This is a genomic window from Adhaeribacter radiodurans (assembly GCF_014075995.1).
GTDB lineage: Bacteria > Bacteroidota > Bacteroidia > Cytophagales > Hymenobacteraceae > Adhaeribacter > Adhaeribacter radiodurans.
This window is the reverse complement of record NZ_CP055153.1, coordinates 5,478,790-5,594,132: the sequence shown is the minus strand read 5'-3', so window position 1 is coordinate 5,594,132 and position 115,343 is coordinate 5,478,790. Positions and strand designations below refer to the sequence as shown.

Genomic DNA, 115,343 nt, shown 5'->3' with positions numbered 1-115,343 from the left:
TTTCCTGATTGTTAGATTTTAAAGAATCCTTAAACCCAGTTTTGACTACTTTTGTTGGAATTACATTCGGAGCAGGTTTAGAGGATGCACATGGCTTTTTAGATGGTTTTTTATTGGTTTCCATAACGTTACCTCCTTGCAGCTTTTAGAAGTTGGGGATTTTGGGAGGTAACCAGTTTGAGTTCTGATTTAAGAAAAAAAACTCGTCTGGTTTTGGGTAATTGGTGATAAGGTATTAACCCTTTCTTTTTCCAATCAATTAAAGTAGCCTCACTTATACCAAGCTGAGAAGCCGCTTCTTTTTGGGTAAGCTTGTCATTAGGGATTTCTTTCTCTTGTTGAGGTTGAATTAAGCTAGTTTCAGCAATACAATCTTTAATAATTTGCTTGAAGTCCTTTAGCCTTAAAGGGATTAAAATAAGTTGTTCCATTAGCTATAAATTTTGATTATAGCCGAAAGGTTAAATAGATTAATGTATAAATATAGGGGGGTTAGTAAATTTGGTAGCGAGAGTCAGGGGTAAATGGCTTATAATCAAGAAGATTATTTTTACTAAGTTTTTGCTTCTGAGTAGCGTATTGATATGCGCTATCTCTTGCTATTTTAATATATTGAAGTACGAAGTCAACAATTTCCTCATAAGTAGAAGTTATATTTCTTCTTTCTTTCAACTGTCCTAATAATTGAGGGAAACTATTTTTTACTTTTCCTTTCCAATTAAAGTTATATTCTTTAGTAAAATTAGGCAATTTGTATCTATTGGAAAAGTTAAAGTTTGCATAAACAAAAGATTCTATGTCATCTAACTCAATAACACCAATCCTTATTAAATAAGTAAATCCATTGATTAAGTACTTTGGATCAGCAGAATATTTTAGTTTTGTTTTATTATCTAAATCAAAAGTTTTTATCCAAGATTCTTCTATAAGTTCTTTATCATATTCAGGTTTTTGGGAAATAAACTCCTTGTAGTTAATTATGGCTGGATGGCTTAAATCAAGTATTTTAACTAACCTTTCTTGGATTAGCTGATTATAAATTTTTTGCAATTTGTTCTCCCTTCGTCCAAAAGGACTAAACTCAATAAGGGAGTTTAAAAAATCATTAGCTTTTTGTAAATAAGCTATTTCAATCTTTATTAATTGTTTTACTCCATCATTAATCTGATTTGGATTTATATTAAGAAAAAAGGAATAACTTACTAAATCCGCCCACATTAATAAGATCTTTCCTTGAACAAGTTCTGGTTTACCTTCAAGTTTATTGATGTTAAAAATCCTTCTACCATGATTAAGAATAAATGTAACAACATTCTTTGTCATCTGAATATTCATTTGAGTTCTATGCAATGAGGCTTAAACTACTAATATACAGAACTAAGACAAAGGTGTTACACTTTAAATCTTTACCTTATCAATAAAGTGAACTTTGGATTTAGATTCTATTTCCCTGTTAAAGTCGCTGAAACAGCTTTTGCAATTTCTAAAATTTAAAGCTTCAAGTATAGTTAAATCAAATTCCTTTTTATCCAAGAATTCTTTAACACATATTTGAATAATTATTTCATTTATAGGTTTAATGAATTTTATATCAATTTCATTTAGAATCTTCTTAACCTCATAATCATCTAAATCAGTGGGATTGTATCTAATAGGAGCTCTAGAAAACTTGAGGAAGGATTTCTCTTTGAAATGTTCTAACACCTTCATCTTTTGCTCTTCTTCAAAATATTTTTTAGCATCATCAAGATATTTTTCTATTAACTCTTTTAGTTCCTCTAAAGTGAAATTTTCAAATGATTCGACTCCAGAGTTTTCCTTAATTACTTCATCAAAATCAGAAGTGTCTAAATTTAAATCAGGATATTTTAGGTTAAAATACTTAATGCATTTTTCTATATATGTTTTTCTATCAACTTGGAAAAGTGTTTTATTTTCATTTCCCCATATCTTGAGTTCTTTAACTATTTTCTTTTCCCTAACTTTTTGAGGAATGTATATATTTTCAAACCTGGACTGTAAGTATTTACATTCTGGAGTTTTATGAAAAGCAGGAGGAAATTCATATATAAAAGTATCAGTTTCTTTCCATTGCACTAGTTCATTTTCAATAAACCTTTTGGGATCTTTAAAAAAAAGATAAAAAGTAGTGATATTATCTATATTTGTTTTGTTGAGGTAAAAATACTTTTTCTTAAAGTGGTTCTTTGTTGGGCTTTGAACCTCTTTCCCATTAATGTTTTTTAGAACTGATAATATTTTTGCTTTGGTTAAATAGATCATCTATACAAATACTTTAATTTTAAAATCCTAATATATATAATGCAAAATATGTGCAACATTTTCATTATTAATATATATTTAAATAGAATTATTTTGTTAAACAATCATTTTCTATTGTTCCAAGCATTATTCGACTCTTCCTTTAAGTATTCATCCGCGAATTTTACATATCGCTGAAAATTTTTATCTTTTTTATGGCCAGTAATCTTTTTTACTATTGATTCATTTAAGCCAAAGATTAAGGAGTTTGTTGTAAAAGTTTTCCGAGCAGTGTGAGAGGTTATAAGTTCATACTTAGGTACTGTTTTTTCAATCGCTTTTCCTCCAGAATAAGAGGTAACAGTTATTAATTCATCTATGCCAGCCAGTTTGCAAACTTCCTTTATATAAGAGTTAAATTTTTGAGCGGAGATTATAGGAAGGGGATTAGGGTAATCTTGGTATTTGTTCAGTATCGCTAAAGCAAAATCATTTAAAGGAATCTTTTGAAATTGCCTTGTCTTAATTATGGTTTTCTGGATTTCCCCATTTTTAATATGCTCTCTTCCTAAATCGAATAAATCGGAAAACCTTAAGCCGGTAAAGCAACCAAAGCAATAAACGTCTCTAACCTGTTCAAGCCTTTTACTATTAAATTCAAATTCATAAAGCTGAAATAGTTCTTTTTCGTAAAGGCAGATAATATCTCCTTCACGTTCAATAGTTGAGAATTTCTTATAAGCTTGGTTTTCGTTATACCCTCTATCAGCAGCCCATCCTAAAAATGCTTTTAACCTGTTTATTAAAGTAGAAAAGTAGTTATCTTTTACTTGCTTCTCCTTAAAGGCATAAGTACGTAATTTATCAAACCAGTCAAGCGTTACATTGTCGAATCGGATAGGAAGATTTGAATCATTTTGGAAGCCCTTCAAGAAGTTTATAGTAGTAACGTAGCCCATTATTGTTCTTTTCGCTTTAAGAGGCTTGTTCGCCTCAATAAACTCCTTAAAACAGGTAAAAAAATCTTTAGCCTTAGGTTGTGCGCTAAACTTGTTGTTTAGCTGGCTTTCTACATATTCTTTGGTTAATGGTATTCCATTTAGTAATGCATGATTAAAGATGTCTTGAACCTTCTTCTCCGTACTATCTAGGATAGTATTAAATTCAGCATGATTATTATAAGGTTCGCCTTTTAATGGTGGTTTTATCCGCTGAGCCTTTTCTATCCAGTGTTTTTCCTTAAGCTTGGCCTTGGTTGCTTTTCGTATCCGAATGCCATTAAAGTTTAAAACCATCCAAACCGGAATAAGCCCTTTGGAGTCTTTCTTCTGGTGGTTAAGGGTAAAGTTAATACTTGCCATAGTGGGGGAAGAGGTTATTAAAGGTTAAAAAAAATCACCTGCACTATTTTGATGAAAGGTAAGTATCGTGTAATAGGTTTTAAAAAGATCAAAATAGGTGGCAGATTTGGTGTCATTTTTATAGTTAAAAATGACTTAAACTCACTGAAGTGAGTTTAAGAACCCCTCAAATATGGCTTAAATGCATGAAATTTAAAAGGATTTAAGTAAGTTAAAGAAGTATGGTAGTCCCGCCCCTGGTACTTTTTAGAATGCGAAAGGCCTTGTAAGTCAATAACTTGCAAGGCCTTTCGCATTCTAAGTAACTAATGAGTAACAAAATAAAAGTTTTTCTATTAAGAATTAAAATATAACCTTCTAACTTGTTCTCAAGATAGTATACAATTATTTTTATATATTTTGGTTAGTTCCTGCTTATAGCTTAATGAAATTCTTAAACCAAAACCATCCTTTTAAATCATAGAACTGGTAGTATAATACTCATCTACTACTGGTCCTTTTTTTACTGGTCCTTTTTTAATAATAGGTAATTCTGAAAATAGAGTTTGAACAATAGGTTTAAAAAGTTTTAAATATAACTGAATATGCAATGAAGCTTCCATTTGAGGATTGGTTAGAAGACCAAAAGAATTTACCAGAATTGGCAATTAATGTTTTAAGAGAATCTATTATTTGTTATAAGGCTGGTGCATATAGAGGCTCGATGATTCTTACTTTTACTGGATTTCAATTAATATTAAAGAATAGAATATAATAGCTTCAGAGCCCAATGGTTTAATAAACCAACATTGGTCTAATTTAAAAATCAAAATTGGTAAAGGAGATGAATGGGATCACTATCTTTCTTCTAGTATTATCCCCTGTGGCCAACTAGGCAAAGTTATTTTTGAACTCAGTGAGGATATTAAACAACAGTATACCTATTGGAAAAACAGAAGAAATGATGCAGCCCATTCTAAAAAAAATAAAATCCATAACTCACACATAGAATCATTTTGGTTGTTTTTAGAAAGTAACCTGCCCAAGGTTGCAATTATAGGATCTCAGCAAGGTATTTTCAATAAAATTAAAGAATACTTTGATTTGAATTCAACAGAAAATGGGCTAGTTATGAGTTTTTAATAAAAAAAATTCCTAAAGCAATAGATTTACAAAATATCGAATTTTTTTAGGGAATGTAAAGAATATTTTAAGAGATTCTAATAGGCCCCTTCAACAAAGGGTATCATTTTTTAATGCTTTATTGGGTATTGAAGATATAGCAGGTGAATGTCTTAATTTTTATTTGAGAGAAGAAAACTTAAAAATTTTATATGAAATCGTTCAAGCTTTTCCTGGAAGGTTTACCTAAACATTAAAAGAAAAAAGTTTGTTAGGAGGGCTTACATAGAATGGATTTTTCAAGATTACTCTATGGGTAATTTTGATCTATTTATATCCATAATAAAATTTAAATTGATTCCAGCGAAGGAATTAGACGATGTGCAATTGAGTTTGTTTTATCGTTGGTACAAATTATATAAAGTAAATAATAGCTTTTTGCCTTTGGGTGAAAGGTTACAAGAATTTAAAACTTACATAAAGCCTATTTGGCTAATCAGGGTTATTCATATTACTAGTGATCTTGATAGAGCAAATAAGATAAGTAATAGAGAGTTTATTAAAGATTTTATATATGTTATGGGATTGGATAAAGAGATAGTTTCTCATTTAAGCGATGTGTTTAGTCAAAGCTATCCGCCTTATGGACTTTACGACACTTTACATAAATTTTTTAAAAATCCTGACAATATATCCTATAAGGAGCAATTAATTAAATTAACAACTGTAAATAATCTAAAAATACCTAAAAAATGGATTGAGATTTAAGTTTAATCAAAAGACGTGATTACCTTTTAAGGCATAAATATTGAAAAATTTTGGTATTAAAATAACCTAGAACCTTAAGGATTATTCTTTTTTGAATAATGATTGGTATTTGTTTAAATCATCCTAGCAAGTTCTTTTCTTAGACTTAGTGGCATAGAAGCAAAGCTCCAGCGAATGCAATCAGCCATTTCCTGCTTTTCTCTTAGTTTACTAGTTCTGAAGGAGCCGTTGAGTTCTCTTAACTTTGTAAAAGCCACTATCCCACATTTTATAGAATAATTCTAAAATCCTTCCCACCTGTCATTATCAATCTTACCTATATTAATTCTAAAATTTAATGTCCTACAAAAAAGAAAAACCAAATAGTCTAGTATTATTCAAATATACTTTTTACTTTAACCGATAAAACCTACAGCTTTTAAATATATTAGGTATGAAGGAATCTTTAAATTAGCATTTGTTGGTTTAGCCATTCGTCTTTTACTGACCCTCGCCGTTTTTTGTAGTTCTGCTTTTATCCCAAACCTGAATTCTTGTTTTGAGTTTATTCATTCACCTTTACCCTAATAGCTTGTTGGTATTCTTAGGTCCAAATGCCAATGAACAAAAATGATTAAAATGGAGGATAATTATAGCTCTAAATTGTCATTTTAACTTTTTGCCTTTTAGATCACCTCATATCTTTTTCCTTGACGGCTATAGATTAGAAAAGGGCAAGAAAGTCTTTTGCTTCAGATTCCCTCTCAAAAACAACTAGAGCTTTCTAAGTTGTTAGCCGGTTTTTTTTACCATCGCAGAATATTGCACTTATACATTCACTTTGTTTTACTTTTAAAACCAATCATTTATGAAAAAGTTATTTGTAGTTATTGGTGCAGCCTTTATTCTATTAAGCTGTGATAAAGAAGCTGTTGTTGAACCTAAACAATCTTTGGTTAGTACTTCTGCTGATATTAGGACAGCAAAAGTAAACAAGCAAGAAATACAAACATTAATCCGAAGTTGGGCTGAATGGGTTTATGGTAGAAATAGCTCAGTAGCCCCCTTTCTTGACCCAAATGGTAGTTTGCAGGATCTTAATCAACCTTTTACAAGCGGCGTTTTCATGCTTGGGGGAGGATCTTCTCCTGAACCAGTTACTAGAACTGTTACTATCAGTTTAAGCCAATACCAATTTGTGTTTGTTCCATTGGTAGTACTAACCGGTTTTTTTAACCAATGTATTCCCGGATCTTATCCAAACAATCCCGAAGCATATTTTCAAAGTCAGTTCAAAGAAGGTTTAAATGGTCCCAAAGATTTAACTCTACTTTGGGATGATGTTTCTCTTTTATCAACTAAGCAAAAAGATGCCAGGACCAATTCAGGATTATTTAATTTCCATGTTGATCCAAGTTATTTTTTTGAGTCCAATCAATGTTTAGAAGACTTTAAAAGTTTAAGTGTTGTTTATGCGGATGGATATTGGGCAAAGATTCCTTTGACTCTTGGTACTCATACTTTAACTGTAGGAGGTAATTTTGATTTAAGAAGGTTTAAATACGAGTTTTCAAATATGGTGAACTATACTATTCATGTGGTTGAATAAAGTTTTAAAAGATTTGTTGATTTTTCTATAATCTCCCCTAATAAGGCATCCTTATTAGGGGAGATTATAGATATCTAATTTAAATAAATAAATGCAAAAGTTGAACAGGTATAATGTCTTTTAAACTATAGCTTCCTGACAGTCTACTACCAGGGAATAATTTTACTCACTAACAGCTTAAATCATGAAAACAAATAAAACAGTTATTATAAATATACTTTGTGCCTGGTTTTGTTTAATTGGTTCAGCTGTTAACGGCCAAGATACCTGGGCTCCCTATTTTACTCATCTTGATGTTAAACAGTATCAAGGACTTCGCTTTCGGTTCAATGCACTGGTGCGGGCGGAAGTAGTAGATGATAGTGCTGCTGCCCGACTTTGGGCCAGAGTAGACAAACAAACTGGAATGGGGTTTTTCGATAATATGGATAAAAGACCCATTCGCAGCAAGGAGTGGAAAAAATATTCCATCGAAGGTAAAATTGATTCAGGAGGTACTTCCATCGCTTTCGGTACCCTGAATACTTACAATGGTAAGTTTTACTATGATGATTTAAGATTGGATGTAGAAATTAAAAAAGGTAAATGGGAAAATGTATTTACCGCTGACTTTGAAAACGGTAAAAATACATTACACCAGGGCCAAACTGGAAATAAACTTTACAAGGCAACTCTAATAAGCGGGCAAAAAGCCCAAGGGACAAAATCACTGGTAATAGAAGGGGCCAATGTTCCAACCTATGGCATTAATAACAAAGTTGGGAAATATGCTAACGTTAACGGTATAAAACTTTATTATGAAGTGTATGGGCAAGGTACTCCTTTACTTGTTTTACACGGTAATGGCGGTTCAATAGAAAATGCCGCATTGTTTTACGATGACTTAATTAAAAAATATAAAGTAATTGCTGTGGATAGTCGGGCGCAAGGCAAGTCTACGGATACGGAGGCAGCACTCACCTATGAACAAATGGCTGCTGATGTAAATGGCCTTTTGGAGCAGTTAAAAACAGATTCGGCTCTTATATGGGGGCAGAGTGACGGGGCTATTCTGGGATTGATTTTAGCTATGAACTATCCCCAGAAAGTTAAGAAAGTACTTGCATTTGGTGCTAATATCCAGCCCGATAGTTTAGCAATATTTCCCTGGGGTATTTCGCACAGTCAAAAATTGGTTAAGGAAAGTAAAGATGCACAAGAAATAAAGTTGAATATACTAATGCTGAAACATCCCAATATCCCTTATTCAAACCTAAAAAAAATAAAAGCACCCATTTTGGTAGTAGCTGGTGATAGGGATGTTATTCGACCCGAACATACACTTAAATTATTTCAGCATATACCAAAATCCCAATTATGTATTCTGCCAGGGGCAACTCATGGGGCAGCCTGGGAGAACAAAGAACTTTTTCTGACTATGATGGATAACTTCTTTAGTAAACCATTCAAGATGCCTGATACAAAATCATGGTATAATCAATAACTATAATTTAAATAACGTGAGTTCGATGTAAGATTAATCGGCCCATAGCTTTACAAAGTTAGAGCTAAACTTGAGGGTAGGCTTTTTCGGCAGGAAAGAATAAGCTGCTAAGCCGGAAAGCAGATTGACGAGCCAGTTTTGTTTACTTCTATGGCGGGTATGCTGAATCTGGCAAGTGTTCTTTAAGAAGTCATTGACCGATTCAATCAAGGCTCTTTTGCGGAGCATCAGCTTTTCAAACGCTGAAAGAACTGGTGGCTTTATATTGCTTCTGAGCCTAGTGATGAGTTCGACGCCTTTGTGCTTCAGCTTTTCTTGTAGGTTTTGGCTTAGGTACCCTTTGTCGCCAAAGAGTTTGCCCCACAAGCCTTTAGTAAGGTGTTCTACTGGTTTTCGGTCATCAGTATTGCCAGGGGTGAGGCAAAAAGAGATGATCTCTCCCTGATGATTGATGACTAAGTGTAGTTTATAACCAAAGAACCAGCCCGTGGAAGTCTTTCCGCGTTGTGCTTTACTATAGAATACCCGATGCTGCAGGATGCGTGTATTCTGGCAAACAGCTAACGCGGTAGAATCAATGAAAGCAACGCCGTTGGTTTGTGCTAGTCTTTGCCGGCGCATAAACAAAGCTAAAGGAACCGTGCAGGCTTGCATGAGTTCTACAAAACGGTTATAAGAAACCAGATGCGGAAAGTAGTAGCGGTATCTTTTCATCACCTGCTTTTGATAGTAATCTTTGAATGTACGATAGCGTGAGAAATAAAACAGAATCACAATCGTCATCACTTCACTCATACATAAGCGAGACGTTTTGTTCCGCCGCTTAGTAGTTAGTAAATTCTTCTCCCATTCTCCTTGAAACTCTTTCCAGAAATCATGTACTTGGCAAAAAATCTTGATGATTTTCATGGCTTTGCTTGGTTTAGGTTGGCTTCCACCTGCTCTTACTCCCAAAGCCTTGTTTTTTGTTCCTCCTTAGCTCGAACTCACGTTTTTTATCTTTTTGTAACCGGCTCAAACTCGGGCTTTGGTGCGGGAATAAAAGTGCGGGTTATACTTGCGCCTTGATAAAACGATTTAATTACTTGCTGCACGTTTTCATTCGGCAACATATCTTCGTGCCCTGCATATTCCACCAGCACATGGGTGGCCTGAGTAAAGCCTTTTTTTATTTCTTCCACATTTGCGGCCGGGGAATTACTATCCATAGTGCCACTCACGAATAAAGTTCGGGTATTACTGGTAAAAGGCGCCCTGAAATCATCTCCCAAGTCAATCTTGCCCCAAAAGTTCTGGCCGAAGAGATCCGGGGTATTCATGGCATTGCCTAGCAAAGCCGTTTTTCCTTCCTGGATAATTTGGTTATAGCGCGCTTTCGTTGCTCCGGAGGCTAAACGCATCACGCCAATACCGGAACCGTACCCACTCGTAAACTGATTAAATCTCTTCTGAATATATTCTTGCAATTGCTCATAATCTCCTTTTTCAATGCCATAGAGCAGGGCCGGAAAATAAATAAAGCCGTAGGAGTCACCCGCGTCCAGGCGAAGGATCATTTGCAGTCCAAATTTTCCTACCCGTACTTCCCAGAGTTGATTGGTTTTTGCTTCTTTTATTTGCAGCCGGACAGGATCTTTTTCCAGTTTAGTTAACACTCTTTTTAGAAATGCAATCATATCGGGAACTTCGTTTTTAACGGCGGGGTCCTGAGCGGCTAAAGCAGCAATCTGCTGCAATTGCTTATCATAAGTGGAGGGTAAATGATGCATGTGATTGAAACCCGAAGTGCCAATTAACACCATCTTATCCAGAATATTGGGGTATTTTTTGGCAACGGTTAAAGCCAGGTGCGTACCATAGCTAATTGCCAAAAGATTAATTTTGGAGTAACCTAAAGCCTTACTTAGATCATTAATATCGTCGGCGTTCTGTAGGGTAGTATAGCCTCTGATATCAATGGACCTTCTTTTTAGCGTATCTGCGCCAACCTGAGCTATTCTGTCGGCAAATTCTATCATTCGCTGGGGAGATACAAAGATGTCTTTGCTGTCAATGATCGGCGTTTTGTAAAGTAAGGAAGGGCGAGAACTTCCGGAACCCCGTTGATCCAGGAGAATAATATCGTGCTGTTGCTGTAAGGGAAAAATTAACTTCTGAAAATAGTCTTCTTTGATATAATTTATGCCGGACTGTCCCGGACCACCGGCCAGAAAGATAATGGGTGTAAGCGGGGTAGGTGATTTTGCTTTCAACCGCAATATCTTTATTTGAATGGTATCGGTAGGAAGTGCCAAACGATTTTCTGGTACTTTTATACTGGCTAATTCATACAGGATGCTATCTCCGGCATAATTCTTAAACTTTACCTTCTGGAACGAAATAGTTGGTTGCTGCTTAGTGGCTGCAAGCGGCTGAAGAGGGGTTTGCGCCTGACCAAACAAGGACAAAAGAAAGGCGGAAAAAATGAATACTTTTTTCATTTGGCCATCCAAAGAATTAGGATTAAAGTGGAGCTAAACTTCAGCCAGGGTTTATTCCGCTATTATGAATTGTAAAAACGGCTAGCGAAAACTAATTTATTATTTATTTATAGAAATAGAAAGCAGTGCCCAGCTGGAAATATGCTTGACTGATTTTACTTTTTACCTGCATCATACAGCATTCTATAATGCTTTATCGTGCTAACAGCAGTTTAAAAGAGTGCACCTGGTTGCCAGAGGTAAGCCGAAGCATGTATATACCATTGGGTAATTCTTTACTTTGAATTTGTAAACTATTTAATATTCCGGCCTGAGTAACTGCCCCGAATAGATGCCCCAGATGAGCTCCTGTACTGTTATACAATTGCAGGGTAGTATAACCGGTTTTAGGCACAGAGAAGTGGATAGTTGTACTGCTGGTAAATGGATTAGGCTGAGCGTTAAGGTGAATTTTTTCGGCTTCGGTAACAATAATAGCATTTTGTGGCTTATCAGCAGATGAAATTCTGGTGGTAGCTAAAGGATCTACCACGGTAAATTTTACGGTGTAAGATTGGCCTTTATGCCCGGTGGCGTTTTTTAATTCGTAAGGGGAAACGGTTAAGGTATGCTTACCCGTAGGAAGCGCCCAAGGTCTGTAATTCTCTAGTTTGTTGCCGCCAATAGCGTAAGGAGCAAAATTTTCTTTAACCATTAACCAGTTGTTGAGGTTAAACAAAACACTGCCAACTTTTTCGGGGTAAGTTATGGCCCTAATATTTACATTTCGGGTGGGCAAAGTAGCCAGGTCAATTACCTCGCCATTCTCTAAGGTTTTAATATCCTGATCGGTTTCTGCGTTAACTAGTACAAGATTATTTACTATTTGATAGATAACATGAAAGTGGATGGTTAAGGGACTGCCTTTATTTCCTTTACCGTTTTTAAGTTCATAGGGGGTAGCAGTTAAAGTATAATCGCCGTTTGCGGGAGTCCAGCCAGAATAATCATTTTTATTATTACCGTACAAAGCAAACGGAGTACTATTTTCTGTTTGTATATGAGTTTGTTTTCCGGTTAATTGAAAAATTACACTCCCGGAAGTAGAAGAGGTATTCGCTCTAATATTTAAATTGAGAGCAGGCAGTGAAGCAAGGTTAAGTGTGTCTCCATCTTTTAACACTTTAATATCTTTATCTGTATCTGCGTTGATGAGAGTCATGGTAGTTTTTTTAGCAAAGTAAGTATTAACAATTCTTACTCTTTGATCGCTTGAACCAGTTGCACCTGTGAACCCCCAGTATACGTAAGCCGAAGCTTTAAAAAGTGAGTTAACTATATCTTCGGTATGGGTAAACTCTTGGGATAAGAAGTTTACCGTTAAAGTATGAGAAGAAGCATTCCAGGAAAAAGTAACATCATGCCATGCCCCGTCCTCAATGTTAATATCTAACGAATAAGCATCATTAGGATTGTTCTCTGTATTATGACCTGTATCCCCGTTTTTCAAAAAGGCGATATGGTCTTCTGCCGGATCATTAATTTCAAAATTTGGCCACGTGTCAAATTCTACTGCTATTGAAGGTGTAATGCTGGTATATCCCAAAAAGTGACCAACATAACCTAAAGCAGTGTTACTTAAAGGCTGCAAGGCAAAGGTAATCCCATCCGCTCCAAATTCATTATCTCCTAAAAAGACTTGAGCTTTAATAATAAAATCATTTTGGAGATCTATTTTTGTGCGAGACCAAACAGAACCTGACGTAACTGTTTTTCCTGAAGTTAATTGAAACTCATTATCGCTTACTTTTGTGGCACTTCCATTTGTTCTGAAATTTTGGGCAATTGTGCTAATAGAAATACAAAAGAATACCAGAAAAGCGAAAATTATTTTCATAAAACTTAATTATAAAGTTTAACTACAGGTGGTTTTAACTTCTGCTTGCCCATTCACGCTTCTCTTACTTCAATAATACTAGCTTGTAAGACTTCACTTCCTTTTCGTTTGTTAATCTTACTATATAAATCCCACTCGTTATATATTTACTTTTAAAAGATACTTGGTAAGTTTTTTGACCTTCTGCTTGTGCCTCATACAAGCGTTCGACTAATATTCCTTTCAGATTATACACGTCTAAAGTAGTATAGCATGATTCAGGTACTGAAAAGCTGATAGTAGTTTGAGCTAAAAAAGGATTAGGTGCAGCACTAATATTTGTCATCTCTTTTACGGAAGCAGCATCTGTTCGCTTGCGTAGCTGTGTGACAGAAAAGCGTCTGGCTTGGTCTAAAGAATTCACCACAGTAAAGGTTACTGTGTGTGCCTTTCCTTTCTGACCGGTCGCATTTTTTAATGCATAAGGAGTAGCTGTTAGAGTATGTTTACCGATGGGTAAAATCCAATCTCGATAGTTGTTTTTTATGTTACCCCCAATAGCATAAGGCGCATCGTTTTCCTGTACCGTTGACCAATTATTGAGATTAAATACCACGCTACCCACACTATACGGTGAAGTGTTCGCACGAATGTTTAGCTTACTTGTAGATAAGGTAGAAATATCAATTACATCTCCATTCTGGATTGTCCTAATATCCTGATCGGTAGCGGCATTTATGAGGGTAATACTATTGACAACCTGATAGATGACATGAAACTTAACTGTTAATGGAGTGCCTTTCTCTCCAGTCCCGTTTGCTCCTAAATAAGGAGTAGCGGTTAAGGTATAATTCCCTGGTTTTACTACTAAAGAGCCAAGATAATCATTGTTTTTATTGCCTAACAACGCATATGGCGTAATATTTTCTATTTGTTTATGGTAAAGGGTGCCATTTAGAGTAAAAACTACACTACCAATAGAATAAGAATTAGGTTTAGTGTTGGCCCTGATATTTAACTGAGTGGTCGGCAAGGCTGCTAAGTTTAGAGTGTCATTATTTTTAAGCCTACTAAGGTCTTTATTTGACTCTGCATCGATTAAAGTAAAGGTCGATATCTCGGGCGGTTTTTTGCAAGTCTTGGTTTCTGGTAGCCAAGAGGAGCCGTTAAAAACTCTCCCATCTCGTTTTAGTGGCGAACTATCCTTTACCAAGTTGCCATTTCCTTCGTCTAACTTCCAATAACCTTTTAAATTCTCATAATTAGAATGCAAGCTATTCACAGGAATATTCATCCAGTTCTGAATGGTAACTTGCGATAAAGCCGAATTCCATACTCTTACTTCGTCAATTTTACCTTTCATCCATCTGCCCTCAGAAAATCGAACGTCTTTTCCAAAGTCAATTACAGAGGTGGGCACATTTATGATTTTTGTAACTCCTTTACCTGTTATACCTACTTTTTTCCCATCCATATATAATTGGACGGAATTTCCGTTTGCCACGCCAGCCCAGTGATGCCAACCAGGTTTCAGAGGAGCTGTAGCAATAGAAGAAGTACCATTATCATTTACATAAAAGTCTAAGCGTTCGGACCAGGAGTGCATTAACCATACATTACTACTTCCATCGTCTTGATCTGCATTAGCTTGTCCTATACCAGATCCCCCGCCACTATTAACAACATCATAGTTGGCCCACCACTCCACGGTTATTTCATTCGAAAAGTTATAGAAGGGATGTTCAATCCGAACATAATCATTTACTCCATCAAACTCTAATGAGCTCCCTACACATTCTGGTAGTAAAGGGCGGTAACTATAGTTTTTATTTCCGGAAAGCAAAAAAACTATAGTAACAATTAATAAACTGTACTTTTTCATATTTACATTCTATGAAATGGCATTAGACCTACAATGATGGAATGCGAATTTTAAAAGTTGATGCTGTTCATGTACTAGTCTTCTTAAAGATTTATAAATTATTAGGAGTTTTAATGACTGCCAAATTAATAACAGCAGTAGCTAGAAGGTAAGTATAACTAGTAGTGGAATTACAAAATAGTTAAAAAATATTTATAAGACTTAACTGTATATGAATTTAATTTTTGTTAAAGTTTAAAAAGGTGATAATGGTAAATAGATAAGTTTATAAATGGTAGAGCCTTGTATGTGCCACTAAATAATAGAATAACATAGAAAGATATATGCATGCTTTAAAGCTAACTTTCAAATTAAAAATTAGTAATAATCAAATAACTAAAACAATGAAGGCTTATATATTATACATACATGATATAAATAGATTCTTCAGGATACGCTTTTATCATACCGTCCTGAGATTATTGAGATATCCCTTCCTAAGCCTTACAATCTTTAATATCTTATTTAAAAGCTTTTTTCGCTTGCGGTCCTTCGTACACTAATTTCAAGCCCCAATCTACATCTTCGGGTAATTTTGGTAATTTAATTATTCCAATTTTGCTGGCTGCTAATTTTCCATTGCCTACATCTTGCCAGGTGCCGTTACGAGGATTAAACCATTGTGCCCGGTAAATACTGTTCAGGCGGGCTCCCCGTATTTCTGCTTGCGGGCAACCTTTTTCAAAATAGGCCAGAAATAGGTTTTTGTCGGGAGTACGGGCACAATAAGCCCAACCTTCGTAACTCAGAATATCGTGGTTTTTGTTTGGTGATACCAGGTCAGCTAAGGGTACCAGGTCTTGGTAACGCTTGCCGATAGAGAAAGCAAAAGTTTTTAAATACTGCATCTCGGCACCGGATCGCCATTGAAAAGCATCCCACATGTGAATAGGAGCTGCTGGTTCAATATCTCCACCCCAAATTCCTTCGGCACCGTATACGTGACCGGCTAAACCACCCGATAAAAAGCTGCCGTACATACCCGAACGAACAAAAGCATTGTCCCGCTCGGTGCCGCCATCGGCACCTCGAGTATAATTAGCCGATCCCGGCCCGCGGTTATCTTTATAGCCCGAGTAATATGGCTCGCCGTTTAAGGCAGGTCGGGGATTTTTTAAATTGAAAATTTCGGTGAGGTACCAGTAATTATTATGTTCCCGCATATTTCCAATCTGATGCAGCGTAACCCAGGAGTCTTCGCCCCAGTTTTCCAGAGTAGAAGGGTTGGCATTGGCCGAAAGTAAATTGCCAAAAGGTGGCGGACCGTATTTTTTCTCCATTGCCTGAATAGCGGCTACATAATCATCCGGGCTAACGGTTTCGTCAATAATATCCAGGTGAATCGGACTCAGAACGGTATTATACGCCTGGTAGCGGGAGAATATATACTGAATAAACCGCGAATACGAATCGGGCCAACCATAGTATTTATACCAGAGCAAACCAGCATCCCGTCTGGAAACTTCAATAAAAGGCACAAACCCGTTGGCATTGAGGTAAGCAATCTTCCGGTCCAGGTATTTAAAATATTCCGGATTAATGCGGTCCATATCCGGAAAATAATTTTCGTAACCCGGTACTTTGCCCGGAAAGAAAAAAGGCCGTCCGCCTTCATTGTCCATGTTTTTGGCGCTGCCCGTACCAAACTCCAGCCAGGCAGAGCGTACCGTTGTCTTGGCGGAATCGTTCATGATAATATGCCACGATTTATCATCTGTTTTCCAGTTTGGAAAAGCGGCAATCACATTTACCCAATTATAACCTTGCGCTTTACGCAAACGGACGTAATCTTTAAAGCCAGCTTCCGGACCAATGGGGCGTTCTTTATCATCGTCGTACCATTTAAACCGATTGGCTCCCAACGGATACCAGGTATCGCCAATAGCAAAATAGGGGGTGCCATCGGCATGGTTTAAGGCGTGCTGATTAGCAGATGGCCGAAGAAAGCCGCGTCGTAAAGGATTCTCATTTTTTTCTTTTTCGCTCCAATTAATGGCTGTAAAAGAGCCCGTTTTACCGATCAACCCAGCGTCTTTTTGGTTCGAACCGCTTTTCCAACGCCACGTTCCGGGTTTAGTAGCTACCAACCGTAAATGAAAAGTATTACCGCCATCCCAAAATCCGTAGACCCGTTTTTGAAAATCCGGGCCAGTTACATCTACCCAAACCGTAACATCGGTATAAGCGTTTTTGTAAGAATTTTTAGCCGTAAAAGTAAGCTCCTGCATTTCCCAAACATGTACAGCCGGTGCAACTGCCCCCGCCTGAAACACAGTAAAGATTAAAGCAAATAACAAGTATTTTAGAAATTTCATTTTGATTTAGATAGATATGGTCCTTCTATTATGTGCTGTTGATTGAGAAATTTAGAACTTCTGTTTTTATCTGATAAGAGTATTTATTTAGTAAATTATTCTTCTTAGACTAACAGTTAGTTTAATGCAGCTACTTTATTTATACTACATAGGAAGGCTGCTCTTTATACATGTTTTCAATTTAATATTTACTAAAACAAAGCTAAATATATCTTATCTCGCTACTATTTAATAGTTAAAAGATGCTTTTTTCAGAGGTCGAAAATACGCTTTACAGTAAGGTTTTGCTCTGGCAACATACGAACCCACAACCACTATTAGACGAAGAAAATAGTATGGGCTTACAGGACACTTTTGGCTAGTAGTAAAAAGAAAAGGGCAGAACAATAGTGTTCTGCCCTTTATGCTAAGTGATTGAATTTCCGAAAATTGAATTAGAACGGATAGCCTATCGCAATATTTAAAATTGGTTTTCTGTTTGGTGAAGATGGAAGCACCTCACCCGGTAATAAATCTTCGGGTTGGCGTTGGGGGATGCGCAACGGGAAGCCTACATCAAACCGAAGTACAATTACCTGAGCATCAATTCGGATGCCGGGGCCTGCTCCTACGGCTAACTGTTCAAAAAACTTGCTGGCTTGAAATTTAGCGCCCGGCTTTTCGGCTGTTTCCCGAGATAACCAAATATTACCGGCATCTACAAACAAAGCGCCTTTTACGTACGGGAATAAATCTACCCGGTATTCCATGTTCGCTTCAAAGCGGATATCGCCGGTTTGATCGAAATAACTGCTACTCGATGGATCGCGGAAAGTACCAGGACCTACGGCGCGCGAACGAAAAGCCCGTAAGCTGTTAGGCCCGCCAATAAAAAATTGCTTTACGTAGGGCAGTGCCCGCGAATTACCGTAAGAAAAGCCAATTCCTGTAAGCAAGCGTGTAGCTAACATGCTGCCCTTGGTTAATTTCAAATAGTAACGCGTATCCAGATCCAGACGGGTATACTGCGAATAAGCTTGTTTAAATATAGTGCCGCTGTTATTTACTAAACTGAATAAATTTCCGGAAGCATCCAGGTTAGCGTTAAAGTAAAAGTGATTGCGTAAATCAGAGCGTGCCTGATCGTTGTAATTAAAATTATAAATACCGCCTAAAATAAACTGGTTCTGAAAACTCTGCCTTAAATAAGCACTGGTATCTAAACGGGCCTGAAATTCCGGCGATACTTTCGCCAAGTTTACGTATTGGAGGTTAATAGGCGTAAATTCGTGGGTAATGGTAGCTTTGGGTTTCCAGATGTAGGAGTAACTGGCATTGTAGCCGGTCATTTGGAAGAAGCCTACCCGGTTCATGTAATTAGCTCCCAGGCGGAACCGGGTTTTAGGTACAAACTCGCTCCGTACATTACGCAAACCTGCAATAGGGCTAATAATCCGGGGAACGTATAAGTCGGCGGTAACCCCAAAAGAAAACGAGTTAAGCGAGGCATTAGCCGTATTGTTGTCGCTGCCGGTTTTTTGTTCGTCTTTTTTATTGCCGCCTACTTGGGTTTCCTGGTTGGCATTTAAGCTCAGTACAAATAATTCAGCGCCCCGCATTAAGTTGCGATGCCGATAATTCAAATTAATACCTGGTCCGGTAAAGTTGTTACTCTTACTTACGTATTCGGCCTCCGCGCGCATCGATTGGTTCACTACCGGCGTTAGTCGCATTTCAGCATTTAAAAGGTTGGGTTCGGCATCTACCTCAAAAAACTTTAAATCTACAAACTGAAACGTTCCCAAACCCATTAAACGGCTCAGGGTAAGCGCATGGTCGCGACGGGTATAAAGCGAATCAGGCATTAAAAATACCGAAGGAAGCAAGCGTTTCGCCTTTAAAGTTAATTCGTTCGGGTAGTATTTATACCCTTGTATCATTACCGGTTGGGTTTTAGGCGGGTTTTCGTAGCCTATTCTATAATCAGTAAAAATAGAAATTTCATTCAGGCGATAGGATCGTTTGGATCGCGCCGGGGTTTCGGGCTTTAATTGCACGTACAAATCAATGGTACGGTCGTGGCGGGTGCTATCGGCTTTAAAAATAATAACGTCCGGACCAAAGAAGAAAAAACCCTGATTTTTTAATTCACCATCGATGCGGGTACGTTCGGCGATCAGCGTATTTAAATTATACACCTCCCCTACTTTTAACAGAGACGTTTTTTGCGTACCCGCCATGGCTTTAGAAGCTTCACTAATAGAGTCGCCGGTAGGAAAATGAATGGCTTTAATGCGGTAAGGAGCGTTAACCTGCGCATTATAAACCACTTGGGCCATGCGTTCTTTTTTTTCTTCTACGCGGTAAGTAACCCGCGAACCAAAATAGCCATTGTTGTTTAAACGGTTATGCAACAAACTCACTACATTTTTTACTTTTACCGAATCGAGTAGTACCGGTTCCTGGCCAAATTTTCTTCTGATCCAGGCGGCTAGTCCTTTCTTTTTATTTTGGTTACCAATATTGTTGATCCATAAGCCCGGACGAATACCCAGGAAAGAAGTGTTTGGTTTAGGGGTAATAACACTTTCTAACTCTGGCTCCAGGGTTTTTTTAGTCGGAATAATGGTATCGGATTGTAGTACCAGCTTGTGGCCAATGTATAATTTCCGGCCGGGCGGCAAGGTTTTGGTGCTGCTGCAACTGCTCAAAGCCAACAACAAACAGCCAACCGCCAGAACCAGCATCTGCCGAAGAGAGAATAGACGCAAAATATAAAATCGTATCATTAACGCTGTAAAAAGTTTTTTATCATGGTTAAACCCGGTAGGTTTTAAAAGCTACCGGGTTTGTTTCTTTTGTTAATTCTGGGCACTTACGTTATTTGGGTCCTGCTGTTTAGCCTTGCGTTGTGCCTTGGATATGCGCCGGAAAAGTTCCGCGAAACTGTTGTAATCGCGTTGGTAAACTACGGCAGCGCCCGTTTCCTGCACCTGGGCTTCGGTTAAGGTTTCGTAAGCATCTTGTTTAAAGCCCCGTACCCGCAAACGACCATCGGGTAATACCAAGTATTCTACCGAGAAGTTACCGGCAAAACCGCTGCCGCCATTTTGTTCACTGCTTTGACTGCGGCCTTCCAGACCAACGTTGGTACCTACTCTAAACTGCAGGCGATCGTTAAAGAACTGCCGGCGAACGGCTACGTTTAAATCAGTCCGGTTCTGGGAGGAGCCGGTACTGTAGTCCTCGTAAGTATTTAAGCCTAATTCCAAGCCTAAACCACCCGCATACCGGTTAGTTAAATTATCTAACTGATCATTCAATACATCGCTTAAACTGTTACGGATAGTACCTTCTAAACCACCGCCACCAGATGATTGCAACGGATCGGGCGCCAGGAACCGGTTGAGCACCAACAAGGCAAATACCTGTTTGTTCATTTCGGATGGTTCGCTGCGTAATTGCTGGATAGCGGGGTAAGCAGCGGTAGCTGCCGGCGACGAGGCGCGTTCTTCTTCCGGAATATCAATATCAAACGTAATATCTGGTTTTAGTAAATCATTTTTAACGTTTACGTACACCAGGAATGGTACCTTTTGCTTGAATCTTTCATCTGTTTGGCTACCTGGAGTCTGACTGGCTAATAATTCTCTAGGTGCTGTTTCTACCTTGTACACTGCCCTAATATCGGCGGTAGCTTCTAATGGGTCGCCTAGCCAGGTAATAGTACCGCCTTCGGCAAATTCCAGCTCCCGTTTTACGTTTAAGAAACTCAAACGGTATTTACCTTCTTTTATGGTATAGGTACCCGTTAAATCCATGCTGCCCCCGGATCTATGCCAAAGTTGAGTTTGGTATTACCGCGCACATCCAGGAAGTCGCCGGTAATAGGGTCCACGATTACCGTAAATAAAGTTTCATCGGTTAAATTAATGGTTGCGGTTAGTTCAAAGCCGCTCATGGCTACATCCTGAATAGTATCTTCTTCGGTTTCGACTAACTGGGCGCCTCGTCGGCGCATATTTACAAACTGCACAATTCCTTCCTGCGACTGCTCCGTAGCTTCGTTAGGTAACACCATGGTTAAGCGGGAACCTTTTACTACAGTTACATCAGAATTTATAATAGGAGTAGTGATATCGCCCTGAATCCGGGTGCGGCTATCCAGAATAAGTTTACCGTAGTACAACTGGTAGTTTTTCTCAGTGGAGTTAATTGCCAGAAAATCGTCGGTAGTAGCGGTCAGGTCGAAACGGTAATACGCGTAATCCGGAGTATATACGGCACCGGTAATAACGGCTTTGTTGTTTAGTGAGTCGAGAATTGTAAAGTTGTTAAACCGGATACCTTCTTCGTTGAGCGAAATAGTTTCGTTTACTAACCGGTAAGTAGAGTTGTACATGGCTACTGTAAACGCCGTGTTGCTAAACGTTGCGGCTCCCCGGATGACGGGCTTACTGGTACTACCTGTAATAGTAAAATTACCGCCCACATTGCCCGATACCCGTTTGAGCATACCGGCGCTGAATCCTTCGACCATGGCCATGTTAATGCTGCCGATGGTAGCCGTTAAGTTTAAGGCATTAGTGGTATCCTGCGCTAAATAATAACCGGTAACGTTGGCGTTGTTGCCGTTGCCACTCAGGCTGGCATTTACGTTATAGCGGGTAGTTTCCGGGTTGCTGGCCTGTACCGCAATATTACCAATTGGAATACCTGTATAAGCTAAATTGGCCACTGAAACATCAGAAGTAAAGCGTAAGGCCTTCGTAATATCCCGTAATACCACGTTGCCGTTCAGCACGCCGGCTATCATTAACGTATCGGGGTTTTGCTGAATAGAGCGCGAAATATAACCTAAATCAAAATTGCTGAAGTTTACTTCCAAAGGCGCATTTACCGTACTGGTGCCCTGGCTATTAATGGCCAGCGAGCTGTTATCATAGGCTAACCGAACATTACGGGCAAAAACATTATTGTCTTGGTACTGAATATAGTTATCGGGGGTAACCGTCCATTTATCGCCGTTAATTATTAAATCGTCGGGTGCAAAACTAAAGCGGTAGCCTTTGGCAATGGTGGAAAGCAAACCTCCTATGGCAAAGCGGGCCTGGCCATTATTATTCGAAATCTGGGCGTGAGTGCGCAGCGTATTATTCTGTAAATCGGTATTTAAGGCAATGTTCCGCACTTGCATCGAAGAATCGGCCAATTCCATTACGTGCATGGCAAAGGCTATTTTGTCCCGGTCGCTGTTAACGTTTATCCGGGCGGTATCAATGTTATAGCTCATGTACTTCATGCCGGGAACATTGGCATTTACCCGCAGGTTTTGGTTGGCACTGGTGTAAGAGCCGGCAAAAGTGCTGGGACGAAGGCGTTTTAAATCCGGTACAAACGCCCGGATTACCCGCGAACGGCGCAGTTTAAAGTTAAATTCAAAATCCTGTAAGTTTACCGGTGAGGTAAAAGGCGCTTCCTGAATGTCGAAATAACCATCGATGAATTTTTGGAGCGCTACCGGCAAATCAGATAAGCTGTTGTTGCCCCGGAAAAAGCCCGAAAGAATACTCGACTGCAACCGGATATCGGTGCGGCCAATGGCATTATTCAACTGCATTTGTAGGGTGTCAATCGGGTAGTTGCGCTTGTTTTGCCGCATTAGTAAATTTCCAATGCCCAGCGTACCTTTCATTTCATCCGGCGAGGCGCCGCTTAAATCAGCGCTTATTAACCCTCTTAATTGAAAATCGGTGGCGTAGAAATGCAGTGCTTTTAAATTAGCATTTTCAATATTTAAGTTAGCCCGGTAAACCGGTACTTTCTCATTGCGTAAGTTAAAGTTACCATCCAGGTTAAAGGCCAGGTTGGTATCTTTCATGTTACCGGTTACCGCATATACATTGCGGTCGATGTTACCTTTTAAGTTTACATCTTTGTATTGATATTTATTGTAGAAAACTTCCTGCACGGTAGCTGTAAAATCGGCCTGCATTTTTTCCGGGCTAAAGCCACTACCCGTGGCGGTAGCCGAAGCCGTTACAGTTCCTAAAGTAGGTTCCTGTTTCAATAATCTGCCTACATTAAAACGGACCAGACGGGCGGTAGCATTAAAGCGTTCGCCGGGTTGTAACTGAGCTTCTACGCGGCCATTACCAAAGGAGGTAACAATATCAGCATTCGTAATAAAGTTTTCCAGCGAACCGTTAAAGCTACCGGATAAGCGTAAATTTTCCGGGATGCGGATAGCAGTAGGGAGCGTACCTTTAGGCAGTAAATTTACTAAAGCACTGCGGGAAGTAGCAAAATTAGCAATCTGCAAATTCATTCGTAGCCGGTCCGGGTCGGTGGCATTATGGATGGAGCCACTCAGTGCTAAAGATGTACCGCCGGCGGCATTAGCCCGAAAGTTATTAAGATTTAAATCTTTCATAGTACCTCGCACTCCGCCGGCCAAAGAAATACGGGTTGGTAACGAAATAGTATTTGGAATAGTACCCGCCGGAACCAGCGCCAGAATATCGGTACGGGTAGTAGTAAACTCGTTTATGCGTAAATCCAGAGCGCCCTTGTTCACGAAATCCAACATTTGCTTTAAATTACCAGTCAGGTTAATAGAAGTGCCCGCTAAGCCGCGCAACCGGAAACTGTTAGCATTTAAATTATCCAGGCGGCCAAACAAGCGGCCGTCGAGCGTAATAGAACGATTCGTAATTTTCCGGAAAGATGGATTTTCCGCTAAAGTTGGAACGAAGTAAAGAATATCCTGCAAACCAATAGTAGAGTTTTCCAGGTCGGCGTCGATGCGCAGTTGGTTAATGTCTTCGCCAATGGTTTCTAAAGAAGGATAGCCTAAGGCAAAGCTTGGGCGTAAATGGCTTTCGGCGGTTTGTAAATCCAGGTTGGTTAAAGCAGCACGGGTAGAATCTACGTTAATATTAGCGGCGAAATTATTTAACCGGAACCCGCTTTTTTCCTGTAAGGTTAGCTGGTTTAAATCGGCGGTAATACGATTAGTGCTGTAATATAAATCGTTTAGATCGAGGTTAATGTTTTTAAACGCCAGGTGGTTAAAATCCATCCCGGTTTTTTGCTCGGGCGTGTTATAGTTACCAAAGTCAACGTTTAAATTTCCAACGTTTAAATCACCGAGCGTTACTACCCAATTTACTGGTTCGCCGGCTTCAGCTTCGGCGGCACTGTCTATTTTGGCGGCTGTTTCGGCTGGGTTAACGGCCAGGGAGTCTGGGGAAGTATTTTTGTCCTGGAAGTAAGCAAAATAAGCATTGTTCAGATCGAATCGTTTTAAATCAATCCGTGCGTTTTTCAAGTCTATTTTATCGGCGGCCAGTTCCGATTTTTTTACATCCAGGATAATGCGCTGGGCTGCAACTTTATTATTAAAATTAAATTTAATGTTTTCGAGATTTACTTTTCGCAGACCAATATCCAGGGTAGTAGAATCGGTGGTAGTGGTATCGGGTACTACCTTGCTTTGAGTAATGTTGGCGTAGCTATTTCGCAGCGTTACTTCGCCAATATGGTACAGCGATTTTTCGGGATTAAATTCGTCCATGTTAGCCGAGGCAAAACCTATCCGGGTGCGAATATCGTTACCACCAACTTGGTCGGCCATGGTAAAGAAAATATTGTTAAACTGCAGGGTACCTACTTTATAATCCCAAGGCGTACCGGTAGTGGTATCTACAGGCGCAGCTGTAGTGTCGCCGGCAAAAGCAGCTATAATAAAGTCGTAGTTAGTCGCGCTATCCGGCATGGTAGAACTAATATGCACGGTGGCATCGTCGAGCTTGACTGAACTAACGTTGATTTGATTTTTAAGCAGCCCGAAAATATTAATGTCTACCCCTAACCGGCCGGCATATACCAGGGTATCGCGTTTTTGGTCTTCGAGGTAAAATCCTTTCAAAACCAGGCTATTGCGCCAATCGGTGGTAAAGCCGCCAATGGTAACTTTGGTATTTAAGGTTTTAGCCAGGTAGCTAGCCCCTTTTTGGGCGGCGAAACGCTGCACACCCGGAATCTGGAGAGCAATAACGAGCAGGAGAACCAGGGCCAGCGGCACACCGATAATCCATAGTAAGGCTTTTAAAAGCCGACGGGGAGTTTTGCTTAAAGGTGAAATATGTTTAAAAATTAAATTTAACAGGACGAAATCAAGCTTTCTACGCAATTTTTTGAAGAAAGGTGCTATTTAGTTAAATCCGACTTAAAAGAAGCTGTATTTGATTGAATATAGAAAATAAATGAGGCTTGGTGAGTGGGTGTTACTCAGGCTAAACGGGAGATTTAAGATCGAATGCCTTAATTTTTAGAGGAAACTTATTCTTCTACTTTCTTTATTTACTAAAATTAATAAGTATAGGAAGAGCCTTTATAAAGCCTTTAAAATCAGGTATTGATGTATTTATTTACTTATTCGTGAAATTAACTTTAAGGAGGTTATTACTGTTGGTGCTTTTACCCGGAGCTGTTTAGCATTTTAACGTTTATTCAATTAAAGTACCTGTTATGGGGTCTATCAGGAGTAATTCGACATTATTCTAAAGGCTAAACAACTTTCGGTTATAGTTCTTGAAAAATGCGCCGAATACGAAAATAAGTTCAGGAAGTTACCTTTAGTCGGGTTCTTAGGTCTTTTTTTAGAATTTTACCGGTAGCAGTCATGGGTAATGATTTTACAAATTCTATTGCGCGAGGGTACTTATAAGCAGCCATGCTGTTTTTAGCAAATTCCCGGATCTCGTCCGCAGTAGCTTGCTTTCCTTCCTTCAGTACAATAAATGCTTTAATTTCTTCGCCTAATTTTTCGTGGGGCACTCCAATAACGGCAGTTAGCGAAACTGCCTGGTGTTTCATTATTATTTCTTCTACTTCGCGGGGGTATACATTTAAGCCGCCCCGGATAATAATATCTTTGGTTCTATCCACAATAAAGTAAAAACCATCTTCATCTTTAATGGCCACATCGCCGGAATGCATCCAACCATCCCGTAGTACTTCATCCGTTTCAGCGGGCCGATTGTAATACCCCTGCATAACGTTATGGCCCCGAAATAGCAACTCTCCTTTCTGGCCGGTGGGCACTTCCTCGCCGTTTTGGTCTACTAACTTTACTTCTACTCCCCAAACGGGAGTACCAATAGAGCCGGGCTTGGTGCCTACTTCTGTTTGGTTAAATGTTACCACCGGCGAACCTTCTGACATGCCATAACCTTCCAGAATAAGTACCTTAAAGCGTTCCTGAAAATCTTCTAAAACCCGGACGGGTAAAGCTGCTCCGCCCGAAACGGCCAAACGCATGTTCTGCGTAATTTTATTGTAGTCGAAGTTTTTACTCGTGCAATGTAATAAGGCCCAGTACATGGTAGGTACCCCCACAAAAAGGGTTATTTCGTGTTTTTGCAATAAACCAAATACCGTTTCGGCGTCGAATTTAGGAAGTAAAATGCCGTGGGCTGCCCGATAAACGCCCGCGTTCATTAAACAGGTCATCGCAAAAATATGAAACAACGGCAGCACAATAATGGTCCGGTCAGCAGCAGTTAGTTTAAATAAATCGGCCGATAAAATAGCATTAAAAGCTAAACTGGAATGGGTTAGTTGCGCTCCTTTGGGTTTGCCGGTAGTACCGGAAGTGTACACAATTACCGCGGTGTCTTCGGCCGCAGTTGGAATAATATTTAAAGTAGTTGGTTGCGCGCTAATTAAGTTGCTAAACGTTTTTACCCCGGCAATTGCAGGTGCATCGGCAGGGTTAGGCGTAATTTCAAAAAAGTGGGTGCAGGTAGGAGTATTAATAAAGGCAGCATGCCCCATTTGCGCCATGGGTAATTCGGCATTTCCGGTAAAACAAAAATAAGCTTTAGCCTGGCTATCGGCGAGGTGATAGGCTATTTCATCGGTTTTAAACAAAACATTGAGCGGCACTACTACTGCGCCGGCTTTTAAAATACCATAATAAATAATCGGGAAATAAGGCAGATTAAAACAACTTAAGGCAACTTTATCGCCCGTTTGCAAACCCAGGCTTCGCAGGCCATTGGCTACCTGGTTCGCTGCCCCATTTACCTGCGCATACGTTAAAGTAGTTTCGCCGAAGGTAAAGGCATTTTTATGGCCCGAATGAACGGCGCTTGCTTGTAAAAAAGTAGCTAGGTTAAACATGTTGGTTCAGGCGTTTACTAAAATTTAAGTAATTGTTTCAAAGCACGTTAGGACAGACATGCTGGTAAGCTTATTTATTAAACAGAAATAAAAACAACAACCGCTTGCTACCGGAAAAACAGAAGATGCACGTTTATAAAGATATAAATAAAATCAGAAAGGAAGAAGCCTAATGGGGTAGTTGTATTCTGGGGCAACTTGTTTTACGGGCAGAAAATAAAAACTCCTCCTGATTGAATAACCAGAAAGAGTTTGTGCTAAGTCCATTATTAAAAAAAATCTTATAGTATACTTTTGATATTACCTTAAATAGAACCCATACCCCCCATCATTTCTTTGGTTTGAGCATGGCTGAGCGGACGGGGGAGCTAATTGAGGCGCATCGCCTAAGGGCTTAATGAGTTGCACGGTAAATTAACATTTGCCCTCGATAGAAGGGCCGGAGGTCCAGCGGCCATCCGGCGTAGTACCATCGGCAATATTGGTAGAAACAATCGTATAATTTAAGCTAGGAATTATTTGATTTCTGGCGCTGAAATGGTGCCATTTGTAGCCACACTAAAGCGGATAGTACCGATTGATTCACTTACAGGTTCGGCAACCAGGTTGGCCTTTAAAGTATAAGAACCCGAAAGGTTACTGGCTGAAGTTAGTGAATCGGCCTGTGCTTGGGTAATGGCCGTAGTAGAAGGAATATCCAGCGAAGCTGCCTGATGGGCCTGAATCAGGTAATCTTTTCCCAAACTTCCGGCAGCCAGGTAATCTTTTAATTGCGCATTCAGTTTTAAATCGCGTAAGTAAAAATCAAAATTATTGGGGTTTTGGATCGTCAAAGTTAAGATCAAGCGCTGGTGCCGAAAGCCAAAATCTTCTGTTTTTACCGCTGTAATTTGAGGAACAGATAATACTGGCAGAACAATTGGTAATTTTCGAGTAACATTAAAGCTCCGGCTACCAATGAATGGTAAGTCGCAGTTAATTTGAAAGTGGGCCTCTACTGAATCGTTTTTAGTAATTTGTTGCTGTATCAAAGCACCCACTTGGTTGTAATTAATACTTACCGGCAGGGCAAAACGCTGGATTCTTCGGGTTTGACTTTTGGGGGATAATTGTTGCTCTCCGTGCGTAATACTTTGACCGTACAACCGGAAATCATAGGTCAAGTGATAAATATACACCGGAGCAATTTTAGAAGTAGCATTGAAGTGTACCTTCATGGTAGCTTGCTGGTTATTAATATAAATATCGGTTATCCGAATATTATTTATTTCTGGAATTACATAGGCAAGCAATTTTTCCCGGGGTGTGAAAGCGTATACTACCACTCCCCCGATTAAAATTAAACTCACCAGAATGCCCGTTATTTTCAGAAATCGTTTCATCGGCGTTACATGCAGCTTCAACCTTTTACTTATCTGATTACTCTTTCGGCCAGAAAATGTTGAACGCAACGAAGCAAGTTGCAGGTAATCAGTGTAATGTTAAGAATGAATTGCTTTTGACAGAGGTGGAATACCTTTTTAAAGTTGAATAGGAAGCTTTTCTGTGGAGACTTGATAAGGCTCCACAGAAAAGCTCTTTATTTAACTGTAAATAAATTTAGCCTGGAGTACAAAATAAAAAACCGGTAATTCTTTGGTTATACCAAGAACTACCGGCTATAAAGAATCAGATAAAACGGACTTTAAGCAACCATTTTACCCGTTTTTTTCAGGTACTTCACAAATAAATAAATTACTAATAACGCCGGCAAAATCACGTAGAGCAAACTATTGCGGGTTTCTTCGCTGGAATTAGTTAACTGCGGATATTTGAATAGCAGAATGAGCGTAATACCTACCAGCCAGACAAATTGGGTATTGTATTCCTTTAAAATCCAACGGTTCGCATTAAAATGCATGCCTTCAAACGTTTTGCTAATACCTTTTAAACTAGGTATCCAACGGTTTACGCGTTGGCAATAAGCATCGAACTGCGCACCAAATTTATTGCGTAAGAAGTTTTCTTCGGCGAGTACAATAGCCTGGTAAATAAACAGGAACAATGGAATAAGAATGCCCACGTAAATAAGCGAGTTCGATAAAATTCCTACCCCTAGCAGCATTAAAATATTACCTACGTAAAGCGGGTTGCGGCAATGGTTAAAAATACCTTCGGTAACCAACTTTTCGGCGTAAACTTTTTTGTCTTTGCCGCCGCGAATAATATAGGCCAACCCAATGGTAGCTCCCCGGATGGCCTGGCCGCTAACTGTTACCACTAAACCAATTATAATGGGCCACCAATAATAATTTTCACCAAAAATTTCGGGCGTAAAAATATCCGGCGACGGAATAAACAGTGCTAAATACAGAAAAATAAAAAGCAGGTTGCGGTACTTAAAAAAGAAATTACCAATAGTTACCATATTTTTATTTTTTTACTGCAATTAAGCCCGAGAAATTATACCATTTAAAAAACACCTCGCAATGACCAAAACCCGCATCACGCAGCATATGAATGTTCTCGGATAATTTGTAAGGAATTAATACATTCTCTAAAGCTTCGCGTTTTTGCGAAATCTCCAGTTCGCTGTAATTATTGCGGCGTTTATGGTTGTAATAATATTTAATAAACTCGCGGTTAAAAACGCTGTCTTCCGCTAAAATTTTTTCTACCAAAATTAAAACACCACCGGGTACTAAGCCATTCAGGATGGTTTTTACCAGTTTCTCCCGGAAAATTGGCCGCACAAATTGTAAGGTTAAACACAATACTACCACCGAGGCATTCTGGATATCGACGTTTACGTTTAAATCAGCTACCTGCAAATCGTATGGGCGTTCAAAACCAGCTTCTTTTAACTTAATATCGCACTTCTCCAGCATTTCTACCGCATCGTCCACCCCAACAAACCGAATATCTGGCGGAATGATTGTGTTCATGCCAATCATGGTGGTGCCGGTAGAGCAGCCCAAATCGTAAACGTTGGTGCCGGGTTGCACAAAATCGGCGGCCAGTTCGGCCGTCATGCGTTGCATTTCGCCGTAAAATGGTACCGATCGGTTTACCATATCGTCGAATACGTTGGCAACGTTGGCGCTAAATTTAAAATCCGAAACCTTGTTTATTTCGTCTTTAAAAACTTCGTCTTTTTCTATTTTTACTTCTGAAGCCATGTAAATTAAGTGCTGGAAATATTGAAATGAAAGCAGCTTATTGCGTTAGTTAAGAACTTATTCGCTAACCAGAAACCTGCTGAACCATTATTAAATAAGCTAAGTAGGCGCTCGCTGATTATAAGAAAATAAATTTTTAGTGGGGCAATTTAGTTAATTTTTGTATTTGCTAAGCCGAATAACTTAAAATATTGTTAGTGCGTTTAGTAGCATTAGAATCTTGCTAAAAGTTAGTGCTTAGGCTGTAATAATGGATAACACTTTCCTTGGTACTGGCAATCTCACCATAAGTAAGGGTAATATTTTCGCCGTTCCATTCCAGCACGTTGTCAAAAGATTCTACCCAAGGATACAAACGTTCGCCTTCACCGTATAAACTTTCGAGTAAACTCACAAAGTTACGACTGTTTTCTACGCCGTTAATGGTAATAAAAATATGGCTGAGCTTATCTTTATAAAAAGCATACGTAATGTCGGCAAAAGTAACGCCTTTCATCTTTAGTACGTCGGTTTTGCGCCGGTAGTATTTGGTATTGCCCTCGGATTCGGTAAACACCAGGTTCCGGAAAGTTTTAATAGAGGCTCCTAAACGGGCATCGCGGAAACCGTTGCGTTTTTCGAGTTGAGCGATGCTTTGGCCAAAAGAAGAAAAACTAACTAGTAAACTAAAAAATAAACCTAAATAAATAAATCGAATCATCCCGGATAGCTTTCGTCGAATTTCCGGCAAAAATACTTATTATTTTTTACTCTCAAACCTTAAAAAATTAAGGTAGAAACAAGTTAACCGAAAAAGGAAAATATTTTTGAAATTTATTATAGTAAAGGGAATTTTTTGAGAAGTTTTTAAGTTAATATATTAATCGTTGTTACTTTGATAATTTAATGTTGTTTTATTTTTATCTTTGTAAAACAAACGATAACAAATAACAGAGCACATAGTATAAAGGAATATATAATTAATTTAAATAAACTATGACTAATCTTTTAACAGCTAACTCGAAGAAAACAGGAAAAACAGTTAAAAACAATTGGCTCTTTGCGCCGGAGAACGAAATGATTTCGGCAGGTTCTGGTTGGAATGAAGGTTATCAGCCGTCTAATAAATTCTTGTATTTTTCGGAAGCTACTTCTACTTTACCAGAAAAAGAACTTAAGAACCGAGTTAGCTTAATAAACTAAGGTTAGTCTTTTAATTTTAGCAAAATCCCCGCCCTAGATAGTTTATTATCTAGGGCGGGGATTTTTTATTGAGGGTTAATCTTACTTTAATTATCGGATTAAATATATCTCTGATTAGTTATCTCTGAAAAAACTCACAATATAGATGTAAAGCTATAAGAAATTATTTTTAACTCACTTACCTGAAAATGGTTAAGAGCAGAGGAGCTGAGTGTCTTTGATTAATTAGCCACCGGAATTTCTTTAAACTGCTTGCGGAAGATATAATAAACCGGAATTCCTAAACCTACCAAAATTAAACCTGCACCTGCATAAGCCGGCTGAAACAACAATAACACGAAGCAAATACCCGAGGTTAGAATTACGTAAATAGCCGGTATAACTGGGTAACCTATTGCTTTATAGGGCCTTGGCCGGTCGGGCTGGGTGCGGCGTAAAATAAAAATGCCGATTATGGTAATAATGTAAAAAAGCAGTACCGAAAACATGACGTAATTTAACATGTCGCCGTACTTGCCTGATACGCAGAGTAAGCAGGCCCAGGCGGTTTGGCAATACAAGGCTATTGCCGGTACTCCATTTTTATTTAACCGGGCCAGTTGCGGAAAAAACAAGCCATCGCGGGCAATGGTGTAGTATACGCGCGCCCCGGAAAGCATTACGGTATTAATACAGCCAAACGTAGATACCATTATTAAAAAAGCAATAAACAAAGTAGCTTTTGGGCCACCCACCGCTTCGGCTACGGCTGTTCCTACCCGGTCATCGGCCGCAAATTGTATTCCCCGGCTCAAAACAGTTGTACCTTCCGGGGAACCTTGCAGGGGTAATACCAATAAATAAACAATATTTACTAACGCATACAGTACGGTTACCACAATGGTACCAATTACCATGCTTAGTACAATCGTGCGCTTAGGGTTTATAATCTCATCGCCCGAAAAACCAATTACGTTCCAGCAATCACTCGAAAACATAGAGCCAATCATGGCCAAACCAATAGCAATTAATAAACCGGCACCTGCCAGAGGCACGGGAGTAGAAGAACTGGCGGTTACTTGTTGGGCTTGCCATAAATTACTAAAATTAGCCTGTACCACGTTTTCATCCATCCCGAAAGCAATACCTAAAACAATAAGCGCGAGTAAAGCCAGAATTTTAGTACTGCTGAAAATATTGGCAATCCATTTACCGCTTTTTACACCGCGTGCATTAATAAAATTAAGCAACAACAACACGCCCACGGCTAATAATTGCACGGTGGTAAATGGATAGCCTCCTACCCGAAATAACACATTGGTTTCCGAAAACCAAGGTAGAAACACGCCCGTGAAACGCGCAAAAGCCATAGCTACTGCCGCAATTACTCCCGTTTGAATTACCAGGAAAAGAGTCCAGCCGTACAGGAAAGCTACCATTTTGTTGTAGGCTTCGCGCAGGTACACGTATTGCCCGCCCACATTCGGAAACATAGACGAAAGCTCGCCGTAACTGAGGGCCGCAATAATAGTAATAAAACCAGCCAACAGCCAAACTAACAATAACCAACCAGCCGAACCTACCAACCGGGCAATATCGGCGCTTACAATAAAAATTCCGGAGCCAATCATGCCGCCGGTAACTATCATAATTGCATCGAATAATTTTATTTCTCTTTTAAAACCTGTAGAGTTTTCTGCCATTAACTTAAAAATAAAAGGAAGTGCTATTAAATATTTACTAAAAAGGAAATATACATTGAATATTTGGAAGGGAAAAATCCTTTCTTTATGCTCTTTCTCTTAGAGGTTTTGCATTTTTAAAGGCTATGGAATTAAGTAAGACTCGCTGCTGCATCATAAATTTAATAAGTAAATACCTTTATACATGTGTTCTGGGTGGAATTAAAATAACTTTTGAGTGTTTGGCCCAAAAGATATGTAAACGATGCAAGCAACTTTGCCGGAAAATATTTTAGCTACTGCAACGGTATACACGAAAGCTGGTGTGCAGTCAGGATAAATACAAATTCTGAAACGTGAATTGGCGTTCGTAAGCCAAAAATGAATAAGTTTGCGGCAGATTTTTGACTTTTAGCTGAAGGTTTTAAAAATAGGACTACAATTAGTAACACCTCAGTTCGGCAAGGAAGTCGGTCTAAGATCGGACGAAGAAACAGCGTTTATTTAGGGATTCATGATCAGAAGCTTTTATATCCAGGAAAACGAACTGCATTGGGAGAAAAATCCAACTAGGTTTTTGTCAGATGGCGACAAACAAATTATTTGGGTCGATTTGCAGTCGCCATCGGCGGAAGAAATGAAACAGGTGGAAAAGCATTTCGGCATTGAATTCTTTACGGCCCAGGAAGCTGCCGAAATTGAAAGCAGCTCGCGTTATTTTGAGGATAGTAGTGGGTTCGAGGCTAACAGTGCGTTTGTGGTGTACGAAGGCGCTTCTTATACTACCCGTCAGATTTCGTTTATTTTAAAAGACGATTTACTTTTTACGCTTCGGCGTGCCGACCTAAAATCGTTTGCCGAGACAGTCAGGAAAATCAAAACCTTTAAAAAAGGAACCACTACTAAAGCTATCCAAATTTGGCTGCTGCTCCTGGAAACCCAGATTGACTACGACGCCGACTTTATCGAGTATTTAACCCGCACTACCAATACGGTTAGTAAAAAGCTGGTAAAGGAAAAATCCATTCAGGAAGAAAACCTGTTACGGATTACCGAGTTGCAGGAAAATACTATTCTCATCCGCGAAAGTATCGTGGATAAACAGCGGTTGGTTTCGTCGATGCTGAAAAGTTTTCAGGTAGAAGAGCCGGAAAAAGAGCGATTACGGATTATTATTAAAGACATAAACTCGCTCTTGCAACATACCCAGTTTAGCTTCGAACGCCTGGAATATTTACAAAATACCTTTCTGGGTCTGGTGAATATTGAGCAAAACCAGGTAATAAAAATTTTTACCGTAGTTACGGTAGTGTTTATGCCACCCACGCTTATTGCCAGTATTTACGGGATGAATTTTAAGTTTATGCCCGAACTAAATTGGCTGGCGGGGTACCCTTTTGCCCTGGCCTTAATGGTGATCTCGTCGATGGCGTTTTTGTGGTATTTTAAGCGTAAGAAATGGCTGTAGGAATTGGATGTTAGATATTGGATGTTGGATATTAGACTTGTGCTTTTGAACTGTGTGATTAAATTAGCCAATAACAAAGTAGGAGAAAAAATCTAATATCTAACATCCAATATCTAATTTAGTTCTTCCGGGTGGCTTTTACTTGCCAAAGCATGCTGCGGTTCTGGTACTCAACGGTGTTCTGACCTTCCAGTTTACTGCCCTGAATGGTACCTTTAATAGTAAAAGGTATGTCGCCGTTTGGAGCTTTTACCGTGCCTTCATAAATGAAATCAGAACCATTAAGCTGCGCTTTAGAAATATCGGTGTCACTGTCTAAACTAATTTCGTTAGAGGTGATGTGGCCCGTATAACCCGCATTGCCTCCTCTTTGAATGGTTAATACCCCGGTAAGGGTTTCTTGCTGGTCGTTTGTCATTACGTAATTCCAGGAACCGCTCAGCTCCGCATGTTCGGCAGGTTGACTGGTGGTAGTAGTCGCACCCATAGAACTGGAACTACTGTTACTATCGTTAGCGGATGCTGTAGTCGATTTCTGACTGGCACAGCCGCTTATTAAACTAATACTTACTGTTAAACTTACAAGCCAGGTGTACACAGGTGTTTTCATGTAGAAGTGCCATTTTTTGGTAATATATTAATTTCTAATTTATTTTAATGAGCTAACTATATAAATCATAATTTCATTTCAGACTAACCATTACAACTTTATCTTGGTAGTTCCGCCAGCAGCCAGTTGAATATCCACTGGTTGGTTGTTTTTCCAGGCACCAGCAGTAAAATCAGGTACATCCACGGAGTTAGAGCGCTTGGCTACCGATTGTTCACTTAAAGGGCTAATCGCGCTCCAGGTAGCCGTATCGTAAACATCCATATCTACGGGCAAACCATTGCGCAGACAATCCATAAGCCGCCAGTTCATTAAAAAATCCATACCGCCGTGGCCACCTACTTGCTTCGCCATTTCACCTACTTTTTTTACAATGGGTGGCAAAAATTTTTCTTCTAGCTTTTTTAATTCGGCTTCGGGCAACCAGTCTTCGTGTCCGGTAGAAATCCGGCCCGGAAGCGGATATTTCTGCGCGGCGCCTTTGGTACCGCTTACCAGATGAATGCGGGAATAAACCCGGGGTGAGGTTACATCGTGCTGGAGCATAATGGTACGCCCCTGACTGGTGCGGATAGTAGTAGTGTTCATATTGCCCCGATAAGTTTTAGTAGCGAATGGCCGGTAAAATTCGTCTTTGCTGGCCAGTTCCTTTGCGGTAGCTCCCATCATAAAATCATTCCCGGACATCGACACCAGGTAATCCATTTTATCGCCCCGGTTAATATTCATTATTTGAGCAATTGGGCCTAAACCATGCGTGGGGTATAAATTACCATTCCGGAAATTTTCTTTCAGCCGCCACATATCATAATATTTGGTTTTGGAAAAATTACCTTCCAGCAAATCATGAATGTAAGCGCCTTCGCCGTGAATAATTTCACCGAAGAAACCCTGACGAGCCATGTTGAGGGTAAGTAATTCGAAAAAATCGTAACAGCAATTTTCTAAAATAACGCAGTGCCGCTTAGTACGTTCGGATGTTTCTACCAGCTGCCAGCATTCTTCCAGGGTTTTGGCTACGGGCACTTCTACGGCTACGTGTTTTCCTTGCTCCATGGCGTATAGTGCCATGGGCACGTGCAGGTGCCAGGGAGTGGCTATGTAAATAAGGTCAATATCTTTTTGCTCGCACAGCTTTTTCCATTCGTCTTCTTTCCCGGTGTAGGTATTGGGTTTAGAACCGGCAGTTTGGCAAAGCTTTTGGGCCGCAGTTACTTTTTCGGGTCGTAAATCGCATAATGCTTTAATTTCTACCCCTTCTAATTTGGTGGCATGTTGCAGATGCGTTGGTCCGCGGTTGCCCAAACCAATAAATCCCAGCCGAACGGTGTTAAGTTTAGGTGCCGCATACCCCGACATATTAAATTTCTGAAGGTGCGTTTGTCTGGACGGAGGAGTATCTAATCCCTGGGCATTAGACCTAACAGGGTTAACATTGCCCGCTAAGATGCCAGCCCCTACTAGACCCGTAAATTTTAAAAAATCTCTGCGATTATTTTTCATTTTTTAGATAAAGGATTATAGTTCAGAGTCTTTCTTTTTTGGTTAAGTTTAAAAGAATGTATTAAAAGCTAAGGCAAAACGGGTTTACTAAATGAATAAGATGGAATCGGATTTTTAAATATAATCTTTTTGGGTTTTTAATGGGAGTTATATCTTAATCTTTTAGTATATTTTTTCCGGTTTCAGAGGAATACACCTTCTCCAACTAATTAGATGCTGCCTGGTACAATACCCGGAATAAATACACCGATTATTTACTATTTATTTTTATTTTTTGGCTTTCGGAGCAGGGCTACTTTATTAAAGTTTACCTCATTTACTAAAGTAGACGCTTCCGGTACCGCAGTAATTAAAGTACTTCTGCCTTTTTATGTTATTTGCTTACTTTTTATAAAAGTTTTTTAAAAGTTTTTGCATGAAAATACTTTTTCCTTATAGTCAGTCAAAATGGTTAATGTATTTGTTGGTAGCTCTTTTAGGAGGTACCAGCATTAAGTGTAAACAGCAAAAAGAGGCTGCCTCTACAGGAGGAATTCCTCCGGAAAAGGCTTTAAGTACCTTTGAGCTGGAACCGGGGTTTAAAATAGAACTAGTGGCAGCCGAGCCATTAGTGGCTGACCCAGTGGCAATGGAAATTGATGAAAACGGCCGGATGTACGTGGTGGAAATGCATGGCTACCCGTTGGATAAAAGCGGAACCGGAAAAATAAAGCTGCTTACCGATACCAACGGAGACGGCCGGATGGATAAGAGTACCACTTTTGCTGAAGGACTGATGCTGCCTACGGGAATTATGCGCTGGAAGAAAGGAGTACTGGTAACGGATCCGCCTAATGTATTATACCTGGAAGATACCGACGGCGATAACCAAGCCGATGTGAAAAAAACAATGCTTACCGGTTTTGCAGTTTCTAATCCGCAGCACAATTTAAATAATCCGCTGCTGGGATTAGATAATTGGATTTACGTAGGTCATGAATCGGCGGTAACGGCTAAAATTTACAAAGAAGAATTTGGCGACCCTGGCAAGGATATACTCTACCCGGATAAGCCTAAAGGACCGCGGCTAGCTAATAATGCCAATGGCCGCAGTGTGCGTTTCCGGCCCGACGAGTATGCGTTGGAAACAACCTCCGGCGACACCCAATTTGGCCATACTTTCGATACCTGGGGGCGGTATTTTCAGGTTTCTAATGCCAATCATATTTTTCAGGAAGTAATTGCTGAACCGTATCTCCGCCGTAACCCGGATTTACTTGTAACTGATGCCACTCAGTCCTTGTCAGACCATGAAAACGCAGCGGAAGTATTTCCCATTACGAAAAATCCGGAAAATCAACTTTTAACGGATGTGGGAGTAATTACCTCGGCTTGTGCGCTTACTTATTACCAGGGCGGAGCCTTCCCGGAAGAATTTAACAATAATGTAACGTTTGTGGCGGAGCCGGTTAGTAACCTGGTGCATGTGGATCGCCTGAAACCAAAAGGAGCCAGTTTTGCGGCTAGTCGGTTACGGCCTCACAAAGAGTTTCTGGCTTCTACCGATGCCTGGTTTCGGCCGGTAAATATGTATACCGGGCCGGATGGGGCACTGTATCTGGTAGATTATTACCGGCAAATAATTGAGCATCCTGAGTGGATGGCCGAAGACGTAGTTAAATCAGGCGCGCTCTATAATGGTACCGATAAAGGGCGGATCTATCGTATTAGTGCCCAAAATGCCAAACCAGCAACCTGGACCCAGGAATTAAACTTAGGTAAAGCTACGGATGAACAATTAATAGCCAAACTAGCCGAACCCAACATTTGGTGGCGGCGAAATGCCCAGCGTTTGCTCGTAGACAGAAATAGTAAACAAGCAGTGCCGACTTTAAGGCAAATAGCCCAAAATCCAACCTCTGCTCTTGGCCGCTTGCACGCTTTATGGACCCTGGAAGGCATGCATCAACTCCGTCCGGATTTAATAATAAAAGCTTTGCAAGACCCGGAACAGGGTATCCGGGAAAATGCTATTAAACTGGCAGAGTTACACCTGAAGGAGTCGCCGGATTTAACCTCAAATTTAATTTCCCTGCAAAACGATGCTAATTCTAGAGTACGGTATCAATTGCTTTGTACTTTAGGTTTTATTAATACGCCGGAAGTTAATCAGGTTAGGCAGCAACTTTTGTTTAAAGATATTAACGATGAATGGGTGCAAGTAGCAGCCCTTTCGGCTTTGTCGGGACAAAATGCGGCTTTTTTGGAGTCCGTACTAGCCCAATATAAATCAACAAATCCGGCCTATGCTTCTTTGGTACAACGCTTAAGCGCGATGGTTGGAGCCAGACAAGAACCTGAAACTGTTCGCCGACTCCTGCAAAAAGCAACTACTCCAATAACGGGAGAACAGGGAGCATGGCAAGCTCCGGTACTAGCCGGATTAGCTCAAGGCTTAAAGAGCAGAAAAGTTATGCCAACCGAATTACAAACAGAGCAGAATGTATTAATTCAAACTTGCCTGAAGCATCCGGTTGTTTCTGTTCGGGAGGGAGCTCTGCAAATTTTACAGGCAATTGGCTTGCTGGCTAGGGCACAAACGCAGAACGCCATGCAGCAAGCCCGGGAAATAGCCAGCAACCAAAATCTTCCGGAAGACCAAAGGGCTATCGCCATTGAATTTCTGGCTTTACGAAATCCGGAAACTGATCGAGCTTTCTTAAGAAAATTGATTAATCCGCGTGAACCTTTGCCCGTGCAGTTAGCCGCTTTGCACACGCTCAGTGCTATTCCCGACCTTACTGTAAGTACTTTTGTTTTGCAACAATGGCCTTCGCTTTCTCCGGACGTGAGAGATGCTGCTATTAATACCTTTATGTCGAAGCCAGAGCGCATTCGCTTGTTATTAGATGCACTTGAAGAAGGTAAAATCCAAACGGCTAGTATTGGCTGGCCGAGGAGTGTGAGCCTGATGGCGCAGGAAGATGAAAAGTTAAGAAGCCGGGCCAGAGCTTTACTTACTAAAAAAGAAGACAAACGCCAGGAAGTTATTCAGGAATACCAAACGGCTTTAAACCTGGGAGGAGATAAGGTTCAGGGCAAGGCGGTATTTCAGCGCAACTGTTCCGTATGCCACCAAATAAGAGGTAATCAAGGAGTAGCTTTCGGTCCTGATTTAGGCACTATTCATAATTGGCCACCCACTGGTATTTTATCTAATGTTCTCGACCCAAACCAATCTATCTCGGATGGCTACGATATGTGGGAGGTAGCTCTTACAAATGGCAAGTCGGTGCAGGGGATAATTGCTACCGAAACTCCTAATGCTCTAACGTTGCGGAACGCCGGTGGTCAGGTTACTACTATTGCGCGGCAGGATATTAGAGCTTTAAAAGCGTTGGGCATGTCGGCGATGCCAACCGGTTTAGAAAAGCAAATTAATAAGCAACAAATGGCTAATCTTTTGGCTTATCTCCGGCAGGTAGAATAATTCTTATTCTTTTTTTTACTATTTGTGAGTATCCTATTCAGCTAAATTAAAATTTTTTAAATCTGGTTACTTAATTAAGCTACACGCTACTATATACTTTTAATATGAAATTAAATCCAAATTGCTTTACTGGCCAGGCAAAAACCTTAATTGGCTATTACCTTTTCTTTCAATTTTTACTGTTCGGAAAAGTGATATTGGCGCAGCCAACAACTTCTGCTTTTTCGTGGCCGGAGGGAAAACAGGCCGCCATAAGCCTAAGTTTTGATGATGCCCGACTGAGCCAGGTAGACTCTGGTACTGCGCTGCTAGACCAGTATCAGGTAAAAGCTACTTTTTACGTAGTGCCATCCGGCGTGGAGCAACGCTTAGAGGGGTGGAAGAAAGCGGTAAGTAGTAGCCACGAAATTGGCAATCATTCCCTTAACCATCCTTGCACCGGAAACTTTCCCTGGGCCCGGCAAAAAGCACTGGAAGATTACAGTTTGAAAAAAATGCGGCAGGAGTTAACTGAATGCAATAAGCAAGTACAGGAGTTGCTGGGAGTAAAACCAGAAGTTTTTGCTTATCCTTGTGGGCAAAAATTTGTGGGGCGCGGGCGAAAAACCAAAAGCTATGTTCCGTTGGTAGCTTCATTGTTTAATTCTGGCCGCGGCTGGCTCGATGAAGGACCAAACGATCCGCTTTTCTGTGATCCGGCCCAACTCACCGGAATGGAATCGGACGGAAAGGATTTTGAAGAAATTTTGCCCATACTGGAAGAAGCTAAAAAAACTGGTAAATGGGTGGTGTTGGCTGGTCATGAAATGGGACATTCCGGGCCGCAAACTACCCGCTTATCCATGCTGCAAAAACTACTTGAATATGCACAAAACCCAGCTAATGGTGTTTGGCTAGCGCCGGTGGGTACCGTGGGTAAATACATCCAGGACCATAAAAAGTAAAAAATATTGATGTAATGGTTCTTAAAAAGAAACCCTCCTAGCTTTTTACCAAGAGGGTTTTTACAACAAATAACGTAACTAAAGTTCTGTTTAAATTACTTCCTTGTCGGAAATCTTAAATATTAGTAAGCCGGAGGTTTAATTAGTTCAAGTGCGTTTAAGGAAGGTTTAGGCGAAATTTTAAAGTGTAAGTCTAAATTAACTTGGTTCTATTGCTAAATGCTTCGCTGCTTTGGACTTTTTATCCGTTGAGGTAGGTTCCTGGCTGGCTATTGCTCCTTCATTCTGATTGCCGCCGATACTTTTTAAAGTATTCGTAAAGTTCTCTACTATTTCCCGGCCCTTATCAGTGCCAAAAACAGAAGCCAAAGCTACTCCTACTCCGGCGGCTCCTAAAATAGAGTACAACACCCGATTGTCTTTAATATAAGGTTTAATGGCTTTGTAAAAAGTACTATTTTTCTTTTTACTTTTTTTCTTATTCTTTCCCATAGTTTCTTCTAGCCTTAGTTAAAAGTTAGGTAATACATTTATTAGTGTTCGCTGCCTTATACATACGTAGGGCTATGGTACCAGTTTTAAAAAGATAAGTTAAAAGAAAAAACCAAGGCATTTTACGTCTTCCGTTTACTTGAATTTCGCTAAATTTTGCGGCGCATAGGTAACGAAAGTTTCTTAAACAGGCAAAGGTCAAGGCAGGTAAATTGCCCTCGCATACATCAGAACTTTCTCTTTTAAAAGTAAGTCGTCATCTAAACAAAATTTGCTTTCGAAAATGAATGTTAAGCGGGTACTTTATAGTAAAAAAGAGTACAATACTACGGTAGTTGCTGAAACAAGCTATTTTAAGTTTGAGCAAAACGGGAGGAGCCTCACTTGTTAAACCTGACAGTAAGGTATTGCTGCTTTATTTTTTAGAGCAATAAGCCTAAAGGCAGTTACATTCTTAAAAAAAATACTAAACTTAGTTTGAAATTTATCTAATTACATGAAAGTGCCTTTTTCTATCTTCAGAGTTATTTTAGTTGCTTGTTTCTTCTTATTATATTCTTTAACTGTTTTTGCCCAGAGCAAGCAAAAGAAAGCAGTTTTTATAATTGTGGATGGCATTGCGGCCGACGTACTTGAAAAACAGAATACTCCTAATTTAAAGAAAATTGCGGCCGTTGGCGGGTATACCCGCGCGTACGTAGGCGGTGAAAGAGGCGGGTATTCCGAAACTCCCACCATATCGGCGGTGGGCTACAATAGCTTATTAACGGGTACCTGGGTAAACAAACATAATGTGTGGGACAACAAAATTGATGCCCCCAACTATAACTATCCTACCATTTTTCGCTATTTCGAAACGCAATACCCTTCTAAAAAAACAGCCATTTTTTCTACCTGGCTCGATAACCGCACCAAGCTCGTCGGCGAAGGTTTGCCGCAAACCCAAAACATAAAACTCGATTATCATTTTGATGGATTTGAACTGGATACTGTAAACTTCCCGCACGACAAAGAAAGTAACTACATTCACCAGATTGATGAACATGTAACCAACGAAGCCACCCGTTATATCCGCGCGGAGGCACCCGATTTATCCTGGGTTTATCTGGAGTATTCTGATGATATGGGGCACCGCTACGGCGACGGTGAAAAAATGTACCGGGCTATTCAAATGGCTGATGATCAGATTGGCCGTATCTGGCAAGCCATTCAAAACCGGCAGCAGAATTTTCCGGAAGACTGGCTAATTATTATAACCACCGACCATGGCCGCGACAGCCAGGGTAAAGGTCACGGCGGCCAATCAGACCGCGAACGCACTACCTGGATCGTCACTAATGCTCAAGATTTAAATGGTCGGTTTAAGCAAAATCCGGGCGTGGTTGATATTATGCCCAGTTTAGCCCGCTTCTTAAATATTAGTATTCCGCGCGAAAACGAAAGAGAAGTAGATGGGGTACCTTTTACCGGTAAAGTATCTATTGCGGAGCCATCGGCAACGTACCGCAACGGACAAATAGCAGTAACCTGGCAAGCACTGGAACAAAAAGGCAAAGTAAAAATTGGAGTTACTACTACAAATAAATATAAAAATGGTGGTAAAGACGAATATACTTTATGGAAAGAAGTGGATTTAAAATCAGGAAAAGCAACTTTAAACGTAAAGCAAATGCCTTCTGGCTTTTATAAAATAATATTTGAAGCACCTTCTAATACTGTAAACCGATGGGTAACTTTTTAGCTATAATATACTTGTAAATTATAGCACTACTTTATTTTATTAAATTTAGCTTTTAAGATTATAGATCGAGTTTTATTCTGTTTAGTCCTGAGATTTTTTAGTTGAGCAAGTACCCTTGGAAAATAAATATAACTGGTTATAATCAGCTTGATTACTTTTAAGAGTAGAGTAAAATGTAACTTAAGTAGGCGGCAATGCTGAATGTAAATTCGTGGTATAAGGGAGCAATTAAAAACAAATACCAGTTTGGCTATGGAGCACTCGCTAGGCCCGCCGGCCATGAGGCAAACTGGTTACCTGTAAAATAAGTTGGCACCGCTGAATGGAGACTTGAAAAGGCTCCAAATAAAGTAATTAGCTTTATTTTACTTCAACTTAATAAGATAACTTCGACATTATTCCGAATAGAACAAGCAAATAATAAACCTTATACTACTTACAAACTAAATAATCGTTATTAGTAATACAGGTGAGCTTCTTAAAATAAGATTTTAATTATCGTTTGGTAAAAAGAAACAAAAAGCTTTAATGCATTTCCGCCATTTCTAATTGGTGGTATTCTTCGGTAATGCGTTTTTGCAGATCCGATGGAACCGGGGCATAATCGGCAAAATGATTACGTACTTTGGCCCGGCCCTGGCTAATATTCCGCAAAGCCGATAAAAACTTATCTAATTCCGCTAGAGGGATGCGGGCTTTTATGACCTGGGCATCTTTTTCACTTTCCATATTCAGAATAATACTGCGCCGGATTTGAAGCTCGGTCATGGCATCGCCCATAATAGCTGCCGGCACCGAAACTTCTACTTCCTGAATAGGTTCCAGCAGGAGGGGTTCCGCCTGTAAAAAAGCATCGCGGAAGGCCATGGTACCGGCAATTTTAAAAGAAATATCGTTGCTATCTACCGGGTGCATCTTACCATCGTATACGCTTACCCGCACGTCGCGTACGTAAGAACCAGTAAGCGGACCCTGCGACATTTTCTCCATTACACCTTTTAAAATGGCCGGAATAAAACGCGCATCAATCACGCCACCCACAATGCAATTATTAAACACGAGTTTTCCGCCCCAAGGCAAATCTACAGTTTCGGTTTCCCGCACCGAGAATTCTTTCACCGAAGGCATTCCATCGTAATAAGGCTCAATTTTCATGAATACTTCGCCAAACTGGCCCGCTCCACCCGATTGTTTTTTGTGCCGGTACGACGCCAAAGCTGGTTTCTGAATAGTTTCCCGGTAGGGCACCCGCACTTTCTGAAACTCTACGGGTATTTTGGATAGATTCTCCAGGCGCCATTTCATTAAGGCCAAATGTAATTCTCCTTGGGCTTCCAGAATAAACTGCTTTAATTCCTGGTTGTATTCAATGCCAATCGTTTGGTCTTCCAGGTGAACTTCGTTTAATAATTCACTTAATTTCTCTTCGTCCTGCTTGTTTTTGGCAACAATGGCCACCCGGGTTTTGTAGGCCGGAAAAATTATAGGTTGAATGTTGCCTTTAGCGCCTTTGCCGTTGAGCGTATGATTAGTAAAAGTATTCTTCAATTTTAGCGTACAACCTATATCACCGGCTTTTAATCTTTCTATTGGGTTGCGGTTCTTGCCATCCGCGATGAACAACTGACCAATTCGTTCGGAAGTATTTGTTTTTTCGTTGAACAGTTCCATCCCAATAGCTACTTCGCCGGCCAGAACTTTAAAAAAAGACAAACGGCCCAGGTGCGGTTCAATTAACGTTTTAAAAATAAACAGGCGGGTAGGAGCGTTCGGATCGCAGGGTACTTTTTGGCCTTCTTCGGTAATACCGGCGGGCATCTCTACTGCCGAAGGAGCTACGTTATCGATAAATCCCATCATACGGCCGGTGCCCATATCTTTTTTAGCCGATAAGCAAAACACCGGGAATACCTGGTGCTTCATCATGCCTATTTTTAAACCTTCGCGTAGTTCATCTTCGTCCAGACTGCCTTTTTCAAAATATTGCTCCATTAAAGCTTCGTCGTTTTCGGCGGCTTTTTCTACTAGTTCGTTATGCAGGGCATCGGCTCTTTCTTTTTCGCTATCGGGAATGGGTAGTTTTTCCGGTTTGCCACCACCTGCCGGAAATTTGTACATTACCATTTTCAGTAAATCAATAATGCAGTTAAAGCCTAAACCCGCATTTAAAGGATATTGCATTACAGTAACCGCCGAACCGAAAAAAGCTTTTGCTTCTTCCAGAGTTTGATTAAAATTGGCCTTATCTGTATCCAATTGATTTATTGCCAGAATGGTGGGTTTGTTATACCGGTCTACGTAATCCCAGAGTACTTCGGTACCTACTTCCACGCCATTTTGCGCGTTCAGCACTAAAACCACAGTATCGCACACGGTAATAGAGGTAATTACTTCGCCAATAAAATCGTCCAGACCGGGAGTATCCATAATATTAATTTTATAATCCCGCCATTCGGTGTGCAAAGTAGTAGCATACACCGAACTACCCCGTTCCCGCTCTATTTCCTGGTAATCCGAAATAGTGTTTTTTTCTTCTACGGTTCCCCGCCGGTTAATAATTCCTGCTTCAAACAGCATGGTTTCGGCTAGGGTAGTTTTGCCGCTTTTCGCAGAGCCAATTAGCACCACGTTTTTAATGTGTTTTTCGTCGTAAGCTTTCATAAAACAAACTGTTAATGGTGATAATTGCTTCAAAAAAACAGTTGAAAAAGAAGAATCTACAAACTGGCAATAACTTGGCTATGAATTCTTTAATATACTAGGTTTTTAAGAAATATAAAACGAAACGCTGATTGTTATTTCTGCTTTAAAATCATCTGTTCGAATCCTTTAATTAACTTTCTTCTTAGTTATACTACAGCTTTAAATTTGCTCATTTATATAACTCCTTCTCTCCTTCAAAGAAGCACGGCCTCGTTTTATTTATTTTTAAAGAAATATTTAGAAAAAGCGGGTAACAAATAACGCTTTGTTATAATCTAATACTATAGAACATAAGATTAATGGCAAGAGGGAAAGTAGAAATTCTTTTCCTGGCCTTATGGACGAATGGAGTTCTGGGATTAGGCTAAGAATGAGTTATTTTGCTTAGTTAAAACTTCCGCCACACCTCACCAATCACTCAGCCATTTAGATGTACTGCGTGTTTACTAGTCAGCTTTGCCCTTAGAGCCAGTTTGACAAGCTTTCTTTAAGCGGTAAAAATTATCTTCCCTGATTGTAACTGTTCATCGGGTTAGAAAAATTTGAATAAGTAATTCGCAATTTACTGGTATGCCAGATTGAAATGTTATGAGAATTTACGTAAAAGTTGGGCTTTTTATTTTTCTTTTATCATGGATGTATAACAGAGTAGTTGCCAAAATTAGAGCTGGTTTTTCTTTACTCCATCTAAGCTATAGCGCTAAAAAGCATTCTTCAATTCTGAAAAATTAATTTTAGAATTAGTGCTCTTAGCGCTACTGCTCCTCTAAGTAGAAAGCTTTATGTCAGTTAAAAACAAGTGCCTTTACCCGAAACAGTTTAGCTGCCCCTAACCAAATTACTAATAGGTACCAGTTGCAACTGCAAGCTTACTTCCTTCCCGATAAATTCTCCTTTTTGTCATTTGATGGGAGCATTGTTCTGGTAGCAATTGGTACTCTTCCTCTGGAAGAATCTTTGCCCGGGAGCTAATTTATAGAACGAAGCTGATTTAAGAAGTAATAAGGCCGGTCATTTACTAATTCCCTTTTCCAATGATGATAGACTTAGAAATTAACCATCGTCCGTTTTAGCCTGAAAACAAGCTTCTTTTCACTCATTTTACTTAATCATTCATCTAAATAACAATGAAAATTCAATTATCTGGTTTATACCGGAGCCAATTTGAACTAGTATTATCACCCGGATGGCGCATTATAAGCGTGCTCCTGTTATTCCTGTTTAGCTTTACAACCGGAACTTTAGCTCAATCCAAAGTTTGGGATAACACCTTAGGCGGAGATGGCACCGATGATTTAGTTCTGGTCCAACAAACGAGTGACGGCGGCTATATTCTGGGAGGTAGTTCCACGTCCGGAAAAGCGGGCGATAAAACAGAACCAAATAGGGATCCGGGTACAGATAATAACTCTTATTATACCGGCGATTATTGGATAGTAAAGCTGAAGGCGGATGGTTCCAAAGCTTGGGATAAAACATTTGGTGGTAATAGCAGAGATGAATTACGTTCGCTGCAGCAAACGAGTGATGGGGGGTATATTCTGGGAGGAACTTCTTATTCCGGTATTAGTGGCGATAAGTCCGAAGCCAATAAAGGCAAACAAGATGAATTTGGTAATATTACCAACGACTATTGGATAGTGAAAATAGATGCTAGTGGTAATAAACAATGGGATAAAACATTTGGCGGTGATAATTATGACTATTTAGTATCGGTTCAGCAAACCAAAGAAGGCGATTATATACTAGGTGGCCATTCGGAATCTGGAGCAAACGTCGATAAAACCGAGCCAAGTAAAGGAGGGTGGGATTGGTGGGTGGTAAAAATGGATGCGAGTGGGCGTAAAATCTGGGATAAAAGTTTCGGGGAGAATCAGTATGACAATCTGGTTAATTTAGTACTAACCTCGGATAACGGCTATTTGCTTGCTGGCAGTTTTTACGGCGATACCCGGATAATAAAACTAAAGGCAGATGGTACGCCATTATGGGAAAAAGTTTTAGACGTTAGAGACTTAACTTCTTTACAGGCTACCCCTGATGGCGGGTATGTGGCCGGCTATACAGCTACAACATCCACCTATTCGCATGATTACGGCATTATAAAACTAAAAGCCGATGGCACCCAGGTTTGGAATAAGACTTACGGGGGCAATAAGGAAGACTGGCTCACCACGGCGCAGCCAACTCAGGATGGTGGTTATATTTTGGGTGGCGGTTCATCTTCTGGCATTAGCGATGATAAAACCGAACCCGTTAAAGGCCCTTGTAACGATGATGAATGCGATACAGACTTCTGGCTGATTAAATTAAGAGCTGATGGCACCAAAGAATGGGATAAAACTATTGGCGGAATTGATTACGACTTTTTTGCTTCCGTTCAGCAAACGAGTGATGGCGGATATATTTTAGGAGGTACTTCTAACTCCGGCATTAGCGGTGATAAATCCGAAGCCCGGTCTGGGTATTGGGTAGAAAAACTGGATAATAAAATTCGTCTGAATCAATCCATTACTTTTGCTCCTATTTTGTTGAACAAAGCAGTGGGTGATCCGCCTTTTACTCTTTCGGCCAAAGCTAATTCCGGGTTGTCTGTTACTTTTAAGGTGGTATCTGGCCCGGCAACCGTAAGTGGTAATAAGGTAACTCTAACCGGAGAAGGTACCGTTCACCTGCAAGCCATCCAAGCGGGTAATGGTACTTACAACCCAGCCTTGGTCGATCGAAGTTTTATCGTAGAAGAAAAGAAATTAATTAAAAAATTGTGGGATAAAACCTTCGGTGGTTTTAATCGGGAGGTGCTTACCGCCATGATTGCTACTCCGGATGGCGGTTATTTAGTGGGTGGTTATTCTGTTTCGGGTAAATCAGCCGATAAGAGCAACACTAGCAGAGGTAACAAAGATTATTGGCTGGTTAAACTAAACGCGCAGGGAGTAAAAGTATGGGATAAAACCTACGGAGGAAGTAAATCAGATAGTCTTACTGCTATTATCTCTACTCCGGATGGTGGCTATTTGTTAGGTGGGGCCTCAGCTTCTGGGGTTTCTGGTGATAAAAGTCAGGCCAATAAAGGAAACTACGATTATTGGTTAATAAAAATAGATGCTACGGGTACGAAAATTTGGGATAAGGTTTACGGCGGCCGGGAAGCCGATAACCTGATTACCCTTTTAGCTACTCCGGATGGCGGGTATTTATTGGGTGGAACTTCTACTTCGGGTATATCGGGCGATAAAAGCCAAATTAGTAAAGGCAGTACCGACTATTGGCTCCTGAAAATTAATGCTACAGGTACGAAGCTTTGGGACCGGACGTATGGTGGTAGTGAAGCGGAAAATCTAACCGCGCTTACTGCAGCTACGGAAGGTGGCTATCTGGTTGGTGGTTCTTCTGCCTCGGGTAAATCCGGGGATAAAAGCCAAGCCAGCCGGGGATTTGAAGATTATTGGATTGTACGCCTAAAAGAAGATGGCACCAAACTTTGGGATAAAACCTATGGCGGATTTAAACAAACGTACGAGTATGAGGACTGCCCGTACGAAGACCCAAAAGATTGCGAATACCAGGCGGGTAGTTCCATTTTAACCGCTCTGTTTGCCACCCCCGATGGTGGTTACCTGGTAGGCGGTTATTCTAATGCAGATAAGAATAGCGATAAAACCAATGACAACGACGGGCAATTACGTGACTATTGGTTACTAAAAATAGATGCGAAAGGATCTAAATTGTGGGATAAAACGTATGGTGGCGTTAGAACTGAAATAAGTACCGGGCCGGGCGGGTGGTATTATACAGGTAATTCTTTACTGCGCACTATTATTGCTGCGCCAGATGGAGATTACATTCTTGCTGGTACTTCCGATTCTTATAAAGGAAGAGATAAAAGCGAAAATACCCGAGTAGGAGAACGATACACCTATCCGGCAGGAGGCGGCGGATATTACCTCTTCTTTCCGGGCGAGGAAGATTACTGGGTACTTAAGATTACCGGCGAAGGTACTAAAAAATGGGATAGAACTATTGGCAGCCGCAATTATGATGAACTACAGGCCATAGTAGCTACTCCCGATGGTAGCTATGTACTAGCGGGTACTACTTATAATGCCGGCATAGGCGGAGACAAAACCGAAGCTACCCGCGATACTACCGGCATTTTATCGAATGACAAAGGAGATTACTGGGTAGTAAAAATAAAAGATGAAATGCCGCCGGTTACCTCTGCCTGGAATATGCGTTACGGTGGCTCAGGTACCGAAGGCTTTACCGCGGTAATTAAAACTTCTGACGGCGGTTACTTATCTGGCGGCTACACTAATTCAGGTATTAGCGGCGACAAAACCCAACCTAGCCAAGGCTTAAACGATTACTGGATTGTAAAAAGTGATAAGAACGGCAAAAAGCTCTGGGATAAACGCTACGGCGGCTCCGGGGAAGATTACCTGAACACCCTCATTCAAACATCGGATGGCGGCTACCTGCTGGGCGGTAGTTCCGAGTCGGGTAGTAGCGGCGATAAAAGCCAAACGAGCCGTGGTGGCCGCGACTGCTGGATAATAAAAATTAATAGCAATGGCACGAAGGTGTGGGATAAACGCTTTGGTGGCACGGGCTCGGACGAAATCAAGAAAGTTATTCAGCTTTCTACTGGCGAATACTTGCTGGCCGGCATGAGCAATTCCCCGGTGAGTGGCGATAAAAGCCAGAGTAGCCGGGGCGGCCAGGATTACTGGCTGGTGAAAATTAAAGGCGATGGTACTAAAATCTGGGACAAACGCTTTGGCGGGTCTTTAAACGAAAATCTGGAAGGTTTAGCTTTAACCATAAACGGCGACTACTTACTGGGGGGCAGCTCATTTTCGGGTATAAGTGGCGATAAAACGCAGGCGAGCCGGGGCGGCGCCGATTATTGGCTGGTGCGCGTGAGCAGCAGCGGCAACAAAGTGTGGGATAAACGTTTTGGCGGCACCGGCGAAGATAATTTAATGGATGTGGGTAGTACGGGTACTTCTACAGGTAATCTCTTTATCGCCGGCCATAGTACATCGGGAGCCGAGGGCGACCGCAGTCAGAATAGCCAGGGGGGCAAGGACTTCTGGATGCTAAAGCTAAACAGCAGCGGGGAAAAGTTGTGGGACAAGCGTTTTGGCGGCAGCGGCCACGAAGGCCTGCGCACCATTCTGCTCACCCAGGAAGGCGGCTACTTACTGGCGGGCCGGTCAGAGTCAGGAGTGAGCGGCGATAAAACACAGAGTAACCAGGGTAGCAGCGATTATTGGATTGTTAAAACTTCCAGCACGGGCATCAAGCAATGGGACAAACGTTTTGGCGGTAGTAACTACGACGAAATCCGGATGGCCTTGCAAACAGCAGATGGGGGCTTTCTACTGGGTGGCCGTTCCGAGTCGGGAGTAAGCGGTGACAGAACGCAGCCCAGCCAAGGCAGTAGCGACTACTGGCTCGTGAAAGTTGCTCCGGAAACCAGTTCTATACTAGCCGAGAGAGAAACTGCACTGGCAGAAGAACCTAAAGTTAAAGCAGAATTAAGTCCGCTACAAGCTTACCCAAATCCAGTCAAAGATAAAGTTACTGCCAGCTTTACCTTACCCCAAACGCAACCGGTGAGTTTAAAAGTGTACGATTCGCAAGGCCAGGAGGTAACTACTTTATTCCAGGGCGAAGCGCAAGCCAATAAAGCGTACGAAGTAATTTGGCAGCCTAAAACCAGTCAGCCGAATGGTATGTATATTCTTCGTTTACAAACTACGCGTTCTGCCCAAACGCAGAGAATCTTATTTACTAAATAATCTTTGCATTAATTTCCCGGCTGACGGTCGCGCCACAAGCGTGGATCAATGTTAAACGGAGATGTACTAATAATTTCTATGCGGGTGTACGCCGAGTGACGCGGGTGTAGCAGGTAATTTTTAGATTCTACTACTACGGCCGATGGTACTTCCAGCGCCAGTACTTTAGGGTGGGCTAACCACTCGGCTAGTACCTGATAATTGGCCTGGTAATCGGCTTCTTCGCGCCAGTTTGGTGGAAGTTCCGGTAAGGGAACCGGTAACTCCGGCAAAGCTAAAGTAAGTAAGAATAATCGGGGTAAATCCTCGTAGGGTAAAGTAGGTAAATGAACCAATTGCTCCAGTAAAGCCAATTCCGGACTCGCCGAAGTGTATAAAATTCCTACTCCAGGAGGGTTCCAGCGACCACCATATTGCCGGGCTCCTTCCGTAGATAAAGGCGAATTTATAAAGCGTTCTTTTACTAACCGGTAAGCTACTATTGGTCGTGCCGTAGTAGAAAGGGAAGTACTACTTTCAGGCATAAATGCCGTGTTCAATGCGTCCTAGTACGGCATGCACCATCCCAAAACCAGTAGCGGTATCCAGCAGTGCAAGGGGAGCCTGGCGTCGGAGTTCGGACAAGGGAACCCGCAACCAACGCCCTAGTACATCCGCCCGTCCATCAAAAACACTTAATCCATGACGAAGCAGGCTTTTTAGTAACAACAACCGTTCAGAAGCATTATTATCCAGCAGGGCTTCGGGCCGAAGCCGGTGCAGGGTTCGCTCGGAAAGATTAAGTATGCGCGCCATTTCCTTATCGGTGAGCCCAACCTGATGGGCTAACTCATCGGCTTTTCCGCGCGCTACGCCGGCACGAGCTTGCTCTACTACGGCAAAACTATCACTGGCACCACTTGTTCCTAAAAGTAAATCCATAGTTTTTGTTTCTTGTCACTAAGATAACTGCCATTTGGCACTAATGCAAATAACGCAAGCTTTAACTCGTTAGTTTCATCGGGCAAATTTCTGATTTTTCTCTTACTGTCCGATTTGCTCAATTGCAGGTTTTCTTGTCTTTTCAATGAAATTTATTTAAGTTTAATAAATCTGCTCATTATAAAAGTAAAAGTATGGAGCTTCAGATAAATGGAGTCAAGCGCCTTAGCCAGGCAGCCCCGGAAACGAGTTTGCTAAGCGTTTTACGCGACGAATTTGATTTAACCGGTACCAAATACGGGTGCGGCGAAGGGCAGTGCGGAGCCTGCACCGTATTACTAGAAGGTAAAGCCATTCGCTCCTGCCGTACCCCCATCAGCTCTCTGACGGGTAAAGAAATTACTACTATTGAAGGGCTTGAAAAAAACGGACGTTTGCACCCGGTACAAGAAGCGTATTTAAAAGTAGATGTATTTCAATGCGGCTACTGTGCTTCCGGTATGGTACTATCTACGGTAGCTTTACTCAAAAACAATCCCCATCCTACGCAGGAACAAATTATTAATTTTATGAACGGCAATATTTGCCGCTGTGGTACTTATCCGCGCATTATTCAGGCCATTCAGGAAGCTGCCTCGCAGGCATAAGGAGAACAAACCCATGAACTCTAAAGAGATAGCAAATGGCTCAGCAGCCAGTCAACCGGAACAATTAACTACTCCTTCCGGTCAGGAAATGAGCCGACGAAAGTTTTTTAAATGGCTGGGTGGTGGATTGGCGGTAGCCTTGGTACTACCAAAAACCTTCGTTCAAGCGGAGCTAGGCGCAACAGCATTGGCCGCCAAAAAGATTCCTACTGAACAAATTGGGGCGTGGCTGCATATTGGCCAGGAAGGTACCGTTACGGTGTTTACCGGTAAAGTAGAAGTAGGGCAGAATATCCGGACTTCGTTGGCCCAGGTAGTTGCCGAAGAATTGCGCGTACCCGTAACCTCGATAAAAATGATAATGGGCGATACGGATTTGGTGCCTTACGATGCCGGAACTTTTGGCAGCCGCAGTACCCCGGCTATGGGTAGTCAGCTCCGGAAAGCTGCTGTTGCTGCCCGTGAAACTTTACTGAATTTAGCCGCTCAGGAATTAAAAGTTAAAAAAAGTACTCTGAAAGCCGAAAATAGTAAAATTACTCATGTGGCCAGCCGCAAAACGTTAAGCTACGGCGAATTAGCCAAAGGGAAACAGTTGTTGCAAATCATTTCCGAAGGAGCACCAGCTACCCCGGTAAACCAATGGAAGATTGCCGGAACCTCGGTACCTAAAGTAAACGGACGCGATTACTTAACTGGTAAGCATAAATACGTTTCGGATATGAAATTACCCGGAATGTTATACGGCAAAGTTTTACGGCCACCTGCCTACGGCGCAACTTTACAAGCATTGGATGCAAGTGCCGCTAAAGCTATAACGGGCGTTACCGTAGTACACGAAGGAGATTTTGTGGGTGTAACGGCTACCAATATAGCAACGGCCACTAAGGCCATAGCTGCCATTAAAGCGCAATGGAAAACTACTTCGCAACCTTCCCGTCCGGAAATATTTACATATCTCAAAAATAAAGCCTCCGCAGGGCAGGAAAACGGACGCGATGCAGGTATTAACAAAGGCAACATACAACAAGGATTAGCTTCGGCAGATAAAACTTTAAAAGAAACGTACCAGGTAGATTACATTGCCCATGCGCCCATGGAACCCCGGGCGGCGCTGGCGCATTGGGAAAACGGAAAGCTTACTGTTTATACGGGTACCCAACGACCATTTGGCGTACAAAGCGATTTAGCCGAAGAATTTAAAATTCCGGAAGAAAAGGTGCGGGTAATTATGCCCGATACCGGTTCGGCTTACGGCGGCAAACATTCGGGGGAGGCGGCCTCAGAAGCTGCAAAGTTGGCGAAAGTTACTGGTAAACCCGTTAAACTCACCTGGACCCGGCCCGAAGAATTTACCTGGGCTTATTTCCGTCCGGCCGGTGTAATTGAAGTAAGCAGTGGGGTAAAGAACGACGGTACTATTACGGCTTGGGAGTTTCATAATTATAATTCCGGCGGCTCGGGCATGCATACGCCTTACGAAGTAGCTAACCAGCAGATTCAGTTTCATCCATCAGATTCACCTTTAAATCAAGGTTCTTACCGGGGGCTAGCCGCCACAGCCAATATTTTTGTGTTGGAATCGCAAATGAACGATTTGGCGCAATTAGTAAATCAGGAACCACTAGCCTTTCGGTTACAGAATTTAAAAGAACCGCGGTTACGAGCCGTTTTAGAAGCCGCTGCTAAAGCTTTTAACTGGGGTAAAAGCAAACCTGCCCCGGGCCATGGTTTCGGGATTGCGGGTGGTACCGAAAAAGGCGGCTTTACCGCAACCTGCGCCGAAGTAGCCGTTGACCAAACCAGCGGGCAAGTAAAGGTTATTCGTACGGTTACTGCTTTTGAATGCGGTGCTATAATTAACCCCGAGCACTTAGATAATCAAATTATGGGAGCCATTGTGCAAGGGTTGGGCGGTGCCTTGTTTGAAGCCGTAGATTTTGAAAACGGCAAAATCTTAAATCCTACTTTTGCGCAATACCGGGTACCACGGTTTAAGGATGTTCCTACAGTCCAGATTATTCAACTAAACCGCCCCGATTTACCTTCGGTTGGTGCTGGCGAAGCCCCCATTGTAGCCATTGCTCCCGCCATCCGGAACGCAATTGCCGATGCCACCGGCTTGAAGTTAAAAACCTTGCCCCTGGCACCAAACGGCTTATCGGCTTACCTTAAAAAGAGCTGAATTAAGTAAAAGGAGTTAAGTAAAGAGACACAAGTATCAAGATATTAGATGCTAGACTTTTATATATCAAACCTGTTGATTATAAATTATTTTTCGCTACAATACCGGCGGCATTAAGTATATAAAGTTAATTCTGTCCAGTTACTTATAAGGAAGAGCCTGCTCGAATTGTAAGTATTACCATTTTCTATTAACTCTCTGTGCTAAATTGGACAAAGAAGATTACCTTCCTGTACTAATATATTCTTATTTAGAATAAGGTAACCAAGAAGAACTGACACCAGTTTGGCTATGGAGGGCCTTTTAGCGTTCCGGTGCTGCAAAGCAGCATGGCGTAACGGAGTGAGCCAAGGTTCGCTAAACCGCCCGAGAGAGCCAAACGAGGCCCGCCGGCCACGAGGCAAACTTAGACTGTTCTATTCCCATTAGCACCGTAAAATGGAGGTTTGAAAAGACTCCACAGAAAAGCCTGTTATTCTATCAATATATAATTTAGCTTAGTTTAGAGTACTACATCTTACTATTTCATATCAAAACAGAATTGAATTTTAGTAAAATAATCAGGCATTTTTACTTACCAATTAAAACAAATGGTGCCCAATAAAAAGGTTGATTATAACGGCTTTGTTGTATTAACTTTTGCTTCGCTATTTGTAGTGCCTGAGCCTTATCGTATCCGGCAAGAAGGGCTTTGTAAAAATTCTCCATTAACACGGCCGTAGAACCATCATTTACGTTCCAAAGAGAAACTACTACATTCTTGGCCCCGGCGTAAAGTAAAGCTCTGGTTAAACCAATAACCCCTTCCCCACGGACAAGTTTGCCTAAACCCGTTTCGCAGGCCGAAAGGGTAACCAATTCTGCTTTCAAACGCATGTTGTAAATTTCGCCGGTATATAAAGTTCCATCTTCCTGATTGCTACTCCCCTGGCTAAACAGCAAGCCGGATAGTTCCGGATACTTCTCGTTGGCAAACCCATGCGTTGCCAAATGAATGTAATTATAGCCGGAGACTTCTTCGTTTTTAATTTGTTCTTCACTGGCTTGATGATGCAGGTATACTTTTGCCCTTGCGCCTTTGCTCTGAAACAAGTGGGCAATTGTTTTAACTTCCTGTTCCGAAGCAATTAACGGCGGAATTTCCTGATTCCGGAATGACCGACTGCCTAGGGATTTACTATTTATGGCCTTGGAGCTTACGCCGTGCTTTCGGGAGTTAGATTTTGAAAAAGGTTGCTCTGTTGTGTTAGAGAGTATTCCCCTATTATCTGTAATAGTACCGGACGTACTCTCTAAACTGGATTTTTGTAACGAAGTATTCGGCAAAATAGTAGAATCGTTTCCATCATTTAAAGAATCAACAAACACGGGAGCCATAGCAAGCAAATTCTTGATTGGTGTGGCTTTCTCCTGAGTAAATCGCTGATAAAGCAGCCAGGCAGAGTAAGCATAACTAATAGTATATTTGCTTAATAAGTAAGCGGCGGGTTTGCTTAAATTTCCGTCAGCGGGTTTAGTAAGTAAGGCTTCAAAAGGTAAGGAAGTTAATTCGCCGGCCGGAATAATAATTAATGAGTTTATGGATTTCGGCAGGTTAGACGGAATCAATATTTTAAAAAGGCTGTAGGCTACCTGTTCGTACAAATCCTGATCCTGCAAGAGAATTCCTTCTCTAAAGGCAGTTAACCGTCGACGAAAAAGACTATCCAAAGGAACGGATTCAACCTTAAAAAAATCACGGCCAACTATAAATACCTGCAGAAGCGTATCGCTTACCACATATTCTAATAAAGCCGTTTTAGTATCTAGCTGGCTTTGTAACTGATTGGGAGTAACAGTGGCAGATTGATATTTAAGGGCATAATATTGTGGATAGAATTCCTCAAACTGCTGAATCAGGCTTTCCTGCTGACGGCGGATACTAAATAATTGGCTTTCGTAATTTTGCAACTTACTACTATCGCCTTCATTGGTTTTGGTTCGCTCGCCGGCCAAGCGTTGGGAATATTGAGCAATTTGGGTACGAATAACCTGATCTTGTTTTAACAAAGAATCTGGAATACCGGCGAAGGTTTTGGCCTTAGACTCCGCCAATGAAGTCATGAGAACACTGGCTTTACCCCGCTCAGCAAAGTAAAAAGCTTTATTTAAGTAATTTTTATTTTTCGTAAAACGGTATAATTTCAGGCATAAAGCCAAAGCTTGTTGATACAACACTACTGAGCTAGAAGTAAAAGCTACTTTATCACTTTCTCTTTCAAAGTTTTGCTGAGTTCTATGAGCCAAAGAATCAGCGGAGCAGGAAGTTTGGTAAGCCAGCAGTAAATCCGGTAAATTATGCGATTGATTAAATTGTACTTCCAAAACCTTAGCTTTAGCCTGCAGGGAGGTAAGTAAGGTTTTGGAAACGAGAAAAGAATTTGTCTGACTTTTAAATACGGGATTAAAAGTAATGGTGGTATCGGAGAAAGAAGGTACAATAGCTGTAATAGCTTGTTGGTATTGCTGTAATGCTTGGGTATACGCGCCTTCGTGAAAATTTACATTGCCCAATTGGTAGTAAGCATCCGCAACGCTAGGGTGCGTTTTGCCGAAAGCTCCCCGGTAACTCTGTAAAGCTTTTTGGTGGTAATGCGAGGCTTTTTCGTACTCCCTTTTACTCTGGTATACCATGCCTATTTTATTATAAGACTCCGCTACATCCGGGTGTATTTCGTTTAAAGCCCTATGTCTTATATCTAAACTCTTTTGGTAATACTCCAAAGCATTATCGTATTCGCCTTTAACTGCTAATACATTGCCTATATCGTTGTACGAGTTAGCTACTCTAAGATGCGTTTCACCTAATACAGCCTGCCTGATTTGCAAAGCTTTTTGATGGTATTCTAAAGCTTTATCGTATTCGCCTTTCTCGAGGTAAGTATTGCCTATGTTGTTATAAGCGAAAGCAACATTAGGATGTTTTTCCCCGAAAACTTTCCGCCGGATGTGCAAGGATTGCTGATGGAATTCTAAAGCTTGATCGTACTCGCCTTTTATAAAGTACATTCGGCCCATGTTTTGGTAAGAGTTTGCTACGCCTTGGTGCGTTTCTCCAAAAACAGCACGCCGGATATACAATGATTTTTGGTAATACTCCAAAGCTTTCTCGTACTCTCCTTTGTCGTAATATACGTTGCCTAGTTGGTTGTAAGAGTCGGCTACTCCTGCACTCGATTCTCCTAAGGCAGAACGCCTGATGTTTAAGGCGGTATGATGGTATTCCAGGCTCTTATCAAATTCGCCTTTGGCCTGGTAAATAATTCCCATATAGTTATAAGATTGCGCTACATCTGCGTGGTTTTCACCTAAAGCCGTGCGCCGGATATATAAAGCTTTCTGATGATACTCCAAAGCTTTATTGAACTCGCCTTTCACTTGAAGTACGTTGCCAATATTGTTGTAAGAGTCAGCTACATTCGGGTGCATCTCGCCAAATACTAACCGCCGGATGTATAATGCCTTTTGATGGTATTCTAAGGCTGTGCCATATTCGCTTTTCTGGTGGTAAGTGTTGCCTATATTGTTATAGGTAAAAGCTACATCTTTATGAATTTCGCCAAAGGCAGCCCGCCTGATCTGCACGGCCTTATTAAAGTATTCTAAGGCTTTATCAATCTCACTTTTAAGTAAATAAATACCTCCTATGTAATGGTAGGAATTAGCAATATTGGGATTTGTCTCGGTAAATAAGATGCGCTTGATTTGTAATGATTTCAGGTGAAACCCTAAGGATTTATCGTACTCTCCTTTATCGAAGTAAATGGTTCCTATTTGGTCGTAAGAGTTAGCTACATCGGGGTGGGTATCGCCAAAGATAGAGCGCCGGATACGCAGGGCTGTTACCTGGTAAGCTAAAGCTTTTTCAAATTCGCCTTTCACCTGAAGTACATTGCCCAGGTTAATATAACTTTTTACTATTTTAGTAGAATCGCCTTTAAATTTTTCTAAGCTTTCCTGCAAGGTCTGATTCGCCGTTTGCAGCGCCTCATTGTACCGGCCCATCATAAAAAGAGTATGCGAGAACTCGTTATCGCAGTCTATTTGCTTGGTCCATTGGCTATGTTTTTTATATAAAGCCGATGCCTTTTCAAATAAAAGAATAGAACTGTTATAATCGCCTTTTTCCTGTAAATTTAATGCCTGGTTATACCACTTGCGAGCAAGGGCAGGATCGTACTTAATAGGCTTATTTTGAGCTTGAACAAACCGGATACTAAAAAAAGCAAGAGCAACAGCAATTACCAGAGAAGCTTTCATTTATATTGAAATCGTTGGTTAGAATGGAAATCCTCAATTTGGATTAATACCCTCTATTTTTCTATTGCTATTCTAACATTTCAATTATATTTAAATAAAATTATAATATATTGAAATTTACCATTTTCTTTTTATTAAATTAGTAAATGCCGCTTTTTTATTTTCCTTCCACAGTAGCGGCTAAAAGTAAATACTTGTACAATACAAAGAGAGAATAATTAAAGTTTTAACTAATACAATAATGGCAAATGCGCAGTTTACCGGATGGCTGATAAGACTTGGCTCATCAAGGCTCAGTCGTATTGGATTGGTGGTTATGCTTATTTTTAACTTAGCTTATAACAGCAGTGCCCAGACATTGTTGCCAAAATCTTCCTATAAATACAAGGTAATGCGTCAAGTATTCGACCGTTTAACTTATGCCTTTGCCAACGGCCGCCCTCAGCCCGGGTTAGAAGTTATTGCCCAGAACCGGAATAAACAAGCTATTATTGCCATGTACCGTCCTGGTAATCAGCCGGTAATCCAGTTCGATGAAGAGGTGTACGATTTGTGCGTTAAACTGCAAAAAGATTCTTTAAACGCAATAGCAGTTTTATTAAGTCATGAGTTAGCCCACCATTACGAAAAACATGACTGGTACTTTACTTTTGGTATAAGTCAGCCTAATACTGATACTTCTAAGGAAAGTATAAAGCAATTTGAATCGGCCGCCGACTTTTATGGGTGCTTTTACGGAGAACTTTCCGGTTATGCTACGGGGCGCGTTTTTCCGCAGGTTTTAGATATGCTTTATAAGCAATTTGATCTTTCCGAAAACTTAAATGGTTATCCAACTAAAGAAGAACGAAAAGCTATTTACGCCGAAAAGCAAAAAGAAGCAATTCAAATGGTAGCCGTTTTTAAAGCCGGATTTTTTCTTTACTTAGTGCAGGAGTTTGAATCATCGGCGCAATGCTTTAATTATTTAGTAAATAAATTTCCGAGCCGGGAAATTTATAACAACTTAGCGGCGGCTAAACTGCAACAGGCCTTGGTGCTGTCTACCGGTCGGGATATTTTAAAATTTGCTTATCCCGTAGAACTGGATGCGCAAAGCCGCTTAGTTACCCGGAACCGGGCCGTAGCTCTCCCGTTTAATGAGCAGCAATATCTTCAGTTATTAGCAGACGCCCGCAAATACTCGGAACAGGCGCGGGAAGTTGATCCCAAATATGTACCCGCTTACATAAACCTGGCCTGTATTTACTCCCTGCAAGGAAACCAACCAGCTGCCGTAGGTATTATAAATGAATTAAGTCCGGAGTTAATTACCGGCGATGCCCATACTGTAAGAGCAATAGCGTATTTTAAAGATAATCAATTTAGTAAATCTCAAAAAGATTTTGAACTAGCCCAGCAGAAAGGAGCCCATATGGCCCAGTATAATCTGGAGTTGGCTAATAAAATGAATGAATCTTTAACCGGAAGCATGGCTTCGTGGATAATGAGTTGGTTTGATGAGTTAAACAAAGAAGAATCTTCGGATAATCCGGTTCCCGTTTTTCAAGAACAAATTGGCGGAAAAAAAAGCAATGTTGCCTTACCAACTTCCGCTCCTCAAATAAAGATTAGTAGAAACCCTAATTTATCTGTTCAATGGAATGAATTGAACGACCATTGGCAACTAGGCATTCAGAATAGTACCCGAAATTACCTGGTTCGTTTAACGCACGAAAATTATCTGCAGCCAAGCGCCGGAAAAGTAAAGCGAGGCATGCACTACACTACTTTAGCCAAAAACTATGGGAAACCTTCTTATACTTTTTCAGGTGCTTCGGGTAAATACTGGGTGTATACGAATAATAAAATTGCGTTTAATATGGATAAAAATGGGCGGGTAAATAGCTGGTTTATTTATTCGCGTACTTTATAATGGTTATTTAAGGAAGAAAAGTAACTTCTTTTAACTTTTATTCTTAAGCACACTTTTCTGTATCTATTGTTCTGGAGAGCCTTTTCAAGTTTCTCAAGATTGGTGCTAACTTGTTTGATAAGGCTGCGTTAGCCCCCTTCCCTGCCGGAAGGTAAAAACAGGGGAGGAGAGGCGGCTATTGTTTTTTCTGGTGGGAACGTGCGCAATACGCCCCTACACGTCGAAATGCCTGCAGTACTGGCAAACCAATGCCCGCCTTCGTTGCTCCTACTGCTGTCTTTTTCTGTTTATTACTGCTTTTAGGGCTTAATCTTACCTTTTAGTATTGATTGTATTATATTACTTATTAGCAAGTTTATAAATTACTTACTAGAGAATTTACTAGTAATTTATTTTTAGTCTAAATATTAGCTGTTGTATAAAGAAAATAGTATTATTCCGGTATTCTTCTTTCTGTTCGAATAGTTTTAAAAGATCTGTTTTATAAAATTATATTAATATTTTATAAGGTGAGTATCTGGATTAATAATTAATTAAGAACAGGAAATTAGCCTTGGGTAGAGGAAATTGTAAAATATTTTCAAAAAAATCGTGCTTACCGGGTAACAATCTTTCGTTTACTTGTATTTATGATTGAACGCTCCGCCCTTGTTTTAGGATTTAAATTGAAAATAGAGTAAAAGTATACCTGCAAGAGCGTTGTTCTCGGAAATAGTAAATTTTTGAAATCGTATAAAATCCGGAAGCATTACGCTTATACATTTAAGTGCAGTATGAAAAAAATAAGATAAGAAAGGAGAGGGCCGCTCCATAAAAATGTTTCCTTTGAAGGGTTAAATAGCAACTAATACGAGCGTTATTATTCGTGATAAAATGAAAAAAGGTGTCTCGGTTACGTTAGCCCGATGCCAATTAAAAAGGGCTATGAGCGACGGCATTAACGGAAGTAAGAACAAAACTTAACTTTCTATCCTATCTGTAGAGGTAAGGAGATGTGTAATTTCATTTAAAGTACTGTAGTTTTAAATGGGTCTTGTTATTACTAAAGTTGTAATTTAATTGCTAGTAATCAAATGTTTATACTATTGTTGTGAGCGTTGATTTTTAAAAATTAAAACTTTATATAATTTAGGCTGAATGAGGCATTCAGACCAAAAATATATAGAGGCATTAGTAACTAATGACCGAATCTTGCTGGAAGAAATTTACCGAAAGTTCGCTGGTAAAATCAAAGGAATGGTTCTAAAAAATAATGGAACGGAAACCGATGCAGCAGATATTTTTCAGGAAGCTTTAGTATCTATTTACCGTAAAGCCCGAGATCAGAATTTTGAGCTGCTCTGTCCTTTTGAGGCTTTTTTATACCTGATTTGCAAAAATTTATGGTTGAAAGAACTAAGCAAAAGAAAATTGCTCCCGGTTCAATTTGATGAAGACGGAATGGATTTGGGCGATGATAGTGTAAAACTGGCAGAAGAATGTATGGTGCAGGAGCAACGAATGCAATTACTCCACGAAAAGGTAGCGGAATTGGGAGATAGTTGTCAGCAATTGCTGCGCTTAAGTTGGGAAGGCAAATCAATGGAGGAGGTAGCGCAAATTTTAGGAATGACTTATGGCTACGCCCGAAAAAAGAAGGCTGGTTGTATGGAAAAATTAATCACGTTAGTAAAACAAGCTCCTCAGTTTAGTTTTTTAAAATGGTAAATGTATGAACAAGAATGACTACGAGAAAGTAGAGGAGTACTTAAACGGAGAAATGAGCCACCAGGAAAAGCTGCTTTTTGAGGCAGAACTATCTTCGAATGAAGAACTTTTAAGTGCATTTAAGGTGTATCAAACCATCGAAACAAAAATGCGGACAGCAGAAAAATACCGCGTTCAGGAAAACGACTTAAAGGATACCTTGCATTTTCTTAACAAGGAGTACTTTACCCCTGCATTGCAGCAGGAAGCAAAAGTAGTTCCGCTTTATTCTAATACATTCTTTAAGGTAGTAACTGGTATAGCCGCCAGTATAAGTATTATTTTAGTAGCGTATTTTAGTTTACTGCAATCGGAAGAAAACATTCAACTACTGGCCGATTCGTATTTTAAAGAAAACCTGCAACAAATAGAACAGACCGTAAGCGATCCGGATGATACGTTGCAATTTGGGGTAGCGGGTAATACAAGGGGAAAAAATACTACGCAGGATAGTTTGTTAGAAGGTATTAGCGCTTACAACAACCAGCAATACAGTAAAGCTTTACTTTATTTTCAAGGTATTTATAAAAACCACCCGGATAATAGCGAAGCGAAGAAGAATATGGGCCTGGCTTATCTTAGTATAAAAGAGTATGAAAAAGCTTTGCAGCAATTTGATGAGTTGGCCAATAAGAAAGAATTAGAAAATAACCCTGGTCTTTTCTTACAAGCAGTTACCTTAATGCGTCGGAACCAACCTGGTGATAAAAAAGAAGCTAAGCAGTTATTACAGCAAATTGTGGAAACAAATGCCGAAGGAAGCACGGAGGCAGCGCAATGGTTGCAAAAGTTTTAAAATGAAATTTAGCTTGCAGATTGCTTCTTTAAATGTGTGAAAAGATGCAAGTATCCAGATAGTAGATGTTAGCTTTTTTTAGTGGTTAATTCATTGATTTTTATTTATTTATAATCATAAGCTTTTCTTTGGAGCCTTTCCAAGACTCCATGCTCGGGTGCTATCTAGGTTGATATTTCAAGTTTTGCCTCATGGCCGGTGGGCCTCGTTCGGCTCTCTCGCACCTGCTATCCTTCCTTTCCTCCTGACGTCGGAATGCTATGCACCGAAAGCCTAGCAGGTGCTCCACAGCCAAACTGGTGTCAGATTTTAATAGTTAGTTGTAGTCTAATACTCAATTAAAATAATCAACTATTAACTATACCTTAATCTTAAAGAATAAACTGGCTATAATCTTTATTCTGTTTAAAGTAGGTGCAAATTGGTATAGCTTCTGAATGAAGGCAAAAACTTTGTTGTGACTAGGGTAAAATCTTTACATTCTTAGCCGAAATTACTTTTTATCCCGACTTATTTTATTTGTAAGTGAGATTGCTGTACGAAGAGTTAAAGCCATCTTATTCATTGGAGTAAGATATACTTTTGAGCAAAAAAGTAAAAAATATTCATTCAAGCAGGTAACAAATCATCTACTCGCCGGATTTATCATTGAATTCTCTTCGGAGATACTAAACCTTTAAAATTTAACATACTTTTAGTTAACTACTAAATACATGTAACTATTAGGAGGTTGATACTAGCAATGCTGTTTCCGCTCTTCTCAGTGCATTTTTGGATTCTGCGGAGAAGATCACGAACCGAGAAGTCTGTGCTGCCTACCACAAATCCCCTGTGGTAACGCATACCTTAGGTATATTTCGTAATCTATTAGCGTACGATTGCGGCAATAAGGTAGCGCAGTGGGAGAGCGGCCAGCATTGCCATATCCGGCATCCAGAAAATTCAGCGATTTATAATTTAATTTATATAAGCAAATCGAATAATAAATTAATCAGAATCCACTTTAGTCTTCTATCTTCTAAATCAGAAGTGGCTAAAAGTTTACGTTTCAATAATGGTGGTCTGCAAGCCTATCCAGTTTCCGGTAGCTGTTTTCCCAACTAGTAAAGCCGAAATAGTTCTTTTGCCCATCCGGTAAACTTTCATATTTTGTACATTCTGTTCTAAGAAAAACTGCAAGGCTTGAGCATTGGTAGCCGAGCTAACTTCTTGGTTAGTAGTTGAATTTACCTGGTTAAAATGGCGAAAGAAAGTACTAGTTTCCATAACCTCAACGGGTTCCCCGGGTGTTTTACCAGTTAAGGTTAGAATTTCTTCTTGCGTTAATTCATTGGTAATGGTAGCATCAAACGAAACTACTTCTAAAGGATAATCGGCTTCGCTCTGGTAATATAAGCCTTGCGTTAGTATTTGAAGTTGAGAAAGTACTTCTTCGGTAGTTAAAGTTGCAGGAGCTGCCATAAATAAATTAAAAAATGGAATTTTAGACTTACTGGGTAGGTCCATTATCTACAGTTGCTTCCAGTACTTGTTGGATGTCTTCGGGCAGGGAGGAGAGTAAGTCGTATCCGGTTGCTTTTTCAATAGCATCTACGGTAGTTCTATACAAACTCCAGTCAGGATTTACCCCATTGCTATTGGGAGTATCTATCGCAATAACGCGCGTGTTAACAGATATACGGTTAAGATCATCGTCTCCTTCGGGTAAAATCACCAGTACTTTCCAGATTTGTTTCGGAACCCTGATTTTTCCTCCATTAATAGTCCGAGCGAAACCATTAGAACCCGTACCTCCCGAACCGTAATTTCCCATAATCACGTAAACTTCCTGCCCTTGATCTACTAAACTGCGGGTATATTCTTCCAGGTTGGCCCAGGTTTCGCGGTTATTATCCGGAGCCTGCGGAATCATGTTGGTCATCAGGAAAGTGGCTGAGTTATCTTTCTGACTTTTGGTTCTATCCGCGGAGGGACAGTTATGACCCCGATCAAAACCGCTGTTGGTATAATTCGCCGGACTTACCCGGTACCAATCCTCCGGTAAACTTTCATCTGCTTTAAAGTCATCTTGCCGGGGAGCAGAACCCAACCAGTCGGAACTTACGTGCCAGCTCACCCAATTGGGTATGCTGCTATCCCGGCTGTAGGATAACACGTACTGCGGTTTTTCAACGAGGTAGTTCTTATAATTATTAATGTCCGGTGTAGCGTTGCTGGGGTTGCCTAAAGTCAGGTGTTCATTTTCTGAAATTAAGCTTCTGTTTCTATTCGGTACAATTTCGGTTTGCTTACAGCCAGCTAGCAGTAAGATGAAGGAAAAAATAAAAAGACTTGGGTAACGCATAATAGTAGAAAGCAGCAAAAGTATTAATTTTTAAATTCTGTTTAGCCAGCTTATTACTTATACGAGAAATGAAAAGATAGCTGCTTATACTTTTTCAAAAAGATTATGACAATAACTACAATAAACTCAACTTTGCGGAGCCTTGTGATTAGATAGTCTACCCGGGTAATTGAAAATTTTTTATAAATTATTCTTCCCGGACCACGCGCATTATTGTTTGCGGTACTTCGGTTTTCCATTCTGATTTATCTATAGATCCATCTGTTCTTGGAATTTGGCTAACGGCCATTAGCCTTAAGTCCTGAGCAACTAACCCATCCAGAGTAATTTTAAAGTAATTCGCTAGTAATACCAGCTTATCCAGACTCGGTTCGCCAACGCCATTCTCGTAACCGCTGTAGGTAGATCGCTTAATGTTTAAAGCAAATGCTACATCTTCCTGAGTCCTTTTTTTCAGCCTTCTTAGCCATTTCAAATTGGTAGGTAGAAACATATTCCTAGGTATTTTAGTATAAATGCTAAAATAATTAGTTAAATATAGCGTATGTATTATTTATTTGGTTACATTTTACCAAAAATATTTGCTTAAAAACTAATCATTTTATCAAAAGCAGTGCAGTTGTAGGTTTTAACACCCTGATTTTATGCAATTGAACGACCAACGGACTATTGCCCATTTTGATTTAGATACCTTCTTTGTTTCGGTAGAGCGGCTGCGCAACAGTCAGTTGGTGGGTAAACCTGTAATTGTGGGAGGAATGTCGGATCGAGGAGTGGTGGCCAGTTGCAGTTACGAAACGCGTTATTTTGGGGTACACGCCGGTATGCCCATGAAAATGGCCCGGCAGCTTTGCCAGGAAGCCATTGTGTTGCGCGGCGACATGGAAGCTTATAGCGATTATTCTACTAAGGTTACTGAGGTAATTGCGGCGAAGGCACCGGTATACGAAAAATCATCCATCGATGAACATTACTTGGACGTAAGCGGCATGGATCGTTTTTATGGTACCTGGCAATGGACGAACGAACTCCGAAATTTGATAATTAAGGAAACTGGTTTACCGATTTCTTTTGGTTTATCCATCAACAAAACAGTTTCTAAAATTGCTACAGGTCAGGCCAAACCCAACGGCAAACTCCAGGTGCGCTCCGCAGAAGTAAAGCCTTTCCTGGCACCGCTTTCCATTAAAAAGATACCGGGGGTTGGTCAAAAAAATTACCAGCTCCTGCGGAACATGGGCATCCCCACTATTGAGGTACTTACCATGATTCCGGTGGAGATGATGCAGAAAGTACTGGGCAAAGAAGGGGTGAACATCTGGGAAAAAGCCAACGGCATCGACGGCGCACCCGTTGTCCCTTACTCCGAGCAAAAATCCATCAGCACGGAGCAAACTTTTAGCACCGATACCACTGATATTGGCAAATTAAACAATCTGCTGGTTTCCATGACCGAAGGCCTGGCTTTTGAATTACGCAAACAAGGCAAGCTGGCGGGGTGCATTACGGTGAAAATCCGGTACGCGAACTTCGATACGCACACCCAGCAACTCACCATTCCATACAATGCCGCCGATCATGTTTTAATCCGCAAAGCCAAAGAACTTTTTCAAAAATTATATAACCGTCGCATGCTCATCCGGTTGCTGGGGGTGCGCTTAAGCAATTTAGTGCAGGGTTTTCAGCAGATTGATTTATTTGAAGATACCGCCGAGATGGCAAACCTCTACCAGGCCATGGATAAAATCCGGGTTCGTTATGGCGAATCAGCGGTGCAGCGGGCAGTAGGTTTAAAATCGGGTTTAAAATAAAAAACAACGTATGCTGGCATTTGTCCATTCGTATTATAGTTTACGCTACGGCACCCTGTCGGTAGAAGAGTTAGCCGCCGAAGCCCAGGCCCAAGGATATAAAGCCCTAGCCTTAACCGATATTAATAATACTTCGGGCGTATTTCCTTTTATCAAAGCTTGTTTGGCGCACAACATTCAACCATTGGTGGGCATAGAGTTTCGGCGCGATAACCAGCTGTTGTACACAGGTTTGGCTTTAAACCAAAGCGGTTTTCAGGAACTAAATAGTTTTCTAAGTCACTACTTGCTACGGCACCAACCTTTGCCCGATGTACCCCCAACTTTTACGCAGGCTATTATTATTTACCCGTTTGCTTCGGGCAATACTCAAAAGCTGCGCGAGCATGAATTTATCGGCGTAAGCCCCCAGGACTTAAATAAATTAGTTTTTTCGGATTTGCGGCAGCAAGGGGCAAAACTGCTTATGCAGCCGCTGTTTACCTGCAAAAGCGAGGAAGGTTACCAACTGCATCGGCATCTGCGGGCCGTGGATAATAATATTTTGTTGAGTCAATTAGCTCCCGAACATGGCGTAGCGCAGGATGCCTGTTTTTATTCTTGCGCCAAGTTACTAGCCCAGTACCAGCGCTTCCCAGAACTCATCCGCATTACTGAAAAATTAATTACTAAAGCGGCTTTTACCTTTGATTTTGAAAGTCGCAAAAACAAACGCCATTTCACCAAAACTGCTTACGACGATAAGTTACTACTAGAAAAGTTAGCAAAAAACGGATTAGAAAGACGGTATGGCTTAGCTAATAAAGTGGCCCGACAGCGAGTAGAACATGAACTAGCTATTATTGATAAACTGGATTTTGCGGCTTATTTTCTGATTACCGAAGATGTGATTACGTATGCCCGCAAGCGTAATTTCTACCACATTGGGCGGGGAAGTGGGGCTAACAGCGTAGTGGCTTATTGCTTGGGCTTAACTGATGTTGATCCCATTGAGCTGGACTTGTATTTCGAGCGTTTTTTAAATCCCAAACGCACGAGCCCGCCGGATTTTGATATTGATTTTAGCTGGAACGAACGCGACGAAGTACTCGATTATATTTTTAAACGCTACGGTCGGGAATACACTGCCTTGTTGGGAGCTATGAGTACTTTTCAGCAAAATTCTATCTTGCGCGAGTTGGGTAAAGTATACGGCTTGCCCAAAACCGAATTAGATGCCTTAGTAGAAAACCCGCATACGGCTGCCAATACTGATCATATTACTAAAAAAATCCTACAATACGGGCGCTTGCTGGCTGGTTTTCCGAATCTACGCTCCATTCATGCTGGGGGGGTACTTATTTCGGAAGTGCCTATTACTAACTACACCGCTCTAGACTTGCCACCCAAGAATTTCTCAACCAGCCAATGGGACATGTACACTGCCGAAAGCATTGGTTTTGAGAAGTTGGATATTTTGAGCCAGCGCGGCATTGGTCATATTAAAGAATGCGTGCATTTAGTGCAGCAAAATCAAAAAATTACAGTTGATGCCCACGACATCAAACGCTTTAAAGAAGACGAGAAAGTACGCCAGCAATTAAAATCCGGTGATACTATTGGTTGTTTTTACATCGAAAGTCCGGCCATGCGGGGTTTGCTCAAAAAATTACATTGCGATAATTACTTATCCTTGGTGGCTGCTAGCTCCATTATCCGGCCGGGTGTAGCGCAATCGGGCATGATGCGGGCTTACATCCAGCGGTTTCACGAGCCGGATAAAATCCAGTACCTGCACCCGGTTATGGAAGAGCAGCTGAAAGAAACCTACGGTGTAATGGTGTACCAGGAGGATGTTATTAAAGTATGCCACCATTTTGCGGGTCTGGACTTATCAGATGCCGATGTGTTGCGGCGGGGCATGAGCGGTAAATTTCGATCGAAGAAAGAATTTGAAAAATTAGTAAATAAATTCCACGATAGCTGCCGCGCTAAAGGCCACCCCGAGGCCTTAATAAAAGAAGTCTGGCGACAAGTAGAATCATTTGCCGGCTATTCGTTTTCTAAAGCGCATTCGGCCTCTTTCGCCGTAGAAAGTTACCAAAGCTTGTTCCTGAAAACGTACTACCCATTGGAGTTTATGGTGGCGGTAATCAATAACTTCGGTGGTTTTTATAAGACCTGGGTGTACGTGCAGCAAGCCCAGAAAGCCGGGGCAGCCATGCATTTACCCTGCTGCAACCGCAGTTATCTAACCACCACTATTTACGGTAATGATATTTATCTAGGCTTTATTCACATTCAGAACCTGGAGCAAAAAGTAGCGCATACTATTGTGGCAGAACGGGAACAGAATGGCCCTTACACTAATCTGGAGGATTTTGTTACCCGCACCCAGATAACTTTAGAGCAACTTTTAATCTTAATTCGGGTGCAGGCGCTTCGGTCTATCAATCAGGATAAAAAAGCCCTGCTCTGGGAAGCACATTTAGTGTTGGGGCATAAAGTTTCGAATCATCATTCTGAGGTATTATTCCGGGAACCCGCCCGGCAATTTACGCTGCCCGCCCTGTGCCATACACTTTTGGAAGATGCTTACGATGAAATGGAGCTATTGAGCTTCCCGGTTACCTGCTCTTATTTTGATTTGCTGCAAACTACTAACCGTGGCGATGTGAAAACCATTTACATGATGGCGCACGTGAATCAGAAAGTGCGCATGATGGGCGTGCTGGTAACTACTAAATACGTGCGCACCATCAAAGGCGAAGTCATGCAGTTTGGTACTTTCCTGGATGTGGAAGGTAACTTTTTCGATACCACCCACTTTCCTCAATCCTTAAAGCACTGGCCGTTTAAAGGCAACGGTGTCTATTTGCTGTACGGCAAAATTGTCGAAGAATTTGGCTTTCCGAGCATGGAAGTAGATAAAATGGCCAAACTCCCTTTCCAAAAAGATCCCCGGTACGGATGAGTAAATATTGAGTAATTTTTAAAATTTTAATCAATAACACAGATAAATTAATCTTTAACCTTTAACCTTAAAAATATGGCTATTTATCATTTAATTTTATTACCCTCGTACCCCGTAGAAAATGCCGTTAACTATTATAAAAATTGGTTAGCTCGGCATATTGGTCCCTTTACTGCCAGATATTCCGTCCCGCACGTATCGCTGGCTATGTTTCAAATGAATTTTTATAAAGAATTGAGTTTGCTGCGGACCCTGGAATCAGCCGCGGCGGAAGAAGGACCATTTAGCTTATATACTAACGGATTTGGCTTTTTTGATAGCACCCGTACGGTATACATTCAAGTAGAAGAAAAAGAACAATTTGCGCGTTTAAGCGATAATTTGCACGAGAAGTCAACTATTGCTCTTTTACCAAACGCTTATAAGTCTATCGTTCATGTGCCCCATCTAACCATTGGCAGGAACTTAGCTCATAAGTTTGAGCCGGCTTGTAGTTTATTTCAACATTCCATCGTATCTCAAACCTTCACGGCATCGGCGGTTACTCTATTAAAAAAGAATAAACAAGAAAAGTCTGAAGTGCTTCAAGTGTTTCCTTTTCTTTCCAGATCCTCACCGCAACTAACCTTATTTTGATTTGGGGTGTTACTGGCTGCAATTTGACAAATTGATATTTTTAAAAAATGTTGCCTTAGGAATGATGCTTCGATTAGAATACGAGAATGTTTGTAATAAAGAAAGCCACTTGCCGATTTTACTCGTAAGTGGCTTTTTGAAGCTCCCCCTCTTGGGCTTGAACCAAGGACCCCATGATTAACAGTCTTAAAAAGTTGTATTATGTTTGTTTTGCTATATTTATAAAATGTTGCTTTAAATAAGTGTAAAGGCGGTTTTTGTTAATTGTTATTTTTAGATATTTGTTGTTATTTTGAGGGTTTGTGTGCAAATTGTGTGCAAATTATTTATTTGCACACATGTCAGCAATCGTTCATACCTCTATTATTTTGGATACGCGGCGAGTATTAAAAGATGGATCTTACCCTGTGAAGTTAAGACTTACCCATGCCCGGCAGCGTAAGTATTTTCTTACTCCTTACAATTTAACGGAAGAAGATTTTGCGAAAGTTAAAAGTGATAAACCCCGAGGTAAATTCAAAGAACTAGAGATTACTTTTCAGGCTATTGAACAACGAGCCATTGATATATTAAAGAAGCTAGAAGTTTTTACTTTTGATGCATTCGAAAAGAAGTTTTATAATGTAGCTAGTAAACAAGATGTTTTATCTTCTATTAGAGAGAAGGTAGCTGCGCTCAAGAAAGAGGGAAGACCTGGAACGGCAGAAACGTATGCTAGTACGCTCACATCTTTGGCAGCTTACACTAAAAAGAAAGTATTGCCTTTCTCCGTAGTTAATCCAGAGTTCTTAAGAGAGTATGAACAATGGATGGTAGGCCGGGGAAAATCAATAACTACCGTTGGAATATACCTGCGTTCCCTCCGCTCTATTTTTAATGATGCCATTGCCTCGGGTGAAGTAAGTCAAGCCTTATATCCGTTTGGCAAAAGAAAGTATTTAATTCCGGCGGGCCGTAACGTGAAAAAAGCATTGGCCACAACCGATATTGAAAAGCTATTTGCTTATATACCTAAACACGATGCTGAGGCTAGAGCCCGCGATTTGTGGATATTCTCTTATCTCTGTAATGGCATCAACATAAAAGATATTGCCCGATTGAAATACAAACAGCTGGAACCCGACAGAATAACTTTTATCCGGGCCAAAACAGAACGGACCAGTCGACAAAATATAAAGGTTATAACGGCCATGCGCACCCCGGAAGTAGACCAGATAATAGATAAATGGGGTAATAAACCAGCCTATTCCGAAAATTATGTTTTTCCATTGCTGAAACCGGGGTTAAATCCGGAACAGGAACTAGCCACAGTTCGCCAAGCTACAGCAATCATCAATCGGTATATAAAATTAATTGCGGCCGCAGTGGGTATTGACAAAAATATTACCACTTATACTGCCCGTCATTCCTTTTCTACCGTCCTGAAGCGCTCCGGAGCACCCATTGAGTTTATTTCGGAATCTTTAGGTCACAGCGACTTAAAGACTACTCAAAGTTACCTGGATAGCTTTGAGGATAAAATTAAAAAACAATATAGCAGCCAACTAACTGCTTTCTTAAGGGAAGCCAAGTAAATGTATTAAATTAGCAGGTGAGCTAGATACTTTAGATGAAGGTATACTAATGAAACTATGTAATTAATAAATGCGTTATTTGGAATAGCGCCAAAAGGCAGTTATATTAGTGACAAAAATCAGTGTTAATGGAATTACTTTTTCAAACCGGCTTAACAGAGAACAGCTTTGTGGTAGTGGAGCAAGCCCGAGCTGGGGTGAAGCGTAGTAAAGTAGATGAAGTAGCCAAGCAGATTGGGCTAACGGATAAGGAAATGGCTCAGGTTTTAAATCTCTCCGAGCGGACCTTGCATCGGCTCCGGCCCGAAATCCTGTTGGATAACAATGCCTCCGAGCGGCTGTTATTACTGGAAGATTTGCTCCTGCATGGTTTAGACGTTTTTGACGGACGGGCTGACGTACTCGGGCGGTGGCTACGAGTACCCTTGTCCGAACTGCGGCGACAAGCCCCGTTAACCTTACTGGACACGGCTACTGGTTTTGGGATGGTACATGCCGTTCTGGGTCGCATTGAGCATGGCATCTATGGCTGAGAGCAGAGCCTCGACTTTGGTTGGTGATAGTCCCGTGTTAGCTTACCGATTAGTAAAGGAACGTTTTATTGGAACCCCCTTGTCAACAGAAGGAGCTCGCCTATATGGAGGACGCTGGAATCCACCTGGTACGGGTATTCTCTATACTTCGGCGAGTCCGGAACTGGCTTTGCTGGAGCAATTAGTTCACCTGCCTACGTTACCCTATGAAGATTTGCCACGGCTTTTTTTAATTACTTTAGCCCTGCCCGAGGTATCTAAGCTCTTACAAGAACTTCCACCAACCTGGCGAGAAGAATCAGGCTACCAAGCTAATCATAAACTAATAGCTAATTGGCTGGCTAACCCTCATGTGTTAGCATTAGGAGTATCATCGGCAGTAGTGAAAGAGTCACTTAACTATTTGCTACACCCTAAGCATCCGGATTATAACCGAATAGAAATTATCAGTACCTCTCCCTTTAACATTGATCCTCGGTTGTGGCACGATCGTGATGCTTGAATCTGGTAAACAGTTGCCAAAACTTATTGATTGAACCAGAAGCTTATTGCCGCAAACTCGGACCTAATTGTAAATGAATTATTAAAAACTTTGGTCTCTTACGCCTTTACTTAGTAAATACTTTTTTAATAAATAAAAGCTTTCTTTATTGGCGTATTTAAGGGAGAATTATGAAAACAATCCGGCGCCGCATGGCCTTGTTCCACCGGAATATTTACAATACCCACAATTCCTTCTTTACAGGCTTCCAGGACTGGGGTGACTAAATTTTGGGATCTACCTGCGCAGCTAAATACTCTACTTGAAAGTAATTCCCTTTTACAGCCGCTGTTTTAACGAATTGGGTTAAATCCTCCTGGGTGTCTAGTAAAGGAGGAATAACTTCTTGCCTGATTGCTTCAATGTCGGATGAGCTAAAGGTTAGGTGTTGTAGAATCGCATTATTGCCGGTAATTAATCCCATATTGAGTAGATTTTTACTCTGCCGTTTATCCTCGGGCAACAGCTTCAATGCCACGGGGAGTACGTCTTTAAAGGCTTCTATAGTTACCCACCGGAATAGCAAATAATTATCACAAAAAGAACCATATTCCTTTTCGATTATTTTTAAATAGGAGAGAATAAACGAAACTGCCTTGGATGGACTTTCTTTATCCGTGTTCACCTTCATTTCTGAAATTAGTAGAGGAAGATAAGGAGGTTCTTTCCGATTGGATTTTAAAAAATCAAAATGGTTTAAAAGGTCACTATAGTGTCGACTTCTCTTCGATCACATAATCCGTAAATGTCGTACCAGTATTCCATAATAAGATAAATAGCATATTAGTGTTTTAAGATTTGTAATATTCCATCATTTAGTTGGTAACTTTGTAAGATTAAGGAATTAAGATCGGAACAAAATATTTTAAAATATTTATTATTAACTCAATCCTAAATAGGCCATTATTAGATATAAATGCGAAGTATTTAAAATGTTGATTGATACAAAATTGTAATAACTGTGGCTTTAATTTTACTTTCTATTTTTCTATTCAAAAAGGCTATTTTTTTAGATTATTGAATACATTTATTTAGAACGTTATCAATCTTATTTCATGGAACGAAGGTTTATTCAAATTAGTGGAATTCGGTTATCTTACCTAGAGAAGAATCCTGATAAATCTGAAACCATATTTTTGATTCATCATAACTGTGGTTCTGCGCAAGTCTGGAGAAAACAACTTGCGAGCCCTTTATTTAACGCTTACCGTTTAATAGCTTTTGATTTACCCGGCCACGGACAAACGGATGTACTGGAAGATGACCAGGATTATTTCAATTTTCTGGTGTTGTCGCGTACCCTTGCACAAGCAATCAAACAACTCATTACCAGTAATCGGTATATTCTGGTCGGAGTTTCTTTGGGCACCAATGTTGTAGCCGAAATGCTGTGTGAGGATTTAGAGCCAGTTGGTATGATATTGGCTGGGCCCAGCACCGTCGGAAAAACAGAATGTACCATTAGCCAAATGATGAAGCCCGGCAGCGAAGCCAGTGTTTTGTATATGGATGAGGCTGACCTAACCGCAGTAAAACGTTATGCTGGGCAAATTTTGCTGTCTCGGGACCCAGAAGATCAGGAAATAATTCTGGCGGACTACCTGGCCGTCCGGAAAACCTTGCGGCCTAAAATTGGGGAATGCATTGCTACCGGAAATTACAACGACGAAATAGCCTTGTTAGAAAAGCAGAATAGCCCGCTTTTAGTTGTTTTTGGGGAGGAAGATTACATTGTAAACACCGATTACCTCGACACCGCTGCTTTACCTCTGTGGCAAAACAAAATTTTTAAAATTCCCAGGGCGGGGCACCTCGTAAACGTAGATCAACCAAAAGCTTTCAACGAGCTAATGGCCGACTTTGCCCAGGAAATTCTACATTAATTGAAAAAAGCTAGTTTCAAAATCTAATAAAGCACAAGCTCCCGGAATTAAGTTAACCAGCATCAATCTGCCGGCCTCTAAAATGCCGTGCCGGATAGCGTAAGCTATTAAATCGGCGGTATTGCTGCATTTGGGTTTAGCCAGCATGTTTTTCCGGTGGTTCTTCACGGTGTTCTCAGCGATGCATAGGGTATTGGCTATTTGCTTGGTACCCTTTCCGCGGTAAATAAGCTCCAGTATTTCCAGTTCCCGCCGGCTGAATATGCCCGGCGCTTTTTCGGGGTAATAGCTATGCTTAAACAAAGGTGCCGGGGTAACGGAGCAAAACTGCCGGTCTACTTTTTCGATGGTAAAAGTAATTTTGGTGTCGTCTTTAAAATGACTAATATCCATAATAAAGCCTACGGCCGCTAGGGGAGTGTTATCGGTAGGGTGCACGTAAAACGTAGACCGCTGAATAACACTGCAGTAATCACCGCCATTCGCTTTTACCCGGTAGTTAAAAGAAAAAGAAAGATCCGGAATAACCGTAGCTGATTGCTTTTTTAAAAATTGTTTAATGGTCGGAAATATTTCGGCATTAGCAATCTTCAAGTCGTTTGGGTGCCAGAGATTAATGTAGTATAAAGGGCCATTTTCTGTTATAACGTCCAGGTCGTAACCCAGTAAATTTTTGGACGAAGGATCAATAAACAAATATTTTTGGTGCACGTAATCGACCACGTAAAAGATGGGAGCCTGGGCGTGTAGGGCCAGACCTTTAAACCCAAAATGTTTTAATAAATCTTCAGCTTTCGGCAAAGAATAGTCCGGATAATGGCTGGCCTGACTTATTAAGTCTTGGTAATTAGCCGGTATAATTGTTTTCATCGAAAATTATCCTTAAAACCCCTGAAAAATAGCTATAAAGGGCTATTTTCTTTTGTTTCAAAATATAAGAGATTCACGGAACATAATTAAATTAATGAAGATAAATCTTTATTTTTTACATGAGCTTACAATTAACATCCAACCAATAACCGCATAGCTAGCAGTATCCGTTAATGCTGGCCCTGCTACTTCCGCTCTCTTATTTACACCTCTTTGCTTATTAAGGCATCCAAGAAGACACAACCATTCCGGATCCTTTTGTTCCCAATACAAATTCATTGCTAATTTATTAGAAAACTGAAGGTGCTCTACTGGTTAAATTCCTTACCTGTTTTAGGCTACCTATGGTTCTAAATTATTGTATTATTTTATTGGAATTTAAAATTTTGGTATTAAGCACTGGATCTAATGTTGTGCTTTTACGGAATATATTGAATTGTACGCGTTCTAGACCGATTTACTAAAATACTTATGGTAGTCACTAACCTGCTGAGTAATGCCCTGGAATGGGCTTACCGACTAGTGCAGCATTACAAAACCAAAGAACAATTATTACTGGCTTACCAAGTACTCCAGCAATCGGCGTACGAAGCTGAGCGCGCCCGACAAGCCAAGGAGATTAAAGCTTTGCGCCTAGAAAATGAATTGCAAACCCAACGCCAACGCTTGGGCCGCGACCTGCACGATGGCTTAGGTTCCCAGCTCACCCATTTAATTTCCCGCTTGGATTTAATGGCATGCTCGGGTAAAGCCGATCCGAACCACCTCTTGCGCTTAAGTGAATTTGCCCGCGAGATGAACCAGACTTTGCGAGAAACAATCTGGCTCCTGAACCATGAAACAATTGCTATCGATGCATTTGGTGCCCGATTGCACAATATGTTATTGAAAGTATGGGAAGACCGGGATGCCCCAGCTTTATACTGGCAACTCCGAAACTCGCGGGACAATTTAACGCTATCACCCTTATTAGCCTTACACGTACTGCGCATTACCCAAGAAGCCACCAACAATACTTTAAAATACGCCAATGCCACACAGGTAAACGTAAAACTAACTGTTTATAAATCTAACCTGATACTCATTATAGAGGATAATGGGAAAGGTTTTGATCTGCATACTACCCAGCGAGGATTTGGATTAAATAACATGCGCCAACGAGCAGCAGAGATGAAAGGTGTATTTAGCCTCCATTCCGGTGCTTTCGGTACCCGTATTTGCATACTTCTACCCTTAAATGTTTGAAAATACGTTATTTGTCGTATTTACAAGTCTTCTTCTACGACTTACATTTGAATATATAAGGCAACATCTACAGCTAATTTTTTCTATTAATGCATAAAACTACCATCGGAATAGTGGAAGATAATGCCCAATTAGGGCAAGATATTCGCGATAAATTAGCTTTAAGCGAAGAAGTAGAAGTGCTTTTTGAGGTAAGAAATGGACAAGTTTTACTTCAAACTTTAGCAACTGGTACTATACCAGAAGTGTTGCTGATGGACGTGCAGATGCCGGAGATGAATGGTATTGAAGCAACTTGGCGAGTCAAGCAAAAATACCCGGACCTGAAGATTGTAATGCTAACGGTGATGGACGACGAGCAAAAGCTTTTTGAAGCTTTACAGGCTGGAGCTTCCGGTTATTTATTGAAAGACGCAAAGCCACATCAATTATTTAACGCAATAAATTATGTACTGGAGGGTGGTCTGCCACTTTCACCTACACTGGCAAGCCGGGTACTTAGTTACTTGAAGGGAGATGTACCTATCCCTAAACCACCTATATCAGGAACTGAAAACTTGACGAAACGAGAACAGGAAATATTGGAGTTGTTGATGCAAGGGAAGACAGTTAAACAAATTGCAGAAAAGATTTTTGTAGCTGATAAAACTGTACGAAAACACTTGGAACATATTTTCGAAAAGCTACAGGTACATTCATATAAAGAACTTGTGGCTAAACTAAATGGAGGAAACAAGTAGCAAATACCCTACATATACAGACTATTAGTTATAACGAAAAACATAGTAAGCAAGCACAATTTAAAAATGTAGAAATCTTACTAATTAATAAATGTAAAACTTCAACCTAATTAGAACGTTTTCCATTTAAATTAATAAGCTGCTATGGATAAGGATATCTGTCGTATAACCATTGTTTTATTAGTAATACAAATACTTTTCGGGTGCGAAAAAAGAACCGCTTTATCCTCTAAACCAGATTCTCCTCAAGAAAAGACTAGTTATCAATTTGAGCAGAATTATTATAATAATGCTATAACTCTTTCTGATTCGGCTCATTTTGATAGCTCTAATATACTATTTCAGAAAGCAGCTACTCAATACTACCGAAAACAAGAATGGCACTTATACCTGAGATGTAAAAATAGGATAGGAGCAAATTATCAATTGATGGGGAACTTGGATAAGGCTAATCAAATTTTTGAAAAAAATCTAAATTTTGGATTATTACACCTACCTGATTCTTCTGCTGAAATAGCTCGAACTTATAATTACTTAGGTGAGTTGGCAACTTTTCAAGGTAAATTACATAAAGCAGATTCTCTCCTTCACCTGGCTCTCAACATAAATCATAAACTAAATAATAAGGACTATTATGCACTTGCAGAAAGTTTAAGAGGTATTGGAGAAATTAGTTATAAGAAAGCTGAATATGAAAATGCTTTACACGCATTAAAAAAGAGTCTTAATATCTATCAAAATCATGTAGGAATTCAAGATAAATCCGCTGCCCGTTGCTATATGGTTTTAGGAAATATCTATTACCAGCAACAGCTGGTTGATTCCGCTTTTTATATGTATAAGGAAAGCTTGGCTATTATTGTAAAAAATAGAGGGAGAAATCATCCGGAAAGAGGTAAAATTTACGCCAATTTAGGTATGATTTCAAATGCAATGGGGGATGGTCCACAAGCAATTGCTTATTATCAAAAGGCCTTAAATATTTACAAAATTGTTCTGGGAGAGAGAAATGTTAATGTAGCTATTGTTTACAATAATTTGGGCAATACCTATGAAGACAAAGGTGATTATGAAAGGGCCATCGCATATTATATGAATGCTGTTGCAATCTTTCTAGAGCAATTTGGTGAGTTCTATCCAGATTTAGGTGTAATATACGGGAATTTGGGTGTGTCCTATTATAATTTAGGTTATATTGACAAAGCCATAGAAAGCTACAGAAAAGCTCTGCAGATAATTGGCAAAGTGGCTTCACCTGTTGAAGGGGCTTACATTCACAATAATTTAGGCCAAGCTTTAGCCAAAAAGGGTCAAATCAAACTGGCATTAGCTAACTGCAATAAGGCACTTGACCTGTACTCGTCTGACTCTACTGAAGAAGATTATCAATTGGGTCAAGCCAGTTGTTACAGCGCAATTGCCGAAATTTTTATGAGCCAACATGCTTATGATAAAGCTAATTTCAACTTTGAAAAGTCATTAAGAATTTATACCCAAATATCCGGACGCAAACACCCGCACGTAGCTGGCTTACTCACCGACATTGGTGATGCATGGTTAGGAAAAGATGAATTAGATAGCGCAAGTTTTTATTATGATCAATCTATAAAATCGCTAGTACCACATTATACATTTCGTTCTACCCTAAGTGAAGCTGATTTGCAAAAAGTGGCTGCTAAAAATCATTTAGCCAGAGCCTTAGTTGCTAAAGCCAAAACCTTCAGAAAAAAATATGATCAAAATAAATCAGACATTAACTTATTAAAGAGTGCTCTGACTTATTATCAATTAACAACTCAAGCAATAAATATGCTTCGGCAAAGCTATAAAGGAGAAGAAGCAAAATTACTTCTTAATAGTTACACAAGTAATATTTACCAGCAGGGTTTAGAAACAGCTACTTTACTTTATGAACTAACCCATAATTCAAAATACATAGATCAAGCTTTTATTTTTTCTGAAAAAGGTAAAGCAAGTGTACTATTGGAGGTAACGAAGCAAATTGGAGCAGCATATAAGGCTGGTATCCCTGATTCTATTGTAGCTATTGAAGATTCTCTTCGGTCCAGAATTGCTTTTTATGAGAGAAAGTTAGCTGAAGTTTCATCAGAGTCATCTGTAAAAGGGACATATATTAGCGAACTTCAATCCAAACTAGCAGAGACTAAGCGCTATTATGCGGAGTTCGTAGAACGCATTGAAAAAACTTATCCTAATTATTATAGCCTAAAGTTCAGCAATACCGTGGCACGGATAAAAGATGTACAAAAGATCTTGGTGCCTAGTCAATCATTAATCGAATTCGCATTTACCGATAGTTTATTATATATATTCGCCATTTCTCCAACTCAATATTCTCTTGTAAGAGTGAGTAACGATTCTTTAATACAACGAGTCCAACTAATGCGGGCTGCTTTAATAAATGAAAATAAACAAGTTTATGTTAAAGAAGCACACAATATATACAACTCTTTGTTAGCACCTCTTGAGGAGCAATTAAAAGGAGTAAAGAGGTTAATTATTATTCCAGATATGGAATTAAGCTATGTTCCTTTCGAAATACTTTTAAAAGAGAAACCTGAGCCAAGCCGTTTAGATTACTCTAGCTTAAACTATTTAGTGAAAGATTATCAGATGAGTTATCACTATTCAGCAACTTTGCTTTTAGATAACCATAATAAAAAATATCAGAATGCTCCAAAAAGTTTTTTGGGCTTGGCTCCTAGTAACCAAAATATATCTCTGGCTAAAACAGTATCAAACGAGTCAGTTGCATTAAGAGGTTCTGTAGATAGTTTCCCGGATTTACCGGGAAGCAGGGAAGAGGTTGAAAAAATTGCCAAAATGTTCAGGGGGAATTACTATTTGAACAATGCTGCTAACAAAGCTCTGTTTAAAAGCTTAGCTCCACAGTATAATATTATTCATTTAGCTACTCATGGCCTTATAGATGATGAGCATCCAAATCTGTCGAAGTTGGTTTTTTATTCTGAAAACAAGACCGAGGAAGATCGTTATCTATACGCTTACGAATTGTATAATTTAAAATTAAGGGCAGAATTAGTTACATTAAGTGCCTGTAATACGGGCGTAGGAAAGCTGCAAAAGGGAGAAGGAGTAATTAGTTTCGCCCGGGGATTTGCATATGCAGGCTGCCCAGCTATGTTGGTAAGTTTATGGCCAGCAACTGATAAGCCTACCTCCCGCATTATGCAGTATTTTTACGAAGGATTGAAGAAAGGGCTTGCCAAGGATGATGCCTTGTACCAAGCCAAACTTCAATATTTAAACTCTGCTGATGATAATCAATCTAATCCGGCTTTATGGGGAAGTTTTGTCATTGTTGGAAATGCTGAACCATTACATAAGCAAAGTTCTAAAATACTTCCTTTTTTAATTGCCGGTTTATGTTTGTTGGTGCTAATATTTGCAGGATTACTTAAATTAAAGCAATAAGTATAACTATTTATTAATCAGAAGTTTATTTCTGTAAACCTATGGTTGCACATCATTAGAAACTTATAAAGCAACTTTATGGGACAAAGTGAAAAATCAGGAAATTTTTTTTTCTCTTCTCTATTGCTTTTCGGATTCCTATACTTCTGGTCGTTTACCAATTGTAACTGAACCTGTAATCCCACCTCTAGAGGTAGGAATGTTTTGGGTGTGAGGATGATCGAGGGAAAGTGAGTGTACGCTTAACGCTTCCATCTCCTTATTTATTTTGTATTCATCAATCTCTATTTCAATTTTCATTTCTACATCGGACTGATTTGAAGGGGTTAGGTTAAGAAATATAGTTGTTATATTTCTTGCATTAGTCTCAATATTTTGAACTTTAACTTCCATATTTATAAACATTAGTGATTAGAGAATTACATTAAGCTATAATAAAAGTTTAATATATTCATTTCAGTCTGAAAAATTTAATAGTTTGTCTTATTTATTTTACTTTAGACATTAATGTAAAAGGTAATCTATACTTACATTTCTTTTAACAGCTTTGTTGCTTTTCTTCCATAGAACCCTTGGTTTTGTCTTAAAACCTGTAAGAGTGATACAGTATCTTTAGTTTTGTTAGACTTTAAGTACAGCAAAGCCAAATACCATTGAGCCCGGCTTACATACTCATTCGGCGTAGCTTGAATTACTTGCTTAAGGGACTGCTCAGCTTTGAGTAGCTGCTGAGTTTCCAGATAACTCAACCCTAGATAGAACTGGCAACTTACATCTTGGGGAGTAAGACTTAAACACGACTCAAATGCTTTTGTCGCCAGTTTATAGTTACCTTCTTCATATGCTTGCAAGGCTTGTTGCTGGGTATTCTGCGTAGATCCATTTCGTTGCACGGAAGCAATCATATAAGGCTCGTAATACTTGGCAAAAAGCTGTTCGGGTTTGTGTTGGTTGCGCCAAAACAGGTACACAAAGCAGCCCACCAGCAGGCAAGCAGCTATACCACCAAGCCAGTAATACCAGGTACGGTTTACCGGTTCTGGGTTTAGCGAAAAAACTTTTTCCTCTTTGGCGGCTAGCTGTTCTTCCAGAATAGCAAAGCGCTGCTTTAGGTTCTGGTCTATACCTTGTTCAACACTCGAAAGCAGCTGTAGGTGCAGAACATCCTTCTGGAATTCCTCGTCTAATTCTTTTTCCAAACTTAGGCGAATATCCCGTTGCAGGTCTACTTCCTGGGCAAAGGTAGCATCCTGCTGTAATTTCTGGTTAAACCAGGTCTGATCTTCCAGGGATAGAGTTCCGCTCAAGTAATCTTCCATCCATTGTTCTACCTGGGCTTTTTGTTCAACAGCTAGATGCCCCTGCAGGTAAGCATCAAGCTGTTGAATCTTTTCTTTTAAGGTCATGAGGAAACTAGTTTAACTTTCTTAAACAGCTTTAATGTTTACAATACTTTACTAGAATAAGGTTCTACTTCTTATTAGAAGGAAAAAGTTTATCCCGGATAGCTTTAATGCAGCGACATTTCTGATTTTTAACTACATCTTCGCTGTGGTAGCCTAACTGCTCAGCAATTTCCCGCATGGATAACTGCTCAAAATAATACAGCCGCAAAATGGACTTACACGGCTCAGGTAATTTCTCGTAGAATTCCATAGCAATTTTCTGAGTTTCTGTAAACTCAATCGTATCATCCGGGTCTCCCCACTTACCAGACTCACCCCATGCTTTACCTTCCTTATTCCTTTTTTGAAGCAGCTTGAAGGCCATATTACGACCAATAGCAAAAACAAAGACTTTTAAACAAGCGCTGTGAAGAATAAAATCTTCAGTTTTTAGTTTTTTTAAAATTACAATAATGGCATCCTGGTAGATGTCCGTGGCATCGTCTGCGGAAATACGAAACGTATTTTGCATCCACTTGATAAATTCTTGCCGGTTTTCCAGATAAAATTTATCCAGGTCTTCTGGGTCACCTTGTTCATAAACGTCGAACATGGTCTGGTTTGGTTTGGGTCGGGTTACAGTCATTAGTACCAATAATTAGTCGGAGGTAAGCAGTTAAAATGATCATAATAAAAAAATTTTAATACAGAGATTACCTTTTTTCATTATCAGGTACTAAGGTCATAATTAACCAAAAAATCTCTTACCAGCCATATACGGAACGTAGGAAAAAGGTTGCTTTAAAAATAAAATAAATAATTGACTTACAACAAGTTATGGAAAAATTATGCACTTTCAAAACTAAGGCTAAACAAGCCGGATTATTAGCAGTCCTGACTATCTTGGCCTGCCAGGTATCTGCTCAAAAAGTTTCGAACAAAAAAGTTTGGACAACCTACTATAAAACTCCGGTAGTGGCGCTTGCACCTAAATATACTTCCTACTCCATGGAGTATGATTATGGCGACATGGTAGTACCAGCTGGGGAAAGGCCCAAATTGCCAAGTTTGGAATACAAAAAAGCGGATGGTGACTTAACGCTAAAGGTGTGGGTAAAGAATGTTTATCCCTCCGAAAAACAAATGACGCAAGCAAATGTAGGTGGCCGACCCAGAGTTTATTACCAGGTAAGTTATAAAGCAGATTACGGTTATGAGGTTATAGATAAGACCACCGGGGATGAAGTTGCTACCTATAAAAGAGAAGATGGCACCTACAATACGCCGGCTTTTGGCAGTAAAACAGAATTAGATATTTACCTGAAAAATGCTTTGGTGAGTGACCTTACAAAATACTTGGTAAATAAAGTAAACAGCCGGGTAAGTTACGATTTAAGCCCGAATAAATTTAAAGTAAAGGTTGTAAGTAATATAATCGAAGGATCTGCACCGGCTTATCAGGAAATTAACAAAGTAACTAGTGATTTTACTACGCTTATTGCTGCACCCGACATAGATAAAGAAAAGCTGCGTCCAATAGCCGAAACTTGGGAAAGCCACCTTATGAAAGTGAATTGGACTGATAAGAAAAGCGAAATAAATAAGAAAGTTGGGAATGCTTTAATATACAACTTATGCGCCGCTTACCTGCTAATGGAAGAGTACCAAAAATTAGCTGAGATAGCCCAATTATCCGAAAGCAAGAACAAAGGGCTCTTATCTGATTTATCAGCTCCAGCCTTTGAAGTAGAGTTAAAATACCCTTGGCCAGGTTCCGTTCCTCCATCTGAAACAAATGATACGAAAACCAGAACCTTTTATTTCCCAAGATATGCCGACTTTGCTGAAGAAATAGCTAAGAAATGAAACTTAAAAAATACGGCAAATGCCGTATTTACTGGCCTAATTGAGCATAGTATATTGGGTAATAAAAAATATAGTCTATTTATAAATCAATTTAATATTTAAATAAATTAAAGGATATAATTATGTTGGTTAAAGCTTCTAATCTTAAAACTCTACACTGTTGCAAAGCATTTTGCAAGGTTCCTCCATCGCCTAAGCTGTTGCTTCAATTGTATGTAAGGTATAAAAGCTTGTTAGATACAGGCAGGCTGCCTAAAAACCTCACATTTGATGAATTCTTTAAGGTATGGAGTGCCAGTAGAAGAAGTGAGAACTATGTTGGCTTAGATGATGGTAAAACAACCAGTGCTTCCAAAAAAGAACTTCAACTTATTGAACGGCCTACAAAAGCATTAGAGGGGATTATTAATACAATAGTGCTTTTGGTAGATTTTGAAGACAGACCTCATAGCCCTAACAAACCTGTTTCTTACTATAAAGAAATGCTTTTTGGTGATTTAGATGTTTTCCCTACAGGTAGTATGGCAGAATATTATCGGCGGATTAGCAACTATAGTGCTGATGAAAATAAGGGAATAGATATAAAAGGAGAGGTACATGGTTGGATTCGGCTTCCTCATCTAAGTAGTTACTATACCAATGATTCATCCGGAATGGGAGATTATCCTAACAATGCTCAAGGAATGGCAGAAGATGCAGTGCGTGTCGCATTGGCACAGGGTGTAGACTTTACAGGCTTTGATGCTTTGGATGAAGGGATGGTAACAGCACTTTTCATTATTCATGCCGGTAGGGGAGCTGAAGAAACAGGTGATACGGAAGATTTCTGGAGCCTGAAATGGGTAGTGCCCAAAGCTATTAAAGTTGGAGAAAACTTAAAAGTTAGAACCTTCTTAACAGTTCCGGAAGATTGCCAAATGGGCGTATGTGCCCACGAATGGGGACATTTAGCAGCCCGATGGGCCGATTTTTACGATACCGGACAATCGCAAGCTAGCAGATCAAATGGCCTGGGTAGTTATTGTTTAATGGCTTCTGGATCCTGGAATAATAGTGGTATTACCCCTAGTTTACCTAATGGAATGTTACGAATGTTCCATAATTGGATTGCTCCTATGGAAGTTACTGATAGTCAGAATGACATTGTTTTGAAACCTGCCTCTGAAGGAGGAAGCATTGTGATGATTAAAAATCCATCCATAATGACTAACCCTGCTGAATATGTTTTTGTAGAGTATCGCCGCCGAAGTAAGCAAGATACATTTTTGCCAGATGAAGGACTAGCTATCTATACGGTTGATGAGACAATTGATAATGTAAATGATGAGAATAACCTCGCCGTAGAAATTATTCAAGCTGATAATCGGCGAGACTTAGCAAAGATTTTTGGACAGGGAAATAGGGGCGATGGCGACGATCTTTATCCTAGTGTAATAAACGGAGTGGAGAACAGAAGCCTAGGTGAAAATACACAACCACCTTTAAACCTAAATGGAAAATGGACGGGAATAACTATTAACGTTAAGGGAAACCCCGGTGATCCGGAAATGAGGATTGATGTAACTATTACCCCCGAAGTAGTTGCTTAGATACTTCAAAAATATTGGAGATGACTTTAAAGCATAGCGTTCCAAGTGCACCTAACCAAAGTATTATACAAGGTCAAATTCTCAAAATTGAAAAAGGCCCTGAAGGTATTGGAAATGCCTGGAGTGTAAAAGTAGAAGTAACTCAGGATGTAAGTGGGTATGCAAACTTCGCCAATCGCTACTTAGGAAAAGAAATAACTATTTTGGTGCATCCAGAAATGAAGAAAGCTTTCCATATACAGGATAAAATAAAAGCAAGTATTTTCTTCCAGGGTGATGAGAGAGGCGGGTCGTTTTTTCTTATTGGTGATAAAGTAGAAATGATTTAAGTTCTTTCGATCTGTGTCAAATTAATTATTATACATCAGGTATAAACAAATAGTATATGAGTAACATAATAGAGTATTATTTACCAGAAAAAGTATTTAAGTTAACAATCAAGTACTTTATAAAAGAAGAACTTACTATAAGAGAAGATAGGGCAGATACAAAAATACTAGAGTGTTATATACAAGATGATATTGCTTTAGATCTCTTATTACTTCCTGAATTTAATAAAAAATGTACTTACGATTATAGTAAGTTCAAAAGCTTTTGGTATCAAACCACTTTTACGGTATGTTATGATGAAAATGGAGCTGGATTACTACAATCTATAAATACGGAAAGTAATCCTATACTGAAGGATGTTATTAAAGGTACGGTAGACTTTGCATCATCTTTATTGAAACTAGGCATAGGAATACCTTTGGCAGCCCCGCCAGTTGAAGAGCAACCAACAGAAATGGTGGAAACAAGGGAACGAACAATATCAATTGTTCATACAATTAGAACAGCTGAAATGCTAATTGCTCCTGATAAAAGTTTTTACTATAAAATTATTAACTCCCCTTTCAATCAGAAGAATAATGTAAAGTTCCCAGATGTTGAATTGATAATTAAACCTTATGGTATGTCAAAGGTGGTAGAATGGCAGGATCAAGCTATAAAAGATTCAACCAAAATTTTTTACAGAGACCCTGTTTTATGTAATGTAAGAGTGTTAATAAGAAATAATAGCTCAATTAATGAGCAAGAAGTGATTAATGAATATGATTATTTTCCACAATTTGGAGAGTTAAATACGATAATGCTTACTAAAGGTAACATGCTAAATAAAACTGGTAATGTGATTGAGTTTAGCAAAAATACTGGTGGTTTACAAAAAATTGGTTTAACAACTGAAAGCCACATAAAAGAAACAGTAGAAAACTCAAATTCTACTGTGGGTACTATAAGCAAGCTTGTTTCAGATATTAAAGCAAATAAGGAACTTGGCGAACAAGATAAAAAAGCCAAAGTGGGAGATACAGAAACTAAACTAAGAATTGAGCAAGAAAAAGAAATTGAAGAGTTGAAGAAACTGAAAGAGCTTTTAGAACTAAGAGCGGAAGTTTCCAAATTACAAGGTATAACTTTATAAATATCTAAATTTTAAACTTGAGGTAGTCCAATTATAAAAAATATTAAAAATACCTTCTAAAATTTAAAAACGACTAGTATGGCGCCAATGAATATAGATAATATCATTAGATATGTATGTGCGACGTTAATCTATAGCAATATTTTCTTATTTCCTTTAAGTGGCTTTTGTCAAACTGATCCTAAAGCAGCAGAACCAGAAGAGCCAAAAGGAGAAGAACCATTTAAAGAGGTACAAATTGATCTAAAAGGAAATTATTTTAGAGGTACTTTACCCTTCGATGAACCTTTTATAATAAAGGGTGAAAAATCAGCCAATTTTATAAAAATTGTAACAAAGTATTTAGAAGCAAAGGAAATAAAAGATTTTTGTACAATAATAGACACAACAAAAGTATTCGGGAGTATGGGTTGCACTGATAAAGCAAGTTGTTGGACGAATGTTAATTATTGGCAAAATAATGAAAATCTGATTGTGCCTAAAGAAAATGAAAATGACAATTTTTCTATAATGGTTGATGAACTTAAGCCTAATAGATTTTATAAATTTTACTTTGGTTTTCAAAGGAAGCTTTCAAAAAACGAAAGAGATGCAGTAAAAGAACTTGTAAGAACCAATCTGCAAAAAGATATAAGTTCTGTTGGTAAAAAAGTAGATTTCGTTTTTTCAAATAAGCAAATAGATGATATAATTAATAATACCGAAGAAAGTCTATCTAACTTCATAAGGCCTTTAAAAATAGATTTTAAGAAAGAGAATAGACAGAAGCAGTCTTTTGATGCTAATTTGGCTCAAACAATAAAAGATATTGCTTATAATTTGTTTAATATAAATAGTAATTCTAAGGAAGACTTTATAAGGAATTCTGAAGCTTTAAAAATTCATCAAAGGAATTTGCCAAAGAAAGGGCTACCTGAGTTTATTCATTTAAAATTAGAAGATCTTACAAATAGAACTCTAGATGAAAAACTTTTGAATAGTAAAGATCTGAATTTATTTATTAATGATTATGAAGTTTTTTTGAATGAGTTATCAATGTTTAGCAAACGAAATAGGAAGAACTTGTCAACTTCAACCTCCCAAACAATTAATAAGATAACAAGTGTTTTACCGAATTTAATAAGAATTGCAAAAGATTATAGCGCCCTAAGTAATCAAGGAGTAGAATTGCTTAATCAAGAGGCAGAAAGGCTTGTATCCACTATATCAGATATTATAATTCTAGAATCTATTGTTTCAGGAAATAGTATAGGAAATTTTCAAGCCAGAGCTAAATACTATTTTAGTGCAGATTTAGGTGTAGCTGTTTTACCCCAAATAAATAAGGCTTCCCCTTATTTAGGTACAAATATTTACTTTGCTCCTGTTAATAAAGAAAAACCTTTAAAATGGAATAATCCATGTAAAATTTCATTTGAAGAATGGAGCAGAAATTTTGGTAGAAGAGCGTCCATACTAATTGGAATTTCAATGACAAGCCTTGCTGAACCTGAACAAAGAACGGATTTGATTGGAAGTTTTAATTTGTTAACTGGGGGCGGGATACGTATTGCTGATGCTGTTAGAATTAATGGTGGAGTTATATGGTATGAAAAAATGAATGCTAACCCTTTAATGTCAAATTCTAGGATCAAAGCTTCTCCTTTTGCTTCATTATCTTTTGATATAGATGTTAGAACTGTATTTAACAAACTTTTTAACACTGTTCCTGAAATCCAGAATAATTTTATAAATTAAAACCAAATTAAAATGGCAATTCAAGTTTCAAATTTAACAGCAACTCCTAGCTCAGTTTCTTTACCTAAATCAATAAAATTAGATTTTATGATTACGGCAGAAAAAGGCACTCCAGTAAAAATTATTTATCAAATTAGGCCCCATATTGATGTTGCGTTTGTACGAAATGGTATAAAAACTAAACAAATAACTCAATTAGTTAAATTAGGAAGTTCTTCTCAAAATTTTCATGAGAAGGTTGATCTTGTAATGATAGATTCTAATCTGGATTTCTCAGAAATGCCGTTGCAGGTTAGAGCAGAAAATACATTAGATTTATCAAGTGATACGGAGAGCTGTAGAATTATTTTTAAAAGATCGCTTGATGCTAAGATTGTTTGAAATTAAAGTACTATTTTTTTGAATTTTGTCAATTAAAAATGTTTTATGCTACTAGTTCTGCTTTTGAGCTTTTTCTTATGGTTAATGCTTGTCAAGGATTGTGGTTTGTTATTATTTACCAATAAAATAAAATATGTTTTTTAAGTGTTTATTCCATCAATGGTGATAAAAGCGTTATTAGGATTAATTATCAGTACAAAGAATGTATGAAGGTCTCCCATGAGTGTATAACAAAAGTTATGATTTTTTTTAGGGAGCAGTTTATTTAAGTACTCTAGAAAATGTAATATTGAGAGATTATATATCTAAGTATAAAATCTCTAGTAAAAAACAAAAAGACACAATCAGTAATAATTAAGTTGAACAGCATTTAATTTATAATCACAAGTACGGAATCCAATTACTATATTTATAATTAGGTATTTAAAATGATGAAAAGAATTAAATTTAGTTATAAGTGGTTGTGGGTAATTTTTGCTTTATTCTTTTCCTGTAAAGAAGAGCCGGAAGTAACTCCAATTAAGGAAATTATTCAATTAGAAATTTATGATGAAGACGGTAAATTAATTGAGAATGGTAAAAGTAGTATAAAAGCCAATGGAACTACCAAGATTAAACTTGTAGCTTCAATTGAAAAGGGTGTAGATGAAGGTAATCGCACAATTAAATTTAAAACCTCAGCTGGTCTATTTGATGTAGAAACCGAAAATAAAACGGAGAAAACAGTTTACGCAACCCTTGATAATCTAAATGTTGAAAAGCTCACAGCTTCTACTTATCTTACATTGGGTACAACATCGGGTAAATATGTTATTTCTGCTAGTATTAATTCTAAATCTGATTATAAGGTAGAGAAGGAGTTAGAGGTTCTACCACTAGGCAATATTGATAATATTACGAAATTCGAGATAGAAGATTTTGCTAATCTTAATGGTAAAGTAAAGGCAGATGGTACAACAAAGATTAGACTTATTGCCTTTGTGCCAAAGAATGCAACCGAGACCAATCGCATAGTAGAGTTTAATACGTCGGCGGGTACATTTGAAGTAGCGGCAGAATCTAAAAATAAGAAAGAAGTTTTAGCAACGCGGCAAAATGAAACTGATGAGATGTTTACGGCATCTACTTATCTTACTCTAGGTACTACATCTGGTAAGTATATTATTACTGCCAACATAAAAGACAAGCCAGATTATAAAGTAGAACAGGTAATAGAAGTTTTACCATTAAGTACTAACGAAAGCTTTATACAGTTTAGGATAGAAAATTTTGATAACCTTAATGGTAAATTAAAAGCAGATGGTCTAACAAAGGTTAAGCTAATTGCATCTGTTCCAAAACAATCCGGGGAAGCTAATCGTACAGTTGAGTTTAACACATCGGCTGGTACCTTTGATGTTGCTGGTGAAAATAAAAAAAATAAAGAAATTTATGCCACACTAGTAAATGAGAATGATGCTACGTTTACAGCAACTACGTTTTTAACATTAGATACTACTCCTGGAAATTATATTATTTCAGCTAATATAAAGAATCAAGCAAGTTATAAGGTAGAACAAATTTTGAATGTGTTGCCTTTATCAGTTAATGATATACTCAATATATCCTTTGAGCCTAATGCTACAATTAGAGCTGACGGTTTAACTACCTTTAAAGTTATTTCTACATTAACTAATACTCCAGCTAAATCAGTAATAATCACTACAAGTGCAGGAGAAATACAAGATAGTGAAACACCTAACAGTAAAACTCTAGAGGTAAGCCAGGAAGGTAGGGCTGAAGCAAATATTCAGGTTGGTACTGAAGTTAAGAATTATTTGATCACAGCTAAGTTGCCCAATTCTTCTACTTCTTTAACAAAGACAATTGCATTAGAAAGAGCTTACCCCGATAACATGATCATTGAGCCTGCCTCAACTATAATAGACCCAAGCGGTAATGCTGTTTCTATAGATATTTATCTCAAAAGAGAAAGAGGTAAGGTAAGTGAAGGAACCAGCCTGAACAGTATAAAGGCATATCAACAACCTACAGCCCAAGAAAATGTCTCAGTTGGTCGTTTTACAGGTGTTAGTAATACTTCAGATAGTAATGGTAAACTAACAGTACAATTTGCTGCTGATTCGGGTAACCTGATTAAGGACAAACCTATAATTATTGAAGTTAGTTCTAGAAAAGATGATGGAACTTTGATAGTTGAAAATGTTAATTTAAAAATTAAAGAGTAAAAGTTGAATTTCAATATTTATATGTTCCCAAATCCTTCAAAAGTCTATAGGTATAAATGAAAAGATTTTTGGAGGATTGACAATGTAATTTAATTAAAGATTACGTTGTTAAATCTTTTCATTTTTTCATACTTTGATCATTTATTTCAAAAGTACTTATAATGTATCCAAATTATCTTAGTTGAAATTATGTACGAGCAGTTTGGTGGTTTGGTAGATAATACAACCCAAACAGTAACTTTTAAATTGTTTATTCCGGATGGGGAACGAGCCCCGCATCAATATGCTGGAGGAGGTTTGCCACGGATAAGACAAGTGTACGTTGTGGGTAGCTTTCAAGATCCGAACCATAATAAGTGGGATTTGAACGCGCCTATACTCATGAACAGTTCGGATTATATTGATGATAAAGATGTTCTTCAGGGATTACTCTATTCTTATACATCGGGTCAATTACCGCCAGGATTTTATGAGTATAAATACTTGGTTGAATTTGAAAATGCGCCTTCCCGTTTAATTTCTGATCCGTGTGCGCGGTATGGTGGCACCGAAAATCAAAATTCGGCCTTTGTAATAGGCGGGCAAACGGAAATTGTACAAGCTTTAAAATCACCCAGGTTGCCTTATCAAGAGTTGATTGTTTACGAGTTAATGATTGATGATTTTACGGCTAACTATAAAACTTTAGACGAAGCACCGTTTGAGGCTATTGTTCGAAAATTGGATGAGTTAGTAGATTTAGGAATAAACGCCATTGAATTTATGCCCTGGACTGCTTGGGCCTATGCGGATAGTCCGGGTAAGGATTTCAGTTGGGGTTATAATCCCGTACAATACTTTTCGGTAGCCTATAAATATGTAAATAACGGTTCTAACGAAACCAATAAGCTGGTCTATCTTAAGCGGTTGATAAATGAATGCCATAAAAGGGGTATTCATGTTATAATGGATGGGGTATTTAATCATGCGGATGCTTTACTTCCTAGCTTGGGATTCCCCTATTATTGGTTATATCAAGATCCAGCAGATTCTCCTTATGTAGGAAACTTTGAGCAGGCCGCTTTCTTTAAAGATTTGGATTATGCTAACAGATGTACTTTGGAGTATATCCGTGATGCCTGTATTTATTGGATAGATACATTTAAGATTGATGGCATCCGATTAGATAATACTTTAGGTATTTACCGTCCGGGAAACCGGGGAGTGGGATTACCAAAGCTTCTTTCTGAACTACGTGGCCATCTTTCCAGAACGGGAAATAAGAACTTTTCTTGTATACTGGAACACAGCTGGGATTATGCCGCTATTGATGTTACTAATAAAGTAGGTGCTACCAGTTGCTGGCTGGATAATTTCCGGAGTAACAGTATGTCTTATCTGGGTGACCGGCCTCAGGGATTTCCGCAGATAGAACCATCTATCATGCGTATGCTCCATGAGGGTAAAGATTTTGATCCAGGCAGAGGGCCTACTACGTACATCGAAAATCATGATCACCGACGGTTTGCCTTAAAGGCAGGTGGCCGCCAATATTGGTATTTAACCCAACCTTATGTAATTGCTTTGTTTACATGTGCCGGCACCCCTCTTATTTACAATGCGCAGGAATACGGCGAAGATAATGACATGCCCGAAGATGGCCATGGACGGGTTGTTCCCCGGCCTTTGGATTGGAACAAATATGCCACTGAACCAAGCCCCCAAATATTTCAACTTTATAAAAAGTTAATAAAAATCAGAAAAGATCACCCGGGTCTTACTTCTTTAAATTTCTATCCAAATAATTGGGAAGATGGCTGGGCCTTACCTAACCCTCAGGGATTTGGTATTCATCGAGACAAAAATGTTGTAGTATATCACCGTTGGGGAGAAGACAAGCACAACAGGTTAGAAAGGTTTTATGTTGGATTAAACTTTTCTGATCAAACGCAATCAGTAACCTTCGAAGTACCTGATCAGGGTCCTTGGGAAGATTTACTGACTGGTACTATGGTCAGAGCCAATAATGGATTGCTTCATGTAGATATGGCTTCTAATTGGGGTTTTATTTACTACAAAAAGTATTAAGATTAAATATTCGTTTACATGCTATTTAAGCAAAATAGTTGTAAGCAAATTAAGTAATATCCAAAAATTTAGGAATACAGAATTTTTATTTTCTTTAGTTTAAATGAATAATCAAATTATCTTGATTATTCATTTAAACTAAATTGCAACAAGCTTATTATTTAAAATTTAGATTATATATGTTTAACTATTTAACATCAAAAAAATGAAAGAAGAAACTCAACAATCAACTACTGGTGAAGAATTAATCGAGGAAGATGTACCCTTTGAATTTGAGTACGATAAGGTGAAAGGTAAACCAGTATCTATTAAGATGAAGTTCAAATTTAAGAAGAAAGAACTTGAGGATCTAATAAAGGCATTCGATCCACATAAAAGAGGGCCTTTTAACCATACAAAAGACATACCTTCTTCTTATTTTCGTCAAGTTGATAATGCAACTGTTACATTAATTCATTAACAAGGATCCTAAATAAAACACCTAATAAAAGGAAAATATTCTAAGTATGATTTTTCTTTTATAGGTATTTTATTTAAAGTATTTCAACCATTAGTTTCTAAATAAGAACTATCCTGTATCAGTCGCAGATGTTTCTTTTAAAAATTTATCGCTTAGAAGACTCTTAAATTCAATTTATAATTCTATTTACAACGAAAGAAAATAAAGAGGCAAACTAATTTCAACTATTCAGATATGTTAATGGAAGAAATATTATCATATTTACATTTCTTCCATTAACATATCTGCTTTTTTTCCATAGAAGCCATGATCGCGACTTAATTCCTGTAATAGTAATCTAGCATCTTTGGATTTGTTATTTATCAGGTATACCAATGCTAAATACCATTGAGCTCGGGTGGTGTACTCATTCGGTGTAGCTTGAATTACTTGTTTAAGGGTTTGCTCGGCTTTTGGTAGTTGCTGAGTTTCCAAGTAACTTAAACCAAGATAAAATCGGCAATCTATATCCTGAGGAGTAAGGCTTAAGCACGACTCAAATGCTTTTGCTGCCAGCTGATAATCACCTTCCTCATACGCTTGCATGGCTTGTTGCTGTGTATTTTGCGCAGATCCATTCCGTTGTACGGAAGCAATCATATATGGCTCGTAATATTTGGCATAAAGCTGTTCGGGTTTATGTTGGTTTTGCCAAAACAGGTAAACAAAGAAACCTAAAATTAAACAGGCAGCTACTCCAGATAACCAGTAATACAGGGAGCGGTTTACGGGCTTTGATTGTAGCGGAATAACTTTTTCCTCTTTGGCGGCCAGCTGTTCTTCCAAAAGAACAAAACGGTTTTTTAAGTTTTGATCTATCTCGGTAGTGGTACTGGCCAACAAATCCTTGTACAAGCTCGTTTGCTGGAATTCTTGATTCATTGCTTTTTCCAAACCCAGCCGAATATCCCGTTGCAAATTTACTTCTTGGGCAAAGGCGGTATCCTGTTGTAGTTTCTGGTTGAACCAGGCCTGATCTTCTAAGGATAGCGTTCCGCTCAGGTAATCGTCCATCCATTGTTCTACCTGGGCTTCTTGTTCAGCGGATAGATTCCCCTGAAGGTAGGCATCTATCCGCTGAATCTTTTCTTTTGAGGTCATGAGAAACTAGTTTAACTTTCTTAAACCGTTATAATATGAAACTTTTTGGTATTTAATTATTTAATCAATTGCCCGCTTCTTACCGGGTAATTAATAATTTATCTCGTATTGTTTTCAAACAACGACATTTCTGATTTTTAGCCACATCTTCGCTTTTATATCCTAATTCATCAGCTATCTCTTGCATAGAGAATTCATCAAAATAGTACATACGCAAAATTGACTTACAGGGCTCAGGTAACTTTTCATATATGGCCATTATTATATCCTGAAGTTCTGTTAAATCAGCTGTGTTATCTTGTGCTCCATTTCGAGCAATCTCATTCAACGCTTTTTCTTCTTTTGCGCGCTTAATAATTTTTTTTAAAGCAATGTTACGTCCAATACCAAAAACAAAAGTTTTTAGACTGGAACCATTCTCGGTAAGCTTATCAGTTACCAAAATTTTGTATAACACACCATGAGCATCTTGATAGATGTCGATGGCCTCAGCAGAGGAAAGTCGGAACGTATTTTCCATCCACTTTACAAATTGCTGCCGATGGGTAAAGTAAAATTTATCCAGGGGTTTCAGGTCCCCTCGTCGAAAGGCGGCGATGAGGGCAATGTCTTCTTCGGGTCTGCGCTTCATTAGTACCAATAATTAGTCGGAGGTAAGCTGTTAAATAAATCATATTAAAAAATTTAAAATAGAGATTACCTTTTTTCATAATCAGGTACTAAGGTCAAAATCAACCCAAAAATCTCTTATAGGCGCTATACGAGAATTAGCCACTGGGTTGCTAAAATATACAAATAAATTTCTAATAATTAAATATTTACGCAATGATGAACAGATGAAATGCCTTGCAAAGTTAAGCCTTTACCTCACTATGGTTGCTAACCGCAGGTTTAACCATTTAAATCTTCCCAGCTTCTGCTTAATAGATAGCAGATGAAGTATTTCAGATTGGCTCTGTTGTACCTAATAGATCAGAAGTTTCATAGAATTCTCAATTCGTTTATTCAAATCTTGACCGGGAGTTTAACAACTGATATATATACTTCGATAATATTTGAATTGTAAAAGAGAAAATCTGCTTACTAGGCGAGCAAATCCGAGATGTTGTAACGCTCATTGCCTGTGGTCTGCACAATCTTAGAGTGGTTCATAGAAAATTATCGAAATAAGGTCTATCACAAACTAGATAAATGTAAAGAATTGAACACAACTAATACCTGTATAAACTCTTTATGCATTTATATATTCAGCTTTCAAATTGATTTGTTTATGAATATACTAAGTAAGTCAAGACATGAAAAATTTGTTTATCTGAGGCAAATTGAGTAAAGATGGAGATTATTGATGTGTCTTTAGTTTCTTTTAATAGCATTTTAATTTTAAAAAATAAAAACAACAGTTTGTCTTTCTCACAAAAATAAAAACTTTAAAATATAAAAATTCCGTCCTAATTAACATTAGCTTTTATGAAATATAAAATGATAAGTTATAGCTTCCATAAATTGACATTAGTAATTTTGATACTTTTTCTGCATATTTCTAATGTCTTTGGTTTTAAACCAAAGACACATGTTTGGATAGCGCAACAAGTATTAAATGATGTATTATTAGATGGTAAGCTAACCATAAATGGTCGTGATTATGAGGTGTCTAAAAGAATAGTGGATGCATTAAGGGCTCATGCATCAACTTATAGGATGGGCCATGTCGGGCCTGATGCTTTTCCTGATATTCTTGTAGGACAAACAGTTGTACATCCAGGACGAAAAGGTGGTTGGCAAACTGACGATTGGTTGCAATGGTCGGTACGTGAAGCAGGAGATGATCCTGCCCATATAGCCTACGCATTAGGCATGTTGGGTCATGCAGCAGGTGATATCTGGGCACATAGCTATGTAAACATGTACGCAGGTGATGCTTTCTCTTTAATTGATGGAGAGACAGATGTTGAGGTAAGACATATTGCAGTTGAAACTTTCATTGATAAGTATACTCCCGCACTTCGAGATCATAATGGCCATACCTTAGGGTCTGTACAAGATAATATAGCTGCTCCAGTTGGATTTCTTTCAAAACACCTCATTTTAGCTAGCGATCCTTCTCGGGAGTACCAAAATTCAAATACAGGAGTACACTTAGTTGCAATGAGAAAAGTATGGAATGCAATTTATAAAGCTCAGAAAGCATCAGAAGGTGCTGGCAGTGATGTTCAAAAATTAATACTTAAGTTAGAAAATGAAGTAATTGAAATTACTAGGAAGGCAAATGACCTTGTTGGACCTATTGCACAAGCAAAGCAACAATTAGTTATAGCTAATGCAGCATTAGAACAACATGAACGACTTATAGATGCACAGAAAAAAATAATTGAGGAACAAAATAGAATTATTAGACAGTCTGAACAGATTATAATAGAGGCTGGGGAATTATCAGCTAATCTTCCTGGAAAAATTGCAAACGTACAAAATGAGATTGTGGGTGTTCAACGTAGTATCGCGCTGACTCCGTCAAAACTTTCAAAAAAAGTATGTGATGTGGTTACTAAAAAGTTACCTTGGCCATTTAATAAAATTGTTGAAGAAACTGTTTGTAAAGTTGTGGATATTGTCAATCCCGCTTATGAGAATTTAGTAAACCTAATTTCAGATTTAGAAAAACAAAAAAATACTCTTACAGCTTCTCTCCAAGCAGCTACATTAAGAAAAAGTACAGCTATTGCTGCTAAGGCAGCTGCTACAACTGCTTTGGCAGCAGCTTCTGTTGAGTTAGCACGACTAGAGGCTATTAAGAAGTCAAATAACGCAGGGCGTGAACTTGCAAAGCAAGCAAAAGAAGCACTTGATAAATTAGAAAAGGCTCAAAAGGACTTGTTTGATCAAGTAGTTGCCTTAAAAGGCAAAATAGACGAATATCGGGTACTTCTTAGTCAAGAATTGAACCCTGTATCTTTAGCATTAAAGCATTGGGAAGGTGATCTAATAAAAGCTATTGATGCTTACGAAAATGCTAATTTTGCTGTTATGAAAGCAATTCTGACCTCAGAAAACCCATTAACTCCTTTACAACAATGGGTTGACTGTTGGGCACCGGTATTTATGGCAGTTCCAAAGGAGGTTCCAGGAACTGCATGTGTAATTAAACATGGTATTGAGGAAATACGCAGCTTGCGTTCTAAATTACGCAAAGCACTTGGGCCTGGAGGGTGGCTTATTGATCCCGCTGGTATGACTGAGGACATACTTGTTAAGGAACTTACACCTGCATTGGAGGATGCAACTATCCAAATAGCTATGCTTATTGATGGTAATTTAGGAGCATTAATTAAAATGCATATTGATGGCATTTCTGACCAACAACTTAATGCTGTATTTAGTAATGATGCAACTAATAAACAGCTTCTACTAATTCCAGATGTTGCTAATAGATTATTAGCAGATATGCGCGTACATGAAGGAAGTTTTAATACAGAGTCCTTTGCACCCGCATATAATGCTGTTATTTTAGCTAAACTTAGTTTATTAGATGCAAACGCTCTTAACTCAATAGCTAAAGAGTTAGGAATTAAATTCCCAACAAGATATGGTACTTCATTATACGAGGGTAATATTGCTTCTAATGTATTATTTGGTGTTGTTAGGTCCATTGATGGTAATCATCAATGGCAGGCTTATGCCCCCGCTTTTCCTAGAAGCCGCCCAAATGGAGATGGATATGAATTAGAAGATCGGCGTTACGGGTATTCTTTTGATAAAGATGGCTCTAGCAAAGGAATGAGATTCTATTCATATAATAAAACAGAATCCCGAGCATTTGCAAAATTATTTACAGGGCCATTATCTCCTGCATTAGAAACACCTGACAATTTTGGATTCTCAAATATTCTGCCTAAATGGTATGTAGCAGGAACTGTTAAGAATCCTTTCCCTAAAACTCCTTCAAAAGGAAGATTTAATAGTATATTTAGAAGTATATTCTAAATATGTTTGCGATCAAGATCAAAGTTTGTTTATACTTCAATATCTATGAAAAATAAACAAACTTTGATGAACTACTAATCTTTGAATTCACCCGGTATATTAGATGTTATTACGATAAAACTTAGTAAAGGGGTATATAATGAATTAAAGAGGCGCTGGTGTAATTAATGGATTGGGCAATTTCTTCTAAACTTAGATTAAGATAGTAATATTTTTTAGAATTACCTGACAAGTTTCGTCTAATTGATCAATGGCTTTTCCGAACTGTTCTTCCAGCAGCATTTCAAATTCTTCGGGCAGGTAATCCGGCACCTCGATGTATTCGTCTATATCAACAATTTTACTAATATTTGGTTTGCGCTTTTTAAGTAAATACAACCACTTTTTACGGGCCACGGAATACACGTACGTGGACGGGACACAAGTAAGTACAAAGTCCGGCTGTAACAGTTTTCGAAACAAAACAATAGCTGCTTCTTGCAATAAATCCTGAGCATCTTCCTGATGCCCGTGATTGAGATAAACAAACCGCATGAGAGAAGGTAAAGATTTACGATACATTTTTTCGTAGGCTTTCGCATCTCTTTTTCGGAGGTCTTCGGTTAGTTCTTCATTTGACTTTTTACTTTCTGGGTCCACATTATTGTTACTTTACGTCATAAACTATTTTTACTTGGCTACTACGTATTTATACCAACTTGGGCGTATTTTTTACTTTATTTTTTAGGTACTGCAAGGTTATTATTCTGGGGAATTTACAGGAGCCAAAAGCCGCTATGTTAGTTAATCAGAAGAATCAGTCTAATTACTCAGGATAGTTAATTTTAATACTGTAAAATTATTATTGCTGTGATCCCAAGAGATTAAGTGTTAGCAACGCCCTCCCAATAATTATATGAGAATATTTATTAAATTTTCAAATAATTATCTGTGGCTCTAACCTGGTTGTATGTATCCAAATAAACCCTTTAATGCTTATATCTATTACTCTGAAAAAGACGGAACTACTTTTGTTCAAAACTTGCGAGAGAAACTAGTGCAGGATGAAAGGAGTTCCCATTTAAGGTTTTGGAAAGTCAGATATGGAAATCATAGCGGGGAAGGAGAATATAGTGATAACCCAGATGATTGGCCGCGTACAAATTTACCTTACGCTTTAAGTAAAATAGAGTGTTTAATATTAATAATTACACCTGAATTTCTTAAGTCTAGTTATGCTCAATTAGCTTGGCAATTTGCAAAAGAAATAGGATTACCTTATTTTCTGGTTAAAGGCAGCTCGGAAATAGGTATTAATAACAATTGGCGTTTTAATGAGGCAGATGAATTTATCTTCGATGTAGATAGTAATTGGGAGCTATTTATTTCTACTTTGTGCATTAAATGTCATGTAATACCTCCTGTTTTAATGGCTCCCGCTATGCCAAATGGGTATGTACATCGTCCCAAGATTTATGAATCCATAAGATCCTTAATACTCTCTTCTAAAGGTAAACGCGAGGCCTTGCCAATTGCTTTAGTGGGAGCAGAAGGTAATGGGAAAACTAGTTTAGCTATAGCCTTGTGTCATGATGAATCCATAAAAAAATGCTTTCCGGATGGTATTTTGTGGGTTACATTAAAGGAGACTAAAGATGAGTTATCTGTACTCACGGAGCTTTACTCGACTATGACGGGAAAAGAACAGGTACTATCTGAACTGGTATATGGAAGTAGAGATGTGGCTCAATTATTAGAAGAAGGAGATTACTTCCTGGTAATTGATAATGTAAAGGCATATCAGCAGGCAGCTCCTTTTTTAAAAGATTATTTACATTCTCAGGTTTTTCCTAGGTTTGATTTGAATACAGTAAGGCTAATAACTACATCCAGTGATAGAGTAGTCCATGATACGAATGCTGTTGCTTTTAATATAGAAGGGTTGGAGTATGCAGAAGCAAGGCAGGTTTTAAAAGAAGATAAAGAATTAAATTTTAAAGAGAGAAATAGTAAGGAGCAATTAATTAAAGCTGCCCGGTCCAATCCCTTGTTACTACGGTTGCTACAACAGGCCTACTTAAACACAACAGATAACTCAAACTTTTATTCTGAAATTTTAAAACTATTTCTTAAATATCAAGATGAGTCAATTTTAAACAATCCTGTATCAAACAGCTTTAAAGCCAATGATGACGCCATTGTAAAATGTGTAATCCAGAATAGTCTTAACGCCTTAACACCCTATCAACAAAACCTGTGTTTTGCTTTAGGTACTTTATTTGAAAATGAGGGTATACCGCTGCAAATTATAAGCAACCTATGGGGTACTCATATCGCTGAAACGGAAATAGAACTGCAGCAATTAACTAAATATGCTTTGCTTTCCTATCATCAAGGCTTTATAACTATTCATCCAACGTTATTTAGTTATTACCAAAATACCTTAGGGGATAACGCTCTCAATTACCATCAGAATTTAATTTCGGCTTGGTCAGATCCGTATAATTTACCGGAAGAATATGCCTGGCGGTTTTATATAGACCATTTATTAAAAGCAGGAGAGAGTACCAGAGCATACGCCTTGCTCTCAAATTTTAAATGGTTGAAATGTAAACTTTTGAATACCAGTACCCAGGCTTTACTGGAGGATTTCCAACGTTTCCCGGGTCGGGCACATGCAACCGACCTGATTTATAAAGCCCTCCTGCTGACTAAGGAAATACTAAATATTGACAAAACAAACGTGGCTTTGCAGCTACACCAACGTCTACGAAATCACTTAAACGAGTTACCTAGTAGCTTTTTAGTAGCATTAAATGAAGAATTAACTAACAGCTTTTGTATTCCTATTGACACTCCTTACTACCGGATTGGAAGTTTAATAAATAATTATAGACAACCGGATATAATAGAGGATATGCTGATTTGGAAAGATTATATAATAATAGGCTTGTACAGCGGGGTTATAAAGGTAATAAGTAAAATAGATGGTAAAACGTTAATTTCACTGGTGCAAAAAGAAGGACCTGTCCTGCATATGGCAACTAAGGATGACCTTTTGGCTTGTGGGGGATGTTACCATGATTCATCTAATGGGGGATATATAAGTGCCTGGGACTTAAACACAGGTAGTTTGCTTTACACTTCTGGTAATAAAATGGGGGTAGTTACTAATCTGGTAATTGCCGGGGATATGTTGATTAGCGGTTGCAATGATGAAAACCAACCCTTGCGAAGTTGGAATTTATATACTGGGGAGGCTTTACACGTTTTTGCAGAACATACGGGAAGTGTAACCAGCCTGGTTGTTTCGGGAAATATTTTAATAAGTGGTAGCTATAATGGCTCTATTAAATCCTGGTCTTTAACTACCGGGAAAGTGGTGCATTTTTTCTCAGGTCACTCCGAAATGGTTACCTGTTTGGCGGTGGAAGGCAAAATTGTAGTAAGTGGTAGTAGAGACAGAACCCTAAAAAGTTGGGATTTACTTACCGGTCAAAATCTATACACCTACACAGGCCATAATCGTCCTATTATCAGTTTAACCATTGCTGATGATATTATTGTTAGCAGTGGGTGGGATCATAGAATTATAAGCTGGGACTTGTACAAAGGTAAAGAGCTGCGTTCATTTTATAGCCGTAGTGTAAATAGTTTAATAGTAACCGGAAAGAAATTGATCACCGGAGGGGGAGAAGGGTTAAAAACCTGGGAACTACATACTGGCAAACCGCTTTATGATTATTCGAGTTTCTATGTGCCTAGTTCTGGCTCTTTCAAGCACCTAACTTTAATAGAAAATATTATTGTAAGTAGTGGGCAAGAAGGGGATCATTCTATAAAATTTTGGGAATTAAACCCGAAGGTAAGCGAGCAAAAAGCCGGAAAATATGTTAATGATATAGCAGATGATGATTTCCTAAATACACTAGAATTTGTAAAAGAAAAAGATCCTGCTCATGCCGAAAAACTTACTGATTTATTAGTATTGGAAAATGTAGCTATTAGCAGTAGCCATGATACCAGACTAATTAGTTGGGATTTACTTACTGGTAAGCCATTACATATCTTTACTGGCCACGCTACTAGTGTATCCTGCTTTTGTAAAAAAGGCAATATTCTAATCAGTGGCAGTGGCTATCATAACAATCATGCATTAGAGATGGAGGGGCATGATGTTTCAGTGAGAAGCTGGGAGCTTTCTACAGGCAAGCCACTGCACGTCTTTAGAGGGCATACCAGAACCATAACTTGTTTAGGAATTTCGGGTGATGTTGCATTAAGCGGTAGCGGAGATTCGACCATCAGAAGCTGGGACCTAAAAGAAGGTAAGCCTTTACATTGTTTTAGGGGGCATAATGGATCAATTACCTCTTTGATATTAGAAGATAATCTTATCATAAGCAGCAGTGATGATCGTACCATTAGGTTTTGGAATCTGGGTAATGGTAAAGCAATTGCTTGTATCCATACAGATGAACCAATGATGAAGTTAACCTATAATGGTGCTGACAGTATTCTTATTGGATATGGAGATAAAGGAGGTAAATATTCTTTCCGGATAAACACTGCTTTAAAATCAAAGTTACTTGAATAGAAATATTTAAAATTTCATGTAAGCCTGTTCATTGAAGGAATATTGAACAATCCAGTTTACATTTTCAATAACATACACTTTATAAAAAGCATATTCAATAACCCACAATTTTCAGTAAATCCGATTCAATACCTTGCCAAGCTTGGTTCAGATTAATGGTGCAGACTTTTATATGTGCCTTATTGCCTGGCTGAAATTTGTAAGATAAAGAAAGGACTTTAGTTACTTCCGGGTAGATGAGGATGCCTTCTATTTGCTTGTTGTAAGCATTGGTGAGATTTTGGGTATAGGAGAAGATTTGGTAAAGGTTGGGGGAGATGATTTTTTCTTTGTTGTATTGGCCTTTTAAGGCTTCGGGGTAGTACTTGGCATCCATTATTATGTACCTGTCCTTTGAAACCAGGCTAATGTCGGTTTTCATGGCGGGAATGTAATTCAGGTCATCTGAATGGAGTAAGGGTTGCAACTGCCAGGTGAGGGTTTCACGTTTTACAAGCCACTCATTAGAGGGTAGGTGCTTTTTGTAGAAGTTAAATAAAAAGCGCTCGAATAAGTTGGCCATCCGTTTTTCATCTTCCACAAAACTTTTAAATGGGAATTCACCGGTTTCTTCGGTGCTTAAGAGCTCTCGCCAGATTAATTTGCAAATGGAGAGTAAGAGCTTGTAGTGGTTGTTATTGCGGTGCAGTTGCACCCGCTTGAAATCCGAAAGCTTAACGGGTTTAGCTGTTATTTCGTTGGGTAGGCGTTGTAATAGTAAATGGATTTCGTCCTGAATGGATTTATCTAAGGCTTGCTCCTTGGTAAGACGTTTTAAGGTGGCTTTCAGGAGTTGATTGTGCAGAATGTCGTAGCTCAGCTCATCAAAGGCGCAGTAGGCCGAGGCTTTTACCAGAACATTCTCTTTGATGGATTGCTGGAATAAGACTTTGCCCCGGAGCTTACTGGTGAGGGTTTCTTCTTCCTGGTAGTTGCGGTCTAGACCTCGTTTTAGTAAATGGGTGGTACCGTTTACCAGTACTTTAGCCAGTAAGTCAAATATGTTCTGGAAAGAGGTTGTGCCCCGGTTAAAAGCTTCCGCTTCTTCCAGGCGGTCCCAGGCATAAGCCAGTAAATAATAAATATTCTGAACCGGAATATTCATTAAATAAGCGATAAGAGGGTTCTGGCTTCCTGTACTTTCGCGTGGTTATCGTACCAGTATTCCTTTAGTAGGGGAATGATTTCTTGGTCTACAATTTCCTTATACCAGCTGGTTGCTTCAAATTTATCTTTCGGGATATTGCAGAAATAGCTGTGCCCCACCATAAAGCCGACGCCCAGATCTTTATCTTCTTTTATTTTACAATTTAAGGTGGTTAGGTTTTGCGCAATGGCAGTGGCTAAGTCGTCGGTAATAGCGTGTTGTTGTAAGTGGTTGGTAAATTTGTCTTCGTATCGGGGTTCGATGTCCCAGAAGGTAAAACGGCGACGAAGAGCATAATCTACCAGGGCCAGGGAGCGGTCGGCGGTGTTTAAGGTACCGATGATGTACACATTTTCGGGAACGAAGAACTTTTCCTCACCTTCTTTGCGGTAGGTAAGCGGAATTGCAAAGTTTTTTCCTCGTTTGTCCTGTTCAATGAGCATGAGTAACTCGCCAAAAATTTTACTTAGGTTGCCCCGGTTAATTTCATCGATGATGAAGAAGTAGTCATGGCCGGCATCATTAGAGGCTCTACGGCAGAAGTCGTAAAACACACCATTGGTTAAGGTAAACTTACCTTCTTCGTTGGGCCGGAAACCGCGGATGAAATCTTCGTAGCCGTAACTCTGGTGAAACTGAATCATTTCTACCCGGCTGTTATCTTTTTTACCCATTTGCAGGTAAGCCAGGCGTTTGGCAAAAAAGGTTTTCCCTACTCCCGGGGCACCTTGCAGAATAATATTCTTCTTACGCTTTAGGGATGCTTGAATTTGCTGAATGGTGGTTTTATCAATGAATAATTCTTTATCGGCCTCTTCTAAGGTATAAGTATCTGCTTTTGCTCCCGGACTTTTTTGAGTTAGCGTATAAATAGCCAGGTACTCTTCGGGGGTTAACTCAAACAAACTTCCCTGGTTGTTGCGCATTATTTGGCTATTAGCCAGCTCCGGAAGTTCTTTAAGCTGGAGCCAGTCAGCCTGATTGGGTACAAAGGAGACTATTTTAAAATCAACTACTTCTCCTTCATCATCATCCATATGGGCTCCTTGGGTAATCTCCAGAATAGCTTTTATGCGTTTGGTAGGAGTAGATTCGTAACCAATTAGTAAATCACCCGGCTGAACCTGGGTGAAGTTTTTGTAAACATTGCGCTTATTGCCTTTACTGTTGTGGGTGGTATACGTTTGCTCCTGCCCAACTTCAAAATCTTCTATTTTCCACATAGAAGGATTACAGTTTAGCCACCAGTAATTAATGTTGTTTGGTTTGGTAGGAGCCTCTTGCGTATCCTCGTTAACTACTGGAAGGTTTCCCACCTCTGAAACAGGCTGATTAATCTTACTCAAAAGGTTTTTTACATTTTTGTCAAATGCTTGCTTCGTTATGGTTCCGTCGTTCCAATTAGGATATTTCCTTTTTACTACCTGTATACTGGGCTCCATAATACTCCTGATTTCTGAAATGAACTCATCGAGAATGGCTTCCATTTCCTCAAAGGGAATAGCATCTTTTTTATAGATATTGGTATGAGCCATTTTTTTTTCCGCGCTGTTTCGGTAAACATTTAAGCCTGCCTCAATTGCACGTTTGTATATTTCCGGTTCCAAGGCTAAGGTAGCTTCATTTGGTTCGTCCTTTGGGTTACGGCTGGTGAAAAACTGGAAAAACAACCTAAATGAGTCATCTTTAATTCTATCAAAGACAAACAAAGTTGCATCGATGGCTGCTCCAGGATAATAACAAGGGAATAACCAAAAGGTAAACCCAAAATAGCCAGTCTTTTCAGTACCTATAAAATAGTTGTTTTCTTTTCCTGGAGAGAATTTCCTTCTTACTGAAAAAGTAAAGGAATTATCTTCTTGGTGCTTCTTGGATAAATGATCAAATACTAGTCGTTGGAGGTTATAATATTGCATTTATGAAATTAATTATCTAAAAAGTGAAATTTTTAGAGGTTTTAATAACTCTAATTATTGGTTTTGTAAAAAGTAAATACCTATCGATAATTCGGTAAATATTCATCCATCCAGGTAAAATAATATAAACGAGCAAGAGCAACTGCACAGCGTTTAGCACCAGCGAATGGAGCATTATCAGCAGTTAACCTTTCAATATCATCAAGTATTGAATCAAATCTGGACTTAGAACTTAAGTCAGGCGAAGAGCTTTCGGGATTCCAAAGTTTATATGCGGTATCGGCATTTTTCAATGCTATTCGAACTTCCTCCATATGCTCTACTCGCCTTTTATGTACATCTTGCTTGTTTAGATGAAATAACCAGTTAGTAATTTTAATTCGTTGCTCCTGAAATGGTGTTGGTACCTTTGTAGGCTTTGCAATACCTAAGTTCCCGTCTGGGCCAAACCATATTAGAGCCATATCACTTTTAGAACATGGATCGATGGGAAGAACATCTTCCCTGATTAATGCTAACTCGGTACCTTCCGGTGCCCTTTCTCCTCGCACAGGAAAAAAGTCCGCTTTCCCACCCTCTGTATCGTTGTCTACTCTTCTTTGATTTGAATGAATGCAGCTTAAACGAAAGTTCTTATGGTCAAAAGCCAACCACCAATAACCAATGGATACTTCACCTGTTTTTTCAAGAGAATGGCAGTCAATTTCAACTACACGTCCTTTAGGACGAAAATGATCAATATTTGAATCAGCCCCTTCTAGTGGAACCTCTGAATACCAGCATTTATTGCCGATAACTTCAATTAATGCTTTGCGAAGATTTTGATTACCCCAAGTGTTTTCTCTATTTGCTTCAATGAAAGCCATCTTTTCTGAAGGTGTGATTTTACTCTGAAGTTCATCAGTCAACTCACGAGCTTTCTGTATCCATTCCCAATTAGGGTTTATTTTAGTCGAGTTAATGTATATCATAGCTTTGAACCATTTGTCTCACTATATAACATATTTGAAAGTCGATCTACTGCTTCTCTTTTCAAATCATTATTATTTTCAGATTTTAAAATTAGAGCAAGGGTTTGTTCGTAAGCTAACTTAGCGATATTTCTGTAGGGATCTGGAGAATAGTCAGTGGGTGTAATCCCAGGAACTAATTTACGAAGTCTTTTAAGGTGTTGATGGCGCAATGGATAGTCCTTCATCAATGAAACTTCATAAATTCGTTTAAGAACACGCAGACTAAATTTATCGAGTTGGCTCTCTAATCCATAAAGTTCACTTGTTAATACTCCAGCTACACCTGTACCTCTTGGGCTCTCTTCAGGTTCAATAGCTATCACTCCACTATTCATAGATCGGTGCATAACTCTTATCTCCTGCTTTAGTAAGCCTGATACAAGAAGTGGATCATGTGTGGCAAGTATTGTATGACTTCTCTTTTCAATACCACCAATTTTTCGAAGTTTATCCAAATACTCTAGTCCCCATGCTGGATTAAGATGTGTATCAGGTTCGTCTAATAGATACAATGAATCTTCGTTTCGGGTAAACCTCATCAATCCCAATACAGTTAAAAGTTGCTGCTCGCCCTCACTTAGTTGTCTAGTGTGAATTGCACTTGATGATCCCTTTATTTTTACTCGAACTCTTACATCACGTATTAATTGACTAATCCGCATAGTGTCAAGAGCCTGAAAAAAGGTGCGAGGATCACTTCCGTATTCCTTAGCTAATGAATGAAGAGCATTTATATCTGGAAGATATAAATACATTACTTCTCGCTTTCCTCGATTCTTATTGTCAGCAGGCTCTAGTTTACTAAATGGAGCTAAACTATTTCTACGAAAACTTTCTAATAGTTTTCTAACGGGGCCTTTAGCACCCCAAAAGTCCTCAGCTTTGGCATTTGTTGGTGCCCAAGGGGGCTTATGAAGTATCAAAAGTGCAGAATCAAATGCCTCTATTCTAGGCAAATCTTCAAGGAACTTCATTACTTCCTCATCCTCCGATAAGTAAAAGGAAAGCAGCGCAAATAACCCATGCTCAGGGCGTGCGTAAATAAAACGGCGAAACATTAAAGATTCACTAGCATTTTTCTCCAGTGTTTCCTTTAAAGCCAAATTATCATGTTTTTCAAATAATTCAGCAAATCGATCACTGGTCCCAGAATAATATCCAACAAGATATCGTGGTGTCCACTTATCCCGAAGTTGTAAGGCATTTACAAGCTTTCCATTAACTTCTCCCCTTGCTTGTTGGTCTACTTCTGACTGAATGCGAACCTCAGAACCATTTATTCTATACTGGATAGAATAAGAAAATTTAGAGGATGCTTTAAGATCAATATTTCGAAATATCCAAATAAGTGCTTCAAGTAGGTTACTTTTGGACGAACCATTTCTACCAATTAGAACTGCAACATCACGCGCTTCATCAAAATCTACTGTAAACCCTTCTAAATTCTTCCAAGAACTTTTAATTTCTAATTTGTCAATCCGCATTGATAATCATATTGATTGTACCACTTTTTCCTACTGGAACATCTAGACTACCGGAGTCTCTTCCTTCTCTTAAAAACTCAAAAAATGAATCGACGTCTTTTTCTAAAGCAGACTCGATTAGGAGTTGCTCTGGTGTTGCACTTCCACCAATATTATTAAGTCTTTCCAAAAATTCTTTATAATCTTTAACTGGCTTTAGATTCTTCTTCATTTGTTCTGGACCACTTCTTATTGTTTTATTAGGAGTATATTTTTTCTTTTCTTGTGTTTGTTTCTCTTTGACTGTCTTTATCTTCTCCAATAACACGCTCGCTGGTTCATCTTCGGGGTCTTGGGGCACCAGTTCACCTCTAAAAGCTTTAACTAAAAGGGCATTTGGGAGCTTATCAATTTTTTCCTTTAAACCGGTATAATAAGTATCAATTGTATCAGCTTTGGAAAATAGGGCATCAACTTTCTTGACGATTTCTTTTTGCTCTTCTAGTGGAGGTAATTGAACAACTATTTGCCTGATAGTTTCCATAGAAAGGCTTGGTTGAGCTGTTGCTTTTACAAATGACATTGCATTCTCGAATCCTATTGAAGATTGTAAATAGTAATTCAAATATTCTACACTAATACCATCTACATCAATTTTAGCAACATTTGGTGCAAGGTGCCATCTCTTATCATTTGGGGCTAAACATACATTACCTGTTCCAGCACCAATGAATACCATTAAAAGTTCTCGTCCATGTAATTGAGATCTTTCTAAAAAGTCAGAAGTTTCCTTATCAATGTATACAAGATTGTCTTCGACAAATTTGCCCATTTGCACATTTTGTGCGCGAACAACGGGTATTTCACCTGACTGTTCATATTTTATATAGTTTGTATATTCAAAACCTGCAAGCTTGGTAACAAAGGCAAGAAATTCAATATTTGTTATTGTCCAAGATTCTGGAATATCGGTTGTTATGCCATAGTCTATTTCAGGAATTTCTTCTAAGAATATTTTACGTGGCTTTCTTTTACCTGCTTTTGTAGCATCATCACATTGAGCCATATAATTAAAAGCCCTTTGTTCTTTAAGCCTCAGAAGAAGTTCATTTGCTGATTCAATATTCGCATTTACTTCTCGCCACTTTTCCGTTAATTTACCAGTTACAGCTTGGGTGAGGACGGCTTGGCGGAAGGTTTTAAGAAGCTCTGGAATACGTTCCAGCTTGGCTTTCAGGGCATCTAGGTGCTGAAAGGCTTCATCCAGTTTGGCTACAATGCGTTTTTGCTCGGCAAGTGGTGGGAGTGGGAAGGAGATTTTAGATAAATTTCCTCTTGAAATTCTAAGTCGGGTTGAACCAGAGGCTAATTCATAAATTTCTTTTTGAATTTTAGGAGAATTTATAATATACATTAGCCATTTTGGATTTACTCCATCTTGACCAGGTCTAATAACCGCCACATCAACCACAGTCACATATTTTCCAGATAATGGAAAAATACATGCTCTACCTAAAGGATCGGGCATGCGTGCAACTAAAATATCTCCCTCATTTAAAAAAGTACACTTTAATTCTTTTGCCTTTTCAGAAGTTAAAAATCTGAAAGATTTATCTCTAAATTCCCCTACACCAATATCGGCTAACTGGATTAGCCGTACATCTCCATTTACATCTTGGTCTTTTGATTCTACCCAGTCACCATCAATGAAAATGCCATCATTGGCTATGAACTCTGAAATAGATGCTTCTACCCAATTCTCAGGTAATTCTTTTCCTCTCATCCCAACAACGCCATTATACTATTTAACTCAGTTTGTATAGATTTCAATTCTTCGGCAGCTTCTCGCGCAATATCTATAGGCTCATCAGTATTAGCATCGTTGCTAAAACTAGCATCGGCAATCAATCCTAAATCCAGAGAGTCGTTCTTTTTGGCAATATCTTCCCGTGTTAAGCAACTCCAGCGTTCATCTTGCACCAAACCTCTTTTTTCGTGGTCTACTTTACCATCAAAAGCTTCCTTCACTTCGGTAATTTCAATGCCACCAGTATAGGCTTTTACAAAATCAGCGAAAGCAAAACGGGTAAAAGGCGTGCGCTTGCCGTAGCTTGGTGCGTTCGTGCGCATGTCGTAAAACCAAACTTTTTCAGTATTGCCATTTTCAGTGTTGCCGCGCTCAAAAAACAACACATTGGTTTTTACCCCGGCGGCATAAAAGATTCCGGTGGGCAATCGTAGGATGGTGTGCAGGTTGCACTTGTTCATTAAGTCATGGCGTATTTTGCGGCCATCGCCGTCTTCAAACAGCACGTTGTCGGGCAATATCACGGCCGCCCGGGCACCGCCTTTTTTGTGCAAAGAACGGTAAATGTGCTGCAAAAAGTTGAGCTGCTTGTTGCTCGATAGATAGGTTAAATCATCGCGGGAAGGGCGTTCACCGCCTTGCTTAGTGCCAAAGGGCGGGTTAGCCAACACGCCATCGTAATTCCGGAAGCTCTTGCCTAATTCCGAAAGGGTATCACCCATTTCGATGCGGCTTTCCAGACCGTGCAGTTTGGCGTTCATGAGGGCCAGGCGGTGGGCATCCTGCACCAGTTCGCAGCCGCTAAAAGCTTCGTTTATCTGGAACTGCCGTTGTTTATCGTCCAGGTCGTAATAATTATCGGTCTTTTCGCGGAGGTACTGGTCGGCGGCAATCATGAAACCGAAGGTGCCGGCGGCTGGGTCGTTCCAGCGTTCACCTACTTTCGGGGAAATTAAATCTACCATTACGTTAATCAACGGCCGGGGCGTGAAATACTGACCGGCCCCGCTTTTCTTTTCGCCGGCGTTGCGCTCCAGCAGTTCCTCGTAAATGGTAGCAATTTTGTCTTGTTCGTGTTCATCGTACCAATCAATGGCATCGATGCTGGTAATAAGGGTGCGCAGGTTTACCGGCTTACGCAGGGTAGATGAGGCGTTGGTATAAATTTCCTTTATCGCCGCATTATTCGATTTGGTACTAATGGTAGCTAGCATCTCCCGGTACCTATCAAATAAATCTTTATTATCGGTAATGCTTTTTAACCTAGACCATTGGTATTCTTCCGGAATATCTACTTCAAATTTCTTTACTTCCGAGAGGCGTAAAAATAAAATATAGGTTAATTCATTCAGGTATTGGTGATAGGTAACGCCGTCGTCACGTAATACATTACACAGGTTCCAGAGTTTATTCGCAATTTCGTCAGCACTCATTCTTTAAGCAGTTTGAATATATAAATGTTCGTTCAGGGTAGAGATAACCTCTTCCAGTTGGTTATCAAATATTTTGTTCAGGCGCAAAAAGCCCCCGTCATCGGCAAATGGGGACTTATCCAGGTCTTCGAGCTGCAGAATGCTTTCCTGCAGCAATTGCTTCTCGAAACGGTCCAGCCATTTCTCCTGGGTTTTATTCCAGGGGCGCATGGCTTGTACCTTTTTCACGGCATTTTTAATGCGGTCTTCGTGGCTGATGAGGGAATTACCCATGGCCAGAGTCCGAATATAGGAAATAATATCGGCCGCAATGTCCTCCTTTTTTACTTCTTTCCAGGCTGTCCGGATTGTTTTCTGGTTAAAGCCGGCTTGGTCCAAAGCTAAATATAATTCTTTTAGCGATTGCCGGTTTAGGTTTTTCGGGCTGGTACACACCATATCCAGCGCAGCAATCCTGTTCGGGTTGGTTTTAATAAATTGGGTAAAGCTTTCCAGGTAGTCTTCCGGCTTTTTAGCTTTGCC

80 protein-coding genes (2 of these 80 only partly in view) are annotated in these 115,343 nt (G+C 39.4%); 35 read left to right on the top strand and 45 right to left on the bottom strand.

The features are described from left to right. From HUW48_RS22260 to HUW48_RS22235, 6 genes are all read right to left on the bottom strand, one after another. Window positions 1-124: the start of a protein rep gene (locus HUW48_RS22260; RefSeq protein ID WP_182413026.1), read on the bottom strand. 605 nt of this gene lie to the left of the window's left edge; only the first 124 of its 729 coding nucleotides appear in the window; the start codon lies at window positions 122-124; its stop codon lies beyond the left edge, outside the window. Window positions 125-128: 4 nt separating this feature from the next. Continuing rightward, window positions 129-431 carry a helix-turn-helix domain-containing protein gene (locus tag HUW48_RS22255; RefSeq protein WP_182413025.1) on the bottom strand — a complete coding sequence of 101 codons (303 nt, stop codon included), beginning with the start codon at window positions 429-431 and terminating at the stop codon, window positions 129-131. Between the two features lie 61 nt (window positions 432-492). Continuing rightward, window positions 493-1,323 (bottom strand): hypothetical protein, encoded by an 831-nt coding sequence (locus tag HUW48_RS22250; protein ID WP_182413024.1) that lies wholly within the window; start codon window positions 1,321-1,323, stop codon window positions 493-495. Window positions 1,324-1,398: 75 nt separating this feature from the next. Beyond that, window positions 1,399-2,283, bottom strand: a complete 885-nt coding sequence (locus tag HUW48_RS22245) for a hypothetical protein (RefSeq protein ID WP_182413023.1) — start codon at window positions 2,281-2,283, stop codon at window positions 1,399-1,401. Between the two features lie 104 nt (window positions 2,284-2,387). After that, window positions 2,388-3,623 (bottom strand): site-specific integrase, encoded by a 1,236-nt coding sequence (locus HUW48_RS22240; RefSeq protein WP_182413022.1) that lies wholly within the window; start codon window positions 3,621-3,623, stop codon window positions 2,388-2,390. A gap of 452 nt (window positions 3,624-4,075) precedes the next feature. Further along, window positions 4,076-4,225, bottom strand: coding sequence for a hypothetical protein (locus tag HUW48_RS22235; RefSeq protein ID WP_182413021.1), 150 nt, complete (start codon window positions 4,223-4,225; stop codon window positions 4,076-4,078). Between the two features lie 811 nt (window positions 4,226-5,036). Here HUW48_RS22235 and HUW48_RS22230 point away from each other — a divergent pair. From HUW48_RS22230 to HUW48_RS22220, 3 genes are all read left to right on the top strand, one after another. Continuing rightward, on the top strand, window positions 5,037-5,492 hold the full coding sequence (locus HUW48_RS22230; RefSeq protein WP_182413020.1) for a hypothetical protein: 456 nt from the start codon (window positions 5,037-5,039) through the stop codon (window positions 5,490-5,492). An 847-nt stretch (window positions 5,493-6,339) separates the two neighbouring features. After that, the gene (locus HUW48_RS22225; protein WP_182413019.1) at window positions 6,340-7,080 is read left to right on the top strand and encodes a hypothetical protein; all 741 of its coding nucleotides are present in this window, start codon (window positions 6,340-6,342) and stop codon (window positions 7,078-7,080) included. A gap of 184 nt (window positions 7,081-7,264) precedes the next feature. Continuing rightward, entirely contained in the window at window positions 7,265-8,563 is a 1,299-nt protein-coding gene (locus HUW48_RS22220) for an alpha/beta fold hydrolase (RefSeq protein ID WP_182413018.1), read from the top strand. Window positions 8,564-8,596: 33 nt separating this feature from the next. Here the strand turns inward: HUW48_RS22220 and HUW48_RS22215 are convergent, their stop codons facing one another. The 13 genes from HUW48_RS22215 to HUW48_RS22155 all read right to left on the bottom strand — a co-directional run bounded on the left by HUW48_RS22215 (window position 8,597) and on the right by HUW48_RS22155 (window position 31,159). After that, window positions 8,597-9,472 (bottom strand): IS982 family transposase, encoded by an 876-nt coding sequence (locus tag HUW48_RS22215; protein ID WP_182413017.1) that lies wholly within the window; start codon window positions 9,470-9,472, stop codon window positions 8,597-8,599. An 86-nt stretch (window positions 9,473-9,558) separates the two neighbouring features. Continuing rightward, window positions 9,559-11,043 (bottom strand): alpha/beta fold hydrolase, encoded by a 1,485-nt coding sequence (locus HUW48_RS22210; RefSeq protein WP_182413016.1) that lies wholly within the window; start codon window positions 11,041-11,043, stop codon window positions 9,559-9,561. A 193-nt stretch (window positions 11,044-11,236) separates the two neighbouring features. Then, window positions 11,237-12,919 carry a lectin-like domain-containing protein gene (locus tag HUW48_RS22205; protein WP_182413015.1) on the bottom strand — a complete coding sequence of 561 codons (1,683 nt, stop codon included), beginning with the start codon at window positions 12,917-12,919 and terminating at the stop codon, window positions 11,237-11,239. 64 nt (window positions 12,920-12,983) lie between these two features. Then, window positions 12,984-14,780 carry a LamG-like jellyroll fold domain-containing protein gene (locus HUW48_RS22200; RefSeq protein WP_182413014.1) on the bottom strand — a complete coding sequence of 599 codons (1,797 nt, stop codon included), beginning with the start codon at window positions 14,778-14,780 and terminating at the stop codon, window positions 12,984-12,986. Window positions 14,781-15,280: 500 nt separating this feature from the next. Continuing rightward, entirely contained in the window at window positions 15,281-17,134 is a 1,854-nt protein-coding gene (locus HUW48_RS22195) for an apiosidase-like domain-containing protein (protein WP_182413013.1), read from the bottom strand. A gap of 434 nt (window positions 17,135-17,568) precedes the next feature. After that, on the bottom strand, window positions 17,569-19,902 hold the full coding sequence (tamL, locus tag HUW48_RS22190) for a translocation and assembly module lipoprotein TamL (protein WP_182413012.1): 2,334 nt from the start codon (window positions 19,900-19,902) through the stop codon (window positions 17,569-17,571). A 72-nt stretch (window positions 19,903-19,974) separates the two neighbouring features. Continuing rightward, window positions 19,975-20,934, bottom strand: coding sequence for a translocation/assembly module TamB domain-containing protein (locus HUW48_RS27380; RefSeq protein ID WP_182413011.1), 960 nt, complete (start codon window positions 20,932-20,934; stop codon window positions 19,975-19,977). After that, the gene (locus HUW48_RS27375; protein ID WP_182413010.1) at window positions 20,925-25,307 is read right to left on the bottom strand and encodes a translocation/assembly module TamB domain-containing protein; all 4,383 of its coding nucleotides are present in this window, start codon (window positions 25,305-25,307) and stop codon (window positions 20,925-20,927) included. Before HUW48_RS27375 ends, HUW48_RS27380 begins: the two co-directional genes overlap by 10 nt. A gap of 431 nt (window positions 25,308-25,738) precedes the next feature. Continuing rightward, entirely contained in the window at window positions 25,739-27,301 is a 1,563-nt protein-coding gene (locus HUW48_RS22175; RefSeq protein WP_182413009.1) for a long-chain-fatty-acid--CoA ligase, read from the bottom strand. 515 nt (window positions 27,302-27,816) lie between these two features. Continuing rightward, entirely contained in the window at window positions 27,817-28,683 is an 867-nt protein-coding gene (locus HUW48_RS22170; protein WP_182413008.1) for an NDR1/HIN1-like protein, read from the bottom strand. Window positions 28,684-28,985: 302 nt separating this feature from the next. Beyond that, window positions 28,986-29,708, bottom strand: a complete 723-nt coding sequence (locus HUW48_RS22165) for a methyltransferase family protein (protein WP_182413007.1) — start codon at window positions 29,706-29,708, stop codon at window positions 28,986-28,988. Between the two features lie 4 nt (window positions 29,709-29,712). Beyond that, window positions 29,713-30,459 (bottom strand): carboxy-S-adenosyl-L-methionine synthase CmoA, encoded by a 747-nt coding sequence (gene cmoA / locus HUW48_RS22160; protein ID WP_182413006.1) that lies wholly within the window; start codon window positions 30,457-30,459, stop codon window positions 29,713-29,715. 223 nt (window positions 30,460-30,682) lie between these two features. After that, window positions 30,683-31,159, bottom strand: a complete 477-nt coding sequence (locus tag HUW48_RS22155) for a hypothetical protein (protein ID WP_182413005.1) — start codon at window positions 31,157-31,159, stop codon at window positions 30,683-30,685. A gap of 275 nt (window positions 31,160-31,434) precedes the next feature. On the opposite strand from HUW48_RS22155, the gene HUW48_RS22150 reads away from it, so the two are divergent. Continuing rightward, complete coding sequence (locus HUW48_RS22150; RefSeq protein ID WP_182413004.1) at window positions 31,435-31,641, top strand: hypothetical protein; 207 nt, start codon at window positions 31,435-31,437, stop codon at window positions 31,639-31,641. Between the two features lie 221 nt (window positions 31,642-31,862). Here the strand turns inward: HUW48_RS22150 and HUW48_RS22145 are convergent, their stop codons facing one another. Then, window positions 31,863-33,323 carry an APC family permease gene (locus tag HUW48_RS22145; RefSeq protein WP_182413003.1) on the bottom strand — a complete coding sequence of 487 codons (1,461 nt, stop codon included), beginning with the start codon at window positions 33,321-33,323 and terminating at the stop codon, window positions 31,863-31,865. Between the two features lie 493 nt (window positions 33,324-33,816). Here HUW48_RS22145 and corA point away from each other — a divergent pair, with 493 nt between their 5' ends. Beyond that, window positions 33,817-34,770 (top strand): magnesium/cobalt transporter CorA, encoded by a 954-nt coding sequence (gene corA, locus HUW48_RS22140; protein WP_182413002.1) that lies wholly within the window; start codon window positions 33,817-33,819, stop codon window positions 34,768-34,770. A 118-nt stretch (window positions 34,771-34,888) separates the two neighbouring features. Here the strand turns inward: corA and HUW48_RS22135 are convergent, their stop codons facing one another. Then, a complete protein-coding gene (locus HUW48_RS22135; RefSeq protein ID WP_182413001.1) occupies window positions 34,889-35,380 on the bottom strand; it encodes a hypothetical protein in 492 nt (163 codons plus the stop codon). Window positions 35,381-35,470: 90 nt separating this feature from the next. Next, a complete protein-coding gene (locus HUW48_RS22130) occupies window positions 35,471-36,883 on the bottom strand; it encodes a Gfo/Idh/MocA family oxidoreductase (protein WP_182413000.1) in 1,413 nt (470 codons plus the stop codon). Window positions 36,884-37,298: 415 nt separating this feature from the next. Here HUW48_RS22130 and HUW48_RS22125 point away from each other — a divergent pair, with 415 nt between their 5' ends. Then, the gene (locus tag HUW48_RS22125; RefSeq protein ID WP_246343581.1) at window positions 37,299-40,352 is read left to right on the top strand and encodes a PVC-type heme-binding CxxCH protein; all 3,054 of its coding nucleotides are present in this window, start codon (window positions 37,299-37,301) and stop codon (window positions 40,350-40,352) included. Between the two features lie 104 nt (window positions 40,353-40,456). Further along, complete coding sequence (locus tag HUW48_RS22120) at window positions 40,457-41,296, top strand: polysaccharide deacetylase family protein (RefSeq protein ID WP_182412999.1); 840 nt, start codon at window positions 40,457-40,459, stop codon at window positions 41,294-41,296. A gap of 198 nt (window positions 41,297-41,494) precedes the next feature. On the opposite strand, the gene HUW48_RS22115 is transcribed toward HUW48_RS22120, so the two are convergent. Continuing rightward, the gene (locus tag HUW48_RS22115) at window positions 41,495-41,788 is read right to left on the bottom strand and encodes a hypothetical protein (RefSeq protein WP_182412998.1); all 294 of its coding nucleotides are present in this window, start codon (window positions 41,786-41,788) and stop codon (window positions 41,495-41,497) included. Between the two features lie 496 nt (window positions 41,789-42,284). On the opposite strand from HUW48_RS22115, the gene HUW48_RS22110 reads away from it, so the two are divergent. After that, a complete protein-coding gene (locus HUW48_RS22110; RefSeq protein WP_182412997.1) occupies window positions 42,285-43,529 on the top strand; it encodes an alkaline phosphatase family protein in 1,245 nt (414 codons plus the stop codon). Window positions 43,530-44,054: 525 nt separating this feature from the next. Here the strand turns inward: HUW48_RS22110 and HUW48_RS22105 are convergent. Further along, on the bottom strand, window positions 44,055-46,190 hold the full coding sequence (locus tag HUW48_RS22105; protein ID WP_182412996.1) for an elongation factor G: 2,136 nt from the start codon (window positions 46,188-46,190) through the stop codon (window positions 44,055-44,057). Window positions 46,191-47,359: 1,169 nt separating this feature from the next. Here HUW48_RS22105 and HUW48_RS22100 point away from each other — a divergent pair. Then, window positions 47,360-52,039: a T9SS type A sorting domain-containing protein gene (locus HUW48_RS22100; protein ID WP_182412995.1), complete on the top strand. Its 4,680-nt coding sequence runs from the start codon at window positions 47,360-47,362 to the stop codon at window positions 52,037-52,039. An 8-nt stretch (window positions 52,040-52,047) separates the two neighbouring features. Here the strand turns inward: HUW48_RS22100 and HUW48_RS22095 are convergent, their stop codons facing one another. After that, window positions 52,048-52,563 carry an RES family NAD+ phosphorylase gene (locus HUW48_RS22095; protein WP_182412994.1) on the bottom strand — a complete coding sequence of 172 codons (516 nt, stop codon included), beginning with the start codon at window positions 52,561-52,563 and terminating at the stop codon, window positions 52,048-52,050. Then, entirely contained in the window at window positions 52,556-52,960 is a 405-nt protein-coding gene (gene parS, locus HUW48_RS22090; RefSeq protein WP_182412993.1) for a type II RES/Xre toxin-antitoxin system antitoxin, read from the bottom strand. The genes HUW48_RS22095 and parS (HUW48_RS22090) overlap by 8 nt, the downstream gene beginning before the upstream one ends. Before the next feature lie 194 nt (window positions 52,961-53,154). Between parS (HUW48_RS22090) and HUW48_RS22085 the strand changes: the two genes are divergently transcribed. Both HUW48_RS22085 and HUW48_RS22080 read left to right on the top strand, forming a co-directional pair. Further along, the gene (locus HUW48_RS22085) at window positions 53,155-53,607 is read left to right on the top strand and encodes a (2Fe-2S)-binding protein (RefSeq protein WP_182412992.1); all 453 of its coding nucleotides are present in this window, start codon (window positions 53,155-53,157) and stop codon (window positions 53,605-53,607) included. A gap of 13 nt (window positions 53,608-53,620) precedes the next feature. After that, window positions 53,621-55,792 (top strand): xanthine dehydrogenase family protein molybdopterin-binding subunit, encoded by a 2,172-nt coding sequence (locus tag HUW48_RS22080; protein ID WP_220463958.1) that lies wholly within the window; start codon window positions 53,621-53,623, stop codon window positions 55,790-55,792. A gap of 570 nt (window positions 55,793-56,362) precedes the next feature. On the opposite strand, the gene HUW48_RS22075 is transcribed toward HUW48_RS22080, so the two are convergent. Next, window positions 56,363-60,091 carry a CHAT domain-containing protein gene (locus HUW48_RS22075; protein WP_182412991.1) on the bottom strand — a complete coding sequence of 1,243 codons (3,729 nt, stop codon included), beginning with the start codon at window positions 60,089-60,091 and terminating at the stop codon, window positions 56,363-56,365. 241 nt (window positions 60,092-60,332) lie between these two features. Between HUW48_RS22075 and HUW48_RS22070 the strand changes: the two genes are divergently transcribed. From HUW48_RS22070 to HUW48_RS22060, 3 genes are all read left to right on the top strand, one after another. After that, on the top strand, window positions 60,333-62,006 hold the full coding sequence (locus HUW48_RS22070; protein ID WP_182412990.1) for a tetratricopeptide repeat protein: 1,674 nt from the start codon (window positions 60,333-60,335) through the stop codon (window positions 62,004-62,006). A gap of 1,137 nt (window positions 62,007-63,143) precedes the next feature. Then, the gene (locus HUW48_RS22065; RefSeq protein ID WP_182412989.1) at window positions 63,144-63,713 is read left to right on the top strand and encodes an RNA polymerase sigma factor; all 570 of its coding nucleotides are present in this window, start codon (window positions 63,144-63,146) and stop codon (window positions 63,711-63,713) included. Window positions 63,714-63,717: 4 nt separating this feature from the next. Beyond that, complete coding sequence (locus tag HUW48_RS22060; protein WP_182412988.1) at window positions 63,718-64,548, top strand: tetratricopeptide repeat protein; 831 nt, start codon at window positions 63,718-63,720, stop codon at window positions 64,546-64,548. Window positions 64,549-65,589: 1,041 nt separating this feature from the next. Here the strand turns inward: HUW48_RS22060 and HUW48_RS22055 are convergent. The 3 genes from HUW48_RS22055 to HUW48_RS22045 all read right to left on the bottom strand — a co-directional run bounded on the left by HUW48_RS22055 (window position 65,590) and on the right by HUW48_RS22045 (window position 67,385). Next, a complete protein-coding gene (locus HUW48_RS22055) occupies window positions 65,590-66,009 on the bottom strand; it encodes a nuclease A inhibitor family protein (protein WP_182412987.1) in 420 nt (139 codons plus the stop codon). Between the two features lie 28 nt (window positions 66,010-66,037). Continuing rightward, complete coding sequence (locus HUW48_RS22050; RefSeq protein WP_246343579.1) at window positions 66,038-66,910, bottom strand: DNA/RNA non-specific endonuclease; 873 nt, start codon at window positions 66,908-66,910, stop codon at window positions 66,038-66,040. A gap of 169 nt (window positions 66,911-67,079) precedes the next feature. Then, window positions 67,080-67,385, bottom strand: a complete 306-nt coding sequence (locus HUW48_RS22045; RefSeq protein ID WP_182412986.1) for a helix-turn-helix domain-containing protein — start codon at window positions 67,383-67,385, stop codon at window positions 67,080-67,082. Window positions 67,386-67,536: 151 nt separating this feature from the next. Between HUW48_RS22045 and dinB the strand changes: the two genes are divergently transcribed. The 6 genes from dinB (at window position 67,537) to HUW48_RS22015 (ending at window position 74,901) form a co-directional block, all read left to right on the top strand. Next, complete coding sequence (gene dinB / locus HUW48_RS22040; protein ID WP_182412985.1) at window positions 67,537-68,703, top strand: DNA polymerase IV; 1,167 nt, start codon at window positions 67,537-67,539, stop codon at window positions 68,701-68,703. A gap of 10 nt (window positions 68,704-68,713) precedes the next feature. Continuing rightward, entirely contained in the window at window positions 68,714-71,656 is a 2,943-nt protein-coding gene (locus HUW48_RS22035) for a DNA polymerase III subunit alpha (protein ID WP_182412984.1), read from the top strand. Window positions 71,657-71,731: 75 nt separating this feature from the next. Continuing rightward, window positions 71,732-72,292 carry a 2'-5' RNA ligase family protein gene (locus tag HUW48_RS22030; RefSeq protein WP_182412983.1) on the top strand — a complete coding sequence of 187 codons (561 nt, stop codon included), beginning with the start codon at window positions 71,732-71,734 and terminating at the stop codon, window positions 72,290-72,292. A gap of 338 nt (window positions 72,293-72,630) precedes the next feature. Continuing rightward, the gene (locus HUW48_RS22025; protein ID WP_182412982.1) at window positions 72,631-73,866 is read left to right on the top strand and encodes a site-specific integrase; all 1,236 of its coding nucleotides are present in this window, start codon (window positions 72,631-72,633) and stop codon (window positions 73,864-73,866) included. Between the two features lie 128 nt (window positions 73,867-73,994). Further along, window positions 73,995-74,399 (top strand): type II RES/Xre toxin-antitoxin system antitoxin, encoded by a 405-nt coding sequence (gene parS, locus HUW48_RS22020; protein ID WP_182412981.1) that lies wholly within the window; start codon window positions 73,995-73,997, stop codon window positions 74,397-74,399. Next, on the top strand, window positions 74,392-74,901 hold the full coding sequence (locus tag HUW48_RS22015) for an RES family NAD+ phosphorylase (RefSeq protein WP_182412980.1): 510 nt from the start codon (window positions 74,392-74,394) through the stop codon (window positions 74,899-74,901). The genes parS (HUW48_RS22020) and HUW48_RS22015 overlap by 8 nt, the downstream gene beginning before the upstream one ends. 262 nt (window positions 74,902-75,163) lie before the next feature. Here the strand turns inward: HUW48_RS22015 and HUW48_RS22010 are convergent, their stop codons facing one another. Further along, entirely contained in the window at window positions 75,164-75,571 is a 408-nt protein-coding gene (locus tag HUW48_RS22010) for a hypothetical protein (protein WP_182412979.1), read from the bottom strand. 424 nt (window positions 75,572-75,995) lie between these two features. On the opposite strand from HUW48_RS22010, the gene HUW48_RS22005 reads away from it, so the two are divergent. Next, a complete protein-coding gene (locus tag HUW48_RS22005; protein ID WP_182412978.1) occupies window positions 75,996-76,823 on the top strand; it encodes an alpha/beta fold hydrolase in 828 nt (275 codons plus the stop codon). Here HUW48_RS22005 and HUW48_RS22000 read toward each other — a convergent pair. Further along, the gene (locus tag HUW48_RS22000) at window positions 76,815-77,693 is read right to left on the bottom strand and encodes a response regulator transcription factor (RefSeq protein ID WP_182412977.1); all 879 of its coding nucleotides are present in this window, start codon (window positions 77,691-77,693) and stop codon (window positions 76,815-76,817) included. The genes HUW48_RS22005 and HUW48_RS22000 overlap by 9 nt on opposite strands. Before the next feature lie 471 nt (window positions 77,694-78,164). On the opposite strand from HUW48_RS22000, the gene HUW48_RS21995 reads away from it, so the two are divergent. The 3 genes from HUW48_RS21995 (at window position 78,165) to HUW48_RS21985 (ending at window position 83,134) form a co-directional block, all read left to right on the top strand. After that, complete coding sequence (locus tag HUW48_RS21995; protein WP_182412976.1) at window positions 78,165-78,938, top strand: sensor histidine kinase; 774 nt, start codon at window positions 78,165-78,167, stop codon at window positions 78,936-78,938. Between the two features lie 89 nt (window positions 78,939-79,027). Beyond that, on the top strand, window positions 79,028-79,678 hold the full coding sequence (locus HUW48_RS21990) for a response regulator (RefSeq protein ID WP_182412975.1): 651 nt from the start codon (window positions 79,028-79,030) through the stop codon (window positions 79,676-79,678). A 144-nt stretch (window positions 79,679-79,822) separates the two neighbouring features. Beyond that, a complete protein-coding gene (locus HUW48_RS21985; RefSeq protein WP_182412974.1) occupies window positions 79,823-83,134 on the top strand; it encodes a CHAT domain-containing protein in 3,312 nt (1,103 codons plus the stop codon). 138 nt (window positions 83,135-83,272) lie between these two features. Here HUW48_RS21985 and HUW48_RS21980 read toward each other — a convergent pair whose 3' ends face one another. The 3 genes from HUW48_RS21980 to HUW48_RS21970 form a co-directional block, all read right to left on the bottom strand. Beyond that, a complete protein-coding gene (locus HUW48_RS21980) occupies window positions 83,273-83,527 on the bottom strand; it encodes a hypothetical protein (RefSeq protein WP_182412973.1) in 255 nt (84 codons plus the stop codon). Between the two features lie 134 nt (window positions 83,528-83,661). Further along, on the bottom strand, window positions 83,662-84,540 hold the full coding sequence (locus HUW48_RS21975) for a tetratricopeptide repeat protein (protein WP_182412972.1): 879 nt from the start codon (window positions 84,538-84,540) through the stop codon (window positions 83,662-83,664). A 64-nt stretch (window positions 84,541-84,604) separates the two neighbouring features. Further along, window positions 84,605-85,165 carry an RNA polymerase sigma factor gene (locus tag HUW48_RS21970; RefSeq protein ID WP_182412971.1) on the bottom strand — a complete coding sequence of 187 codons (561 nt, stop codon included), beginning with the start codon at window positions 85,163-85,165 and terminating at the stop codon, window positions 84,605-84,607. Window positions 85,166-85,356: 191 nt separating this feature from the next. On the opposite strand from HUW48_RS21970, the gene HUW48_RS21965 reads away from it, so the two are divergent. The 9 genes from HUW48_RS21965 (at window position 85,357) to HUW48_RS21925 (ending at window position 96,309) form a co-directional block, all read left to right on the top strand. Further along, window positions 85,357-86,385, top strand: a complete 1,029-nt coding sequence (locus HUW48_RS21965) for a hypothetical protein (protein WP_182412970.1) — start codon at window positions 85,357-85,359, stop codon at window positions 86,383-86,385. A gap of 122 nt (window positions 86,386-86,507) precedes the next feature. Then, a complete protein-coding gene (locus HUW48_RS21960; RefSeq protein ID WP_220463957.1) occupies window positions 86,508-87,974 on the top strand; it encodes a M6 family metalloprotease domain-containing protein in 1,467 nt (488 codons plus the stop codon). 20 nt (window positions 87,975-87,994) lie between these two features. Then, window positions 87,995-88,303: a hypothetical protein gene (locus HUW48_RS21955; protein ID WP_182412969.1), complete on the top strand. Its 309-nt coding sequence runs from the start codon at window positions 87,995-87,997 to the stop codon at window positions 88,301-88,303. A 56-nt stretch (window positions 88,304-88,359) separates the two neighbouring features. Beyond that, window positions 88,360-89,436 (top strand): hypothetical protein, encoded by a 1,077-nt coding sequence (locus tag HUW48_RS21950; RefSeq protein ID WP_182412968.1) that lies wholly within the window; start codon window positions 88,360-88,362, stop codon window positions 89,434-89,436. Between the two features lie 78 nt (window positions 89,437-89,514). Continuing rightward, a complete protein-coding gene (locus tag HUW48_RS21945; RefSeq protein WP_182412967.1) occupies window positions 89,515-91,173 on the top strand; it encodes a hypothetical protein in 1,659 nt (552 codons plus the stop codon). 12 nt (window positions 91,174-91,185) lie between these two features. Further along, window positions 91,186-91,554: a hypothetical protein gene (locus HUW48_RS21940; RefSeq protein WP_182412966.1), complete on the top strand. Its 369-nt coding sequence runs from the start codon at window positions 91,186-91,188 to the stop codon at window positions 91,552-91,554. 428 nt (window positions 91,555-91,982) lie between these two features. Beyond that, window positions 91,983-93,782, top strand: coding sequence for a hypothetical protein (locus HUW48_RS21935; protein WP_182412965.1), 1,800 nt, complete (start codon window positions 91,983-91,985; stop codon window positions 93,780-93,782). 189 nt (window positions 93,783-93,971) lie between these two features. Further along, window positions 93,972-95,849, top strand: a complete 1,878-nt coding sequence (locus HUW48_RS21930) for an alpha-amylase family glycosyl hydrolase (RefSeq protein ID WP_182412964.1) — start codon at window positions 93,972-93,974, stop codon at window positions 95,847-95,849. 205 nt (window positions 95,850-96,054) lie between these two features. Then, a complete protein-coding gene (locus HUW48_RS21925) occupies window positions 96,055-96,309 on the top strand; it encodes a hypothetical protein (RefSeq protein WP_182412963.1) in 255 nt (84 codons plus the stop codon). A 261-nt stretch (window positions 96,310-96,570) separates the two neighbouring features. Here the strand turns inward: HUW48_RS21925 and HUW48_RS21920 are convergent, their stop codons facing one another. Then, window positions 96,571-97,449: a tetratricopeptide repeat protein gene (locus HUW48_RS21920; protein WP_182412962.1), complete on the bottom strand. Its 879-nt coding sequence runs from the start codon at window positions 97,447-97,449 to the stop codon at window positions 96,571-96,573. A gap of 79 nt (window positions 97,450-97,528) precedes the next feature. Further along, window positions 97,529-98,080: an RNA polymerase sigma factor gene (locus HUW48_RS21915; protein WP_182412961.1), complete on the bottom strand. Its 552-nt coding sequence runs from the start codon at window positions 98,078-98,080 to the stop codon at window positions 97,529-97,531. Between the two features lie 836 nt (window positions 98,081-98,916). Here HUW48_RS21915 and HUW48_RS21910 point away from each other — a divergent pair. Further along, window positions 98,917-101,427: a hypothetical protein gene (locus HUW48_RS21910; RefSeq protein WP_182412960.1), complete on the top strand. Its 2,511-nt coding sequence runs from the start codon at window positions 98,917-98,919 to the stop codon at window positions 101,425-101,427. Between the two features lie 192 nt (window positions 101,428-101,619). On the opposite strand, the gene HUW48_RS21905 is transcribed toward HUW48_RS21910, so the two are convergent. Continuing rightward, window positions 101,620-102,066, bottom strand: a complete 447-nt coding sequence (locus HUW48_RS21905) for an RNA polymerase sigma factor (protein WP_182412959.1) — start codon at window positions 102,064-102,066, stop codon at window positions 101,620-101,622. Window positions 102,067-102,376: 310 nt separating this feature from the next. On the opposite strand from HUW48_RS21905, the gene HUW48_RS21900 reads away from it, so the two are divergent. Continuing rightward, the gene (locus HUW48_RS21900; RefSeq protein ID WP_182412958.1) at window positions 102,377-106,003 is read left to right on the top strand and encodes an NB-ARC domain-containing protein; all 3,627 of its coding nucleotides are present in this window, start codon (window positions 102,377-102,379) and stop codon (window positions 106,001-106,003) included. 94 nt (window positions 106,004-106,097) lie between these two features. On the opposite strand, the gene HUW48_RS21895 is transcribed toward HUW48_RS21900, so the two are convergent. From HUW48_RS21895 to hsdR, 7 genes are all read right to left on the bottom strand, one after another. Beyond that, window positions 106,098-107,147, bottom strand: a complete 1,050-nt coding sequence (locus HUW48_RS21895) for a 5-methylcytosine restriction system specificity protein McrC (RefSeq protein ID WP_182412957.1) — start codon at window positions 107,145-107,147, stop codon at window positions 106,098-106,100. Continuing rightward, the gene (locus tag HUW48_RS21890) at window positions 107,147-109,105 is read right to left on the bottom strand and encodes an AAA family ATPase (protein WP_182412956.1); all 1,959 of its coding nucleotides are present in this window, start codon (window positions 109,103-109,105) and stop codon (window positions 107,147-107,149) included. Before HUW48_RS21890 ends, HUW48_RS21895 begins: the two co-directional genes overlap by 1 nt. An 80-nt stretch (window positions 109,106-109,185) precedes the next feature. Next, window positions 109,186-110,076 carry a hypothetical protein gene (locus HUW48_RS21885; protein WP_182412955.1) on the bottom strand — a complete coding sequence of 297 codons (891 nt, stop codon included), beginning with the start codon at window positions 110,074-110,076 and terminating at the stop codon, window positions 109,186-109,188. After that, window positions 110,073-111,602: an AAA family ATPase gene (locus HUW48_RS21880; protein ID WP_182412954.1), complete on the bottom strand. Its 1,530-nt coding sequence runs from the start codon at window positions 111,600-111,602 to the stop codon at window positions 110,073-110,075. The genes HUW48_RS21885 and HUW48_RS21880 overlap by 4 nt, the downstream gene beginning before the upstream one ends. Beyond that, on the bottom strand, window positions 111,592-113,364 hold the full coding sequence (locus HUW48_RS21875) for a restriction endonuclease subunit S (protein ID WP_182412953.1): 1,773 nt from the start codon (window positions 113,362-113,364) through the stop codon (window positions 111,592-111,594). The genes HUW48_RS21880 and HUW48_RS21875 overlap by 11 nt, the downstream gene beginning before the upstream one ends. Further along, window positions 113,361-114,821 carry a class I SAM-dependent DNA methyltransferase gene (locus HUW48_RS21870; RefSeq protein WP_182412952.1) on the bottom strand — a complete coding sequence of 487 codons (1,461 nt, stop codon included), beginning with the start codon at window positions 114,819-114,821 and terminating at the stop codon, window positions 113,361-113,363. The genes HUW48_RS21875 and HUW48_RS21870 overlap by 4 nt, the downstream gene beginning before the upstream one ends. A 3-nt stretch (window positions 114,822-114,824) precedes the next feature. Continuing rightward, a protein-coding gene (gene hsdR / locus HUW48_RS21865) for a type I restriction-modification system endonuclease (RefSeq protein ID WP_182412951.1) crosses the window boundary here: on the bottom strand, window positions 114,825-115,343 show its 3' end. Its footprint extends 2,727 nt past the window's final position; 519 of the gene's 3,246 nt are visible here — the last part of the coding sequence; the start codon falls outside the window, past its right edge — the gene reads right to left on this strand; it ends in the stop codon at window positions 114,825-114,827.

Bases quoted from the DNA above. Each gene is read 5' to 3' on its own strand.
- HUW48_RS22255 (WP_182413025.1), bottom strand. From the start codon at position 431: ATGGAACAACTTATTTTAATCCCTTTAAGGCTAAAGGACTTCAAGCAA.
- HUW48_RS22250 (WP_182413024.1), bottom strand. From the start codon at position 1,323: ATGACAAAGAATGTTGTTACATTTATTCTTAATCATGGTAGAAGGATT.
- HUW48_RS22245 (WP_182413023.1), bottom strand. From the start codon at position 2,283: ATGATCTATTTAACCAAAGCAAAAATATTATCAGTTCTAAAAAACATT.
- HUW48_RS22240 (WP_182413022.1), bottom strand. From the start codon at position 3,623: ATGGCAAGTATTAACTTTACCCTTAACCACCAGAAGAAAGACTCCAAA.
- HUW48_RS22235 (WP_182413021.1), bottom strand. From the start codon at position 4,225: ATGGAAGCTTCATTGCATATTCAGTTATATTTAAAACTTTTTAAACCT.
- HUW48_RS22230 (WP_182413020.1), top strand. From the start codon at position 5,037: ATGGGTAATTTTGATCTATTTATATCCATAATAAAATTTAAATTGATT.
- HUW48_RS22225 (WP_182413019.1), top strand. From the start codon at position 6,340: ATGAAAAAGTTATTTGTAGTTATTGGTGCAGCCTTTATTCTATTAAGC.
- HUW48_RS22220 (WP_182413018.1), top strand. From the start codon at position 7,265: ATGAAAACAAATAAAACAGTTATTATAAATATACTTTGTGCCTGGTTT.
- HUW48_RS22215 (WP_182413017.1), bottom strand. From the start codon at position 9,472: ATGAAAATCATCAAGATTTTTTGCCAAGTACATGATTTCTGGAAAGAG.
- HUW48_RS22210 (WP_182413016.1), bottom strand. From the start codon at position 11,043: ATGAAAAAAGTATTCATTTTTTCCGCCTTTCTTTTGTCCTTGTTTGGT.
- HUW48_RS22205 (WP_182413015.1), bottom strand. From the start codon at position 12,919: ATGAAAATAATTTTCGCTTTTCTGGTATTCTTTTGTATTTCTATTAGC.
- HUW48_RS22200 (WP_182413014.1), bottom strand. From the start codon at position 14,780: ATGAAAAAGTACAGTTTATTAATTGTTACTATAGTTTTTTTGCTTTCC.
- HUW48_RS22195 (WP_182413013.1), bottom strand. From the start codon at position 17,134: ATGAAATTTCTAAAATACTTGTTATTTGCTTTAATCTTTACTGTGTTT.
- tamL (WP_182413012.1), bottom strand. From the start codon at position 19,902: ATGATACGATTTTATATTTTGCGTCTATTCTCTCTTCGGCAGATGCTG.
- HUW48_RS27380 (WP_182413011.1), bottom strand. From the start codon at position 20,934: ATGGATTTAACGGGTACCTATACCATAAAAGAAGGTAAATACCGTTTG.
- HUW48_RS22175 (WP_182413009.1), bottom strand. From the start codon at position 27,301: ATGTTTAACCTAGCTACTTTTTTACAAGCAAGCGCCGTTCATTCGGGC.
- HUW48_RS22170 (WP_182413008.1), bottom strand. From the start codon at position 28,683: ATGAAACGATTTCTGAAAATAACGGGCATTCTGGTGAGTTTAATTTTA.
- HUW48_RS22165 (WP_182413007.1), bottom strand. From the start codon at position 29,708: ATGGTAACTATTGGTAATTTCTTTTTTAAGTACCGCAACCTGCTTTTT.
- cmoA (WP_182413006.1), bottom strand. From the start codon at position 30,459: ATGGCTTCAGAAGTAAAAATAGAAAAAGACGAAGTTTTTAAAGACGAA.
- HUW48_RS22155 (WP_182413005.1), bottom strand. From the start codon at position 31,159: ATGATTCGATTTATTTATTTAGGTTTATTTTTTAGTTTACTAGTTAGT.
- HUW48_RS22150 (WP_182413004.1), top strand. From the start codon at position 31,435: ATGACTAATCTTTTAACAGCTAACTCGAAGAAAACAGGAAAAACAGTT.
- HUW48_RS22145 (WP_182413003.1), bottom strand. From the start codon at position 33,323: ATGGCAGAAAACTCTACAGGTTTTAAAAGAGAAATAAAATTATTCGAT.
- corA (WP_182413002.1), top strand. From the start codon at position 33,817: ATGATCAGAAGCTTTTATATCCAGGAAAACGAACTGCATTGGGAGAAA.
- HUW48_RS22135 (WP_182413001.1), bottom strand. From the start codon at position 35,380: ATGAAAACACCTGTGTACACCTGGCTTGTAAGTTTAACAGTAAGTATT.
- HUW48_RS22130 (WP_182413000.1), bottom strand. From the start codon at position 36,883: ATGAAAAATAATCGCAGAGATTTTTTAAAATTTACGGGTCTAGTAGGG.
- HUW48_RS22125 (WP_246343581.1), top strand. From the start codon at position 37,299: ATGAAAATACTTTTTCCTTATAGTCAGTCAAAATGGTTAATGTATTTG.
- HUW48_RS22120 (WP_182412999.1), top strand. From the start codon at position 40,457: ATGAAATTAAATCCAAATTGCTTTACTGGCCAGGCAAAAACCTTAATT.
- HUW48_RS22115 (WP_182412998.1), bottom strand. From the start codon at position 41,788: ATGGGAAAGAATAAGAAAAAAAGTAAAAAGAAAAATAGTACTTTTTAC.
- HUW48_RS22110 (WP_182412997.1), top strand. From the start codon at position 42,285: ATGAAAGTGCCTTTTTCTATCTTCAGAGTTATTTTAGTTGCTTGTTTC.
- HUW48_RS22105 (WP_182412996.1), bottom strand. From the start codon at position 46,190: ATGAAAGCTTACGACGAAAAACACATTAAAAACGTGGTGCTAATTGGC.
- HUW48_RS22100 (WP_182412995.1), top strand. From the start codon at position 47,360: ATGAAAATTCAATTATCTGGTTTATACCGGAGCCAATTTGAACTAGTA.
- HUW48_RS22095 (WP_182412994.1), bottom strand. From the start codon at position 52,563: ATGCCTGAAAGTAGTACTTCCCTTTCTACTACGGCACGACCAATAGTA.
- parS (WP_182412993.1), bottom strand. From the start codon at position 52,960: ATGGATTTACTTTTAGGAACAAGTGGTGCCAGTGATAGTTTTGCCGTA.
- HUW48_RS22085 (WP_182412992.1), top strand. From the start codon at position 53,155: ATGGAGCTTCAGATAAATGGAGTCAAGCGCCTTAGCCAGGCAGCCCCG.
- HUW48_RS22080 (WP_220463958.1), top strand. From the start codon at position 53,621: ATGAACTCTAAAGAGATAGCAAATGGCTCAGCAGCCAGTCAACCGGAA.
- HUW48_RS22075 (WP_182412991.1), bottom strand. From the start codon at position 60,091: ATGAAAGCTTCTCTGGTAATTGCTGTTGCTCTTGCTTTTTTTAGTATC.
- HUW48_RS22070 (WP_182412990.1), top strand. From the start codon at position 60,333: ATGGCAAATGCGCAGTTTACCGGATGGCTGATAAGACTTGGCTCATCA.
- HUW48_RS22065 (WP_182412989.1), top strand. From the start codon at position 63,144: ATGAGGCATTCAGACCAAAAATATATAGAGGCATTAGTAACTAATGAC.
- HUW48_RS22060 (WP_182412988.1), top strand. From the start codon at position 63,718: ATGAACAAGAATGACTACGAGAAAGTAGAGGAGTACTTAAACGGAGAA.
- HUW48_RS22055 (WP_182412987.1), bottom strand. From the start codon at position 66,009: ATGGCAGCTCCTGCAACTTTAACTACCGAAGAAGTACTTTCTCAACTT.
- HUW48_RS22045 (WP_182412986.1), bottom strand. From the start codon at position 67,385: ATGTTTCTACCTACCAATTTGAAATGGCTAAGAAGGCTGAAAAAAAGG.
- dinB (WP_182412985.1), top strand. From the start codon at position 67,537: ATGCAATTGAACGACCAACGGACTATTGCCCATTTTGATTTAGATACC.
- HUW48_RS22035 (WP_182412984.1), top strand. From the start codon at position 68,714: ATGCTGGCATTTGTCCATTCGTATTATAGTTTACGCTACGGCACCCTG.
- HUW48_RS22030 (WP_182412983.1), top strand. From the start codon at position 71,732: ATGGCTATTTATCATTTAATTTTATTACCCTCGTACCCCGTAGAAAAT.
- HUW48_RS22025 (WP_182412982.1), top strand. From the start codon at position 72,631: ATGTCAGCAATCGTTCATACCTCTATTATTTTGGATACGCGGCGAGTA.
- parS (WP_182412981.1), top strand. From the start codon at position 73,995: ATGGAATTACTTTTTCAAACCGGCTTAACAGAGAACAGCTTTGTGGTA.
- HUW48_RS22015 (WP_182412980.1), top strand. From the start codon at position 74,392: ATGGCTGAGAGCAGAGCCTCGACTTTGGTTGGTGATAGTCCCGTGTTA.
- HUW48_RS22010 (WP_182412979.1), bottom strand. From the start codon at position 75,571: ATGAAGGTGAACACGGATAAAGAAAGTCCATCCAAGGCAGTTTCGTTT.
- HUW48_RS22005 (WP_182412978.1), top strand. From the start codon at position 75,996: ATGGAACGAAGGTTTATTCAAATTAGTGGAATTCGGTTATCTTACCTA.
- HUW48_RS22000 (WP_182412977.1), bottom strand. From the start codon at position 77,693: ATGAAAACAATTATACCGGCTAATTACCAAGACTTAATAAGTCAGGCC.
- HUW48_RS21995 (WP_182412976.1), top strand. From the start codon at position 78,165: ATGGTAGTCACTAACCTGCTGAGTAATGCCCTGGAATGGGCTTACCGA.
- HUW48_RS21990 (WP_182412975.1), top strand. From the start codon at position 79,028: ATGCATAAAACTACCATCGGAATAGTGGAAGATAATGCCCAATTAGGG.
- HUW48_RS21985 (WP_182412974.1), top strand. From the start codon at position 79,823: ATGGATAAGGATATCTGTCGTATAACCATTGTTTTATTAGTAATACAA.
- HUW48_RS21980 (WP_182412973.1), bottom strand. From the start codon at position 83,527: ATGGAAGTTAAAGTTCAAAATATTGAGACTAATGCAAGAAATATAACA.
- HUW48_RS21975 (WP_182412972.1), bottom strand. From the start codon at position 84,540: ATGACCTTAAAAGAAAAGATTCAACAGCTTGATGCTTACCTGCAGGGG.
- HUW48_RS21970 (WP_182412971.1), bottom strand. From the start codon at position 85,165: ATGACTGTAACCCGACCCAAACCAAACCAGACCATGTTCGACGTTTAT.
- HUW48_RS21965 (WP_182412970.1), top strand. From the start codon at position 85,357: ATGGAAAAATTATGCACTTTCAAAACTAAGGCTAAACAAGCCGGATTA.
- HUW48_RS21960 (WP_220463957.1), top strand. From the start codon at position 86,508: ATGTTGGTTAAAGCTTCTAATCTTAAAACTCTACACTGTTGCAAAGCA.
- HUW48_RS21955 (WP_182412969.1), top strand. From the start codon at position 87,995: ATGACTTTAAAGCATAGCGTTCCAAGTGCACCTAACCAAAGTATTATA.
- HUW48_RS21950 (WP_182412968.1), top strand. From the start codon at position 88,360: ATGAGTAACATAATAGAGTATTATTTACCAGAAAAAGTATTTAAGTTA.
- HUW48_RS21945 (WP_182412967.1), top strand. From the start codon at position 89,515: ATGGCGCCAATGAATATAGATAATATCATTAGATATGTATGTGCGACG.
- HUW48_RS21940 (WP_182412966.1), top strand. From the start codon at position 91,186: ATGGCAATTCAAGTTTCAAATTTAACAGCAACTCCTAGCTCAGTTTCT.
- HUW48_RS21935 (WP_182412965.1), top strand. From the start codon at position 91,983: ATGATGAAAAGAATTAAATTTAGTTATAAGTGGTTGTGGGTAATTTTT.
- HUW48_RS21930 (WP_182412964.1), top strand. From the start codon at position 93,972: ATGTACGAGCAGTTTGGTGGTTTGGTAGATAATACAACCCAAACAGTA.
- HUW48_RS21925 (WP_182412963.1), top strand. From the start codon at position 96,055: ATGAAAGAAGAAACTCAACAATCAACTACTGGTGAAGAATTAATCGAG.
- HUW48_RS21920 (WP_182412962.1), bottom strand. From the start codon at position 97,449: ATGACCTCAAAAGAAAAGATTCAGCGGATAGATGCCTACCTTCAGGGG.
- HUW48_RS21915 (WP_182412961.1), bottom strand. From the start codon at position 98,080: ATGAAGCGCAGACCCGAAGAAGACATTGCCCTCATCGCCGCCTTTCGA.
- HUW48_RS21910 (WP_182412960.1), top strand. From the start codon at position 98,917: ATGAAATATAAAATGATAAGTTATAGCTTCCATAAATTGACATTAGTA.
- HUW48_RS21900 (WP_182412958.1), top strand. From the start codon at position 102,377: ATGTATCCAAATAAACCCTTTAATGCTTATATCTATTACTCTGAAAAA.
- HUW48_RS21895 (WP_182412957.1), bottom strand. From the start codon at position 107,147: ATGAATATTCCGGTTCAGAATATTTATTATTTACTGGCTTATGCCTGG.
- HUW48_RS21890 (WP_182412956.1), bottom strand. From the start codon at position 109,105: ATGCAATATTATAACCTCCAACGACTAGTATTTGATCATTTATCCAAG.
- HUW48_RS21885 (WP_182412955.1), bottom strand. From the start codon at position 110,076: ATGATATACATTAACTCGACTAAAATAAACCCTAATTGGGAATGGATA.
- HUW48_RS21880 (WP_182412954.1), bottom strand. From the start codon at position 111,602: ATGCGGATTGACAAATTAGAAATTAAAAGTTCTTGGAAGAATTTAGAA.
- HUW48_RS21875 (WP_182412953.1), bottom strand. From the start codon at position 113,364: ATGAGAGGAAAAGAATTACCTGAGAATTGGGTAGAAGCATCTATTTCA.
- HUW48_RS21870 (WP_182412952.1), bottom strand. From the start codon at position 114,821: ATGAGTGCTGACGAAATTGCGAATAAACTCTGGAACCTGTGTAATGTA.